This is a genomic window from Streptomyces sp. bgisy159, assembly GCF_965341775.1.
In the GTDB taxonomy this organism is placed as follows: Bacteria; Actinomycetota; Actinomycetes; order Streptomycetales; family Streptomycetaceae; genus Streptomyces.
Genome location: NZ_CBDQZH010000021.1, coordinates 1 through 110,985, shown reverse-complemented (window position 1 = coordinate 110,985; position 110,985 = coordinate 1). Strand labels below are relative to the sequence as shown.

Sequence of the window (110,985 nt, the reverse complement as noted above, 5' to 3'; positions counted from 1 at the left end):
TGTGCGCGAACATGCCGGGCCAGCACGGGGTGGTGGCCGCGCTCAGCGGACGGCAGACGATCAACGACCTGGTCCTGCCGGGCGGGCGACTCAAGGAGCAGATGGACACGGCGTACGAGCTGCTGACGCAGATCCCCGGCGTGAGCTGCGTCCGCCCGAAGGGCGCCCTGTACCTGTTCCCGCGTCTGGACCCCACCGTCTTCAAGGTCAAGGACGACCGGCGACTGGTGCTGGACCTGCTGCGACGCGAGAAGATCATGGTGGTGCAGGGCACCGGCTTCAACTGGCCGGAGCCCGACCACTTCCGAGTGGTCACGCTGCCGACGGTGACGGATCTGCGGGACGCGATGGGCCGTATCTCGCGCTTCCTGGACGGCTACGGCCAGCCCTGACCGCCTCTTTCTACGATCACCACAACTTTAGACGAGATCTAAGCTAGGATGGCTTCCTGTCAGAGCACAGGAGGCCATCCCATGTACGAGCCGATCCGCACCAAGTCGGTGCACAGCACGATGGCCGGCACCCCCTCGGACTTCCCCCACCGCTCCCGGGAGGAGGAGCTGGACATCCAGCTCGCGGGACACCTCTCGGCGCTGCTCACCGTCACCGACGAGCTGCGCGGTCACCGCCCCTCCGGCGAGCTGGACGCGGCGGCCGACCGGCTCGCCCAGCAGGTGGCCCGGCTGCGGGGAGGCCGGGCGCCGGTCCGCGCGGTGCCCTCCGGGAGCGCCGCCGATCCCGCGGCCCTGCACCGGCGCGCCCACGCCCTGGCCGGCCGCGCCCTCGTCGTCGCCGCGTCCCGCGCCGACACGGCCGCCGCCATCCTGGCCGCCGAGCGCATGGACGCCCACACCAGCGCCCTGGACCCCCGCGAACTCACCGCCCCCTGAGCCCCCCGGGCTCCCCTGATCGGCCCCGGTCCGCGCGCACCCGCAGCGACGCGCGGACCGGGTGCCACATCTTCAATACGCTGAGCCCATGGGCATGGACTACGCCAAGATGCGCGTGATCGCTGAGCAGCTCGGGGCCTACGCAGAGCAACTCGAAGGGTCCTGGAGCGTCGAGATCGGACCCTCCGGTCCGATACTGGCGATGATGTGCCCGTCCAAGCGTCACAAGGGCACCGTCCGCCGCATCCGCGACCAGCTGAACGCACAGCTGCCGGACACTCACCCTGGCTACATCTGCGAGAACGGCCCGGAGATCGAGCACCCCGTGCTCGCCCGGATGCGCCGCCCCGACGCCGTCGTCATCCCTGAGGACGTCCTCGACGAAGAGGGCCTCGCCGTCGACGCGACGCAGGTGCTCGCGGTGATCGAAATCGTCTCGCCGTCGAACCCGAGCAACGACTACATCGAGAAACTCATCGACTACCCCGCGATGGGCATCCCGCACTACCTGATCGTCGACCCCCGCGCCGGCACGATCGAGGTCCACTCCGAGCCCTGCCGGGCCGCCTACGGCCGCAAGGAGCCGTACATCTACGGGGACGTGGTGGGGTTCGGTGCCTGGCGGATCGAGACCGCCGCCTTCCGGCGCCACGGGAAGGCCGGGGACGCGGCTCCCTGAGAACGGGCGCGGCCTCCCGGGAACGGGCGAGGGCCCGCCGCCCGCGCCTCCGTCGGGGCGGACGGGGCGGGGCGACGGGCCCGGGGCCGCGCACGCCGTTGTGCGCGGCCTCGCCGGTCTGGTCCCGCGGCCGGCCCGTGACGATGTTGCTGGTCAGGGCACAACTCGGAAGGCCAGCCGCGGAGTCGGGGGGGAGGGCGTCAGCCCAGGCGGTTCACCAGCGCCCGGTACTGGTCCCACAGCTCCTTCGGGGTGTGGTCGCCGAAGGTCTCCAGGTGGCCGGGGACGAGTGCGGCCTCCTCGCGCCACACCTCCTTGTCCACCGTGAGCAGGAAGTCCAGGTCGGCTCCGGACAGGTCCAGCCCGTCGGTGTCCAGGGCCTCCTTCGTCGGCAGGACGCCGATCGGGGTCTCCACGCCCTCGGCCTTGCCGTCCAGGCGCTCCACGATCCACTTCAGGACGCGGGAGTTCTCGCCGAAGCCGGGCCAGACGAACTTGCCGTCGTCGTTCTTGCGGAACCAGTTGACGTAGTAGATCTTCGGCAGCTTGGCCTGGTCCTTGCCCTTGGCGACGTCGACCCAGTGGCCCATGTAGTCGCCCATGTTGTAGCCGCAGAACGGCAGCATGGCGAACGGGTCGCGGCGCAGCTCGCCGACCTTGCCCTCGGCGGCGGCGGTCTTCTCGGAGGCCACGTTGGCGCCGAGGAAGACGCCGTGGTTCCAGTCGAAGGACTCCGTCACCAGGGGTACGGCGGTGGCGCGGCGCCCGCCGAAGAGGATCGCGGAGATCGGCACGCCCTTGGGGTCCTCCCACTCGGGCGCGATGATCGGGCACTGGGCGGCGGGGGTGGTGAAGCGGGCGTTGGGGTGGGCGGCGGGCTCCGGGGAGTCCGGGGTCCAGTCGCGGCCCTTCCAGTCGGTGAGGTGGGCCGGGACCTCCTCGGTCATGCCCTCCCACCAGACGTCGCCGTCGTCGGTGAGCGCCACGTTGGTGAAGACCGAGTTGCCCCACAGCGTCTTCATCGCGTTGGCGTTGGTGTGCTCACCGGTGCCGGGCGCGACGCCGAAGAAGCCGGCCTCGGGGTTGATGGCGTACAGCCGGCCGTCCTCGCCGAACCGCATCCACGCGATGTCGTCGCCGATGGTCTCGACGGTCCAGCCGGGGATCGTCGGCTCCAGCATGGCGAGGTTGGTCTTGCCGCAGGCGCTCGGGAAGGCCGCGGCCACGTACTTGGCCTCTCCGCGCGGCGGGGTCAGTTTGAGGATCAGCATGTGCTCGGCCAGCCAGCCCTCGTCGCGCGCCATCACGGAGGCGATGCGCAGGGCGTAGCACTTCTTGCCGAGCAGGGCGTTGCCGCCGTAGCCGGAGCCGTAGGACCAGATCTCGCGGCTCTCGGGGAAGTGCGAGATGTACTTGGTGCCGTTGCAGGGCCAGGGGACGTCCGCCTGGCCGGGCTCCAGCGGGGCGCCGACGCTGTGCACGGCCTTCACGAAGAAGCCGTCCTCGCCGAGCTCGTCCAGCACGGCCTGTCCCATCCGGGTCATGGTGCGCATGGAGACGGCGACGTAGGCGGAGTCGGTGATCTCCACACCGATCGCGGACAGCCGGGAGCCGAGCGGGCCCATGCAGAAGGGCACGACGTACATGGTGCGGCCGCGCATGGAGCCGCGGAAGACGCCCCGCTCGCCGGTGAAGACCTCGCGCATCTCCGCGGGGTCCGTCCAGTGGTTGGTCGGCCCGGCGTCCTCCTCCTTCTCGGAGCAGATGAACGTCCGGTCCTCGACGCGGGCGACGTCCGACGGGTCGGAGGCCGCGTAGTAGGAGTTGGGGCGCTTGACCGGGTCCAGCTTTCTGAACGTGCCCTTCTCGACGAGCTCCCCGCACAGGCGCTCGTACTCGGCCTCGGATCCGTCGCACCAGACCACGCTGTCCGGTTGGGTCAGTTCGGCGATCTCGTTCACCCACGAGATCAGATCCTGATGCTTGGTGGGAACGGTGGTAGCCGAGTTGTCGCGCGCCACGGTTGCTCCTAGGTGAGGGTTATTTCCTTATTGCCCCGTGGGGGCTGCGACCCGGATGCCGCCACAGATGCTCATCCGGTGCCGACCGCACTCATTTGATCATCCGACGGGTCGGCCCATATGTCCAGAGGGCGTCACAGATGAGCAGGGTGAGACGCGCCACGCACGCAGCGGTCGGAAGATGAGATGATGGCCACTCTTCGCCGCGATCCCGTCCCCAACTGATCCGTAACTTACGGTTCCGTAGGTACGATGCGGCGCATGACAGCGCCCGCCCCCGATGCGCCCATGGACGCCCCGGCCGCCGGCCAGGGGTCCGACGCGCCCGCGCCTTCTCTGCCCCGCCAGCTCAAGCACCAGGTCGCCCAGCACCTGACCGACCCGATCAAGCCGAGACTGCGCGGCTGGCTGCACCTCGGCATGTTCCCGGCCGCCCTCGTCGCCGGCCTGGTCCTCACCGCGCTCGCGGACTCCACCCGCGGCCGGGTGGCCTGCGGCATCTACGTCCTGACGGCCTGCCTCCTGTTCGGCGTGAGCGCGCTGTACCACCGCGGGAACTGGAGCCCGCGCATGGACGGCATCCTGCGCCGGCTGGACCACGCCAACATCTTCCTGATCATCGCCGGCACCTACACCCCGCTGACCATGCTGCTCCTGCCCGGCGCCAAGGGGCAGTGGCTGCTGTGGGGCATCTGGGCCGCGGCCGCCGCCGGCATCGTGTTCCGGGTGTTCTGGGTCGGCGCCCCGCGCTGGCTCTACACCCCCTGCTACCTGGCCATGGGCTGGGCGGCGGTGTTCTTCCTTCCGGACTTCATGCGTGCCGGCGGCATCGCCGTGCTGGTCCTGGTGATCGTCGGCGGCGTGCTCTACAGCGTCGGCGGCGTCATCTACGGCATCAAGCGGCCGAACCCGTCACCGCGCTGGTTCGGCTTCCACGAGGTGTTCCACTCCTTCACCCTCGCGGCGTTCGTCGTGCACTACGTCGGCATCTCGCTGGTGGCGTACCAGCACGCCTAGCCGGCTACCGCCGCTCGACGCGGGGCCACGGTCTGCGGACCGTGGCCCCTTTTTTTGCGCGCCCGTTGACAGCGCCTGGCTTTTGACAGCTACTCTCATTTCATGGCAACTGTCACTACGCCGGTCGAGCCGCGCCTCGACCCACGCCGCTGGTGGGCCCTCGGGGCCCTGGTCGCGAGCATGCTGACGCTCGGCTTCGACACGACGATCCTCAACGTCACCCTCCCGACGATGGCCGCCGACCTCGGCGCCACCACGGGCGAACAGCAGTGGATGGCCGACGCGTACGTCGTCGTCTTCGCGTCGCTGATGCTCCCGGCGGGCCTGCTCGGCGACCGGTTCGGACGGCGCCGGATGCTGGTCGCGGGCCTCGCGCTGTTCCTCGTCGGCTCGCTGGCCGGCGCGCTCGCCGGGGATGTGACCGCCGTGGTCGCGGCCCGCGCCGCGATGGGCGTCGGAGCCGCGCTGATCACCCCGCTGGCGCTGTCCGTCGTACCGTCGCTGTTCCCGGCCGACGAACGGGGCAAGGCCGTCGGCGTCATCTCCGCCGCCTCGGCGCTCGGCCTGCCGCTCGGCCCGATCATCGGCGGCTGGCTGCTCAACCACTTCTGGTGGGGCTCGGTCTTCCTGGTCAACGTCCCCATGGCCGCCCTCGGCATCGCCGCCTGCGTGCTGCTGCTCCCCGAGACCCGCGACCCGTCCTCGCCCAGGGTGGACGCCCTGTCGGCGGCGCTCGGCGTGAGCGGGCTCGGCGCCCTCGTCTACGGGTTCATCGACGCCCCCGAGCGCGGCTGGGACGCCCCGCCGATCCTCGTCCTGTTCGCCGCGTCCGCCGTCCTGCTCACCGCGCTGGTGGTGCGCGAACGCCGGGTCGAGCGCCCCATGCTCGACATGACGCTGCTCGCCCACCGCGGCTTCCTGCTCAACACCGTCGCGGCCACGCTGGTGATGTTCGTCCTGTCCGGGCTGCTGTTCGTGCTGCCGCCCTATCTGCAGGCCGTTCTCGGCAACGACGCCCTGGGCACCGGGGTGCGGCTGCTGCCGATGATGGGCGGCCTGCTGGTGGCCTCCCGCACCGCCGCACCGCTCGCCGCCCGCTTCGGCGCCCGGCTCACCGTGAGCGCCGGACTGGCCGTACTGGCCTTCGCCGCGCTCCTCGGCAGCCGTACGAGCGCGGCCTCCGGCTACGGCTTCACCGCCCTGTGGCTCTCCGTCACCGGCCTCGGCTTCGGCCTCTCGCTCATCCCCGCGATGAACGGCGCCCTGGGCGCGCTGCCCCGCGACCGCGCTGGCAGCGGCTCCGGACTCCTGATGACCCTGCGCCAGGTCGGCGGCGCCCTCGGCATCGCCCTGCTCGGCAGCCTCCTGTCCGGCACCTTCCGGGACCGGCTCGACGTCACCGGACTGCCCGCGCGGGCCGCCGACACCGCCGGGGACTCCGTGGTCGCGGCGCACCTCGTCGCCGAGAAGGCCGGTCCCGTCAGGGGCACGGACCTGGTCGCCTCGGCGAACAGCGCCTACGTCCACGGGATGGGCGTCGTCCTGCTGGTGTGCGGGATCGCGGCGCTCGTCTCCGCCCTGCTGGCGGCGGCCTTCCTCACCGGGGCGCCCGACCCGGGGACCGCTGAGGCAGCCGAGCCCACCGAGACCGCCGAGCCCACCGGGCCCGGCACGGACCCGGCCATGGCGGCGCCGCCGGAGCGTGCCGGACAATGACCTGCATGACGGCCGCACGAAGCACCTCCCCCGCCGACCGCCCCCGCCTCGGACTGCGCGAGCGCAAGAAGATCAAGACACGGGAGGCGATCCGCACGGCGATGTACGCACTGGTCAAGGAGCAGGGCTACGAGGCCACGACCATCGACCAGATCGCCGAGCGCGCCGAGGTGTCCCCGTCGACCGTCTTCCGGTACTTCCCCACCAAGGAGGACATCGTCCTCACCGACGAGTACGACCCGGTCCTCATGGAGATGCTGCGGGACCGCCCGGCGGACGAGCCGTGGGCGGACTCCATCCGGCACGTCATGCTGGCGGCCGCCCGGGTGGGGGTCGAGGAGGACCGGGAGGTGGCGCGGCTGCGCACCCACCTGCTGGTCCACGTCCCGGCGGTGCGCTCGCGGATGATGGAGACCATGTCGGTCACCGGCCGCATGCTGTCCACCGCGATCAGCGAGCGCACCGGACTCGCCCCCGACAGCCTGGAGGTCCGCGTCCACGCGATGGCCCTCATGGGCGGCCTGATGGAGACGTCGATGTACTGGGCGGAACACGGCCACGAGGGCGACCTCGCCCCGCTCCTCGACCGCGCCCTCGACGTCCTGGAACACGGCCTGCCGGACCGGAAATCCTGAGGCCGGGCCGCCCGGCCCGTGCCATCCTTGACCGGGTGAACGCACCCGAGATCCACGTCGAAGTAGCTCCCGAACTGGCCGTCTTCGTCCCGCACCACCGCCGTGCCGGAGCCACCGCGCTCGCCGTCGACGGTGTGTCGACCCTCGGCCATGTCGTCGAGTCGCTCGGCGTGCCGCTCACGGAGGTCGGCACCCTGACCGTCGACGGCCGCGAGGTCCCGGTGTCCCACGTCCCGGCGCACGGCGAGTCGGTCCTGGTCGGGCCGGTCGCCCACCCGCAGCGGGTGCCCGGCGCCCCCCTGCGCTTCCTCCTCGACGTCCACCTCGGCACCCTGGCCCGCCGGCTGCGCCTGCTCGGCGTCGACACCGCGTACGAGTCCACCGACCTCGGTGACCCGGCGCTCGCCGCGCTCTCCGCCGCCGAGAAGCGCGTCATGCTCAGCCGCGACCGTGGCCTGCTGCGCCGCCGGGAACTCTGGGCCGGCGCCTACGTCTACAGCACCCGCCCCGAGGACCAGCTGCGCGACATCCTCGGCCGCTTCCGCCCCGAGCTACGACCCTGGACCCGCTGCACGGCCTGCAACGGCCTGCTGCGCGAGGCCACCAAGGAGGAGGTGGCCGACCAGCTGGAGCACGGCACCCGGCGGACGTACGACGTCTTCGCCCGGTGCGCGGACTGCGGCCGCGCGTACTGGAAGGGCGCCCACCACGACCAGCTGGTGGCGATCGTGGAGGACGCCCTGAGCCTGCGTCAGGAGCCGGTCAGCGACGCCTGACGTCCTGCGCGTCGCACGCGACCCCGTTGCGGTTGCGGTCCAGCTTCAGCGGGTCGTCCTTGCCGTTGACGGCCAGCCGCCCGTACTCGTTCTTGCGCAGCCACTCGCAGCGGGCCGCCGTCGTCCTCTTCACCTGGGCCGGGAACACCGTCGGCACGCACACGTTGGCGGAGCCGTAGTGCCGGTCGCACCCGGAGATCGCCGTGCTCAGCGGCTGCGACGTCCGCTTCTGCCCCGGCTTGGTCACCTTGCCCTGGAGGTCGTCCGCGAAGGAGTGGATGTGCGGCGACGGCGCGCCGCTCGACGAGGACACCGAGAACGTCGACAGCGAGTCGGTGCTCAGGGCGGCGGGACCCGTCAGGTGGACCCACTCGGCCACCGACGGCACCCCGTTCGCGTCGACCGCGAAGAGCATGTACCAGCCGGGCGGCGCCAGGTTGGGGTTGCTCGTCACGTTGAGGTCGACGTTGTTCCCGTCGACGGACAGGGGCAGGTCCACGAACCGCTGGTTGGGGTCGGAGGAGTGGGTGACCGCCGCCGGCCGGATCAGCTCCGCCTTGGCGATGGGCCGGTCGACCGTGATGCGCTGGGTGTCGCCGTAGTTCCACTCGGAGTCGATCACCGAGGTGATCGACGGCCGGGCGCCCTTGAACAGGTAGGGCGGGCTGTAGATCGACACGTCGTGGTTCCAGCTGCCGTTGCCCGGGTTGTCGCCGGTGGTCATCACACGGCCGTCGGGCAGCAGGAACGCCGACGAGTGGTAGCCGCGCTCCTCCGGGTCCGGCACCACCGGGTCGAAGGTGCCGGCGGCCGGGTCGTACAGCGACGACTCGTACACCGGGTCGGCCCGGTTGTGCAGCGCGCCGCCGGTCTCCAGCACCTTGCCGTCGGGCAGCAGGACCGCGGAGACGTACATCTTGCCCTGCGCGCCGGTCTCGGCGACCGGCCCGTTGCCGAGGTCGACGGTGCCCTGCGGCAGCGGCGGCCCGGCGACGTAGGCGGGGTTGGCGGCCTTGAGGTCGATGACGTCGGTGAGCCGGTTGCCGTCGGGGTTGCTGTCGATGTTGCCGCCGCCGAGGGTGAGGACCCGCTGGTCCTGCGCGGGCGGCAGCAGCACGCTCGCCGACTGGTCCCGCTGGTCCTTGTTCTGCAGACCCGGCACCTCGGTGATGGTGTTGGCGTCGTAGTCGTAGATCGCCGAGCCCGTGCCGGGGATGTTGTTGCCGAAGACGTGGCTGCCGGAGTAGAAGAGGCGGCCGTCCTGCATCAGGATCATCGACGGGTACAGGCCCCAGTACGACCAGGTCTGGTTGACCTGCCAGGTCGGCAGCCACTTCTGCTGCGCGTCCGACCAGCGCTCGGCGGTCACCGATCCGGTCGAGTCCTCCCGCAGCCCGCCGAACGACAACACGTCACCGTTGCCCATGATCGTCGCCGACGGGTACCAGTGGCCGTCGTTGAGGTCGTTGGTCTTGGTGTAGGTCTCGGTCGCCGGGTCGAAGATGTACGAGTCCTTGAGCCCCTCGTAGCCGTGCGTGCCCGCCGCGTCGGGGTAGGCGCGGTTGCCGCTCATCACCAGCACCCGGCCGTCCTGCAGTTGCACGTGCCCGGCGCAGAACATGTCCTTCGGGGTCGGGATGACCTTGTAGCTGCCGTCGGCGGGGTCGTACACGGCGCTGGTGAAGGTGCCCGCGGCGAACAGCTCCTCACTGTTGCCGGAACCGGCGATCAGCAGCACCTTGCCGTTGTTGAGGACGACGGAGTGCATGGAGCGCACCGGGTTCTGGGTGGGCAGCACGTCCCACTTCCCGTCCGCGCACTGCTCGGCGGTGCCCGTGCAGTCGGCGGGCGGCAGGGGCTGCGCCACCTGCTCCATGGTGTAGTCGTCGGTGGTCGCCGAGCCGGTGCCGTACACCGACACGCCCCAGGTGATGCGGTCGGTGCCGGCCGGCACCTCGGGGGTGCGCACCGACGCCTGGGTCCAGGCGGCGGCCATGTCCAGGGTCTTGAGGTCGGTCCAGTACTGCCAGCCGGCGGTGGTGTCGTGCCGGAACACGGTCACCGCGGTGTCCGGGGTCGTCGACTTGTACCAGAGGGACAGGTCGTACTGCCGCCCCGGCGACACCGTGGGCGCGCACTCGGCCGACTCGGTGATCAGGGCCTTGCGGTCGCCGTCGACGCGTCGGGTCAGCTCCACCCTCATGGCCTTGGAGCCGCTGTGGGCGTCGTTGACGGTGGTGAAGGTGAAGTCGTTGTCCCCCCAGCCGGACTTCTCCCAGCAGTACGGCATGTCGCCGGTACCGGCGGTCTCGAAGCCCGGGTTCTTGATCAGATTGGCGGCGGACGCGGACTGCGGCGAGCTGAGCATCAGCCCCCCGGTCAGCCCGGCCACCGCCAGGATGGCGGTCGTCCTTCGGCGTCTTGTCACACGGCTCACACGGCCCTCCTAGCGGCGGTACGGCGGCTGCCGCGCATCCCCCTGCGCGGCAGGTAGACCAGCGCTTCGGTGCCGACGAAGCGCAGGACGAACGTGGTGACCAGGGCCAGCGCGGTGGCCGGCAGGGCCGACATGCCGAAGCGGTGCACGAGCAGCGCGATCAGCGGGATGCGCAGCACCAGGTCGGCGTTGGCGAGGAGCGCGAACCGGCCGAGCCGGTCCCACCAGCGGCGGTGGTCGCGCCGGTCGCGGAAGAGCAGGTGCTCGATGAGGTAGAAGTTCCAGCCGACGCCGAGCTGGTTGGCGAGGATCTCGGCGGGCACGTAGTGCACCCCGGCGGCGGTCAGGGCGTACAGGCCGAGCAGGTTGGGCACGAAACCGCTGAGCCCGATCAGACCGAAGCCGACCATGCGGGCGACCGGGGAGGCGGTGCGCAGTCCGGCGAGGTGGCGCAGGAACCTCACGCCTTCCTGCGCGGTCGACTTGGACTCTCCGGCGTAGCGGTCCTGGAAGACGAACGGCACCTCGGTGACGGTGCGCGGGCGGCTGCGGACCGCGAGTTCGAGGAGGATCTTGTAGCCGAGCGGTTTGAGGACGTCGGCGGTGACGGCGCTGCGGCGGATCGCGAAGAAGCCGCTCATGGGGTCGCTGATGCCGTGCAGCCGGCGCGGGAAGAGCGCCTTGGTCAGCCAGGTCGCCGCGCGGGAGACGGCGACGCGGTAGCTGCCGGCGAGCCCGGCGCGGCTGCCGCCCTTGATGTAGCGGGAGGCGACGACGAGTCCGGCGCCCGTCCGTTCGCCCGTGGCGACGAGTTCCGGCACCAGCGAGGGCGGGTGCTGGCAGTCGCCGTCCATGACGACGATCCAGTCGGAGCCGGCCGCCTTCATGCCCTCGACGACCGCGCCGCCGAGCCCTCCTACGGGCTGCTCGCGGTGGAGCACGGTCACCGGGAACGGGCAGTCCTTCGCCGCGTCGCGGATCACGTCGGGGGTGTCGTCGGTGGAGTCGTCCACGAAGACGACCTCGCAGGGCAGCCGGGCGGGCACCGACGCGGTGATCTGGTGCAGCAACTGCCGTACGTTCTGCGACTCGTTGAAGGTCGGTACGACGATGGTGACGGCCCCGGGCTCCGGGATCTCGGTGGCCCCGGTCTCCGGGACGCGGGCGGTGTACTCGGTGTACTCGTGGGTCATCGGACGCCTCCCGCGGCCTGGCCGGTGGTCTGGATCTCCCGGATCTCGATGCGGTCCTCGCCGGTGCCGAAGGTGGCGACGGGCCGGGAGTGTTCGAGGGCGGCCCGGACGCCGGGCAGGTCGGGGGCGTCGCGGCGCACGGTGGGTGAGGCGACGACGTAGTCGATGTCGCGCCAGCCGTGGGGCAGGGTCTTCGTCACGGCGGGGTCGAGGTCGGCCTTGTAGAACCAGATCGCGCCGGTCCCGGGCTGGAAGCCCTGGTGGACGAGGTCCAGCCAGAGCGCGTCGTCGACCAGGACGCGGGTGTTCCCCGGGTCGTCGATCTCCCGGTCCAGCCAGCTCGCGGCCGCCCGGTAGGGGGCGTTGGCGTCGGCGGTCATCGCGGTGCGGTCACCGTCGTACCAGCGCGGCAGGACGTAGGCGCCGGCGGCGAGCGCGAGGAGCACGGCGACGCCGTACCGCCCGCCGGTCAGCCACCGCTTCTCGCCGTCGGCGCGCCGTCGGCGCAGGATGCCGTGGGCGACGCTGGCGGTGCCGCCCGCGAGGACCAGCGCGAGGAAGGGCAGCACCTGGATGACGTACATGGCGGGCAGGTAGCCGCTGGGCCGCATGGCGACGACGGCCAGGACCGCCACCGCGAGGGAGGGGCCGGCCAGGGCGCGGGCGGTGACCGACCAGCGCCAGGTGGCCAGGAGCAGCAGGGCGCCGGCCAGGCCGCCGAGGATCAGGACGTGGTCGTAGTACAGCCAGGACCGCAGCACGCCGTGGGAGCCGGAGCCCGCGTCGAGGATGAAGCCGGAGCCGGGGCGGGTCATCTGGTAGGTGATGCCGTCCCAGAGCGAGACGTGCCCGCTGCCCGGCAGCAGTTCGCCTTTGAGGAGGGCGAACAGCGGATAGGAGAAGCCGATCAGCGCGCAGGCGGTGACGGCGCCGGTCACGGCGAACTTCCGGGTGTCGCGGTGGCTGTGCCGCCACATGGTGAGCAGGACCGCCGGGAGGACGAAGAGCATCGTCTCCTTGGTGAGGACGGCGGTCGCGGCGGCGACGCCCGCGCCGAAGTGGTGCCAGAGGTGGCGGCTGGGCGAGGCGGCCAGGGCGAACGCGAGCAGCGTCCACATCACGGCGAGGTTGTCGAGGAAGATCTCCCGCTGCAGGACGACGGAGAGCGGGGACAGCCCGAAGAGCGCCATGCCGAGCCCGGCGGCCCAGCGGGGCAGGGACAGCCGTCGGCCGAGGACGTAGAGGAGGACGGCGCTGACCGCGCTGACGACGAGCATGGCCGCGCGCATCGCCGCGACCGTCATGGACGCGGGGGCGATCAGCTTGGGTATCCAGGTCAGCAGGGCGAGCTGGATCCAGCCGAGCGGCGGGTGGTCGTACCAGTAGGTGTAGTGGGCGAGGCCGCGGCCCTCCTGGACGGCCCAGGCCTGGGCGAGGTAGGTGCCCTCGTCGTCGCTGAGGGTGGGGTAGTCGGCGATGTTCCAGCCCTGCACGACGAGGATCGCCACCAGGAGCGCGCCGCACAGGAGGAGGTCGGGACGGGACGAGCGCAGCCGCTTCGGCGGGGCTGTCCGGCCGGTCGGAGGGGTCTCGGGCACAGCTCGGCGCTGCGCGGGGACCTTCGGTCGGGTCACCGCGGGAAGGGTGGAGGTCACGCAGGAACGTCCTCTCGGGTCACTGCGGAATCGGTGAGATGCGCTCCGACGTGGGTGGTGAGCTCCCAGTCGTTGCGGCCGCGCTGCTCACGCCAGACGGCGCGGACGGCCGCTCCGGCGAGCAGCACCTGGTAGAAGGGGCCGCCGACGACCAGCTTCACGTAGTGGGCGAAGCGCACGCGCAGTCCGTACTGCCGGCCGAAGTCGTGCAGGCCCACGACCTCGAAGACGAAGGTGACCAGCGCGGTCACGGCCGGCAGGAAGGTGATGAAGGCGATCCCGACGGGCACGTCGAGGAAGAGGGCGATCGCCACGTTGAGCGGGATGATGAGGCCGGAGAACGCCTGAAGGAACGGCGTCATGAGGGTGTAGCGGGCGAGCAGCCGCTGCCCGAAGGTGGGCAGTTGCTTCCAGTCCTTCTTCCGGTACACCTGGAGGAAGCCCTGGTTCCAGCGGGTGCGCTGCTTCAGCAGGGACATCAGGCTGCCGGGGGTCTCCTCCCGGGTGACCATGTCGGAGTCGTAGGCGACGACGACCTTCTTGCCGACGCTGGAGAGCCGTACGCCCAGGTCGCAGTCCTCGGCGAGGCAGTCGGGGTCCCAGCCGTCGGCTTCCCGGAGCACGTCCGTGCGGACGAAGACGGTGTTGCCGCCGAGCGGGATGAAGCCCTTCTGCGCGTGCAGGTGGAGCCGGGAGCGGAACCAGAAGAAGTACTCCAGGCAGTTGCGCAGGCTGTACCAGCTGGAGTGGAAGTTGATCAGCTGGACGCCGCCCTGGACGACGTCGGCGCCGGTGGTCCGGAAGGCGTGGTCGACGTGCGCCAGCAGCTCCGGGTGGACCTGGTCCTCGGCGTCGAAGACCCCGACGACGTCGCCGCGGCAGTGCGGCAGCGCCGTGTTCATGGCCTTCGGCTTGTTCTTCTTCTCGTGGGTGTCGACGACGACCCGGACGCGCGGGTCGCGCTCCTCGGCCGCGCGGGCGACGGCCGTGGTCTCCGGGTCGTCGTGGCCGACGATGACGATGATCTCGAAGTCGGTGTGGCTGGACTCCAGCAGCCGCTGGATGGTGTGGTCGAGCACGGCCTGTTCGTGCCGGGCCGGCAGCAGCAGTGAGAAGGACACGTGCTGGTCCCCCTCGGGGCTGCCGAAGCGGGTGGAGGCGAGCACCTCGGGCGTGCGCCACGCGTGCATCTGCCACCACAAGGTGAACGCCGCCATCCAGAACAAGGCCAGTGAGATGGCGGCGATGAAGACAGACGTCAGCAAACAGATCCCCCCAGATCTTGAAGCCCCCTGACGCGACGGCGCGTCACACCCGTCGCGTCACTGTGGAGAGATTAGGGGGGATTCGTGAAATGCGGGAGGTGTTGCGATAAACGGCTTGTTTCGGAGTTGACGCGACACTACTCGGACTTATCCGAACCAGAGATGATCCCCCGGGTGCGGAATTTGTCCTTCCCTATCCGTTTCCACCGCTCAGTGCCGCCCGCAAGTGCTCGCTGTCCGTCGTCGGGGCGTCACAGACGAAGTGACGGCAGACGTACGCGGCCGGTTCCCCGTCCACCAGCGGCCGGTCCGCCAGCAGCGGGAACTCCTCACTGCCCGCGGTCCCGTAGGCCACGACCGCCCCGGGAGAGGTCCCCAGCAGCGCCGTGCGGTGCAGCTCCCTCGCCGCCGGATCGTCCAGCGCGGGCCCCACCACGGCGACCTCCCGCGGCCCGGCCAGCGCCGCCTCGGCGACCGCCAGCCCCCACCCGATGAACCGCGGCACCCGCGGCCCGAGCGCCTTCACCACGCCGAGCGCCTTCTCGGCCGCCGCCCGGTACGCACCGCCCCCGGCCCCCTGCGCGGGCGACGCACCGGTGTGCGCGGCGTAGGCGAGCAGCGCGCCCGCGGCCGCCGTCCACCCCGAGGGCGTCGCGTTGTCGGTCGGGTCCTGCGGCCGCCTGATCAGCCGCTCCGCGTCCACCGCCGTGTCGTACAGCGTGCCGTCCTCACCGGTGAAACGGGCCAGCACATGGTCCAGCAGGAACCCGGCGAACTCCAGCCACACGCCCTCACCGGTGACCGAGGCCAGGGCCAGGAACCCCTCGGCGACATCCGCGTAGTCCTCCAGCACCCCGGAGTGCGCCCCGGCCCGCCCGTCCCTGCTGGTCCGGCTGAGCCGCGCCCGGTCGTCCAGATGCAGCCGTACGAGGAGGTCGGCGGCGGCCACCGCGGCCTCCACCAGATCGGGCCGGTCGAAGTAGGCGCCGGTCTCGGCGAGCGCGGCGACCGCGAGCCCGTTCCAGGCGGCGACCACCTTGTCGTCCCGGCCCGGCGCCGGCCGCTCGGCGCGGGCGGCGAGCATCCGGGCCCGCACCGAGTCGATCCGCGCCGCGTCGAACACCTCTTCCTGCTGCGGCAGCCGAAGCACCGAGGAGCCGTGCTCGAAGGTGCCCTCCTCGGTCACGCCGAAGTACCGGGCGGCGAGCCCGGCGTCCTCCCCGAGTACCTCGTCGAGCCGCCGCGGCGTCCAGACGTAGTACGCCCCCTCGACGTGCCGGCCGCTCCCGTCGTCGCTGTCCGCGTCCAGCGCGGAGGCGAAACCGCCCTCGGGCGTGCGCAGTTCACGGACCATGAAGTCGGCGGTCTCCAGCGCGACCCGCCGGGCGAGCTCCGAACCGGTGGCCCGCCACAGGTGCGCGTACACCCGGCACAGCAGGGCGTTGTCGTAGAGCATCTTCTCGAAGTGGGGTACCACCCAGTCCCGGTCCACCGAGTAGCGGGCGAAGCCGCCGCCGAGCTGGTCGTAGATGCCACCGCGCGCCATCCGCTCACACGTGTCCCGTGCCATCTGCAGCGCCCCCTCGGAGCCGGTGCGGGCGTGGTGCCGGAGCAGGAACTCGATCACCATGGCCGGGGGGAACTTCGGCGCGCCGCCGAAGCCGCCGCGCTGCGGGTCGTACTCCCGGGTGAGGCCGAGCAGCGCCTGCGCCAGCTCCTCCTCGCCCGGTGTCTCGGTGCCGCCGTAGGAGATCTCCCGACCGGCCAGGTCCCGCACGATCTTCCCGGCCACCTCGGCGACCTCCTCCCGCCGTTCGTCCCAGGCCAGGTGGACGCCCTCCAGCACCTGCCGGAAGGACGGCATGCCGTGGCGCGGCGCGGGCGGGAAGTAGGTGCCGAAGTAGAACGGCTCGGCGTCCGGGGTCAGGAACACGGTCATGGGCCAGCCGCCCTGACCCGTGGCCGCCTGCACCGCCTCCATGTACACGGCGTCGACGTCGGGGCGCTCCTCGCGGTCGACCTTCACACTCACGAAGTGCTCGTTCAGGTACGCAGCGGTGTCGTCGTCCTCGAAGGACTCGTGCGCCATGACGTGGCACCAATGACACGCGGAGTATCCGACCGACAACAAAACGGGTGCATCGCGCCGTTTCGCTTCCTCGAACGCCTCCGGTCCCCACGGCCACCAGTCGACCGGATTGTCAGCGTGCTGAAGCAGATAAGGCGAGGTCACACCAGCCAACCGGTTCATGCGCCCCAGCCTCTCACAGCGCCCGGCGCGACCGATGAAGCCTTCACGGGATCGCTGAGCTCGGCTGACTTGCACTCGTGCGCCATTACGCAGTGGGCGACTCCGTCCCCCTCCGAGACGGGCAGCCCGACACCTCGGAACAGTAGGCTGGGCGCAGCAGTGCCGGCCCTGCCGAGGCTCCTCCAAGGAGGTACACCATGACCGCCGAGATGGTGGCGCCCGCGTGGATGCATTCGCAGATCAGCGCGGAGCAGTACGACTCCTGGTCCGAGGAGCAGTGCGCCGGCATCGAGATCGTGGACGGGATGGTCGTCGTGAGCCCGAGCGCCTCCAAACGGCACAACCGGCTGGCTCGGATCCTGGCCAATGCCCTGGACGCCGCCGCGGGGCCCGACTGGAACGCGGACACGGACTTCGACGTCCGACTGCAGGACGTTCCCCTCACCAACCGCCGTCCGGACGTCACCGTCTACCGGGCGGAGACCATCGACGTCACGCCCACCCGCCCCGAGCATGTGCTCCTGGTCGTCGAGGTCGTGTCGCCCGGTTCGGAAACAACCGACCGCGTCGTGAAGGTGGACCAGTACGCCAAGTCCGGCATCCCCTTCTACTGGCGGGTCGAGCAGGCCGCCACCGGCGTCCCGATCGTCTACACCTACGTCCTCGACCCCGCCACCAAGGCTTACAGGGACGGCGAGATGTTCACCGGCACGGTGAAGGCCACCGCACCTTTCTCCCTCACGGTCGATCTCGGGGACATGTAGGGACGTTGCGGGCATCCGTGGCTTCGGGCGCGGAAGGTGGCCGGACACGTCGCCGTCCATCGAATCCGCACGGCAGGTCTTCACAACCCCGGCACGCACCGTGAAGACACACGCTTCGTCCCGCCGGTCATTTGCGGTCGGCGTCGCAACCCCCTGCCGCACCGGACAGGAAACGCCAAGGGGTGCCCGGCCCAGCCATACGCCATGGCTCAGGCGTGGGTCGTGGTGGGCGCCTGCTCGGCTGGGACGCTCCGCCGGGCCGCGCGCGTCCGCCCGGTGCCCGCTCTGGACGGGGCAAGGAAGCCGACGAGGAGCGCGGCGACGCCGAAGCCCACCGCGACGCACAGCGCGACGCCCGTGAACTGGCTGAAGAGCTGGGGCGCCTGGGCACCGCCGACCAACTGCTCGGGCCCGTACAACTGGACCACGGTGTACGCGGCAGTAATCCCCCCGAGCACCACCAGCGCGCTGAGGAAAAGCGGCAGCAGCCGACCCAGACGCGGGGCGGCGGCAGCCACGGGAGAGACGCTCGCGCCGGCTTCCGGCGGATCGGTGTCGCGCACGGCGAGGCGTGGACCTGCGGGGAGCCGGCCTTGGTGGGCGCGGGCAACGCGCGCACGGCGCGGGCGTGGGCCCTGTATGACGAGGCGGTCGGCGCGCCCGCTGTGTGACGCCGGGGTCGGCGGCTGCCGGCTGGGGCCGGAGCGCGAGGTGTCGCTGGAGGCGGGCGGCAGGCCTGGCGCGCCTCGGCATGGCGGCGGACCTCCACGCCCACCGGGTGACGGGCGTGGAGGTGCCGCCACCGAGCCGGTGAGCGCGCTCTGGGCCACCACTGGCCCGGGCGCTCCTAGGCCTTCTTCTGGGCCTTCTCGCCGGAGGCGGTCTTCTCCCCGGAGGTGACGTTCCCCACGGAGGCGGCCCGCTCCTGGGAGGGAATCGCCTCGCCGGACGGGGCCGCCTCGCCGGAGGAGGGGGCCTCCGGTTCCTTGAAGTCGACCCTGCCCATGTGCCGGTTCATCGACTTCATCAGGGCCCACACCGCCACCGCCATCGCCGCGAAGACGAGGAAGCCCAGGACACCGGGGGTGACCTTGTTCTCGTCGATCTCCTTGGCGAGGGGGAGGAGCTGGGCCGCTGCCACACTCACGCTTGCGCTCATGTCAGGCATTGTCCCGGATGCCCGCGAAGAGGTCGTCCTCGGGGAGGGAGGTGTCCACGAGCGACTTCGCCAGCTCGTACTCCTCCGTCGGCCAGACCTCCCGCTGGAGCTCCATCGGCACCCGGAACCAGCCGCCGTCGGGGTCGATCTGCGTGGCGTGGGCGATCAGCGCCTTGTCGCGGATCTCGAAGAAGTCCGCGCACGGGACGTGCGTGGTCAGCGTGCGCTCCACCCGCTCGAACTCCTTCCACCGCTTCAGCCACTCCCCGTACGGGGACTCCAGGCCCCGGTCGAGCATTGCCTGGTGCAGCGCCTCGGTGCGGGGCCGGTTGAAGCCCTGGTTGTAGTAGAGCTTGAGCGGCTGGTAGGCGGGCCCGAAGCGGTCCTCGGGGTACTTCTCGGTGTCCGCCGCGCCCTCGAACGCCACCATGGAGATCTTGTGGGTCATGATGTGGTCGGGGTGGGGATACCCGCCGTTCTCGTCGTAGGTGGTGATCACCTGGGGACGGAAGGCGCGGATCTGCTTCACCAGCTCGCCGGCGGCCTCGTCGACGTCCTCCAGGGCGAAGCAGCCCTCCGGCAGCGGCGGCAGCGGGTCGCCCTCGGGCAGGCCCGAGTCGACGAAGCCGAGCCACTCCTGCTTGACGCCGAGAATCTCCCGGGCCTCGTCCATCTCCTTCTTGCGTACCTCGTGGATGTGCTCCTCGATGTACGCGTCGCCCTGCAGCTTGGGGTTGAGGATGGAACCGCGCTCCCCGCCCGTGCAGGTCACCACCAGCACGTCCACCCCCTCGGAAACGTACTTCGCCATGGTGGCCGCGCCCTTGCTGGACTCGTCGTCGGGGTGGGCGTGCACGGCCATCAGTCGCAGTTGGTCAGTCAAGACTCAGATCCTCAAGTGTCGGCGCCCCACGTCGAAGGGGGCTAACGGCGGCTTCTATAGTGACGGAATCGGGGGTCGAATAATTCCGGGGCCGGACCGGGCGGGCGGCTTTCGGACGGTCACCGCCCCGCCGATGCCCTTGCCGAGAGGACGATCATGAGTACGACGGCGAGCCCCCGAGTACCCGAGGGGCGTTACGGCCGCTCCTCGGACGAGCGCGCCGACCGCAGACTCAAGATCGCCGCGGGGGCGTTCGGCGTGGTGCTGCTGGCGTTGATGGGGTACTTCGCCTACCACTACATCGCCAAGAACGAGATCAGCGGACAGGTGATCGCCTTCCAGGCGAGCGATGACGCCGTGCGGGTGCATCTGGAGGTCCACAAGGACGCCGGCGTCGACGGTTACTGCACGATCCGCTCGCAGGCCGCCGACGGGGCCGAGGTCGGCCGGGCCGACTTCCGCTTCTCCGGCCCGGACACCCGTATCGACCGGGTGGTCACCCTGCGTACCACGGAGAAGGGCACGACCGCCGAGCTGCTCGGCTGCCACGTCGGCTGAAGCCCGGCCGGCCCCCGGCCGGGGCTCGGCTTAGCCCTGGTCGACGCGGCGCCGTCGCCTGGAATGCGTGGGCGGTGACCTGCGCTGACGTAATTCTGGTGGCTTATGTCCTCCCCCTGTGGCCACTGAATTGTTAGGCTCGTGGTTTCGCCCTCCCATGGAGGAACATGCTTCTGGGTAGGGCGATGCTTTGTATTCCCAGTACCGACGAGGAGCACCCTGTGACCCAGACCAGCGAGAACGTCACCTGGCTGACCCAGGAGGCGTACAACAAGCTCAAGGATGAGCTTGAGTACCTTACTGGTCCTGCGCGCACGGAGATCGCCGCCAAGATCGCGGCCGCGCGCGAGGAGGGCGACCTGCGCGAGAACGGCGGGTACCACGCGGCGAAGGAGGAACAGGGCAAGCAGGAACTCCGTGTCCGCCAGCTGACCCAGCTTCTGGAGAACGCCCAGGTCGGCGAGGCCCCGGCGTCGACGGACGGTGCGGTGGCGCCCGGCATGGTCGTGACGATCGCCTTCGACGGCGACGAGGACGACACCCTGTCCTTCCTGCTCGCCTCGCGCGAATACGCGAGCGCCGACATCGAGACGTACTCGCCGCAGTCCCCGCTGGGCGCCGGCGTGATCGGCCACAAGGTCGGCGAGGACGCCGAGTACGAGCTGCCCAACGGCAAGAAGGCCTCCGTGCGCATCCTCAAGGCCGACCCCTACAACGGCTGACCCAGAGCCGCCCTGCGACCGACCGCCCCCGGCGTCCCTCGGGACACCGGGGGCGCGGCGTCGGGACCACCGCGCACCGGGGCGCAGCGGGGTGACCCGGCGGGCCGGCTGCGCCGTGCGAACCCTCTCAGCCGGCTGCCCGGCGGTACTTGCGGACGGCGAGGGTACGGAAGGCGAGGATGATCAGGACGGACCAGATCAGCGAGGCCCACACCGGGTGCTGCATGGGCCAGGCGTCGGGTACCGGGTAGCCCTCCGGGAAGTTGCCGAAGAGTTCCCGGCACGCCTGGACGGTGGCGCTGAAGGGGTTCCAGTAGGCGATGGTCTGCAGGAACGACGGCATGTTCTCGGCCGGCACGAAGGCGTTGGAGATGAACGTCAGCGGGAACAGCCAGATCAGGCCGCCGGAGGTGGCCGCCTCGGGGGTGCGCACGGACAGGCCGATCAGCGCGCCGATCCAGGAGAACGCGTAGCCGAGCAGGAGCAGGAGGGCGAAGCCCGCGAGCACCTCGGCGAAGTTCGCGTGGGTGCGCCAGCCGACCAGGACGGCGACGAGCGCGAGGACGACCAGGGTCAGGGTCGTCTGGACGAGGTCGGCGAGGGTGCGGCCGGTGAGGACCGCGCCGCGCGACATGGGCAGGGAGCGGAAGCGGTCGATGAGGCCCTTGTGCATGTCGTCGGCGATGCCCGCGCCCGCCCCGGCGGTGGCGAAGGTGACGGTCTGCGCGAAAATGCCCGCCATCAGGAACTCGCGGTATCCGGACGCGCTGAGACCGGCGCCCGGGACGCTGATCGAGCCGCCGAAGACATAGCTGAACAGCACGACGAACATGATGGGCTGGACCAGCCCGAAGATGATCACTTCGGGGATGCGGGTCATGCGGATCACGTTGCGCTTGGCGACGACGAGGGAGTCACGGGCGGACTGTCCGACGGCGGTGCCGCGCACGGTGTCGGTGAGGGTGCTCATCGGGCGGTCTCCTGCTCGGTGGTGGTGTCCTCGGACTCGGCAGCGTGTCCGGTCAGGGAGAGGAACACGTCGTCGAGGGTGGGGCGGCGCAGGCCGATGTCGTCGATCTCGATGCCCCGGCCGTCCAGCTCGCGGATGACCTCGGCGAGGAGCTTGGCACCGCCGGTGACCGGAACGGTGAGCTTGCGCATGTGCTCCTCGATCGCGGTGTCGCCCTTGCCGAAGCCGGTCAGCACCTCCGCCGCGGCCGGTATGTGTTCGCGCTCGTGCACCACGACCTCGACGCGCTCGCCCCCGGTGCGGGCCTTGAGCTGGTCGGAGGTGCCGCGGGCGATGACCCGGCCGTGGTCGACGACCGCGATCTCGTGGGCGAGGTGGTCGGCCTCCTCCAGGTACTGGGTGGTCAGCAGCAGGGTCGTACCGCCGGAGACGAGCTGTTTGATGACTTCCCACAGCAGTTGGCGGTTGCGCGGGTCGAGACCGGTGGTGGGCTCGTCCATGAACATGACCGGCGGGGAGACCACGAGGGCGGCGGCCAGGTCGAGGCGGCGGCGCATGCCGCCCGAGTAGGTCTTGGTGGGGCGGTCGGCGGCGTCGGTGAGGTCGAAGCGTTCCAGCAGTTCGTCGGCGCGGGCCTTCGCCGCCTTCGCCCGCATCTGGTAGAGCTGCCCGACCATCTGCAGGTTCTCGCGGCCGGTCAGGTACTCGTCGACCGCCGCGAACTGGCCGGACAGGCCGATGGAGCGGCGCACGCGGTCGGGGTGGGCGAGGACGTCGATGCCGGCCACCGATGCCTGGCCGCGGTCGGGGCGCAGCAGGGTCGTCAGGCAGCGGACGGTGGTGGTCTTTCCCGCTCCGTTGGGGCCGAGCAGGCCCAGGACCGTGCCCTCCGGGACGTCGAGGTCGACGCCGTCCAGAGCCTTGACGTCTCCGAAGGTCTTGACCAGCCCCTCGGCATGGATGGCGCCTGGCATAGAAGTTCTCCGCGTCGTCGGGGATACGTCTTCGAGTGGGAACAGTAACGCGATGTATCGCGTGTCTCAATGGATTTGTCGGCGGTGCATCCGAACGGGTGAGACGGGGTCAGGGGAAGAGCGGTGCCGGGGTGGGCGCGGTGTCGGAGTATGGGGTGGGCGCGGTGTCGGGGTATCGAGGTGGCCGCGGTGTCGGGGCGGTGGGCAGTGGGCGGTGGGCGGTGTCAGCCGAGCACGGTGTGGCCCGCCGCGCGCAAGGCCTGGCCGACCTCGGCGCAGTGGGCCGGGCCCTTGGTCTCCAGATGCAGCTCCACCTCCGCCTCCGTCAGCCCGAGGCGCGGGTCGGTGCGGACATGACTGACGTCGAGGACGTTGGCGTCCACCCCCGACAGCACCCCGAGCAGCGCCGCGAGCGCGCCCGGCCGGTCCGTCAGCCGGACCCGTACCGCCAGGTAGCGGCCCTGCGCGGCCATGCCGTGGCGCAGCACGCGCTGCAGCAGCAGGGGATCGACGTTGCCGCCGGACAGCACCGCCACGACCGGCCCCTCGAAGGCGCCCGGGTCGTGCAGCAGCGCGGCGACGGGGCTGGCGCCGGCCGGCTCCACCACCAGCTTGGCCCGCTCCAGGCAGAGCAGCAGCGCGGTGGACAGCTCGTCCTCGCTCACCGTGCGCACCTCGTCCACCAGGTCGCGCACGATCGCGAACGGCACGTCACCGGGCCGGCCCACCCTGATGCCGTCGGCCATCGTGACCGGGTTGCCGAGCGCCACCGGGTGCCCGGCGGCCAGCGACGGCGGGTACGCGGCCGCCCCGGCGGCCTGCACCCCGACGATCCGCACGTCGGGCCGCACCGACTTCACGGCCACCGCGACACCCGCCGCGAGACCGCCGCCGCCGATGCCGACCACGACCGTGCGCACCTCCGGGCACTGCTCCAGGATCTCCAGGCCCACCGTGCCCTGCCCGGCGATGATGTCCGGGTGGTCGAAGGGGTGGATGAACACCGCGCCGGTCTCGGCCGCGTACTCCTGGGCGGCGGCCAGCGTCTCGTCGACGACCTGGCCCTGCAGGCGCACCTCGGCGCCGTAGTCCCGGGTCGCGCTGATCTTCGGCAGGGGCGCGCCCCGCGGCATGAAGACCGTCGCCCGCACGCCCAGCAGCGACGACGCCAGTGCCACGCCCTGCGCGTGGTTGCCCGCGCTGGCGGCGACGACCCCGGCGGCCCGCTCCTCCGGGAGCAGCCCGGCGATCCGTACGTAGGCGCCGCGCAGCTTGAAGGAGCCGGTCCGCTGGAGGTTCTCGCACTTGAGGTGCACGGGCTCGCCGACGAGCTGGGACAGGTACCTGCTGCCTTCCATGGCGGTCGTCCGTGCCACGCCCGACAGCATCTTCTGGGCGCCGCGCACGTCGTCGAGGGTGACCGGCCGCAGGATGTCAGTCGTGCTGGAGCTCATGACTCCAGCATCGCAGTTCACAGGCGGGAGCGAGCGCTGTGACCAACCGGCGAGATCGGTTTGCGCGGGGCAGGTACGGCACGGCTTCGGGCCGCGTAACCTGTTTCCCCAACCCAGCACCCCTGATGAAGTGAGCCCCCGGCCATGCCCACAACGCCTGAGATGTCGATGGACATGACGACCGTCGGTGACACCGGTCTTCTCGACACGCTGCAGCACGAGGTAGCGCTTTTCGCCCGCCGTGCCGAACAGACCCGGCTCGGCGGGGTCGGGCAGCTGCGCAACTCCATGGACCGCGCCGCGTACCTGCTGCTCAACCGCCTGGACAAGGAGGGGCCGATGGGTGTGAAGGCACTGGCCGCGAGCATGGGCATCGACTCCTCGACGGTCACCCGGCAGGTCGCGCCGCTGGTCGAGACGGGGCTCGTCAAGCGCACCTCGCACCCCGAGGACGGGCGGGCGGTGGTGCTCCAGCTGTCCCCGCGCGGGCAGGCGCGTCTGGAGGAGGTGCGCTCCTCGCGGCGTCAGTTGATGGCCGAGTTGACCCACGACTGGGCGCCGGAGGAGCGCGAGGCGTTCTGCGCGCTCCTCACGCGCTTCAATGGCGCGCTGTCGTCCCGGATGGCGGCCCACGGCCTGCCGGGCTCGGAGGCGTCCCCCGCGCAGGCTTCCTGACCCGACGGGGCCGCCGCGCCGCACGCGTGCCCTGCCCTCGCCGTGCGGGCTTCCCGCCACCCCGGCGCGCTCCCCCTCGCCTCCGTCACCGCGCGCGTGCCGCGTCGTCGTCGGCGCGCGTGTCTCGTCGCCGCGCGCCTGCGCTCGTACCACCGGCCCGTGCGCACCCCTTGACCGGTGGGGCGCGGCTGGCCTCAGATGAGAGAGGGCCGGTCGGTGAGGTCGGTGTGCGAAAGCGGCGTCGGGGGGAGGCGCGCGTGGGAGACAGACACCTGGAGCAGGACGTCCGCCGGGCCCGCGAGTTCGAGGCGTTCGTCGCGGGAGCCGGGGGCCGGCTGCTGCACACGGCCACGCTGCTGACGGGCGAGTCCGCCGTCGCCAACCCGCGCGCGCGGCGGCTGCTGGCCCTGGCCCTGGCGCACACGTACGCGTCCTGGCACCGGCTGCGTGGCGAGGACCCGTACGACCGCACCCGGCGCCATCTGGCCGTCCGCTTCGCCGACGGGGCCTGGCACCAGTACGGCGGCCGTGGATGCGCGCGCCCGCACCCGGACAGTCCGCTGTTTCCGCTCACCCCCCGGGAGCGGCTGGTGCTGGTCCTGCGGTGGTACGAGGGGGTCGGCGAGGACCAGGTGGGCGCCCTGCTCGGCATGCCCGCCGAGCGGGTCCACGCGGTGTGCGAGCGGGCGACGACGACCTTGCTGCGCCCGCCGCCCGCTCCGGTGCGGCCGCCGGCCGGCGCGAAGGTGGCCCCGTCATGAGGGCGCCGGGGAGGTGGCGGTCGTGATCATGAACCGCCCGCAGCGCGAGGCCGCCGTGAGACACCTGCTGGAGGGCTCGGACCGGCCGGCCCCGGTCCCGCCGGAGCTGTACGAGGACGCCCTGCGCCTGGGCGCGCGCCGTCTGCGGCGGGAGAGGCTGGTCCGACGGCTGCTGTGGCTGGCACTGGTCGCGGCGGTGGTGGCGTTCACGGTGTGGTCCCTGACCGCCCGCCCGTGGGTCGAGCCCCCGTCGGACACCACCCCGCCCCTGACGGGCTGGTGAGCCGGCCGCGGCGTGGCCGATCATGAGGCGTCCCGTCGTGCGGCCGCCGGAGAGGCAGTGTGAGCTGTGGGTGAGTGGTATGCGATCTGCGCGATCCGGTATGTCCTGGTCCTCGGCGCGGGGTATGCCGTCGCCTGCGCCGTGGCACCGTTGGACCCGGAGCCCGATCGGGCCTTCTGGCCCATGTTCGTCGGGCAGTTGGTGGAGCTGGCCGACCTGCTGGCGGTCCTGGCGCCGCTCGCGCTGTTCCTTCTGCTGCTGCTGGGGCTGATCAAGCAGTACGGCAGTACGGCGGTGTTCCGCGCGTGGGCCGCGGCGCTGCTCCTCCTTCCGCTGGTGCCGCTGTGGCTGGGCGGCATCGGAGGCTTCACCGGGATCATGATGCTGACCAACATCGCGTTCGCCTGCCGGCTGATGCCCGCGCCACCGCTGCGGCCGCTGTACTGACGGCCTGACACGGCCCGGCCACCCGTCATGGCGGCCGGGCCGGTCGCGTCCCTAGCCGAGCGCCTGCTGCAGGTCCGCCAGCAGGTCGTCGGCGTTCTCGATGCCGACGGAGAGACGGACCAGGTCGCCGGGCACCTCCAGGGCCGAGCCGGCGGCGGAGGCGTGGGTCATGCGTCCGGGGTGCTCGATGAGGGACTCGACACCGCCGAGGGACTCGCCGAGCGTGAAGATCTTCGCCCGGTTGCAGACCTCGACGGCGGCCTCCTCGCCGCCCTCGACCCGGAAGGACACCATGCCGCCGAACGCCCGCATCTGCTTGGCGGCGACCTCGTGGCCGGGGTGGTCGGGCAGGCCCGGGTAGAGGACCCGGGTCACGCGCGCGTGCCGGGTGAGCATGTCGGCGATCTTGCCGGCGTTCTCGCTGTGCCGGTCCATGCGCACCGACAGCGTCTTGGTGCCGCGCAGCACCAGCCAGGAGTCGAACGGACCGGCGACGGCGCCCATCGCGTTCTGGTGGAAGGCCAGCTCCTCGCCCAGGGTCTCGTCGGCGGTGATCAGCGCGCCGCCGACGACGTCGGAGTGGCCGCCCATGTACTTGGTCAGCGAGTGCACGACGACGTCCGCGCCGAGCGACAGCGGCTGCTGCAGGTAAGGCGTGGCGAAGGTGTTGTCGACGACGAGCCGCGCGCCGGCGTCCCGGGCGACCTGGGCGACGGCGGCGACGTCGGTGATGCCGAGCAGCGGGTTGGAGGGTGTCTCGACCCACACGGCCTTGGTCTTCGGCGTGATCGCGGCCCGTACGGCGGCCGGGTCGCCGGTGTCGGCGACCGACCACTCCACGCCCCAGCGGGCCACGACCTTCGCGAACAGCCGGAAGGTGCCGCCGTAGGCGTCGTTGGGGATGACCACGTGGTCGCCGGGGCTGAGGAGCGTACGCAACAGGCAGTCCTCGGCCGCCAGTCCGGAAGCGAACGCGAGACCGCGGCGGCCGCCCTCCAGAGCCGCGAGGTTCTCCTCCAGGGCGGTCCTGGTCGGGTTGGCGCTACGGCTGTACTCGTAGCCGCCGCGCAGGCCGCCGACGCCGTCCTGCTTGTAGGTCGAGACCTGGTAGATCGGCGGGACCACGGCACCGGTGAGGGGATCGGCGGTGTTGCCCGCGTGGATCGCGAGGGTCTCGAAGTGCTGACTGATGTGCCTGTCGCTCATGGGCACCGAGCGTAGTCCGCCCGGCGCTCCCGTGCCGGACGGCTTCGCAGGGGCGTGGGGAGAGCGGGGTTTTCCACAGGCCGGGGGGCCGGGGTTGGCCAATTGTCGGTGCGGTCTGGTTCGCTGGTCACATGGAGATTCTCTGGGGCCTGATGGCGGTGCTCTTGATCGGCTTCGTGCTGGTGCCCTACCTGCTGCGCCGGGGCCGAGGGATCACCCGGGTCCTGCCGGGGCACCCGGACGCCGCCGACCCGGCGAACTACGGCTTCGTACGCGAGGAGGAGCTGGACGTCCGGATGCCGGGGCCCGACCAGGACCTGCTGGAGGTGCTGGACGTGGTGCAGCGCACCCAGGACTACCGGGCGGCCCAGCAGCTGCTGGCCGGCACCGAGACGGACGGTGAGATCCGCTGGCAGCGGGTGCAGGCCTTCGCGGGCGCGGCCTCGCTGGAGCTGGCGCAGCGGCCGGGCGGGGTGAGCGAGACGCCCGGTGGTCAGTGGCTGCGCGTGTGGCGGACCGAGGCGCCCAAGGACGCGGGCGGCGCGGCGGTGTACGCCGAGTTCCTGGTGCAGCAGGCGTGGCGGACCGCGACGCCGGGCACGGAGGATTTCCGGATCATCATGGAGGAGGCCAAGGACGCCTGCGGCCAGGCGGCGCTGCTCTCCCCCGGCGATCCGGTGCCGTACGTCATCGAGCTGTCCGTGGCGCGCGGGCTCGGCTACCCGCGCCCGGAGTTCGAGGAGTTGTGGCAGCGGATCCTGGACCGGGCGCCGTACCACATGGGCGCGCATCTGGCGGCGCTGCACTACTGGTGCGAGAAGTGGCACGGCTCGCGGGAGCTGGCGGCGCAGTTCGCGGAGACGGCGGCCGCCCGGGCGCCGGAGGGCTCGCTGCTGGCCGCGCTGCCGTTGTTCGCGGTGTTCGAGCACCTGCCCGAGGTGAACCTGGTCACGAGCTTCTACCGGAGCGAGACCGTCACCAAGGCGATGCACGGCGCCCTGTACGCGGTGCACTCCGCCGACCCCGAGGACCCGATGGCGGCGCACGTCCGCCACCTGCTGGTCTTCTTCCTGGTGCGTGCCGAGCGCTGGGCGGAGGCGATGGAGCAGCTGGTGCGCGTGGACGGACACGTCGGCGCGCTGCCGTGGACCCTGAGCGCCGAACCGGCCGCCCAGTTCGCCGTGCACCGCGCGCTGGCGGTGGCGGGGTACGAGGCGAACGGCGGCAGCCCGGCGATGCTGCTGGGCTGACGGCGCCCCTCGGACCGGCAGCCTCGGCACCCGGCCCCGGCGCCCGGATCGGAACGGGTGCGCCGCGCGAAGACACCTCGGGAAGTCGCCCGGCAGGCGCAAGCACAGACGCAGGCAAAGGCACAGGCGCAAGCGCAGGCACAGACGCAGGTACAGGCAAGGCCCGGCGGCGAAGCCTTCGCTTCCCGCCGGGCCGTGGTGCGGGTCAGTCCTGGGCGCGGGCGGGCAGCCGCCATCCCGGGCGCGGGAAGTGGCAGGTGTAGCCGTCCGGGTAACGCTGCAGGTAGTCCTGGTGCTCGGGCTCGGCCTCCCAGAAGGGGCCGACCGGCTCCACCTCGGTGACGACCTTGCCCGGCCACAGGCCGGAGGCGTCCACGTCGGCGATCGTGTCCTCGGCGATCCGCTTCTGCTCGTCGTCGACGTAGTAGATGGCCGAGCGGTAGCTGGCGCCGATGTCGTTGCCCTGGCGGTTCCTGGTGCTCGGGTCGTGGATCTGGAAGAAGAACTCCAGGATCGCGCGGAAGTCGGTCCTCTCGGGGTCGAAAAGGATCTCGATGGCCTCCGCGTGCGTGCCGTGGTGGCGATAGGTCGCGTTCGACACGTCACCCCCGGTGTATCCGACCCGGGTCGCCGTCACCCCCGGAAGCCGGCGGATCAGCTCCTGCATTCCCCAGAAACACCCGCCGGCCAGCACGGCCCTCTGCGTCTGCCCAGCCATTGCGGCCCTCCCATACGTGTCAGCTCGGTGACTCGGCGTGCTCGGCTCGAACGCCACCGCCATCCGATGCCCACCGTCTCCAACGCGCGAGGGCCGCGAACGATTCCGTGCTCCCCCGGTCGGCCCGGCGGTCGCCGGCCCCTCCCGAGGCCCGGCCCCGCCGTCCGGACGCCCGGCCCCGTCCGGCGGGGCCGGGCGTCCGGGGGGCCGGCTACTTCCCCGGCTGGGTGAAGCCGAGGACCGTCGGAGCCAGCAGTTCGGTGGACAGCGGGCCGCGTTCGGTTCCCGGCTTGATGTAGTCGCGCAGTCCGAGCACGAGCTGGCCGCGCAGGGCGGGGTCGCCCTCCGCCGTGGGGTCGTTGTGCGGCGGCAGCATCTGCGTGGTGATGTCGGTGCAGTTCTCCGGTCCCCCGGGGACGCCGCTGAGCACCGCGCAGTCCCGGGTGAAGTAGTGGACGAACATCTTGTCGGTGTTGCGGACCGTCTTGGCGTAGGCGTCGGCGGACCCCTTGAGGTCGCTGTCCAGCACGTTGGCCACGCCCGCCAGGATCGCGGCGTTGTTGACGGACAGGGCGCTGTAGGTGGCGTTGCCGGTCTCGGTGGCCAGGGTGTCGATCACCGCGTAGACCTGGCCGGAGTCGAGCGGCAGCGGTTGCTGGCTCAGGAAGTAGGCCGCGTCCTGCTGGTCGCCGAGGCAGTCCATGTTGATCTCGCGGCAGTACGGTCCGGTCCACCCGTACGTCTCCACCGGGTCGAGCATCCGGGCGGAGGCCGGCGGGGGCTGGGTGCAGTCCTGGGTCCGCAGGCGGGTCGTGCCGCGGACGCGCTCGCACACCGCGCTCACCAGGTTCCGCAGGTCGCCCGCCAGGGCTGCTTCGCTGTCGGCCGTGCGCGGGGCGAAGGTGAGCGGTCCGTAGCGCTGGACGGGACCGGTCGAGGCGGGGGCCCGCACTCGCATCACCGTCAGCGGGGGATCCTGCCGCCACCGGGCCGCGGCCTGTTCCTGGCCGGCGTCGGGGAGGGCGTAGCGGAACGCGGTCAGGAAGTCGATGGCGTCCTTGCCCATGCCCAGCGGTCCGATCGGGCCGTAGGTGTCCCGGTCGGGGATCTGCTCGGTGAAGATGTCGTCGGCGGGTACGCCCTGGGCCTGCAGGGTCCGGCGGACGGCACGGTCGGTGGCGGCGCTCGGGGTGACGATGAAGTACCGGTTCTTCTCGAAGGAGTAGCCGGACTGCCGCTCCATGACGACGTTGTTCACGATGTCCCCGAGGGCGGACACGCTCTGGGTCCGCTGCGAGCCCCGGTCGCCGGGCGGGATCGTGTCGAACAGGTAGTGCATGGGGACGTCGACGGTGCTCTGCCACTTGAGGTAGTCGCTGGTCTTCCAGTGCCCGTGCTGGCTGAACTCGAAGGTCTGCAGTCCCATGTAGCGGCCGGGGGGCGGCATCTTGCCGTACATCACGAGAGCGTCGCGCTCGCCGAGCCGGTAGGTGGCGGTGTGTCCAGGCCGCGTCTTGCCGAAGGCGTTCACCGCCGCGGGGTCGACGTACTCCCCGGGCCAGGTCTTGACGACGGGCAGCACGTACGGGGCGGCGGGGTTGTTCGCGTAGCAGTTCTTCAGCTTCGGGTAGGTGTAGTTCTCGCAGTCCTGCTCGGTGTACAGCTTCGGGTAGCCGGAGGCGACCTGGAAGCCGCTCGCGCGCAGGTCCGCGACCAGCCCCGAGGTGAAGGAGTCGCCGGGCCCGTCGGGACCGCCTCCCGCACTCTGCCGGCCGCACCCGGCCATGGCGACGAGCAAGACGCACGTCAGCGAACACCCGACTCTCGGCGCTGTACGGCCCACGGTTTTCCCTCCGGATCGGTTCCGTGCCCACGCCTGCGGGAGGATGGCACCGTGAGGCACAGTCCCGAGGTCTACACAGGGTTGCTTTCAGTGATTCGACTGTCACCAAAGGTGGTGGGCCGGGCAAACCCGGCGGGGCAGTCGGGCGACGCACCGGCGGCCGCGCCCGACGGGGTACCGCGGGCGGGCCGCCCGTTCCCGCCGGTCCCGGCGCCCCCCGGGGCCCTGCCGGCCCGGGTGCCCTCATGACGCGCGGCCGGCTGCTCCTCCCGTCGCTGCTGGTGCTCGGCGGAGCGGCCCTCGCGACCGGCATGGTCCTCGACGGGTCCCCCGGCCCGGCCGTGGTGGTGCTGCTGGTGTTCCTGGTGCTCGCGGGCATGCACTCGCCGCTGGTCTTCCCCAGGTCGGTCGGCGCGGCGGAGGCGCGGCGGCGCAGCGCGCTCGACGGCCGGCCGGTCGTCCTCTGGCGCCCGGGCTGCCCGTACTGCCTCCGGCTGCGCCTGCGCCTGGGGCGTGACGCCCGCCGGGCGCACTGGGTGGACATCTGGCGGGACCCGTCCGGCGCGGCCATGGTGAGGGAGGCCGCCGACGGCGACGAGACGGTGCCGACCGTGCTCGTGGACGGCCGGCCCCACGTCAATCCGGACCCCGCGTGGGTCCGCCGGCAGATCTCCCGTCCCTCGTGACCGCGTAGGCGCGCGCCCGCGGCCGGGTGTCTCATACCGGACCCGGATCGGAAGCGCATCGGAAGCGGGAAAGCGGTTCTCGGCCATCGCCCGTCGCGGCAGAGTGGCTCTCGCCACACCGGCTGGACGAGCGAGAACCCGGCGATCGCCGGGAGTTGCGAGGATTCATGAGACACACCCACGAGCCGCCGAGCCTGTTACCCGCCGCCGGCCAGGAACGGACACACACGCTCCTCATCGCCGGTGTTCCTCTGCTGCTGCTCGTGCTGATCGGCGTCGTTCCCCAACTGGGTTCGGACGACGGCGCATCGGGCGCGAGCGGCTCGGACCGGCCCGGCGGCTACTTCTACCGGCCACCGGACAGCTACTCGGCCCCACCGGACACCTCCCCGACGTACGAGACGGCGCCCTCCCTGCCCACTCCCGAGGCCACCAGCCTGTTCCCGGACCCGTTCGGCACGCTGGACGCGCAGGGCGGGGAGACCGCACCGAGCGCGGAGGGCACGGGGAGCGTCCTCGGTACGGTGGGCACGCCGGACCCGGGGAGCAGTGAGGACGCCGGCTCCCCCGCCGCCACCGTCAGCCGCTACTTCGAGGCCATCAACGCCCGCGACTACCGGACCGCCTGGGATCTCGGCGGCAAGAACCTCGACTCCTCCTACGCGTCGTTCGTGTCGGGCTTCAGCGACACCGCGCGCGACGAGGTCACCCTCGGACTGACGGTCGCCGGCAGGGTTCCGGTCGACCTGGTCGCCGTCCAGACGGACGGCACGCGGAAGTCGTACAGCGGCTACTACACCGTCGCGGACGGGGTCATCACCGAGGCCTCGATGTCCCCCACCGGCTGAGCAGAGCGGAGCGACGAAGACATGTCGAGCGAGACGATTTCCCTTCCCGCCCAGCCGCCGGAACGGCCCCGGCCGGCCGCCGGGCCCACCGTGCCGGACTCCACCAGCGACGCCACCCGCCTGCTGTGCGCGGGCACCTACCTCGACACGGCGTACCGGGCGACGGTGATCCGTGAGCTGCTGACCCACCGGTTCCGGGTGGTGGCACCGTCGTACGGGTACGACGCCGTTCCCGTGCTGGCCCACGCCCTCGCGGCGCGCCGGCTGCACAAGATGCAGCGGGCCGTCCTCGGCATCGGGTTCGGCGTCACGGTCGTCCTGATGGGGCTGGACGTCCTGAGCGGGTTCACCGGGACGCTGCTGGTGCTGTGGCTGGTGTGGGTGACGGCGTATCTGCGCCGGGTCGTCACCCTGCAGACCCTGATCAGCCGTCTGCGGCCCCGGACCGTCGGGGCGGGCGGGCCCGCCGGGTTCGACGGCTCCTGTCCGGAACACCCGGAGCTGACGCCCGAGCTGGCCGCCAAGATCGACCGGGAGCAGACGTCGGACGGCAGTGTGATCCACTACGGCGGCTACCGGCCGTTCGTCGGCGCGGGCGAGCAGGTGCGCCGCTGGTCCACCGCCGAGTTGCTGATCGGAGCCCCGCGCACCGTGTTCGACCGCCGTCGGCACGCCGCCGGCTCGTCCGGCGAGTCCGGCGAGTCCGGCGAGTCAGGGAAGTCCGGCGAGTCAGGGAAGTCCGGCCCGGCCGATCGGGAGCCGAAGCGCAAGGAGGTCATCCCCTTCACCGTCAGGGAGATCACGGCGTACGTCGGCGACCGGATGACCGCGGACCTGCGGGACCGTCAGCCCGAGGGGAAGCGGATCGACGGGCTGGCGGTCGAGCGGTCCACCTTCACCGCGTCCGTCTCCACGCACCCCGGCACGCTCCCGGAGGGCGCGGGCCGCTGGCAGGACACCTACGGCTCGGGACGCGTCTACCTGTGCGTCCGGGTGGGGTCGTGGAACCAGGAGCTGGTCACCACGGCGTTCGTGGGCTTCGACCTGAAGGGGAACAGCCTGCACACCGAGTTCTACTCGTACGTGCTGAGGCCGATCCGGGAGAACTTCCACCTGGTGGACCGGCTGCCCGCCGGTCTGGACGCCGGGCTGCTGCTCCGCGTCGGGTGGGACACGCTGCTGGGCGCGCCGCAGACCGCGGCGCGGGCCGTTCTGAGCCGGTTGCCGGGCCTGCGGGAGCGGCGCTGGGACGCACTGGTGATCGAGGCGGCCGCGCCCGACACCAGTGAGTTCCGCCTCGGCCGCTACGCGGCCCACGCGCCGAACCGCGGGGCGCTGCTCAGCATCAGGGAGATGGCGGTCAGCCCCCACTACCACGAGTTCTTCCAGGAGACGGACACCATCAAGTACACACAGATCGTGGAGCGCCAACTGCTGCAGATCGTGCGTGACTTCCTGCACGAGCACAACGTGGACCTGGCGGAGCACGAGGCCCGCCAGACGAACATCCTCAACGACTACGGACACCACAACAACTTCGTCAAGGGCGACAGGAACAACGTCAACTCGGGCACGCAGCACGCGGCCCCGAAGTCCGACGGCGGCAAGGGGGCCGCGTCCTCATGACGGATTTCATGGACGACTGGGACGACTTCATGGACGACACGCCGGGCAACCGCAGCGACTACGGCAAGGACAACGACTTCGGCCGCAACAACAACTTCGTCACCGGCAACGGCAACCGCACCAACTCGGGCACGCAGAACTACTACGCCGGCCCGCCTGGAGGTTCCCGGCCGGCCCGTGAGGACCGGGGAGACGACCGTGAGACGGGCCGGCGGCGCGAGGAGGAGGGCTCCGAGGCTCCCGCGGACCGCAGCCGCAACGTCTTCGTCGTCCACGGGCGGGACGAGGAGGCCCGGCTGAAGATGTTCGACCTGCTGCGGCTGCTCGATCTGCATCCGCTGGACTGGGAGGACCTGATCAAGGCCACGGGGCGGACGGCTCCGTACCTCGGCGAGGTGGTCACCAGGGCCCCTTCGCAGGCGCAGGCCGCCCTGGTGCTGCTCACACCGGACGACATCGTCCAGCTGCACCCGCAGCTGCGGGGGGCGAACGAGCCGTCGTCCGAGACCGAGCCGACCGGTCAGCCACGCCCGAACGTGCTGATCGAGCTGGGCATGGCGCTGATGGCCTACCCGGAGCGCACTCTGCTGGTGCAGATGGGCGAGATGCGTCCGATCTCCGACATCGGGGGCATGAACTTCATCCGCTTCGACGGTTCGGAAACCGCCCTCGGCAAGATCGTCGAGCGGCTGAAGCTGGCGGGGTGCAAAGTCAACGACACCGGCTCCGACTGGCGCCACACCTTCCCCTACCGCCATCTGTCGGCGTACGGCCGCACCGGGCGTGTGGAGTCGCCGGCCACCTGAAGCCGCGGCACGGGCCCGGTGGCCGCTCAGGCCCGGGGGACGGGCCCGTGCCGCTCGGCGCCGCGTGGCGCGTACCGGACGGCGTCCCCCGGGGGGTCGGACGCCGGGTACCGTCACGCGGCGCCGCACCTCCCGGCGTCAGACGTGGCGCCGGGCGCCCGCCGCCAGGCCGGACAGGAACGCGCCCGCCTCCGGGAGGTCGATCCGTCCCAGCTCGCCGGGCCGTACGACCACGCGCAGCTCGCGGCAGACCACCCGTTCCCAGGAGTGGACGACGAACGACAGCAGGATCAGCCGCAGCAGACTGTTCTCGTCGAGGTCGTGCAGGCGGGCGAGCCCGGCGCCGGTCAGCGGCATGGTGACCCGTTCCAGCTGGCCGTGCCGGCGCACGGCGTCCCACAGCCGCTCCAGGCCGATCCACAGGTCCTGCACCCCGGAGGAGGCGACGCAGTCGTTGCCCATCCGGCTGTAGGCGACGGCGAACACCAGCCGCGGCCGGGTCCCGAGGACGGCGACGGTGCCGAGCGGGTACCGTTCGCGCTTGCCGCGCGGCTTGTCCCGCGCGCTCTCCGACACCCGCGGAGCCACGCCGCGCAGGGCGGCGGTCAGTTCCGCGTCCAGCCGCCGGACGTCGCCGGCGTAGCGGCGGGCGAGCAACTGGCCCTGGACGCTGGCGTCGTTGATGACGGAGCCGTCGCCGACGACGGTGTCGAAGGTGTCGGTGAAACCCACCACGAGATGGCCGGGCTGGTCGAAGAGGTCGCCCTCCTCGACCACCACCGTCATACCGGGCCGTGCGAAGTCCTGCCGTACGGCGGCCTGCGGCCGGGTGCGGGCCAGCCCCCAGGCCAGGCAGAGGGCCAGGGAGCCGGCCAGCACCGGAGCGGGGCGTGAGACGGCCTCCGGGAACAACAGGCCGACGAACTGCAGGACGGCCGAGACACCGCCGAACGCGACCAGCGCCTGGGCCGCGAAGGCCCGCCGTCCGCGCCGCGATCCGGGCAGCCGCGGCCGTGGCCGCGCGAGACGGATCGCGGGAAGCGGTCCGGTCCATCGCATGATTGCCTCCAGGGCACCTTGGTACGCTGACGACACTGCTGAGGGTGTGTCACGCGGCAAAGGGGGCGGGGCGCGTGCAGACTCACGCACCAGGTGTACGCGTGAGCGTCCTGGGCCCGGTCCGGCTCGACGTGAACGGCGTGCCGGTACGGCTGACCCCGCTGACGGCGCGCCTGCTGGTCCGGCTGGTGGCCGCCGAGGGCGAGGCCGTGACGGCCCGCCGGCTGTACCGGGACGTCTGGGGGCACACCGTGGACGTGCCGCGTCAGGAGCTGCGCGGCCGCAACGAGGTGCAGAAACGCGTTCTGGAGCTGCGGCGCGCCTTCGACCTGGCCGGGCCGGGATGCGGGGCCCGGATCGTGCGCACGGGGCAGTTGCCGACCGCGCGCGGGGCCGAGAGCACCTACCGGCTCGACCTGGCCGTGGAGGAGCTGGACAGCGCCGAGTTCACCCGGCTGGTGAGCGACGCGCTGCACGCGGCCCCGGCCTCGGCCGTCCGGCTGCTCACCGGCGCGGAGCGGCTCTGGCGCGGCCGGCCGCTGGCCGAGGCGCAGGACGAGGACTTCGCGAGCGGTGCGGTACGGCGGCTGACCCGGCTGCGCGAGACGGCGCTGCGCGAGCTGATCGCCGCGCACACCGTGCTGGGCCGCTACGACCTCGCGCTCCCGGTGGCCGAGCAGGCGGTGCGGGAGCGGCCGGAGGACGCCGAGGCGGCCGCCACCCTGGCCCGGCTCGGCGCCCGGCTGCGCGAGCGGCACGGGGACGAGTTGCTCCGGCACACCCTGCGCGGTCTGCGGGTGGACGTGGTCGTGGTGCGCGGCGACCTGTTCGACCACGAGGACGCCAACCTGGTGGTGGGGTTCTCGGACACCTTCGACACGTTCGCCGACGACGTGGTGATCAGCCGGGAGAGCGTGCAGGGCCAGCTGGTCGACCGACTCTTCGAGGGGCGGCACCGGCTTCTCGACGAGCGGGTGCGCCGCGGGCTGAAGGGTGTCGCACCGCTGGCCACGGAGAGCCCCCGGGCGAAGCCGCGCGGCCGGCGCACCCGCTACCCGATCGGCACGTCGGTGGCGGTGCCGGTCGGCGGCCGCCGCGTCTTCGCCCTCGCCTACTCCCGGCTCGGCAACGACCTGCGGGCCCGTTCCGCGCCGGCGGACCTGCGGCTGAGCCTGGAGCGCCTGTGGCCGTCGGTCGCCCTGCACGGCATGTTCAAGCCGGTGGCGGTGCCGTTGATCGGCGCGGGCCTGGCCCGGATCGTCGAGCTCGACCACACGCAGTTGCTGCTGCTGGTCGTGGAGACCTTCGCCCGGAGTCTGCGCCAGGACCCCGCCGTCTCCCCCGAGCTGCGGATCGTGCTGCGCGACGACGAGCTCGCACGGACCGAACTCACGGTCGTCGAGGCGTTCCTGCGCGGCGTGGACGAGCAGGGGCTGACGCCCCCGCCGCTCGGCGCGAGCTGATCCGGTCACTCCCCCAGCAAAGATCCGGGGCCGCTTCCGCGGACAGCCACCGCGTGCTTCCGGAGCGCTTCCCGAGTGCTTCCGGGAACCGGCTGGGCGGGCGCCGCGGTGGCCGGACGGTCAGATCGTCGACGTGTCGATCACGAAGCGGTAGCGCACGTCGCTGTTCAGCACGCGCTCGTACGCCTCGTTGATCTGGTCGGCGCGGATCACCTCGATCTCGGCGCCGAAGCCGTGCGTGGCGCAGAAGTCGAGCATCTCCTGGGTCTCGGCGATGCTGCCGATCATGGAGCCGGCGAGGGTCTTGCGGCCGCCGATGAGGGAGAACAGGTTGAGGGAGACGGGCTCCTCGGGGGCGCCGACGTTCACCAGGGCGCCGTCCGTCTTCAGCAGCGAGAGGTAGGCGCCGAAGTCGAGCGGGGCGGAGACCGTGGAGAGGATGAGGTCGAAGGTGCCGGCCAGGTCCTGGAAGGTCGCGGGGGCGTTGGTGGCGTAGTAGTGGTCGGCGCCCAGCTTCAGGCCGTCGTCCTTCTTGCGCAGCGACTGGGACAGGACGGTGACCTCCGCGCCCAGTGCGTGCGCGATCTTGACGCCCATGTGGCCGAGGCCGCCCATGCCGACCACGGCGACCTTCTTGCCGGGGCCCGCGTTCCAGTGGCGCAGCGGGGAGTACGTGGTGATGCCGGCGCACAGCAGCGGCGCGGCCTCGTCCAGCGAGAGGCCGTCGGGGATGCGGACGGCGTAGTTCTCGTCGACGACGAGGTGCGTGGAGTAGCCGCCGTAGGTCGGCTCGCCGTTCTTGTCGAGGCCGTTGTAGGTGGCGGTGCCGCCCTTGAGGCAGTACTGCTCCAGGCCCTGCTCGCAGTACTCGCACGCGCGGCAGGAGTCGACGAAGCAGCCGACGCCGACCCGGTCGCCGACCGCGTACCGGGTGACGCCGGGGCCGGCCTCGGTCACGATGCCCGCGATCTCGTGACCGGGCACCATCGGGAAGATCGCCTGTCCCCAGCCCTCGCGGACCTGGTGGATGTCGGAGTGGCAGATTCCGGCGAACTTGATCTCGATGAGGACGTCGTGCTCGCCGACGGCACGGCGCTCGATGGTGGTGCGCTCCAGCGGGGCCTTGGCGGCGGGTGCGGCGTATGCGGGCACAGTGGTCATGCCGGGTGTCTCCTAGCACTTCGGGAGCCCCGGCCTGCCTTCCGGCCGGGCGCGGTGTCCAGACTGCCGGTCCGGCCGGCGCCCACCCAGGCCTCCGTCGTTCGTACGTCTGCGGTGCCTACCACCGGCGGGGACAGGATCGTGCGCGTACGACCAGGAATACTCGACGTATGGACGAACAGCCCGAGGACGTACAGGGGCCTGCCGCAGGGGCCGGACGGGCGCTGGACCGGCGCGCGGAGCTGAGCGAGTTCCTGCGCACCCGGCGGGCCCGGCTGAAGCCGGAGGACGTGGGGCTGCCGGTGTTCGGGCGGCACCGCCGGGTGCCGGGGCTGCGGCGCGAGGAGCTGGCGCAGCTGGCCGGGGTGTCGGTGGCGTACTACACGCGGCTGGAGCAGGGCAACGGGCGCAACGTGTCGGCGGAGGTGCTGGACGCCATCGCCCGGGCGCTGCGGCTGACCGACGCCGAGCACGCCCACCTCACGCATCTGGCGAAGCCGAAGCAGCACAAGAAGCGGGCGGCGGCGCGCGGCCCCCAGCTCCGGGTGTCGTTGCGGCACCTGCTGGACACGATGGACTCGGTGCCGGCGTACATCATCGGGCCGCGCGGGGACATCCTCGCGTGGAACCGGATGGCGGCGGCGCTCTTCGGTGACTGGGGCGAGCTGCCGGCCGCCGAGCGGAACTGGGCGCGGCTGGTGTTCCTGCGGCCCGAGTACCGCGAGCTGTTCGTCGAGTGGGAGCAGAAGGCGATCGACATCGTGTGCCTGCTGCGGATGAACGCCGGCTACTGCCCGGACGACCCGCGGCTGGCCGCGCTGATCGGCGAACTGTCCGTGAAGAGCGAGGAGTTCCGCCGGCTCTGGGCGACGCATGACGTCAAGGAGCAGACCCACGGGACGAAGCGGCTGCGCCATCCCCTGGTCGGCGAGCTGACCCTGCACTTCGAGGGTCTCCGGCTCGCCGACGACGGGGAGCGGTCGATGATCGTCTACCACGCGGAGCCGGGCACGCCCTCGGCGGAGGCGCTGCGGCTCCTGGCGAGCTGGGGCACCGACGCGACGCGGGCGGGCAGCCGGACACCGTCCGCCTGAGGCCCGGTCCGGCGGGGGCGGGGCTCGGCCCGACATGACGATGCCGCCCCGAGGGGCGGCATCGACCGGTGGGTGTGCGGTGGTGGCCGTCAGAGGGCCGAGCCCGCCTTCCAGGTGGCCCAGTCCATGTTCCAGCCGTTCAGGCCGTTGTCGGGGGCGACGGTCTTGTCGCCGGTGTTGGCCACGACCACCACGTCGCCGACCATGGAGTTGGTGAAGAACCAGTAGCCCGGGGTGCCCTTGTCGTTGGCGCCCTTGGTGTCGGACAGGCCCACACAGCCGTGGCTGGTGTTGACGTTGCCGAAGACGGACTTGGCGCCCCAGTAGTTGCCGTGGATGAAGGTGCCGGAGGTGGTGAGGCGGATGGCGTGCGGCACGTCCTTGATGTCGTACTCGCCCTTGCCGTCGTCGTCGGTGAAGCCCACGGTCGCGCCGTTCATGCGCGTCTCCTTGAACTTCTGCGACATCACCATGATGCCTTCGTAGGTCTTGTTGTCGGGCGAACCGGCCGAGATCGGGATGGTCTTGACGACCTTGCCGTCCTGCGTGACCTTCATCTGCTTGGTCTTCGCGTCGACGTAGCTGATCTGGTTGCGGCCGACGTTGAAGGTGACCGTCTTCTGCTGGACGCCGTAGACCCCGTCGGCGCCCTCGACGCCGTCGAGCGTCAGCTTCAGGGTGACGGTGGAGTTCTCCTGCCAGTACTTCTCCGGGCGGCAGTCCATGCGGGTGCTGTTGAACCAGTGGCAGGCGACCTCCTGGCCGCTGCTGCTGGTGACCGTGATGCCCTTCTGGACGGCGGCCTTGTTGGTGATCGACTTGTTGAAGCTGATCGACACCGGCATGCCGACGCCGACCGTGGAGCCGGCCTCGGGGGTGAAGTTGCCTATGAAGCTGTTGGCCGGGGACACCGTGGTGAAGGAGGCGTTCTCGTGGGCCTCGCGGCCGTCGGCGTCCTTCGCGGTGGCGGCCAGCTTGTAGGTGGTCGAGCGCTCCAGCTGGACACTGGGCTTCCAGCTGGTCTTGTCGGCGGACATCTCGCCGGCGACGGCGGTGCCGTCCGCGGTGGTCATGGTGACCTGGGTGAGCGTGCCCTTGGCCACCGTGACCGAGGCGGAGTTGTTGATGGAGGCGTTGTTGGAGCCGTCCGCGGGCGTGATCTTGATCTGCGCCTCGGAGGTCTTCTCGGCCGCCGCCTCGTCGACCTTGGCCTGCGAGGTGTCGTTGCCACCGCTGCCCGAGGCGTTGTCGTCGCCGCCGGAACAAGCGGAGAGCACCAGCACACCGCCGAGCAGTGCGGACGCGGCCATCAGACCCTTGCGCCGCTTACTGTTCGCAATCACACGCTTCTCCATCACTGCCGATTCCCGATACCCCGAGAGTCCCCGTCAAGGTCTTCAACGCTACGACCGGTTTCTCCCGTTCCACATAGCGCGCATGTGTGGGGCACACCACGTCCGTCACGGGGGCGGCGGGTGCGGTGGTCGGTGGTTGCGTCGTATGAGACGACGTGACCCCGGACGGCGGTTGCCGTCCGGGGTCACGAATTGACCACGACCGGTCAACCGGTGCCGCCCTCGGTGTCGTCTTCGTCGACATCATCCTCGTCGAGATCCCAGTCCGGCGAATCCGGGTCGTACTCGATCCGCTCGCTCGACCAGGACGCCTGCTGGAGTTCCACCCCCGGGACCTCGCTGACCAGGTCGAAGGGATCGACGAGATACGCCAGCGCCTCGGCGGTGTCCTCCGTCACAGTGCTCTCGGCCTGCCCGCGCTCGTCGTCCGCCGTCCCCGCGTTCCGGATGTCACCGGAGTCACCGGTCTCCTCGGCGTCCTCGGCGATGCGCCGCAGGGCGGCCTCGGTGAGGGCGTTCGCGTCCTCGACTTCGAGGACCAGTTCCACCCGAAGCCGCACAAAACGCGATGTCTCTTCAGTGCTCATGCCGGGAGCGTAAAGCTCTTCGCCCCCGTGACTTTCCCGTGACCCGCGACTTTCACTAACATCTGCGGACACGGCCAATTCGCCAGCGCCACAAGGGGATCGATCTTCCGTGTCATCCGCTCGCCGTCCACTGCTGACCGCCACCGCCGCGGGGACGCTGCTGTGCGCCCTGTGGTTCGTCCCCTCGGCCAACGCGACCCAGGACGCCACCACCCCCACCTCCGCCACGAACACGCAGGTCACGAGCCTGGTCACCACCCAGGCGCGCCCCACCTCCACCGGCGTCCGGGAGAGCGGCGGGGCCGGTGACGGCACCCTCCTCGCCGACACCGGAAGCTTCGACACCACCCCGTACGTGGTGGGCGGGACGACTCTGCTCGCCCTGGGGGCGGGATTCGTGGTGTATTCCGTTCGCCGGGAACGCCTGGGTTTTTGAACTGACTTGACGCCCCCTTGACGGAATCTTCATAGTCATCGCATGAACAGATCAACGGGGGCGCGGCTGTGCGCCACGGCCGCTGTGGGCGCGCTGTCGCTCGCGCTCATCACGGGATGCTCGGGCGGATCGTCCGACGACGCCGAGGACGGCGCCAAGGACACCGGGAGTTCCGCCTCCTCCTCGGCACCGGCGGCGAAGGCGCTGACGTCGGCGGAGCTGGAGAAGCTCCTGCTCGCGCAGGGCGCGGTCAGCGGGTACAAGGTCGACTCGGGTGACGACCTGCTGCCGAAGTCCAAGAAGGACGTGAAGACCGACAAGCCCGCCTGCGACCCGCTCGCCTGGGCCACCGGCGGCCTCGCGCCGGGCGACACCGGCGCGAACGCGAGCAACTCCCTGACGGAGGACAAGAAGCCCTCCGGCGCGCCGACGTCCCTGGAGGACGTCAGCGAAGCGGACATCGAGAACGCCTTCAAGATCAACATCACCTTCGTCGGCCTGTCGTCCTACGAGGGCGACGGCGCCGAGAAGGCCATGAAGGCGGTGTCGGACGGCGTCAAGGCCTGCTCCGGCGGGTACGGCGTCACCGCCGACGGGGAGAACTCGAAGGTCACCAAGGTCGCCGAGATCGAGGGCGCCGCCGGCGGCGACGAGTCGGTGGGGTTCGCCGAGGACGTCGACATGGACGGTGACGGCACCGCCACCTTCCACACCCAGGTGGTGCGCAAGGGCAACACCATCGCCACCTTCTACACGGCGGACTTCACCGCGCTGACCGGCGGCAAGGCCGCCGAGGTCCCGGCCGCGGTGGTGCAGGCGCAGCTCGCCAGGCTGAAGTGACCCGCTGACCCGAGGAGCCCCGCCGTGTGGACCACGGCGGGGCTCCTCGGCGTCGCGGCGCCGGTCAGCGCAGCGGGCCGGTGACCGTCTCGGCGGCGGCGACCAGCCGGCCGTCGCGCACGAAGGCGTCGGCCGCCGCCAGGTCGGGGGCGAGGAAGCGGTCCGGGCCGGGGCCCCCGACGCCGGCCTCGCGGGCCGCGTCGATGACCGCGCGGGTGGCCGGGGCCGGGGTCAGCCCCTCCCGCAGCTCGACGGCGCGGGTGGCGGCGTACAGCTCGACGGCGATCACCCGGGTGAGGTTGTCGACGGCGGTGCGCAGCTTGCGCGCGGCCGACCAGCCCATGGAGACGTGGTCCTCCTGCATGGCGGAGGACGGGATCGAGTCCGCGGAGGCGGGGACGGCGAGCCTCTTCAACTCGCTGACCAGCGCCGCCTGCGTGTACTGGGCGATCATCAGCCCCGAGTCCACGCCGGCGTCGTCCGCGAGGAACGGCGGGAGTCCGTGGCTGCGGTTCTTGTCGAGCAGCCGGTCGGTGCGGCGCTCGGCGATGGAGGCCAGGTCTGCGGCGGCGATGGCGAGGAAGTCGAGGACGTAGGCGACCGGGGCGCCGTGGAAGTTGCCGTTGGACTCCACGCGCCCTCCCCCGGCGAAGCCGTCGGAGCCGTCCCCGGGCAGCACGACGGGGTTGTCGACGGCCGCGGCCAGCTCGCGCTCGGCGACGAGCCTCGCGTGGGCCATGGTGTCCCGGCCCGCGCCGGCGACCTGCGGGGCACAGCGCACCGAGTAGGCGTCCTGGACGCGGGGGGCGTCGTCCTGGTGGTGCCCGGTGAGACCGGAGCCCTTCAGCACGGCGAGCATGTTGGCGGCGGCGTCGCCCTGCCCGGGGTGGGGGCGGATGGCGTGCAGCTCGGGCGCGAGGACCTTGTCCGTGCCGAGCAGCGCCTCCAGCGACAGGGCGGCGGTGATGTCGGCGGACTTGTAGAGGGTGTCCAGGTCGGCGAGGGCCATGACCAGCATGCCGAGCATGCCGTCGGTGCCGTTGAGGAGGGCGAGGCCCTCCTTCTCACGCAGTTCCACGGGGGCGATGCCGTGCTCGGCGAGCAGTTCGGCGGCGGGCCGTACGACGCCGTCGGGGCCCTCGGCCTCGCCCTCGCCCATCAGCGTCAGCGCGCAGTGGGACAGCGGCGCGAGGTCACCGGAGCAGCCGAGCGAGCCGTACTCGTGGACGACGGGGGTGATCCCGGCGTTGAGGATGTCGGCCATGGTCCGCGCCACCTCGGGACGGACACCGGTGTGCCCCGAGCAGACGGTCTTCAGGCGCAGGAACATCAGGGCCCGTACGACCTCGCGCTCGACGCGCGGGCCCATGCCGGCGGCGTGCGAGCGGACGATGTTGCGCTGCAGCTGGGTGCGGAGTTCCTGGCTGATGTGCCGGGTGGCGAGGGCGCCGAAACCGGTGGAGACGCCGTAGACGGGATCGGGCTTGGCCGCCAGGGCGTCGACGATCTCGCGGGCCGCGGCGAGGGCGGCCACGGCCTCGGCGGAGAGCTCGACCCGGGCGCCGCCGCGCGCCACGGCGAGGACGTCGGCGGCGGTGACCCCGTACGCCCGCCCGTCACCCAGCACCACCTTGTCAGGGCCGCGCTTCGCGCCGTCGCCGTCCACCACAGTGTGCATATCCATATTCAGGAGCGTACGCAGTGAATTCCAAGATGTCACTAGTGGGGTACTGGAGCGCCCCTTACCGCCGCCCCCGGAACCGCCGGCGCTCCACCGCGCCGTCCTCCTCGGAGGGCTCCGCGTCCGCCAGGCGTACGACCGGGTCCTCGGGGCCCTCACGCCCGGCCACCACCGGCCGGGCCGAACGCTCGGCCTTGGCGCGGTACTGCGCGGCGTCGGCGAGCCGGAACAGCCGGCGGGCCGAGCCCACGGGGCCGACGGGGTCGCCGGTCGACGCGACCCCGCAGGCCACCCCCTCGCCGAGGGCCAGTTCGGCGGCGCGGCGGCACAGCTCGTCGGCCACCTTCACGACGTCGTCGGCGGGCGGGCCGACGGCCAGCAGGCAGAACTCGTCGCCGCCGAGGCGGGCGGCCAGCGCGCCGGGCAGCATCGCGCCGCACAGCGACAGCACCGACCCGAAGCGCTCCAGCAGCCGGTCGCCGACGGCGTGCCCGAGGGTGTCGTTGACCCGCTTGAGCCCGTTCAGGTCGCAGACGACCAGGCTGACCACGGCGCCCTCCCGGCGGTGCCGGTCCACCGCCTCGTCCAGCCGGGAGTCGACCGCGCGGCGGTTGGCCAGGCCGGTGAGGGAGTCGGTGAAGGCCAGCCGGCGGGCCTCCTCCAGCCGCTCGGTCTGCGCGAGGCCGGCGGCGACGACCGAGGCGAGGACGGTGGCGAAGTCCGCGTCGGCGCGGTCGAAGACGGGAGCGCCGGTGGAGCGGGCGACATACAGCTCGCCCCAGGCCCGGCCGTGCAGCACGACCGGGGCGACCACGCACGACCCCCGGTTGCGGCGGCGCAGCGCCGCCACCCGCTGGTGGCAGAACCCGGGGTCCCCGGCGGCCGGATCCGGGCCGTCGGCGGTCTCCACCCAGGCGTTCGGCTCGCCGCCGGCCGCCCAGCGCTCGTGCAGGAACTCGGTGATCTCCGGGAAGCGGTGGACGGGGTAGGCCTCGTTCTCCGGGAACTCCGCCTCGTCGGGGGCACGGTCGCCCACGTTGACCAGAACACGCAGACAGCCCAGGTCGCGCTCCCACACGGACAGCGCCGCGAAGCTCCCGGCCAGCGCACGGCAGGCGCCGAGCGCCGCCGCGCGCCAGGACTCCCGGGGGGTGTGCGCCGCCGCCATCCCTTGCGCCAGCGCGACCACGGCCGCGAGGCGTCTGTCCTCACCCATTCATCCAGGCTAGGGATATTCAGGCCGAAAAGGGACGGTGGGTGTGGCGCACGGGGGAGAGTCCGGCCGTTCGCGCGCCCTCGGCGGCGGGGCGACACGGCCGGCCGGGCGGTGGATCACCCGCTCCCCCGGCCCACTCCCCCCGCCTCGCCCCGCCCCGCTCACCACCCGGCCCTGCCCCCCGACCCTGCCCCTCCGGCCCCGCCCCTCCGGCCCCGCACCTCCGGCCCCGCACCTCCGGCCCCGCACCTCCGGCCCCGCTCCCCGGACCTGCGCTCGCGGACCTACTCTCCCGGCCAGACAGGCTTCCGCTTCTCGTTGAAGGCGGCGACACCCTCCGCGCGGTCCCCGGAGAACGCGACGGAACGCCAGGCCGCGTCCTCGACCTCCAGGCCGGCCCGCAGGTCCAGCCCCTGGCCCAGGCGCAGGGCCCGCTTGGCGGCGCGCAGTCCGACCGGCGAGTTCCCGGCCATCCGTGCCGCCATCGCCAGCGCCTCCGCCCGGTCCTGCCCCGCACCGGTCAGAACGTCGACGAGCCCCAGCTCCCGGGCCTCCGCCGCCTCGACCCGCCGCGCCGAGAAGATCAGCTCGGCGGCGCGCGCGGCCCCGACCCGCCGGGGCAGCAGCTGCGTACCCCCGCCGCCCGGGATGACGCCCACCGAGACCTCCGGGAGCCCCACCACGGCCGTGGGGTCAGCGACGATCACGTCGCAGGACAGCGCCAGCTCGAAACCGCCGCCCAGCGCGTACCCGTGCACCGCCGCCACCGTCGGCACCGGCAGCTCCAGCACCCCGGTATACGCGGCACGGGCCACCGGCCGCTGCCGCACCAGCTCCGCGTCGCTGAAGGAGTTCCGCTCCTTGAGGTCGGCGCCCACGCAGAACGCCCGCTCGTGGGTGGAGGTCAGCACGACGACCCGGACGTCGCGGTCCGCGCCCAGCGCGGCACAGGCGGCCGCGATCGACCGGGCCATCTCGCTCGACACGGCGTTCATGGCCTTCGGCCGGTCGAGGGCCAGCTCCGCCACATGTCCGACGTCCCCGTCACCGTGCCGCCGCACCAGGACGAACTCCCCGAACCGCTCCTCGCTCAAGACACCCTCCGGTTAACGCGGGTTAACAACTTCGACGGGCCCGATCATCGCAGCCCGGCCCCGCCCGGGGGAAGGAGCCGGGCCCACCGGCCGCAGAGCAGACGATTGGTCCGGAAGTTCCCGGAACGCCGCCCGACTACCCGTTCGAGTGAACATTTCTGCGCACTCCGGGCTCCTCGCCCGGGGGAGCGCATAACGTGCGTCCGCCACGGCGTATCGGGGGCGCGAACGCATCGGGGAGGCAACACGATGACGAACACGCCGACCAGCACGGCGACGAGCACGGTGAGCGGCACCGACCGCCACCCGGACACTTCCGGCCGCACCGGAGGCCGGACCCCGGCGGAGCCGGCCCTCGCCGGCCCCGGTGCCGCACGGCTGTGGGGTCCGCGCGGCCGGCACCGCCGCCCCCGGCCCCGCAAGCTGCTTCTCGCGGCCGGCGGTCTCGTCGTGGCGGCCGGGGTGCTGAGCCTCGTACGGCTGACTCCGCACTCGGGGGTCGGCGGCCTCGGCACCGCCGAGGCCGGCCCGTCGTACCCGGACCAGGGCGCGGCCACCGGAACCGAACGCGCGACCCACACCGCCGCGACCGCCCCGGCCGTGCCGAAGCACGCGCCCCCCAGCCCCGCGGCCACGTCCCCGACGGGCGCTGCGGGCGCCGCCGCGACACCGTCGGCGCCGAGGACGCCGGGACGCGAATCGGTGCCGGTCGCGTCGGAGGCCCCGGGGGTGGCACCGGACGACGGCGCCCCGCGCGGCTCGGCGGACTCCGGCGCCACGAGTCCGCCCGACGCGTCCGGCGGGAGCGCGGACACCGCCGCTCCGGCCACCTCCACCTCCGCCCCCGGCTCGGGCACCGGCACCGGCACCGGCACCGGCACGACGTCGCCCGCCCCGGAGCCGAGCATGCCCGGCCTGTGCGTGCCGGCCATCGGGCTGTGCGTCGACCTGCCGTGACCCCGGCGCACGGCGCGGCCCGGCAACGGCCGGGCGGCGCACCCCGCGGAGCGCGGTGGAGTCAGCCGGCGTCGCCGTCGCGGCGGTTCAGCAGCCAGGGCTCGACCACACCCAGGCCACGCACCGGGCGCTGCCACATCGGCTGCAGCGCGAAGCGGTAGGCCGGCGGGTCCTCGCCCTCCTTCTCCGCGGCGGCCGCCGCCTCGGCCGCCTCCGCCTCGGAGGCGGGGGCCTCGCCGGTGCGGGTCAGCTCCTCGGCGAAGGCGCTGTCGACCAGCACGGCGTCGCGGGGGGCTATCGAGGTGAGGCGGGAGGCGAGGTTCACCGTGGTGCCGAAGACATCGCCCATCCGGGTGGTGACCGTGCCGAACGCCATGCCGACGCGCAGCTCCGGCATGGTCTCGTCGTTGGCCATCGTCTCGATGAGCCGCAGCCCGATCTCCGCGGCGATGCCCGCGTCGTCGGCCGCGTAGAGCACCTCGTCGCCCAGGGTCTTGATCAGCCGGCCGCCGTGTGCGGCCACCAGGTCGGCGGCGGTGGTCTCGAACGCCTCGACCAGCTCGCCGAGCTCCTCCTCCTCCATGCGCCGGGTCAGCCTGGTGAACCCGACGAGGTCGGCGAAGCCGACGGCCAGACGGCGGTCGACCATCTCCTCGTCGTCGCCGGTCTGCACGACCCGGCCGGCCGAGGCGGCGAGCTGGCGGCGCCAGACGTAGACCAGGAACTCCTCCAGCTCCGGCAGCAACAGCTCGACGATCGGATACGTCACCTCGGTGCGGGTCATGCCGGGCTCGGGCGGCTCGGTCAGCCCCTCCAGGAAAGAGTCGATCTGCCATTCGGCCAGACGGGCGGTGGTCTGGCCGGTGGACCGGGCCACCTGCACCGCCATCGCCTCGCTGAGCAGGCCCGCCTCGACCAGACCGGCCAGGCGGCGCAGCGCGAGCACGTCGGCCTCGGTCAGGGCCTTCGCCTGGCCGATGTCCGCGAAACCCATGGCCCGCCAGAAGCGGGAGGCCAGTTCCATGGAGACACCGGCGCTGCGGGCCGCCTGGAACGGGGTGTAGCGGCGCTCGGCGCCCAGGATGAGCTGTTCGAGGCGCAGGGCGAGCGGATCCTCGCCGGTGTCAGTGACGTGGGGGTCCACTCGGCCGCTTGCGTCCGCGCCGGAGCCCGTGTCGTCGACGGTCACGCCTGCTGCCCTTCCGATCTACCGCGGTCGGGTACCGACCGGCCTCAACTCTACGGCAGGTGTGCGCCAGCTCACTCCGTCGGGTGGGGCCGGGGAGTGAGCTGACCGGGGGTTACTCGGTGGTCGCGGGCGGTGTGCGGGGAGCGCGGGGAGTGCGGGGAGCACGGCCCGTTTCCGGGGGGGGCGGGCCGCCGGTGGCCGGTCGCGCGGGTCCCCGCACCCCCGGGCGCGACCCGTCACGCCGACCGCAGGTGCACGATGTCCCCGGCCCCGACGGCCTCCCGTACCCCCGCCTCGTTCACGATCACCAGGCGTCCGTCCCCGTCCACGGCCACCGCCTCGCCGACCACGGAGCGGTCCCCGGGCAGCTCGGCCCGCACCACGCGCCCCAGCGTGGCGCACCCGGCGACGTAGGTCTCCTGAAGGCCGCAGACGCCCGCGTCGCCCTCCGCCGAGCGCCAGCGCCCGTACCACTCCTCCAGCGACCGCAGCACCGCCCGCAGCAGCGGATCCCGGTCCGTGCTCACCGCGCCGGCCAGCGCCAGCGACCCGGCCTGCGGCACGGGCAGTTCCTCGGCGCGCAGGGAGACGTTGACGCCCACCCCGATGACCACACCGTCGTCGCCGGCCCGCTCCGCGAGGATGCCGCCGGCCTTGCGCTCCTCGCCGCCGACGGTGACCAGCAGGTCGTTCGGCCACTTCAGCGCGGTGTCCACGCCGGCCGCCCGGGACAGCCCCGTCGCCACCGCCACGCCGGTCAGCAGGGGCAGCCACCCCCACCGGTCGACGGGCACCTCCGCCGGACGCAGCAGTACCGAGAAGAACAGGCCCGAACGCGGCGGGGCCGTCCACCGGCGGTCCAGGCGCCCCCGGCCCGCCGTCTGCTCCTCGGCGACCAGGACCGTGCCCTCGGCGGCCTTCCCGGCGGCGGCGAGGCCGACCAGGTCGCTGTTGGTGGAGCCGGTGGCGCGGACCAGTTCCACGCCGGTCCACAGGCCGCCCTCCCGGACCAGTCCCCGGCGCAGCGCCGGGGCGTTGAGGGGCGGCCGGTCCAGGTCGGACCACGGGCCGTCGCTGTTCGTGTCTGCTGTATCTCGCGGCGTCATGCAAGCCAGATTAGGTGTGGGAAACGCCGCATCGCCGACTCATTGACCCGCCACTACTCTACGGATGAGTAACCGTCCCCCCTTTTGAGCAGGCAGGGAGCCGCATCCCGATGTCCGAGCCGGAAGAGATCGACATCCACACGACCGCGGGGAAGCTCGCGGATCTCCAGCGCCGCATCGAGGAGGCGACGCACGCCGGCTCCGCCCGCGCCGTGGAAAAGCAGCATGCCAAGGGCAAGTTGACGGCGCGTGAGCGGATCGACCTGCTGCTGGACGAAGGTTCCTTCGTCGAGCTGGACGAGTTCGCCCGCCACCGCTCCACCAACTTCGGCCTGGAGAAGAACCGTCCGTACGGCGACGGTGTCGTCACCGGATACGGCACGGTCGACGGCCGCCCCGTCGCGGTCTTCTCCCAGGACTTCACCGTCTTCGGCGGCGCCCTCGGCGAGACGTACGGGCAGAAGATCTGCAAGGTCATGGACTTCGCCCTGAAGACCGGCTGCCCGGTCATCGGCATCAACGACTCCGGCGGCGCCCGCATCCAGGAGGGCGTGGCCTCGCTCGGCGCGTACGGCGAGATCTTCCGCCGCAACACCCACGCGTCGGGCGTGATCCCGCAGATCAGCCTGGTCGTCGGCCCGTGCGCGGGCGGCGCGGTCTACTCGCCGGCCATCACCGACTTCACGGTCATGGTCGACCAGACCTCGCACATGTTCATCACCGGCCCGGACGTCATCAAGACCGTCACCGGCGAGGACGTCGGCTTCGAGGAGCTGGGCGGCGCCCGCACCCACAACACCAACTCCGGCGTCGCCCACCACATGGCCGGCGACGAGAAGGACGCCATCGAGTACGTCAAGCAGCTGCTGAGCTACCTGCCGTCGAACAACCTCTCGGAGCCGCCGGCCTTCCCCGAGGAGGCCGACCTCGCCGTCTCCGACGAGGACCGCGAGCTGGACACCCTGGTGCCGGACAGCGCGAACCAGCCGTACGACATGCACACGGTGATCGAACACGTCCTGGACGACGCCGAGTTCTTCGAGACGCAGCCGCTGTTCGCGCCGAACATCCTCACCGGCTTCGGCCGTGTCGAGGGCCACCCGGTCGGCATCGTCGCCAACCAGCCCCTGCAGTTCGCCGGCTGCCTGGACATCCACGCCAGCGAGAAGGCCGCGCGGTTCGTGCGGACCTGCGACGCCTTCAACGTCCCGGTGATCACCTTCGTCGACGTCCCCGGCTTCCTGCCCGGCGTCGGACAGGAACACGACGGCATCATCCGCCGCGGCGCCAAGCTGATCTACGCCTACGCCGAGGCCACGGTCCCACTGATCACGCTCATCACCCGCAAGGCCTTCGGCGGCGCCTACGACGTCATGGGCTCCAAGCACCTGGGCGCCGACCTCAACCTCGCCTGGCCCACCGCCCAGATCGCCGTGATGGGCGCGCAGGGCGCCGTCAACATCCTGCACCGCCGCACCATCGCCGAAGCGGAGGAATCCGGAGACGGCGAGGCCACCCGCGCCCGCCTGATCCGGGAGTACGAGGACGCCCTCCTCAACCCGTACACGGCGGCCGAGCGCGGTTACATCGACGCCGTGGTGATGCCGTCGGACACCCGCCGGCACATCGTGCGCGGCCTGCGTCAGCTGCGCACCAAGCGGGAATCCCTGCCTCCGAAGAAGCACGGCAACATCCCCCTCTAAGGAGCCGCTGTGACCATCAAGGTCGTACGGGGCAACCCGACCCCCGAGGAGCTGGCCGCCGCCCTGGCGGTGGTCAGGGCCCGCGCCGCGGCGGCCGCCTCCGTGCCGCCCGGCGCCCCCACGGAACGGGACTCCTGGTCCGACCCGGCCCGCATCGCGGCACACCGGCTGCCGCAGCCGGGGCCGAGGACGTGGGCCCGCACCTACTGGCCGGGCTGAGCCCGGCATACCGGGGCGCGGGGAACGGCGCGACCGGCCGGCGGGCACCGGCACTTTGAGTACACGTACTCAGGCGCCGGCCGCCCGGTCCCCGCACCCTGGACCCATGCTGTGGTCCGACCCCGAGAACGAACCGCCCGAAGAGCTCCGCGACATGCAGAACATGCTGCGCAGGCTGGGCACGTTCCTCGCGTTGGCCATGGTCGTGGCCATGCTCGTCGCCGGCCTGAGGTGAGCCCGGCACCGTCGGGTGACTAACCTGATCGCATGACCGCTCAGCGCCGCAGGCACCTCGTCCTCGCCTCCGCCTCCCCCGCCCGGCTCGGTCTGCTCCGGCAGGCGGGGCTCGATCCGGAGGTCATCGTCAGCGGAGTCGACGAGGACGCGGTGCACGCCCCGTCCCCGGCCGAGCTGGCGCTCGCGCTCGCCGAGGCGAAGGCCTCCGTGGTGGCCGCCAAGCCGGAGATCAAGGGCGCGCTGGTGATCGGCTGCGACTCGGTCCTCGACCTGGACGGCCAGGCCCTCGGCAAGCCCGCCGACGCCGAGGAGGCGACCGCCCGCTGGAAGGCGATGCGCGGCCGCGCCGGCACCCTGCAGACCGGCCACTGCGTGTACGACACCGTGAGCGGGCGCTACGCCTCGGCCACGGCGTCCACGGTGGTCCACTTCGGGGAGCCCACCGACGACGAGATCGCCGCGTACGTGGCCTCGGGCGAGCCTCTCCACGTCGCCGGCGCGTTCACCCTGGACGGCCGCTCGGCGCCGTTCATCGACGGCATCGACGGCGACCACGGCAACGTCATCGGCATCAGTCTTCCGCTCGTGCGCCGGCTGCTCGGGCAGCTGGGCGTGGGCATCACGGAGTTGTGGGCGCGGCCGGAGGCGTGACCGGGGCGCCGCCGTCCCCTGCCGAGGGCACGGTGTCCGAGGACGCCGTGCCGGCCGGGTCCCCGCCGTCGGCGTCGTAGGTCATCAGCAGCAGCACGATCAGCCCGAGCACGGCCACCAGGCACAGGAAGGCCGGCCAGCCGACCAGGCCCCAGGCGAAGGCGGCCAGCAGGCCGTGGGTGACCGCCGCGCTGATGAGCACGACACGCCCGAAGCCGGCCGGCGCGCGATCCCGTGCGCCGACCACCGCGGCCACCACCGCGCACACCACGAAGTACAGGCCGAAGACGATCCCGCCGGCCTTCGAGGAGGTGGCCATCACATCGGGGTCCAGGCCGGCCAGCGACATGTGCTGGCGGTCCACCAGGACCCCCAGGATCCAGTTGACCGCCGCGATGCCGAACGCCTCCGCGAGGAGGACGACCGCCAGGATCCAAGCCACCGGCCTGCGCAGCATCCGGTCCCCACCCACTTTCGATCGCTCTTCGAGCGGTAGTCCGAGCACCCCCGGTACGTTCGGGACATCGCGAACGCTACTAACGGGTAAACCCAGGGACAAGAGTCCTGCGGCGGGCAAAGAATCATTGGGCCGTTCGTAGGGACTCCACAAAGAAACAGAGTGGGCCGCAGCACGCCCTCACAGAGACCTTGACCACATCGGGGGGCTAGGGTTTCCCCGAGGAGTCCCGCGCACCGCCGTGCTACAAGGGATTTCACGGGTCGAGCGGGCCTCGCATCACGCTCCGTGTGGGCAAGCTCACCTTTGGGGACGCCTCGTGGTGCCGTGTCGGCAGTCCCTAAACTCGGCTTGTTTCAAGGAGGGAGCCTCAATCGTGCGCAAGGTGCTCATCGCCAACCGTGGCGAAATCGCTGTCCGCGTGGCCCGGGCCTGCCGGGATGCCGGTATCGCGAGCGTTGCCGTCTACGCCGACCCGGACCGGGACGCTCTGCATGTCCGCGCCGCGGATGAGGCGTTCGCCCTGGGCGGTGACACCCCGGCGACCAGCTATCTCGACATCGGGAAGGTGCTCAACGCCGCCCGTGAGTCCGGTGCGGACGCCGTCCATCCGGGATACGGCTTCCTCTCGGAGAACGCCGAGTTCGCGCAGGCGGTCCTGGACGCGGGTCTGATCTGGATCGGCCCGCCGCCGCAGGCCATCCGGGACCTCGGCGACAAGGTCGCCGCCCGGCACATCGCCCAGCGGGCCGGTGCCCCGCTGGTGGCCGGCACGCCCGACCCGGTCTCCGGCGCCGACGAGGTCGTCGCCTTCGCCGAGGAGCACGGCCTGCCGATCGCGATCAAGGCCGCCTTCGGTGGCGGCGGTCGCGGCCTGAAGGTCGCCCGCACCCTCGACGAGGTGCCGGAGCTGTACGACTCGGCCGTCCGCGAGGCGGTCGCCGCCTTCGGCCGCGGCGAGTGCTTCGTCGAGCGCTACCTCGACAAGCCGCGCCACGTCGAGACCCAGTGCCTCGCCGACCAGCACGGCAACGTGGTCGTCGTCTCGACGCGCGACTGCTCGCTGCAGCGCCGCCACCAGAAGCTGGTCGAGGAGGCCCCGGCGCCGTTCCTGTCCGACGAGCAGATGGCCGAGCTGTACCGCGCCTCCAAGGCCATCCTCAAGGAGGCCGGCTACGTCGGTGCGGGCACCGTCGAGTTCCTCGTCGGCAACGACGGCACGATCTCCTTCCTGGAGGTCAACACCCGTCTCCAGGTGGAGCACCCGGTCACCGAGGAGGTCACCGGCATCGACCTGGTCCGCGAGATGTTCCGCATCGCCGACGGCGAGGAGCTGGGCTACGGCGACCCCGCCATCCGGGGTCACTCGTTCGAGTTCCGCATCAACGGCGAGGACCCGGGCCGGGGCTTCCTGCCCGCCCCCGGCACCGTGACCCTCTTCAGCCCGCCGTCGGGTCCGGGCGTCCGCCTGGACGCGGGCGTGGAGTCCGGCAGCGTGATCGGCCCGGCCTGGGACTCCCTGCTGGCCAAGCTGATCGTCACCGGCGCCACCCGGCAGCAGGCGCTGCAGCGCGCCGCCCGCGCCCTGGCGGAGTTCCAGGTCGAGGGCATGGCCACCGCGCTCCCGTTCCACCGCGCGGTCGTGACGGACCCGGCGTTCGCCCCCGAGGTGCACGGCAAGGAGGGCCCGTTCACGATCTTCACCCGCTGGATCGAGACCGAGTTCGTCAACGAGATCAAGCCCTTCGCCGCCCCCGCCGACGCCGAGGCGGACGAGGACGCGGGCCGTGAGACGGTCGTCGTCGAGGTCGGCGGCAAGCGCCTGGAGGTCTCCCTCCCGGCCTCGCTGGGCATGACCCTGGCCCGTACCGGCCTCGCCGCGGGCGCCAAGCCGAAGCGTCGCGCGGCGAAGAAGTCCGGGCCGGTGGCGTCCGGTGACACCCTCACGTCCCCCATGCAGGGCACCATCGTCAAGGTGGCCGTGGAGGAGGGCCAGGAGGTCAAGGAGGGCGACCTGGTCGTCGTCCTGGAGGCCATGAAGATGGAGCAGCCCCTGAACGCCCACAAGGCCGGCACCGTGAAGGGCCTGTCGGCCGAGGTCGGCGCCTCCCTCACGTCGGGCGCGGCGATCTGCGAGATCAAGGACTGACCTGCGCGCCCGAGGTTCCCCGTGCCCACGTCCCAAGGGGCGCGGGGAACCGCGCATAGGGGCGCGGGGAACCGCGCATCAGGGGCGCGGGGAACTGCGCACCAGGGGCGCGGGGAACTGCGCGACCAGCCACCCACGCACCCGCACCCGCACCCGCACCCGCACCCGCACCCGCAGACCGAACCCCACGCATCCGCGGCGTCCCCGCACCGCCGGAGGCAACCGGCGGCTACCGCCGCCGCAGGTCGGCGACGCGCGCCCGCTCGGCGCCCGCCCCCGGGTCCCCCATCACCGGCGCCGACCGCAGCCCCGAGGGCACCCGGCGCGGCGCGGGCAGGGCCACGTCCCTGCGCTGCTGCCGCCCGGCGGGCTCACCGTTTCCCGAGGCTCCCGCCACGGCGATCTGCACGCCCTGGTCCGCGAGCGCCTGGAGTTCCGTCTGGGCCCGGTCGTCATGGGCCGGCGGCTCGTCCGTGACCAGCCGGGTGATCAGGTCCGTCGGCACCGTCTGGAACATCGTGTCGGTGCCGAGCTTGGTGTGGTCGGCCAGGACCACGACCTCGGCGGCGGCCTGCACCAGCGCCCGGTCGACGGACGCGGAGAGCATGTTCGACGTGGACAGCCCGCGCTCGGCGGTCAGCCCACTGCCGGAGATGAAGGCCCGGGACACCCGCAGCCCCTGGAGGGACTGTTCGGCGCCGCTGCCGACGAGGGCGTAGTTGGACCCGCGCAGCGTGCCGCCGGTCATCACGACCTCGACCCGGTTCGCGTGGGCCAGCGCCTGGGCGACGAGCAGGGAGTTGGTGACGACGGTGAGTCCGGGCACCCGGGCGAGCCGGCGGGCCAGCTCCTGGGTGGTGGTCCCCGCCCCGACGACGATGGCCTCCCCCTCCTCCACGAAGTTCGCGGCGAGGTCGGCGATGGCCGTCTTCTCGGCGGTCGCGAGATGCGATTTCTGCGGAAAGCCGGACTCCCGCGTGAACCCGCCCGGCAGTACCGCACCGCCGTGCCGGCGGTCGAGGAGTCCTTCTGCCTCCAGTGCGCGCACGTCCCGCCGTACGGTCACTTCGGAGGTCTGGACGACGCGGGCGAGCTCACGGAGCGACACGGCCCCGTTCGCCCGCACCATTTCGAGGATCAATTGGCGACGTTCTGCAGCGAACACGAAACTGACAGTAACCCCAACGACCGACTGCGTTCAGCTGTTTGCACTGAATAACAGAAATTGTTCGCACAGCGGGGCGGGAAGTGGTATAGGGGGTCAGATCTCCCCAGCGGTCTTCCTGGTGTGCAGTTGACGTGCCACTTCGGCGATCGAGCCCGACAGGGACGGGTACACGGTGAACGCGTTCGCGATCTGTTCGACCGTCAGATTGTTGTCGACGGCGATCGAGATGGGGTGGATCAGTTCCGAGGCGCGCGGCGCCACGACCACACCGCCGACCACGATCCCGGTGCCCGGACGGCAGAAGATCTTGACGAAGCCGTCCCGGATGCCCTGCATCTTGGCGCGCGGGTTGCGCAGCAGCGGCAGCTTCACCACCCGGGCGTCGATCTTGCCGGCCTCGACGTCGGCCTGGGTGTAGCCGACGGTGGCGATCTCCGGGTCGGTGAAAACGTTCGACGAGACCGTCTTCAGGTTCAGCGGGGCCACCGCGTCACCCAGGAAGTGGTACATGGCGATGCGTCCCTGCATCGCGGCGACCGAGGCGAGGGCGAAGACGCCGGTGACGTCACCTGCCGCGTACACGTTCGGGGCCGTGGTGCGCGAGACGCGGTCGGTCCAGATGTGGCCGGAGTCGCGGAGCCTGACGCCGGCCTCCTCCAGGCCGAGGCCCTCGCTGTTGGGGATGGCGCCGACGGCCATGAGGCAGTGGCTGCCGGTGATGACCCGGCCGTCGGCCAGGGTGACCTCGACCCGGTCGCCGACCCGCTTGGCGGACTGGGCGCGGGAGCGGGCCATGACGTTCATGCCGCGGCGGCGGAAGACGTCCTCCAGGACGGCGGCGGCGTCCGGGTCCTCGCCGGGCAGCACGCGGTCCCGGGAGGAGACGAGGGTGACCCGCGACCCGAGGGCCTGGTAGGCGCCGGCGAACTCGGCGCCGGTGACACCGGAGCCGACCACGATGAGTTCCTCGGGCAACTCGGTCAGGTCGTACACCTGGGTCCAGTTCAGGATGCGCTCGCCGTCCGGCTGGGCGTCGGGCAGCTCGCGCGGGTGGCCGCCGGTGGCGATGAGCACGGCGTCGGCGGTGAGGGTCTCCTCGGTGCCGTCGGCGACGGACACGACGACCTTGCGGGAGCCGTCGAGCGACTGCCCGCCGTCCAGCCGGCCCCGGCCGCGCATGACCCGGGCGCCGGCCCGGGTGACGGAGGCGGTGATGTCGTGCGACTGGGCGAGCGCGAGGCGCTTCACACGCCGGTTCACCTTGCCCAGGTCGACGCCGACCACCCGGGCGGACTGCTCCAGGGGCGGGGTGTCGTCGGCGACGATGATGCCGAGCTCCTCGTACGAGGAGTCGAAGGTGGTCATCACCTCGGCCGTGGCGATCAGGGTCTTCGACGGCACGCAGTCGGTCAGCACCGACGCTCCGCCCAGACCGTCGCAGTCGACGACGGTCACCTCCGCGCCGAGCTGCGCGGCGACCAGCGCCGCTTCATATCCGCCGGGTCCGCCACCGATGATCACGATCCGAGTCACGTACTCCATTGTCCCGCACGCGTCGCGGTGCCACCGCCCGGGGGCTCGCGGAGCGGCGGGGCCGTTACCGGAGTGACGCCTGTGCCGCCTGCCGTACCCTCTCCCCATGTCGCTCTACGCCGCGTACGCCGGCAATCTCGACGCGCGGCTGATGACCCGCCGCGCCCCCCACTCGCCGCTGCGCGCCACCGGCTGGCTGAACGGGTGGCGGCTGACCTTCGGCGGCGAGCACTGGGGGCTTCCCCCGGCCGGCCCGGAGGGCGCCGCCGACGCGGGCCTCGCCGAGGGCTGGAGCGGTGCGCTGGCGACCATCGTCGAGGACCCGCTGTCCCAGGTCTTCGTCGCGCTGTACGACATCGCCGCGATGGACGAGGAGACGCTGGACCGCTGGGAGGGCGTCGGCCTGGACGTCTACCGCCGGGTCCGGGTCCGCGTCCACACCCTGGACGGTGAGGAGCCCGCCTGGGCGTACGTCCTCAACGGCTACGAGGGCGGCCTGCCCTCGGCCCGCTACCTCGGCGAGATCGCCGACGCGGCGGAGTCGGCCGGCGCCCCCCACGACTACGTGATGGAGCTGCGCAAGCGGCCCTGCTGACGGAGTCCGGCCGCCCCGACCGGACCCCGTCCACCCCGGCCGACCGGGCCTTCGTCGGAAACGACAAGACAACGATCGCCGTCCCGTGCGCCCCGTCATCTACGCGCGTAGGCGGAAAAGGGCTACCCTCAACCCGTGAACGCTTCTCTTCTTCCGGACGACATCCAGGGCGACCCCCGTGCCGCCGCCGACGCCGCCGCCGTGCGCCTGCGGGAGCTGACGGGCGCCGAGACCCACGACGTCGCCCTCGTGATGGGCTCCGGCTGGGCTCCGGCCGTGGACGCCCTCGGCGCCCCCGACGCCGAGTTCCAGGTCACCGAGCTGCCCGGCTTCCCGCCGCCGGCGGTCGCGGGCCACGGCGGCAAGATCCGCTCGTACCGGATCGGTGACAAGCGCGCCCTGGTCTTCCTCGGCCGCACGCACTACTACGAGGGCCGCGGTGTCGCCGCCGTCGCGCACGGCGTACGCACCGCCGCCGCCGCCGGCTGCAAGACGGTGGTCCTCACCAACGGCTGCGGCGGTCTGCGCGAGGGCATGCGCCCCGGCCAGCCCGTGCTGATCAGCGACCACATCAACCTCACGGCGACGTCGCCGATCGTGGGCGCGAACTTCGTGGACCTCACGGACCTCTACTCCCCGCGCCTGCGCGCGCTGTGCAAGGAGGTCGACCCGACGCTGGAGGAGGGCGTCTACGCCCAGTTCCCCGGCCCGCACTACGAGACGCCGGCCGAGATCCGGATGGCCCGGGTCATCGGCGCCGACCTCGTCGGCATGTCGACCGTGCTGGAGGCCATCGCGGCCCGCGAGGCGGGCGCCGAGGTGCTCGGCATCTCCCTGGTCACCAACCTCGCCGCCGGTATGACCGGCGAGCCCCTGAACCACGAGGAGGTGCTCCAGGCCGGTCGTGACTCCGCCGCCCGCATGGGCACCCTCCTGGCCCAGGTCCTGAACCGCCTGTAGCGCCGGGCACCCGCCGGGGGCCGGGCCCCCGGCGGGGTCGCAGGGGGCGGGAGCCCCAGGGGACGGACACCGCACAACCGAACACCAGAGAGGTTGATCCGACGTGCAAGACGACCTGATGGCACGGGCCGACGCGTGGCTCACCGAGGACCCGGACCCCGAGACCCGCGCCGAGCTCGCCGCGCTGATCGAGGCGGGCGACGTCACGGAACTCGCCGCCCGCTTCGCCGGCACCCTCCAGTTCGGCACCGCCGGCCTGCGGGGCGAACTGGGCGCCGGCCCGATGCGCATGAACCGCTCGGTCGTCATTCGCGCGGCCGCCGGACTGGCCGCCTATCTGAAGAAGCGGGGCGGGGACGGTGGCCTGGTCGTCATCGGCTACGACGCCCGCCACAAGTCGGCCGACTTCGCCCGCGACACCGCCGCCGTGATGACCGGCGCCGGCCTGCGCGCGGCCGTTCTGCCCCGCCCCCTGCCCACCCCCGTGCTCGCCTTCGCCATAAGGCACCTCGGCGCGGTCGCGGGCGTGGAGGTCACCGCGAGCCACAACCCGCCCCGCGACAACGGCTACAAGGTCTACCTCGGCGACGGCTCCCAGATCGTGCCGCCCGCCGACGCCGAGATCGCCGCCGAGATCGCCGCGATCCCGAGCCTGACCACGGTCGACCGCCCCACCGAGGGCTGGCAGACCCTGGACGACTCGGTCCTGGACGCCTACCTCGCCCGCACGGACGCGGTCCTGTCCCCCGCCTCCCCGCGCACGGCCCGCACGGTCTACACGGCCATGCACGGCGTCGGCAAGGACGTCGTCCTGGCCGCCTTCGCCCGGGCCGGCTTCCCGGCTCCTGTCCTCGTCGCCGAGCAGGCCGAACCGGACCCCGAATTCCCCACGGTCGCCTTCCCCAACCCGGAAGAGCCCGGTGCGATGGACCTGGCCTTCGCCAAGGCCCGCGAGACCGGCCCTGACCTGGTCATCGCCAACGACCCCGACGCCGACCGGTGCGCCGTGGCCGTCCGGGACGGCGCCGACTGGCGCATGCTGCGCGGTGACGAGGTCGGCGCCCTGCTCGCCGCCCACCTCGTCGCACGCGGTGTGACGGGCACCTTCGCGGAGTCGATCGTCTCCTCCTCCCTCCTCGGCCGCATCGCCGAGAAGGCGGGCCTCGGCTACGAGGAGACCCTGACCGGCTTCAAGTGGATCGCCCGCGTGGACGACCTGCGCTACGGCTACGAGGAGGCCCTCGGCTACTGCGTGGACCCCGAGGGCGTGCGCGACAAGGACGGCATCACCGCCGCCCTGCTGATCACCGAGCTCGCCTCCGAGCTGAAGGAGCAGAACCGCACGCTCCTCGACCTGCTCGACGACATCGCCGTCGAACACGGCCTGCACGCCACCGACCAGCTCTCGGTCCGCGTCCAGGACCTCTCGGTGATCGCCGACGCCATGCGCCGCCTGCGCGAGCAGCCGCCGACGTCCCTCGCCGGCCTGACGATCACCGAGGCGGAGGACCTCACCCGGGGTACGAAGACCCTGCCGCCCACCGACGGCCTGCGCTACACCCTCACCGGGGCCCGCGTCATCGTCCGCCCCAGCGGCACCGAGCCCAAGCTCAAGTGCTACCTGGAGGTCGTCGTGCCGGTCGGGACGCACGCCGACCTGGCGGCGGCCCGGGCGAAGGCGACGGACCTGCTGACGGCGATCAAGGGGGACCTCTCCGCCGCCGCGGGTATCTGACGGCCCGGACGTCACCCGGCGGGCCGCCCCCTCACCCGGAGGGAGGCGGCTCATCGGGTGATGCCGCAGCGCGGCCGCACTGTGGGACACGGACAGAAGCCACCCCCGGGGACGCCGGACTGCCCACCCGGCGCCGGGGGCGCCTGCGAAGCCGCCGCCGGGTCCCGCGCCGCCCCCGCCACCTCGCCGAGCGACCGCCTGCCGGGCTCCCGACGACACCCCGACGCCCTCGCGGCCGCCCCTGCCCCACCGCTGCCGCGCCCAGGCGGCCACCGGCGAGCGGAGCACGGCCAGGGCCGGGCCGACATCGGCCGCACCCGCCGGACGGACGGGCGCGAGCACGCGGACGAGGGGCACGGGCGCGGGGGTGCGGCGTGCGGGAGGCGCCACGGGCACGGGGATGCAGCGCGGGGGATGATCCACGGGCGCAGAGGCACAGCGTGCGGGAGGCGCCACGGGCGCGGGGGTGCGGCGTGCGGGAGGAGCCACAGGCGCGGGGATGCAGCGCGGGGGATGATCCACGGGCGCAGAGGCACAGCGTGCGGGAGGCGCCACGGGCGCGGGGGTGCGGCGTGCAGGAGGCGCCACAGGCGCGGGGATGCAGCGCGGGGGATGATCCACGGGCGCAGAGGCACAGCGTGCGGGAGGCGCCACGGGCGCGGGGGTGCGGCGTGCAGGAGGCGCCACAGGCGCGGGAGTGCACCGTGCGGCGGGCTACAGCGGGGGCGGCAGGTGCGGCGGGAAGAACGCGTGGCGCTCACCGCGTGACCGAACCGCGGTGGCCGACTGGTCCCGGCCCGGCCCGGCGTGTCCTTACCGGCCTCGGCAACGCGAAAGGACCGGGCGGCGAAGCCGTCCGGCCAGGAGCGCCCAGGTCACCCCATGGCGGCGACGATCACGAGGACCACCGCGCCCGCCAGCGCCGGTCCGAGGATCTCCCATGCCCAGCGGACGCTCACCTCGCCCTGGGCACTCGGCGCGCCGGCGCGGCTCTCCTGCAGCTCACGCAGTTCGTCCATGACCTTGTCGGTGGCCGCGCGCACGGGCCCTTCCTGCGGGGCGCCGCGCCGCGGGACGGGCCCGTGGCCGGCGGGGTCCCGGGCGTCCCGCCCCTCGGTCCGCTGCTGCGTGGCGCGCGCCTCCTGCCGGGCCGCCCGCTTGCGCGCCCGCAGGGAGACCGGGACGGACCAGAGCTGGAACTTGCGCCCGTCCTCGGTGAAGAGCTCGTTGGAGTACCCGGAGCGCAGTCCGGCCACCTGCCCCCACGGCACCACGATCACGCGGAACGGGTTGCGCACCCGCAGCCGGTCCTGGCCCGCGTAGACGGCGGGCCGCAGCGTGAAGGCCACCACCAGCGGCACCGCGAGGATCATCCCGGCCAGCGCCAGCCACGGCGTACGCCCGTCGCCGTTGACGATCGCGTCGATGCCGAGCCATGCCATGACGGCGAGCAGGGCAACGCCGCCGGCGACCGCCATCGACGACCGGTACACCCGGTCCGGGAACTCGGGCTCCGGGGGCTGCGGCGCGGGTGACTGGTGATCGGGGCTCGTCATGGCCCCGATTCTGCCTCACGCCACGAGGTCGGCGTAAAGGATGATGTTGTCGGGCCGGTGGCCGTCCACGAGGTCTCCCCCGCAGGTGATCAGGCGCAGCTCGGGGCGCGTGGTGTTCCCGTAGACCTTGTCGGTGGGGAACGTCTTCTTGTCCACCTGCTCGATCTCGCGGACGCGGAAGTCCGCTGTCGTTCCGTCGGCGCGGGAGACGCTGATCGTGTCGCCGGCCTCGATCCGCGCGACGTTCCTCAGCACGGCCGGGCCCTTCGCGGTGTCGAAGTGGCCGATGAGGACGGCGGGTCCGGTCTCACCGGGTGTCACGCCCTTGTCGTACCAGCCGATGCGGTCGGCCTGCTCCGCCGGGGGCACCTCGACGGTGCCGTCGGCGGCCAGACCGAGCTCCAGGACGGGCCCGGTGTCGACTCCGGCGGCGGGGATGCGCACCCGGACGGGCTTCGCCGCGGCCATCGGCCGGACGGTCTCCGCAGGGGAGGCAGGTGCGGCGGTGGTGGGCCGGACGTGGGCGGGCGGGGTGGCCGGCGGTTCCTCGTGATCGCTGCCGCATCCGAGCAGCGTGGCGGCGGCGAGGAGGGTGAACAGCGCCGCGGCGGTTCGTCGGGGGGACATGTGCCTTCCTGGGGGGGGGACGGAACGGACGGGCCACCGTGTCGTGTCCGCCGCGTCCGGAGTGGCTGACGGGTCGGACGTGGCTGACGCGTCGGGCAGGGCGCCCCGCGGCCCGGCTCCGGCGCACCGGAGCCGGGCCGTGGGCGCACACCGTCCTCAGTCGGTGCGGCGGCGGACGAAGAACACGAAGCCGAGGCCCGCGGCGGCGAGCGCGGCGGCCCCCGCGCCGGAGGCGACGAGCACGGTGTCGCCGTCACCCGTGGAGCCGTCCGTGGACAGCTCCGCGCCGGCGGCGACGGCACCCCGCGGCACGACGGTGGTCTGGGCGGTCGTGGTCCGGACGTCGCCGGCCGGCGTGGTGCCCTGTCCGGTGCCGGAGCCGGACTTGCCGGCGTCCTGGCCGCCGTCCTCCTTCTCGTCGCCGATGAACACCGCCGGGCCCTGCTGCTTCCGGCCGATGATGTAGTTGCTGAAGGAGCCGTCGGGGTTCAGCACGACGACGGTGACGTCGTCCTGGCCGATCACCGACTCGTCGCCGTCGGCCCACAGGATGCCGAGCGAGTGGCCGTCCCGGAAGGCGTCCAGGCCGTAGACGCCGTTCTTGTGCAGCAGCTCGACGATCTTGCCGTTGGGCAGCTTGTACCTGCCCAGCTTGCCGCCCGTGACGGTGTTCCCGGTCCAGTGGTAGGTGGTGCCGTCCGGGGTGAGCACCATGTAGAGGCCGTTGTGCTGTCCGGCGACGGCGCGGCCGTCGGCGTCGAGGGTGCCGATGACGCTGCCGTCGACGATGTTCTCGGCCCGGTAGTGGTTCATCGAGAGCTGGTAGATCTTGAGGAGCGACCCGTCGGACAGCGTCTCGGTCCGTACGAGGGTGCCCTTGGCGTCGCCGCCCGCGTCAGCGGGCTCGCTGGTGACCTTGCCGTCGGAGTGCAGAGTGACCCGCACTCCGTGGAAGACCTTGGTGTCCGTCGGGTGGGCGCCGGAGCCGGTGCCGGCGTGCAGCTTGCCGAGCAGGGTGCCGTTCTGGGCGTGGACCGTGGCGTCGAACAGGGTCCCGTTCATCTCGAAGACCCGGGCGGTCAGGCCACCTTCGAGCCGGTACGTGCCCGCCGGCTCACCGGCCGGGTCACCGGCCTGCGCGCGCTGGGAGGTCAGGGTGCCGTCGGAGGACAGGATGACGCGGACCGTCCCGTAGACGCGGTAGTCCTTGACGATCGCGCCGGAGTCGCTGGTCACCCGGAGCGCGCCCAGCAGGGTGTCGCCGCGGTAGACGGCGGCGTGATAGGTGTGCTCGCCCTGCTTGTAGATCTTGCCGGTCAGCCCGTCCAGCAGCGTCGCGGTGCCGGCCTCCTCGCCTGCCGCGGAGGCGGCGGCCGGGGCGGGACCGTCGGCCGCGAAAGCGGTGGCGACGGGCGCGAGGACCGCGGCACCGAGAGCGGCGGCCGTGACGGCGGTACGGAGGATCTGGCGGCGCATGACGACTCCAAGTCGATGTCGAGCACGGTTGGATGAGAGAGTCGCATGCCGGTTTCACTGGCTCCCTGTGGCGACCGGGGCGGCGTGGTTTCGGCTGCAGGAACAAAACTAGTGATCTTGTAAGACGGACCTGTCCGTTCCATGTCACAGAGGCGTGACAGGGGTCACTTCCGCTCCGCCGGGCAAGCCGTTCACGTCGCCGGGGTATACAGCCGCTACGCGCGTAGATATGCTCGTCTGGTGACCATGCCCAGTACTGCACCTGTCGCGCACGCTCTCCGGGACGCCACCGCGTCCGACAGCACGCTGCGCCGCTTCCTCCACGGGCTGCCCGGCGTCGACGCGGTCGGCCTGGAGGCGCGCGCCGCCTCGCTCGGCACCCGTTCCATCAAGACCACCGCGAAGGCGTACGCCATCGACCTCGCCATCTCGATGGTCGACCTGACGACGCTGGAAGGCGCGGACACCCCGGGCAAGGTCCGGGCGCTCGGCGCCAAGGCGGTCCACCCCGACCCGACCGACCGCTCCACGCCCACCACGGCCGCGGTCTGCGTCTATCCCGACATGGTGGCCGTCGCCAAGCAGGCCGTCGCCGGCTCCGGTGTGAAGGTCGCCTCGGTCGCCACCGCCTTCCCCGCGGGCCGCGCCGCGCTCGACGTGAAACTGGCCGACGTGCGGGACGCCGTCGCCGCGGGCGCCGACGAGATCGACATGGTCATCGACCGCGGGGCGTTCCTCGCGGGCCGGTACCTGAAGGTGTACGACGAGATCGTCGCGGTGAAGGAGGCCTGCGGGACGTCGGCCCGCCTGAAGGTCATCTTCGAGACCGGCGAGCTCTCGACGTACGACAACATCCGCCGCGCCAGCTGGCTCGGCATGCTCGCCGGCGCCGACTTCATCAAGACCTCGACGGGCAAGGTCGCGGTGAACGCAACCCCCGCCAACACCCTGCTGATGCTGGAGGCCGTCCGCGACTTCCGCGCCCAGACCGGGGTACAGGTCGGGGTGAAGCCCGCGGGCGGCATCCGCACCACCAAGGACGCGATCAAGTTCCTGGTCCTGGTCAACGAGACCGCCGGCGCGGACTGGCTGGACAACCACTGGTTCCGCTTCGGCGCCTCCTCGCTGCTGAACGACCTGCTCATGCAGCGCCAGAAGCTGGCCACCGGCCGCTACTCCGGCCCCGACTACGTGACGGTGGACTGACCGACATGACCTCCCCCTTCGAATACGCACCCGCGCCCGAGTCCCGCTCGGTCGTCGACATCGCCCCGTCCTACGGCCTGTTCATCGACGGCGAGTTCACCGAGGCCGCCGACGGCAAGGTCTTCAAGACCGTCAGCCCGTCGACCGAGGAAGTCCTCTCCGAGGTCGCCCAGGCCGGCGAGGCCGACGTGGACCGTGCCGTGCAGGCCGCCCGCAGGGCCTTCGCGAAGTGGTCGGCACTGCCGGGCGCGGAGCGCGCGAAGTACCTCTTCCGCATCGCCCGGATCATCCAGGAGCGCAGCCGTGAACTGGCCGTCCTGGAGACGCTGGACAACGGCAAGCCGATCAAGGAGACCCGCGACGCCGACCTCCCCCTGGTCGCCGCGCACTTCTTCTACTACGCGGGCTGGGCCGACAAGCTCGACCACGCGGGCCTCGGCGCCGATCCGCGGCCGCTGGGCGTGGCCGGCCAGGTCATCCCCTGGAACTTCCCGCTGCTGATGCTGGCGTGGAAGATCGCCCCGGCCCTCGCGACCGGCAACACGGTCGTGCTGAAGCCGGCCGAGACCACCCCGCTGTCCGCCCTGTTCTTCGCGGACATCTGCCGTCAGGCGGGCCTGCCCAAGGGCGTCGTGAACATCCTCCCGGGCTACGGCGACACGGGCGCCGCGCTGGTGGCGCACCCGGACGTGGACAAGGTCGCCTTCACCGGTTCCACGGCCGTCGGCAAGCAGATCGCGCGCTCGGTCGCGGGCACGCACAAGAAGGTCACGCTGGAACTGGGCGGCAAGGGCGCCAACATCGTCTTCGACGACGCCCCGATCGACCAGGCCGTCGAGGGCATCGTCAACGGCATCTTCTTCAACCAGGGCCAGGTCTGCTGCGCGGGCTCGCGGCTGCTGGTCCAGGAGTCGGTCCAGGACGAGCTGCTGGAGTCCCTGAAGCGGCGGCTGTCGACCCTGCGCCTGGGCGATCCGCTCGACAAGAACACCGACATCGGCGCGATCAACTCCGAGGAGCAGCTCGCCCGGATCACCACCCTCGTGGAGCGGGGCGAGGCGGAGGGCGCCGAGCGCTGGTCCCCGTCCTGCGAGATCCCCGAGGCCGGCTACTGGTTCGCCCCGACCCTGTTCACCAACGTCACCCAGGCCCACACCGTCGCCCGCGACGAGATCTTCGGCCCGGTCCTGTCGGTGCTGACCTTCCGTACGCCCGACGAGGCCGTCGCCAAGGCCAACAACACGCCGTACGGCCTGTCGGCGGGCATCTGGACCGAGAAGGGCTCGCGCATCCTGGCCGTCGCCGGCAAGCTGCGGGCGGGCGTGATCTGGTCCAACACGTTCAACAAGTTCGACCCGACCTCGCCGTTCGGCGGCTACAAGGAGTCGGGCTTCGGCCGCGAGGGCGGCCGCCACGGCCTGGAGGCGTACCTCGCCCCGTCGAGCCCGGAGGGCGAGCGATGAAAAACACTGCTGACGCGACCCGTCTCGCTGTCTTCAAGACCTACAAGCTGTACGTCGGGGGCAAGTTCCCCCGCTCCGAAAGCGGCCGGGTGTACGAAGTGACCGACTCCAAGGGCAACTGGCTGGCCAACGCGCCGCAGTCGAGCCGCAAGGACGCCCGTGACGCGGTCGTCGCCGCCCGCAAGGCGTTCGGTGCCTGGTCGGGCGCCACGGCCTACAACCGGGGGCAGATCCTCTACCGCGTCGCGGAGATGCTGGAGGGCCGCCGGGACCAGTTCGTGCGCGAGGTCGCCGACGCGGAGGGCCTGTCGAAGTCGAAGGCGGCCGCCGTCGTGGACGCGGCGATCGACCGCTGGGTCTGGTACGCGGGCTGGACCGACAAGATCGCCCAGGTGGTCGGCGGCGCCAACCCGGTCGCGGGCCCGTACTTCAACCTCTCCTCCCCCGAGCCGACGGGCGTGGTGGCGGTACTCGCCCCGCAGGAGTCGTCCTTCCTGGGCCTGGTCTCGGTGATCGCCCCGGTGATCGCGACCGGCAACACGGCGGTGGTGATCGCGAGCGAGAAGTCCCCGCTGCCCGCGCTGTCCCTGGGCGAGGTCCTGGCGACGTCCGACCTGCCCGGCGGCGTCGTCAACGTCCTGTCCGGCCGCACGGCGGAGATCGCGGCGCCGCTCGCCGCCCACCAGGACGTCAACGCGATCGACCTGGCCGGTGCCGACGAGACGCTGGCGACGGAGCTGGAGATCGCGGCGGCCGACAACCTCAAGCGCGTCCTGCGTCCACAGCCTGTGGACTACGCGCGCACGCCGGGCACCGACCGGATGACGGCGTTCCTGGAGACCAAGACGGTGTGGCACCCGACGGGGTCGCTGGGCGCGTCGGGGTCGGCGTACTAGCACTGACCGATCAGGGGACGGGGACTGCGCGGCGTTGACGGCGGAGCATCACACCGTGACCGCCTCGCGCGGTTCCCCACCCCCCTGCCCGGTGCCGTCAGTTGGGGCCCAGCAGCCCCGCCACCTCCCCCACCACCGGCATGCTGCCGATCGACCGGGCCTGCGCGATCGGGCCGGTGAACGCCTGGGAGGTCAGCGGCTGGAAGTCGGCGAGCTGGGTGCCGACGCCGTTGTCCAACGGGTCCACGCCCGTACCGGCCAGCGGGTTGGGCTTGAGGCCGGTGAGGGTGCCGACGGCGTAGGGGAGGCCGGTCGTCAGGCCTTTCAGGCCGCCCTGCGGGTCGATGCGGCCGAGCGAGGTGGGGCTGGTGTGCAGCACCTCGCCGGCGTTCACCGCGTCCAGGGCCGGAACCTCCGCCGCGGCCGCGGCGCCGGTGCCCGCGCCGAGGGCCGCCCCGGCGGTGGCGAGGGCTGCCAGTACGCGTCGGGCGGTGGGGGTGTGGGGGGAGTCGTGACGGGCCATCGCTGCTGCCACCTCTTGTATCACTGCGGAAAGTAGCCAGGTCGACGCAGAGGGTAGTTGAGGTGTGACGCGTGCTTCAAAGCCGACCCGCGGGGTCGTTGACGGGCCGGTCGATGCCTCACACTGGTGTCCCGTGAGCTCCCAACCGCCCATACCCACGCGAGTCGTGCTGCTCTGCGGCCCTTCCGGCTCCGGCAAGTCCCTCCTCGCAGCCCGCTCCGGCCTGCCGGTCCTGCGGCTCGACGACTTCTACAAGGAGGGCGACGACCCCACGCTGCCGCAGGTGGCGGGGAGCTCCGACATCGACTGGGACCACCCCGGCTCCTGGGACGCGGACGCGGCGATCAGCGCGATCACCGACCTGTGCCGCACGGGCCGCACGAACGTGCCCGTCTACGACATCGCGATGAGCGCGCGCACCGGCGCGGACACGGTCGACATCGGGCCGACCCCGCTGTTCATCGCGGAGGGCATCTTCGCGGCGGAGATCGTGGAGCGCTGCCGGGACCTGGGGGTGCTGGCCGACGCGCTGTGCCTGAGCCGGGGCCCGGTGACCACGTTCCGCCGCCGCTTCGTGCGCGATCTGCGCGAGGGCCGCAAGTCGGTGCCGTTCCTGCTGCGCCGCGGCTGGCGCCTGATGAGGCTGGAACGTTCGATCATCTCCCGGCAGACCGCGTTGGGCGCGTACGCCTGCGACCGGGACGAGGCTCTGGGCCGGCTGGCGGCAGCCGCGGCGGGCGGGCGGACCCCGCAGGCCAGGACACCGGCGTAACCGTACGAGAACGGGGCCGGACGGACCCCCCGGCCCTCCAGCCCCGCTCTCGTCGTGCTCCCCCGTGGATCCCCCCCCCGGATCCCCCGTCGCGGCTCCCCCGTCGCCGCGTCACCGCGTCCCCCGTCGCGGTCCCCCCCCCGTTGCCCTCAGGCGACAAGCTCCCCGAAGGCGCTCTGCTCGTCACGGCCGAAGCTGAGGACCTCGTCCTCGCGCAGCCGGCGGAGCGACCGCCAGATGCTCGACTTCACCGTGCCGACACTGATGCCGAGGATGTCCGCGATCTCCGGGTCGGTGCGGCCCTCGTAGTAACGCAGGACCAGCATCGTCCGCTGGAGCTCGGGCAGCCGGGCCAGCGCCTGCCACAGGACCGCGCGCAGCTCGGTGCCGCGCATCGCGTCCGTGTCGCCGGGCGTCTCCGGCAGTTCCTCGGTCGGGTACTCGTTCAGCTTGCGGCGGCGCCACGCGCTGATGTGCAGGTTGGTCATGGTGCGGCGGAGGTAGCCCCCGACCGCGGCCTTGTCACTGATCCGGTCCCACGCCTTGTACGTCGAGAACAGCGCGCTCTGCAGCAGGTCCTCGGCCTCGAAGCGGTCACCGGTGAGGTGGTAGGCGGTGGCGTACAGGGAGGCGCGGCGCTCCTGGACGTAGGCGGTGAACGCCGCTTCGGCGTCCGCCGACTCCGCCGGAGAGCGTCGCCGCTCCCCCGAGTCCTCCCTGTACGCGGCTCCCCCGTGGGCCCCCGTCGCGGCTTCCCCCGTGTGCGCGTCAACCACCGTCATGTGACCGGTGTGCTGACGCCCGGTGCCGCGAGCGCACCCCCGCCCTCCCCCACGCTCGAACGCACTCGCGCGGGAGGTACCCCCTTCAGCACCGGACTTCTCGGAACCCCGGTGCACATCGTGCAGACGCGTGACCACTGCGCTGGTGCTCATGCTGTGCAGCGTGTTCATCTCGCGCCCCCCGTCGTGGACTTCCGGTGTTCGTCGGCCGGTGAGGCGATGCCTCGTCGGCCGGTGTCGAAAAGACTGCCGGGGGCACTTCATGGCCGTGTCCGCCGACTGTCACAGACCTGTCACAGGGGTACGGCACAGGACGGACACGCTGTGCGCACAGGCCGTGGCGGTACGAGCCGTATCCGCCCCACGGGTCGAACGCAGCCGACTCCATGGGCCAGAATGAGCCCGTGCCTTCCCTGTTGCTGATCGAGGACGACGACGCCATCCGGACGGCCCTGGAGCTCTCACTGACGCGCCAGGGACACCGCGTGGCGACCGCTGCGAGCGGTGAGGACGGTCTGAAGCTCCTGCGCGAGCAGCGACCGGATCTGATCGTGCTGGATGTGATGCTGCCCGGAATCGACGGCTTCGAGGTGTGCCGGCGGATCCGGCGGACCGACCAGCTGCCGATCATCCTGCTGACCGCGCGCAGCGACGACATCGACGTGGTCGTCGGGCTGGAGTCCGGTGCCGACGACTACGTCGTGAAACCGGTGCAGGGTCGGGTGCTGGACGCGCGGATCCGGGCCGTGCTGCGGCGCGGGGAGCGCGAGTCGAACGACGCGGCGACCTTCGGCAACGTGGTGATCGACCGGGCCGCGATGACCGTGACGAAGAACGGCGAGGACCTGCAGCTGACGCCGACCGAGCTGCGGCTGCTCCTGGAGCTGAGCCGGCGGCCGGGTCAGGCACTGTCGCGCCAGCAGCTGCTGCGGCTGGTGTGGGAGCACGACTACCTCGGCGACTCCCGGCTGGTGGACGCGTGCGTCCAGCGGCTGCGCGCCAAGGTCGAGGACGTGCCGTCGTCCCCGACGCTGATCCGTACGGTCCGTGGTGTCGGCTACCGCCTGGACGCGCCCGCGTGAGCGACGCGCGCCCGGCCACCCGGCCGCGGACGACCTCGAAGCCCGCACCTCCGCGCCGCGCGGGCGGGGAAGCGAACGATTGGACACGGTGACGGACGTGCAAGGGGGGTCCCGCGGCGAGGCCGCGGCCCGTAAGGGAGTTCTGTCACGGCTGCCGCTTCCGTCCTGGCTGCGCTTCACCAGCCTGCGGCTGCGGCTGGTCGTGGTGTTCGGGCTGGTTGCGCTGACCGCCGCGGTTTCCGCGTCCGGCATCGCGTACTGGCTCAACCGCGAGGCCGTGCTCACCCGCACCCAGGGGGCTGTGCTGCGGGACTTCCAGCAGGAGATGCAGAACCGCGCCGGCTCGCTGCCCGAGTACCCCGGCCAGGACGAACTGCAGCACACCGCCGGGCAGATGGCCAACAGCAGCCAGCGCTTCAGCGTGCTGCTGGTGGCCACCGACGGCGGCGGCAGGACCGTGTACGGCGGCTCGGGCGGGCTGAGCGGGTTCTCGCTGGACGACGTGCCCGAGTCGCTGCGCACGGCGGTGAACGAGCGGCAGCCGCTGACCGTCGGCAACAAGTCGCCGTACCACCTGTACTGGCAGCGGGTCGTCGAACACGGCACGCCGTACCTGGTGGCCGGGACGAAGGTGATCGGGGGCGGGCCGACCGGCTACATGCGCAAGTCGCTGGAGCCGGAGGCCAAGGACCTCAACTCGCTGGCCTGGTCGCTGGGGATCGCCACGGGGCTGGCGCTGATCGGTGCCGCGCTGCTCGCGCAGGCCGCCGCCACGACCGTGCTGAAGCCGGTGCACCGCCTCGGCATCGCGGCACGGCGGCTCGGCGAGGGCAAGCTGGACACCCGGCTGCGGGTGTCGGGCACCGACGAACTGGCCGACCTGTCACGGACGTTCAACCTGGCGGCGGAGGCGCTGGAGAAGCGCGTCGCGGACATGGCCGCGCGGGACGACGCCTCCCGGCGGTTCGTCGCGGACATGAGCCATGAACTGCGCACTCCGCTCACCGCCATCACGGCGGTCACCGAGGTGCTGGAGGAGGAGCTGGAGGCCGAGACCGGCAGCGTGGACCCGATGATCGAGCCGGCCGTGCGACTGGTCGTCAGCGAGACGCGCCGGCTGGGCGACCTGGTCGAGAACCTGATGGAGGTCACCCGCTTCGACGCGGGCACGGCCAGGCTGGTGCTGGACGACGTGGACGTCGCCGACCAGATCACCGCCTGCATCGACGCCCGTGCCTGGCTGGACGCGGTGGACCTGGACGCCGAACGGGGCATCCACGCGCGGATCGACCCGCGCCGGCTGGACGTCGTCCTCGCCAACCTGATCGGCAACGCGCTCAAGCACGGTGGCTCCCCGGTGCGGGTGTCGGTGCGTGAGGAGACGAGCGAGGAGCGGGGCGCGGAGGTCGTCATCGCGGTGCGCGACCACGGCCCCGGCATCCCCGAGGACGTGCTGCCGCACGTCTTCGACCGGTTCTACAAGGCGAGCGCCTCCCGGCCGCGTTCCGAGGGAAGCGGTCTGGGGCTGTCCATCGCCCTGGAGAACGCCCACATCCACGGCGGTGAGATCACCGCCGCGAACTCCCCCGAGGGCGGCGCGGTGTTCACGCTGCGCTTGCCCAAGGACGCCTCGCCGCCGGCCGAGGAGCGGGACGAGCGGCACGCCGAGCAGCCCGAGAAGGAGAAGGGGAACGCCTCGTGACCGTAGGGCGACACCTCATGACCGCACGGCGGCTGCTCGCCGCGGTGGCCCTGCCGGCCCTGCTCGCCGGGTGCGGGATCCGCGCCACCGAGGTGCCGACGGACTTCGGGCCCGCCCCGTCGCGGGTGCGGTGCACGCTGTCGGACGCGGACACGGCGACGCAGCCCGCCCGGGGGGTTCCGGTGCAGGTGTTCCTGCTGTGCGGCTCGTCGCTGGTGGCCGTGGACCGGTGGGCGCCGGTGCCGGCCGGGGCGTCGGACGGCGCGCGGCGCGGCCTGGTGGCACAGGGGCTGCTGGACCAGTTGGCGCGCCGGCCCTCCACGGCCGAGAAGCAGGCCGGGTACACCACGAGTGTGCGGGGCGGGATGACCGTGGACGGTCCGCGCCCCGACGACCCGGACGAGACGCTGCGGCTGAGCGTGGCGCCCGGCGACCTGACCTCGTACGCCCTCGCGCAGATCGTGTGCACCTTCTCCGACTCGGCGGCGGCCGAGGGGGACGGCTCGGTGGTGCTGGGCGGCCCGGACTCCGGCCCGCCGCGCCGCTACGAGTGCACGGACGAGGTGCGGTCCCGCCCCGGCACCAGCAGGCCGCCGTCCTCGCAGGTCGCCGGGGCGTGACGGAGACCTCACGGGGGTCTCGGGCCGCCCCGCGGAACCGATCGTCGCGAAGAGCACGTCTAGGGGGGCGTGCAGCGTCATAGCGGGACCGTTGATGTCCGGGGCGGTACGGCGTCCCCCGAGGGGCGCGGGGAGCCACGCGACCAGTCACCGACGATCCGCGCTCCGCGAGCGGCCGGTGTCCTCCTCCTGCTGGGCCACCTCCTCTTCCTCGCCTGGTACTCGCTGCGGCCCCTCGACGTGCCCTGGGTGATGCCCGCCAACTGGCATCCCTTCGCCGCCATCCGCGCCGACCTGGACCTGGGCTGGCGGGTGGCGGCGCTGCGCATCTGCCGGGAGCTCGCACTGCCGGCCCCGCTGGGCGTGCTGCTGCCGCTGGTGCACGGCAGGCTCCGGGTGTCCCCGCTGGCCTCGCTGCTGCGGACGACGGCCGCGGGCGCGTTGCTGGCGCTGACCGTGGAGCTGCTGCAGACCGATGTGCCGGGTCAGGTCGTGGACGTCGACTCGCTGCTGCTGGCCACGGCCGGGGTGGCCCTCGCGCACCTGGCGGTCGTACCGGCGTCGCGGTCCTGGCTGCGCCGCAGGGCCGAGCGCGGGGCGGGGGCCGTCCGGCCGCAGGAGGAGCCGTCTCAGGGTCTCACCCCGACGATTCCCAGGGTGGGGATCGCCCCGTAGAGCGACGCTTCGTCCGGTTCGTCTCCGTAGCGTGGAGGGAGGACGAGGGGCCACCAGGGCGCCTCCGACGCTCACGAAGGAGCCGCAGATGTCCAGCCTCGCTCGACCCACCCATGGCCGCATGATCGGCGGAGTGTGCGCCGCGCTGGCCCGGCGCTTCGGCACCTCCGCGACCACGATGCGGGTGATCTTCCTGGTGTCGTGCCTGCTGCCGGGGCCGCAGTTCCTGCTCTACCTGGCGCTGTGGATCCTGCTGCCGTCGGAGGACAAGGCCCGCACGGCGTGGTGACCCCGGTACGCGTACGCCGCCGGGGCGCACCCTGACGGAAGGGGTGCGCCCCGGCGGCGTCGTACGGGAGCGGGTCAGCCCAGCGGGATCCCGTTCACCGGCAGGCCGTGCGTGGGCAGGCCCTGGAGCGGCAGGCCGCCGAGCAGGCCGGCGACCGGCGCGGTGGGACCCTCGGCGAGGACCTTCTGGGCGGCGGGCTGGGCGGCCGCCACGCCCGCCTGCTGCGCCGGCTTGGACTGTTCGAGCACCTGCCCGGCACCCGGTACCGCCTGGTCGACCTTCTCGGCCGGCAGGGCCTGGGTGACGGTGTCCAGCACCTGCCCGGTGGCCTCCGGCACGGCGGGGGCGGCGTTGGCGGCACCGGCACCCGCGGCGGCGAAGGCGGCACCGAGGGCGGCGACACCGAGGGTCTTGGCAGCAGACTGCTTCATGATGAATGCGTCCTCGAATGGGATACGGGGAACTGAGCGGTTCTCGACCGTAAACACGTCCCCGCACCCGCCGCAAACATCGAAATGCGGACGGATTGTGAACGCTGCCCTGTGCGACGGTTCCGGGAAATCCCGCGACTACCCTTCCCCGGCCGGAGAACCGCTGGTGGAGGCGGTCTGCTGGAACAGCCATTCGGATTTCAGCTCGGCATATCCGGGCTTGATGACGTCATTGATCATCGCCAGCCGTTCATCGAAAGGAATGAACGCTGATTTCATCGCATTGACGGAGAACCACTGCAGATCGTCGAGCGTGTAGCCGAACGCGTCGACAAGGTGCTCGAATTCCCGGCTCATGCTGGTCCCGGACATCAGCCGGTTGTCGGTGTTGACGGTGGCCCGGAAGTGCAGGCGGCGCAGCAGGCCGATGGGGTGCTCGGCGTAGGAGGCCGCCGCCCCGGTCTGCAGGTTGGAGCTGGGGCACAGCTCCAGCGGGATGCGCTTGTCGCGGACGTAGGAGGCGAGCCGGCCCAGGGTGACACCGCCGTCGGCGGCGACCTCGATGTCGTCGATGATGCGCACCCCGTGTCCCAGCCGGTCGGCGCCGCACCACTGCAGGGCCTGCCAGATGGAGGGCAGCCCGAACGCCTCGCCGGCGTGGATGGTGAAGTGGTTGTTCTCGCGCTTGAGGTACTCGAAGGCGTCCAGGTGGCGGGTGGGCGGGTGACCGGCCTCGGCGCCCGCGATGTCGAAGCCGACGACACCCGAGTCGCGGTAGGCGTTGGCGAGTTCGGCGATCTCCAGGGAGCGGGCCGCGTGCCGCATGGCGGTGAGGAGGGCGCCGACGCGGATGCGGTGGCCGTTCTCCCGGGCCAGCCGCTCGCCTTCGCGGAACCCCTCGTTGACGGCCTCGACGACCTCTTCGAGGGTCAGCCCGCCGTCGAGGTGCTGCTCGGGGGCGTAGCGCACCTCGGCGTAGACGACGCCGTCCTCGGCCAGGTCCTCGGCGCACTCACGGGCGACCCGGACCAGCGCGTCCCGGGTCTGCATCACGCCGACGGTGTGCGAGAAGGTCTCCAGATAGCGTTCCAGGGAACCGGAGTCGGCGGCCTCGCGGAACCAGATGCCGAGCTTGTCCGGGTCGGTCTCGGGGAGATGGGAGTACCCGGTGTCCCGGGCGAGGTCGACGACGGTACCGGGGCGCAGCCCGCCGTCGAGGTGGTCGTGCAGCAGAACCTTCGGCGCCCGGCGGATCTGGTCCGAGCTGGGAGTGGCGCCTTTCGCGATGCTCTGGCTCGTCATTTCGGCACTCTACTTCCTACGCGCGTAGACGGCGCGGTGCCGCGCGACGCCGATACGCAAAGGTGACCGCAGGACTGGTGGAGTCCCCGCTCGGTTCTGACACTGTTCTGTCATGGCACACGATGCGACGGCGGTTCGAACGGCCCGCCTGGGGAGGGCGATCGGCCCGGAACCGACGGCGGTCAGCGGAGCGGTGCTGCTCCTTCCCGGCGGGGAGGAGGTCTCCGTGCGCAGACCCTCCCCCCTGTGGGACACCTCCCGGGTGCGTGCGCTCGGCCGCCGGCTGGCGGGCGACGGCCGGGTGGACGGGCTCGCCGTCCATGTGGTGCGGTACCGCGCGCGCGGCTGGAACGGCAGCGAGGCGCAGCTCGCGGCGGACGCCGAGTGGGCCGCGGACGAGATCGTGCGGCGCTACGGCGATGTGCCGGTGTGCCTGGTCGGCGTCGACATGGGCGGACGCGCCGCGCTCCGGGCGGGCGGTCACGAGGCCGTCAACGCGGTACTGGCCCTCGCCCCCTGGCTGCCGGAGGACGACGTGGCGGCGCCACCCGAACCGGTGAAGCAGTTGGTGGGGCGCAAGGTGATGATCGTGCACGGCACGAACGACCGGCGCACCGATCCGGAGCTGTCGTTCCGGCTGGCGGCCCGGGCGAAGAAGGCCAACCGGGACGTGTGCCGGTTCGAGGTGCACTCCGACGGGCACGGGCTGCGCCAGCACCGCCGCGAAGTGCTGGCCCTGTCCAGTGACTTCGTGATGGGCGTGCTGTTCGGCCGGGCGCTGTCCCGGCCGGTGGTGGACGCGCTGGCGGCCCCGCCGCCGATCGGGCTGCGGATGCCGCTGGCGGCGGGGTTCGGGGCCGGGCTGGGCGGGGGGCGGGGGGCTGGCCGCGGAGCTCGGGCGTAGGGGCGGGCGGTCGTGGGGCGCGGGATGTCCGGCGCGGGCGTAGACGTACGCGTGCGGGGCGGACGCGGGCGTCTGGCGCGGGCACAGGCACAGGCACAGGCACAGGCACAGGCGAGCCTGACTGCGGGCGCCGGGCGCCGGGCGCAGGGCCAGTCGCGCGGCCCGGGTGTGAGCGCCGGACGCAGGCGTCGGGCGTGAGCGCGGGCGCTGCGGTCACGCCGTTCGGGGACGTCGGCGGAGAGGTCCGGCCGGGGGCGCCAGGCACTGCGCGGTCAGGGGAGCAGGCTGCCCCTCCGGGAGAGGAGGAACTTCTTGAAGGCGGCCACCGGGGGTGTGTCCGGGTGGTCGGCGAGCCAGGCCACGCCGATCTCACGGACCGCGCGCGGGGCGGTGACCGTCAGCTCCACCACTCCGGGGCGGGGGACGGTCGGCGGCGGCAGCAGGGCCACCCCGAGGCCCGCCGCGACCAGGCCGCGCAGGGTCTCCGCCTCCTCGCCCTCGAAGGCGATGCGCGGCTTGAAGCCGGCCTCCTTGCAGAGGTCGTCCGTGATGCGCCGCAGGCCGTAGCCGGGCTCCAGAGTCACGAACGTCTCGTCGGCCGCCTCCGCGAGGCGGATGCGGCGGCGGCCGGCCAGGCGGTGGTCGGCGGGGACGACGAGGCGGAGCTTCTGCTCGTCGAGGCGGCGGGCGACCAGGTCGGGGGCGTCGGGGACCGGTGAGGTGAGGCAGAGGTCCAGCTCGCCCGCGCGCAGTCCCTCGATCATCGCCTCGCCGTAGTTCTGGACGAGGCTGAAGCGGACGCGCGGGTGGTCGGCACGGAAGGCGTGCAGCAGGCCGGGCACGGTCTCGGCGCCCATGGTGTGCAGAAAGCCGAAGGCGACCTTGCCGGTGGCCGGGTCGGCGTCGGCGCGCACCTCCTCGGCGGCCCGCTCGACCTCGGCGAGGGCCCGTTCGACCGAGCCCAGGAAGGTGCGGCCGGCCGGGGTCAGGGAGAGCGTACGGCCGTGCCGGGCGAACAGGTCGACGCCGAGATCCTGCTCCAGCCGCACCATGGCCCGCGAGAGGGTGGACTGCGGGACGTTCATCTCCAGAGCGGCCCGGGTGACGTGCTCGTGGCGGGCGACGCCGGCGAAGAAGGCGAGGCGCGGCGCGAGCAGCATCGACATCTCCGCCCTGTCTTCTGTGTCACTGTCCGGTGACAGCCGCTTCTGTGACCTCCGCTGATGCACCATGGGAACGATTATGAGGGTTTCATGCATTGGACGGATGAGCGGCCGCCTCCGTAGCGTCGAGGACATGAATCCCGCCAGTACCGGGGCGTCCACCGCCGTGGGCGCCGCTGCCCCCGTCCCCGCTCCCTCCCCGTCCGCCGACTCCCGTATGACGCCCGGCGGCCCCGGCTACCGCCGGATGAGTCTCGCCCTGTTCCTCGCGGGGGTCGCCACCTTCGCGCTGCTGTACTCCACGCAGGCGCTGCTGCCGCTGATCTCCGACGACCTCGGGGTGACGGCCGGCGCGGCGAGCTGGACGGTGGCCGCGGCGACCGGCGGACTGGCCCTGTTCGTGCTGCCGATGAGCGCCCTGTCGGAGCGGTACGGCCGCCGTACGGTGATGACGGCCTCGCTGGCGGTCGCGGTGGGCGTGGGACTGCTGGTGCCCCTCGCACCGTCGCTCGGCGCGCTGGTGGTGCTGCGGGCGGTGCAGGGCGCGGCGCTGGCGGGCCTGCCGGCGTCGGCGACGGCGTACCTGGCGGAGGAGGTCCGGCCCAGGGCGCTGGTCACGGCGATCGGACTGTTCGTCGCGGGCAACAGCGTCGGCGGGATGAGTGGCCGGGTCATCACCGGCTGGGCCGCGCAGGCATTCGGCTGGCGGGTCGCCGTCGGGGTGGTCGGGGTGCTCGCGGTGGTCTGCGCGGTGGCCTTCCGGGCGCTGCTGCCGACGCCCCGGCACTTCACGCCGGGCTCGCTGCGGCCGCGCGTGCTGGCCGGCACGGTCCGCGCCCACCTCGCGAACCCGCTGCTGCGCCGCCTGTACGCGATCGGCGCGCTGTTCATGACGGTCTTCGGCGGCGTCTACACGGTCATCGGCTACCGCCTGACACAGGAGCCGTTCGGGCTGCCGCAGGGCATCGTCGGCTCGATCTTCCTGGTCTACCTGGTCGGTACGGTGTCGGCGTCGACGTCGGGCCGCCTGGTGGGCCGGCTCGGCCGGCGGGGCGCGCTGTACCTGGCCGGCGGCACCACGGCGGCGGGGCTGCTGTTGTCGCTCGCGGGCTCGCTGGTCCTGGTCCTGGCGGGGCTGGTGCTGATCACGGCGGGCTTCTTCGCGGGGCACGCGGTGGCGTCCTCCGCGGTCAGCAGGACCGCCACGACCGGCCGCGCCCAGGCGGCGGCGCTCTACCAGTCGGCGTACTACGTCGGCTCCAGCGCGGGCAGCACCCTCGGCGCACTGGCCTTCCACTCGACCGGATGGGCCGGAACCGTGGGCGTCGGACTGCTGGCGGTGCTCGGCGTCGTGACGATCACGGTGCTCGGCACCCGGGCGGCCCGGACGGCGGCCCGGCGGGAGCCGGTTCCGGCACACTGAGCGGACCCGCGAGCGCCCTGCGGTCGGACAGGCCTTCCGACCTGGGGGTTCGTGCGCTCAGGGGGCCGTTGTCAGTGGCCTGCGGTAGCTTCCGAAGTATCCGAAGGCACCGGGCGCACGGGGCGCCGGGTGGAACGGCCGCAGGGGCGGGTGGGCGACGATGAGTGACGGTACGGCGACGGTCGAGGACCTCGACGCGAGGCTGGAGCGGCACCGGGTCGAGCTGACGGGGTACTGCTACCGGATGCTCGGTTCCTCCTTCGAGGCGGAGGACGCGGTGCAGGACACCCTGGTGCGGGCCTGGCGCAGCTACGACAGGTTCGAGGGGCGCAGCAGCCTGCGCTCGTGGTTGTACCGGATCGCCACGAACGTGTGCCTGGACATGCTGTCGGCCGGCAACAAGCGGGCGCGGCCGGTGGACCTGTCCGAGTCGACGCCGCTGGCGCAGGCGGCCCTGTCCCCCCGGCCCGACCACACCTGGCTGGAGCCGATGCCCGACGCGCGAGTGCTGCCGACCGTGGAGGACCCGGCGGAGGCGGCGGTGGCGAAGGAGTCGGTGCGGCTGGCGTTCATGGCGGCGCTGCAGCAGCTGCCGGCCAAGCAGCGGGCGGTGCTGATCCTGCGTGAGGTGCTGGCCTGGAAGGCCGCCGAGGTCGCGGAGCTGCTGGACACGTCGGTGGCGTCGGTGAACAGCGCGCTCCAGCGGGCCCGGGCGACCCTGGCCGAGCGGTCGGACCGGGCGGCGCAGGCGGCCGTCTCCGACCCGCTGGACGCGGAGCAGCAGAAGCTCCTCGAACGCTATGTCGCGGCCTTCGAGGGCTATGACATGGCGGCGCTCACCAAGCTGCTGCACGAGGACGCGGTCATGACGATGCCGCCGTTCGACCTGTGGCTGACCGGCCAGGACGACATCACCGGCTTCATGACCACCCTCGGCTCCGCCTGCGCGGATTCGCGGCTGCTGCCGGTGCGGGTCAACGGGCTGCCCGGCTTCGCCCAGTACAAGCCGGACCCGGAGAAGGGCGGCTACACCCCCTGGTCGATCCAGGTTCTGGAGATCTCAGACGGGCGCCTCACCGGTTTCCACTTCTTCCTCGACACCCAGCGGTGGTTCCCGCTGTTCGGCGTCCCCCTCCACCTCGACGGGGACGGCGACGAGGTCGAGCAGGGCGCGTAGGGCGGGGTCGGGGCCGCGCAGCCTGATCCGGCCGCCGGCCCGCCGGGCCGCCAGCTGCAGCCGGGCCACCAGCTCGACGGCCATGAGGCCCGGCGGCCCCAGCCCGCTCACCTCCACCACGACGACGCCGGCGCCACCCCCTTCCAGCAGCGCCCGCACGGTATCGCCGAGTCCCGCCACCCGCTCTCGGGTGAGGGGACCGGTCAGGGTCAGGACGGGCTTCGTTTCGGGGTCCACGTGCGGTAGACCCACGAGGCGGCCGGAACTCATCGCGGACCCGCCTCGCACGGCCCGGCGTAGATCACATTGACCGGGTCGCCGGTGTCCCCCGAGGGTTGGCCCTGTGCAGGGGGTGCTGAGCGGGTTCGTGGTGATCGCGGTCGTCATCGGGGTGGGCTATGTACTGGGGCGGCGGGGGTCGCTCGGCCCTCAGGGCGGGGCGGTGCTGACGCGGCTGGCCTTCACGCTGGCGGGTCCCGCGCTGCTCTTCACGACCTTGGCGGACGCCGACCTCGCCGTCCTGTTCTCCAGCCGGCTGCTGGTGACGGCGCTGAGCACGGCAGCGGTCTGCGGGGTGTTCGTGGCGGTCGGGGCGGCGCGGCGCTGGGAGGTGGGCCGCACCACGATCGGCGCTCTGTGCTGCGGTTACGTCAACTCGGGCAACCTCGGCATTCCCATCGCCGCGTACGTCCTCGGTGACGCCTCGCTGGTGGCACCGGTCCTGCTGTTCCAGGTGGTGCTGGTGACGCCGGTGGCGCTGACCGTGCTGGATCTGTCGGGCGCGGGCGAGAAGGGCTCGGTGGGCCGGCGGTTGCTGACGCCGCTGCGCAATCCCATCGCGGTGGGCTCGCTGTCGGGCGTGGTCGTGTCGGCCGCGGGCTGGCACCTGCCCGGCCCGGTCATGGACCCGCTGACCCTGATCGGCAACATGTCCGTACCGGCGGCGCTGCTCGTCTTCGGCATGTCCCTGCACGGCAACGCGCCGTTGGCGGGGGGCCGGGACCGGCTGCCGGTGCTGCTGTCGGTGGCGCTGAAGTCGGTGGGCCAGCCGCTCGTCGCCTGGGTCCTGGCCAGCACCGTCTTCGGGCTGCGCGGCGCGCCCCTCCTGGACGTGGTGGTGACCTCGGCCCTGCCTGCCGCCCAGAACCTCTACACCTACGCGAGCCGGTACCGTGTCGCCGAGTCCCTGGCCCGGCAGTCGGTCCTGCTGTCGACGGTGGTGTCGGTGCCGGTTCTGGCGGGGGTGGCCACGGTGCTCGGCTAGCGGCCGGGCTCAGCTCAGGGGGAAGACGCTCGTGTCGATGTCCAGGCCGAAGGGCGCGGGCAGGCTCAGCTTCTCCCCGTACTCGACGGAGGTCAGGACGCGGTACGTGCCGTCCTCGGGGGCGCCGTAGAGGGTCGCTGTGGGACGGCCGCTGTGACAGGGGTCGAGGAGGAGGTAGAGCGGGACGCCGGCCCGGGCATAGCCGTAGGCCTTCTTGATGCGATCGTGGTTGGCGTTGCTCGGAGAGGTGATCTCCACGACCAGTTCCGCCTCGCACGCCTGCACGCGCGTCTTGCGGCGCAAGGCGGCCCGGGGCACGACACATAGATCCGGAACGAAGAGTCCCCCGGATTCCGACGCGCTCAGTCCGAGTGTCTGGTAGATGCCACAGCCCTCCGGGACCACGGAGTACAGGCGCTCCTGCAACAGTTCGGCGGTGTAGTTGTGCTCTTCGGACGGGGGCGGTGGCACGGTGACGATCCCTTCGATGATCTCCACCTTGCTGCCCTCGGGAACGTCCGTCTCCTCCCAGACACGGACGATCTCGTCCCAGTCCTTGTCGCTCAGGGACTCGGACTCGACACTGAGTGCGCTCATGGCGGTTCTCCCTATTCGGTGCGTCACCGATCCCAGCATGCCGAACGGGACCGGCACAGGTCCACCGATCCCGTTCACCCGAAAGGGGAAAGCGCAGGTCAGGCGATACGTTCCAGCACGACGGGGGTCGGTGTGAAGTCCGTGCCCGGGGCCGCGATGTCGTACGAGCCCTCCACAGCCTGGAGCGCGTAGTCGAAGCGCTCCGGGGTGTCCGTGTGGAGGGTCAGCAGGGGCTGGCCCTCGGTGACCGTGTCGCCGGGCTTGGCGTGCATCTCGACGCCCGCGCCGGCCTGCACCGGGTCCTCCTTGCGCGCGCGGCCCGCGCCCAGGCGCCAGGCGGCGATGCCGACGTCGTAGGCGTCGAGGCGGGTCAGGACGCCGGAGGCGGGGGCCTTGACGACGTGCTGCTCCTTCGAGGTGGGCAGGGGCGCGTCCGGGTCGCCGCCCTGGGCCGCGATCATGCGGCGCCAGACGTCCATCGCCGAGCCGTCGGCCAGCGCCTTCGCCGGGTCGGCGTCCGTCACTCCGGCGGCGTCCAGCATCTCCCGCGCCAGGGCGATCGTCAGCTCGACCACGTCCGCCGGGCCGCCGCCCGCCAGGACCTCCACCGACTCGCGGACCTCCAGCGCGTTGCCCGCGGTCAGGCCCAGCGGGGTGGACATGTCGGTCAGCAGGGCGACCGTCTTCACGCCGTGGTCGGTGCCCAGGCCGACCATGGTCGTGGCCAGTTCCCGGGCGTCCTCGATCGTCTTCATGAAGGCGCCGGTGCCCACCTTGACGTCGAGGACCAGGCTGCCGGTGCCCTCGGCGATCTTCTTCGACATGATCGAGGAGGCGATGAGCGGGATCGCCTCCACCGTGCCGGTGACATCGCGCAGGGCGTAGAGCTTCTTGTCGGCGGGGGCGAGGCCGTCGCCCGCCGCGCAGATCACCGCGCCGGTGGTGTCGAGGACGTGCAGCATCTCGTCGTTGGAGAGCAGCGCGCGCCAGCCCGGGATGGACTCCAGCTTGTCCAGGGTGCCGCCGGTGTGGCCGAGGCCCCGGCCGGACAGCTGCGGGACGGCCGCACCGCACGCCGCCACCAGGGGGGCCAGCGGCAGCGTGATCTTGTCGCCCACGCCGCCCGTGGAGTGCTTGTCGGCGGTCGGGCGGGACAGGGAGGAGAAGTCCATCCGCTCGCCGCTCGCGATCATCGCGGCGGTCCAGCGGGCGATCTCGCGGCGGTTCATGCCGTTGAGCAGGATCGCCATCGCGAGCGAGGACATCTGCTCGTCGGCGACCTCGCCGCGCGTGTAGGCGTCGATGACCCAGTCGATCTGCTCGTCGCTGAGTTCCCCGCGGTCCCGCTTGGTGCGGATGACGGAGATGGCATCCGACTGCATGACAGCCATGGCGTTCCTTCTTCCAAGACGTTCGGAAAAGTGTGCGGCCCCTCTGCGTTCGTCGCTCGTCAGAGGGGCCGCACGGGAGTCACTGGGTGAGATGGTCCGGGCCGAAGGCCTGGGGCAGCATCTCGGACAGCGGCAGGATCCCGGCCGGGGTGTCCATCTGGAGGTCCGGTCCGCCGAACTCGAACAGCAGCTGGCGGCACCGTCCGCACGGCACGAGGAGCCGGCCCTGGCCGTCGACGCAGGTGAAGTGCGTCAGCCGGCCGCCGCCGGTGCGCTGCAACTGGGAGACGAGCCCGCACTCGGCGCACAGGCCGAGCCCGTAGGAGGCGTTCTCGACGTTGCAGCCCGAGACCGTACGGCCGTCGTCGACCAGGGCGGCGACGCCTACCGGGTAGCCGCTGTAGGGGGCGTACGCGTGGGTCATGGCCTCGCGGGCCACCGACCGCAGCCGCTCCCAGTCGCAGCCGCCGGCCCCGGCCGGGACGGGGCTCACTTGCCCTGTCCCTTCCGGTACGGCAGACCGTCCGCCTTCGGCATCCGCAGGCGCTGCGCGGACAGCGAGAGCACCAGCAGGGTGACGATGTAGGGGGTGGCGGACACCAGCTGGCTCGGGACCTCGTCGGTGCTGGTGTACCAGAGGAACATCAGCGCGGAGATCGCGGCCGTGACGCCGGCGGCGACGTACTTCTTCTTCCACACCAGGTAGACCGCCCCGGCCACCAGCAGCATGGCCAGCAGCAGGATCAGCGCGTGGACGTTCACGGTGCCGCCGCGCAGGTTGAGGCTGGTGGTGTAGCCGAAGAGGCCGGCGCCGAGGGCGAGGCCGCCCGGCATCCAGTTGCCGAAGATCATCGCGGCGAGGCCGATGAAGCCGCGGCCGGCGGTCTGGCCGTCGAGGTAGACGTTGGACGCCACGATCGACAGGAAGGCGCCGCCGAGGCCGGCGAGACCGCCGGAGATGATCACGGCGATGTACTTGTACTTGTAGACGTTGACGCCGAGGGACTCGGCCGCGACCGGGTTCTCGCCGCAGGAGCGCAGGCGCAGGCCGAAGGCGGTGCGCCACAGCACCCACCAGGTGGCCGGGACCAGGGCGACGGCGACGACGGTCAGCGGCGACAGGTTGGTGACCAGGCCGCCGAGCAGGCCGGCGATGTCCGAGATCAGGAACCAGTGCTTCCCGTTGAGGGTCTGCAGCCAGTCGGACAGGCCCGGGACGTCGAAGGTGCCCAGCGACTCGATCGGCGGGGACTGCTTGGAGGAGCCCTGCGGGGCGTCCTCGAAGGTGAACTTCGACAGGTAGCGGGTGGTGCCGAGGGCGAGGATGTTCAGCGCCACACCGGAGACGATGTGGTTGACGTTGAAGGTGACGGTGGCGACGGCGTGCAGCAGCGCGCCGAGGGCGCCGCCGAGGATGCCGAAGACGACGCCGGTCCACGGGCCCCACTGGTAGCCGGCCCAGGCGCCGAACCAGGTGCCCAGGATCATCATGCCTTCGAGGCCGATGTTGACGACACCCGCGCGCTCGGCCCACAGACCGCCGAGACCGGCGAGGCCGATGGGGACGGCCAGGCGCAGGGCGGTGGACATCTGGCCGGTGGAGGTGATGCCGTCGGCACCGGAGATCATGCGGACGATCGAGGTGAGGACCAGCACGCCGGCGATGATCAGCAGGAGTACCGGCAGGGACATACGGCGGCTGGCCTTGCCCGGCTGCTTCGCCGGGCTCTTGGCGACGGTCGCGGTGCTCATCAGGCAGCCGCCTCCTTGTGGACGTTGCTGTTGGCGGCCTCGGCGGCGAGCTGGGCGCCGACGCGCTGCTGCTGGCGGCGCAGGCCCCACTGCCGTACGAACTCGTAGGAGATGACGACCGTGAAGACGATGACGCCCTGCATGATCGTGGCGATCTCCTTCTCGTACGCCGTCGGGGTGGCGTAGTCGAGGGCCGGGGACGCCTTGTCGAGGAAGGCCCACAGCAGGGCCGCGAGCGCGATGCCGCCGGGGTTGTTACGGCCGAGCAGGGCGATGCCGATGGCGGTGAAGCCGAGGCCGGCCGGGAAGCTCTGGCTGTAGGTGTGGGAGCTGCCCATCAGCAGCGGCAGGCCGGACAGGCCCGCCACGGCGCCGGAGATGAGCATGGCGGTGAGCACCATCCGCTTGGCGTTGACGCCGGAGGCCGCGGCGGCGGTCTCGGAGGCGCCGGTGGCGCGCAGGTCGAAGCCGAAGCGGGTGCGGTTGAGGACCACCCAGTAGGCGATGCCGACGAGGACGGCGAGGAAGACCAGGCCGTAGATCTCACCGACGTCGGGGCCGAGGTCGAAGCCGGGGATCCAGCCGGACTCCTTCATGACGCCGGTGGTGCGGTTGTCGCCGACCCGGACGCCGAAGTGGTTGTCGAGCGTGAGGTAGACGATGAGGGCGCTGGCGATCGCGTTCAGCATGATCGTCGAGACGACCTCGCTGACGCCGCGGGTGACCTTCAGGACGCCCGCCACGCCGGCCCACATCGCGCCGGTGAGGGCGCCGACCAGCAGCAGCAGCGGGACCTGGAGGACGGACGGCAGCGCCACGTGCGCGCCGACCACCGCGGTCATCAGGGCGCCGAGGCGGTACTGGCCGTCGACACCGATGTTGAACAGGTTCATCCGGAAGCCGAGGGCGACGCCGATGGCGGCGATGTAGTACATCGACGCCTGGTTGACGATCAGCACCTGGATGTCGGAGTAGCCGATCTGCTCCAGCATCAGCTGGTACGGCTCGATCGGGTTGCGGCCCGAGGCGAGCAGTACGACCGAGGTCAGCAGGATCGCCGCGACGAGCGCGATGACCGGGCCGGCCAGCGCGAGGAGCACGCGCTCCCTGTCGAACTTCTTCATCGGGCCTCGTCCTCCGGGGCGGCGCCGTCGCCGCTCGTCTCGTGGTGCTCCAGGTGACCCGACACGGCACCCGTCATGGCGGAGCCGAGCTCCTCCGGGGTGACGGTGGCGGGGTCGGCGTCGGCGACCAGCCTGCCGTCGTAGATGACGCGCAGCGTGTCCGACAGGCCGATCAGCTCGTCCAGGTCGGCGGAGATCAGCAGCACGGCAAGGCCCTCTCGGCGGGCCTCGCGGATCCGGTCCCAGATCTGGGCCTGCGCGCCGACGTCCACACCGCGGGTGGGGTGGGCGGCGATCAGGAACTTCGGGTCGTGGCTCATCTCGCGGCCGACGATCAGCTTCTGCTGGTTGCCGCCGGACAGCGAGGCGGCGGTGACGTCGATGCCGGGGGTGCGGACGTCGAACTCCTCGACGATGCGCCGGGTGTCGTCCTGGGCGCCCTTGGGGTTCAGCCAGAAGCCCTTGGCGTTGGGCGTCTCGGTGACATGGCCGAGGATGCGGTTCTCCCAGAGCGGGGACTCCAGGAGCAGGCCCTGGCGGTGGCGGTCCTCGGGGATGTAGCCCATGCCGGCCTCGCGGCGGCGGCGGGTGGCCCAGCCGGTGATGTTCTCGCCGAGGAACTCGATGGTGCCGGAGTCGGCGTTCTTGGTGCCGACCAGCGCGTCGATCAGCTCGGTCTGGCCGTTGCCCTCGACGCCCGCGATGCCCATGACCTCGCCGGCGTGGATGGTGAAGGTGACGTCGTCGAGGGCCTTCTTCGCCTCGCCGCTCTCGACCGCCTCCATGCCGCCGGTGACGCCTTCGACCGAGGGTTCGGCCTCGACGCCGAGGGAGGCGCCGCCGCTTGCGTAGACGGTCAGGCCGCGGACGGTGACGACGGCCCGGTCGGTGACGGTGGACTCGGCGGTCTCCGGGGTGGGCAGCTCGCTGCCGACCATCATCTCGGCGAGCTGGCGGGCGGTGGTCTGCGACGGGATCGCGGTGCCCACGGTGGTGCCGCGCCGGATGACGGTGATGTCGTCGGCGACGGAGAGCACCTCGCCCAGCTTGTGGGAGATGAAGATGACGGCCAGGCCCTCCGCCTTCAGTTCGCGCAGGTTGGCGAAGAGGGCGTCGACCTCCTGCGGCACGAGCACGGCGGTCGGCTCGTCGAGGATGAGGGTGCGGGCGCCGCGGTAGAGGACCTTGAGGATCTCCACGCGCTGGCGGTCGGCGACGCCGAGGTCCTCGACGAGGACGTCGGGGCGTACGCCGAGGCCGTACCGGTCGGAGATCTCCTTGATCTTCTTGCGGGCGCCGGCGCCGATGCCGTGCATCTTCTCGCTGCCGAGGACCACGTTCTCCAGCACGGTGAGGTTGTCGGCCAGCATGAAGTGCTGGTGGACCATGCCGATGCCGCGGGCGATGGCGTCGGCCGGGCTGCCGAAGCCGACCTGCTCGCCGTCGACGGCGATGGTGCCCTCGTCCGGCTTCTGCATGCCGTAGAGGATCTTCATCAGGGTCGACTTGCCGGCGCCGTTCTCACCGACCAGGGCGTGGACGGTGCCCTTGCGGACCGTCAGGTGGATGTCGTGGTTGGCGACGACACCGGGGAAGCGTTTGGTGATGCCCGTGAGCTCAACCGCGACGGCCGAGGTCGAGGTCTTGCTGAGCGGAGGGCTGCTGGACGCGTCGATGGCGCACTCTCCTCGGGAAAGGGGGCCGCTCTACGCGCGTAGCGCCCCTGCTTTAAATAGTGCCCGGATCGATCGGTCCCGAGTCGCGGTCCGACCCGTCCCCGATCCGTTCCGAGCATTCTGCCGCGCGAGGGGGGTGCGTCCCCCGCGACGGCCGGGGCACGGGGAGAGCAATTCTCCCCGCACCCCGTTGCGTGGTCGTCACGCTGTCATGACAGCGTGCCCGCGACCATGGTCCGAGTGGACCAGGCCCTGGGGGTCAGGAGGTCTGAACCTGGATGGTGCCGTTCTTGATGGCCTCCTCGGCCTTCTTCACGGCGTCCTGGATCTCCTGGTTGTTCGCGAACTTCGGGTTGGAGTCCGACAGGCTCACACCGCCGTTGGACAGGTCGCCGCGGATGACACCGGTCTCCGGCTTGCCCTCCTCGACGGACTTGGCCAGGTCGTACACCGCGCCCTCGACGTTCTTCATGGCCGAGGTGAGGATGTAGTCCTTGTACGCGGCCAGCGCGTCCTGCTTGTACTGGTCGGAGTCGACGCCGATCGCCCAGACCTTGTTGGCGGCGGCGGCCTTGATCACGCCCTGGCCGGACAGGCCGGCGGCGGCGTAGACGACGTCCGCACCGGCGTCGATCTGGCCCTCGGCCGCGCTCTGCCCCTTGTCGGGGCTGGAGAAGCCGCCCTCGGCAGCGGTCTGCGTGAGGAACTGCGACTTGACGGTGACACCCTTCTTGGTGTCCGCGACGCCCTGCTTGTAGCCCGCCTCGAACTTGCGGATCAGCGGGACGTCCACACCGCCGATGAAGCCGACGACGTTGCTCTTGGTGGCCTTGGCGGCGGTGACGCCGGCCAGGTAGGAGGCCTGCTCCTCGGAGAACACGAGGTCCGCGACGTTCGGCGCCTTGGTCTGCTCGTCGTCGACGATGCCGAAGGTGGTCTTCGGGAACTTGGCCGCGACCTCCTTGACGGCCGGCGCGTACGCGAAGCCGACGCCGATGACCGGGTTGTAGCCCTTCTTGGCCAGCTGCTCCAGACGCTGCACCTTGTCGGCGTCCGACTCGCCGTCCTGCGGCTCCACGGCCGTGGACTTGTAGCCGAACTCCTTGTCGGCCTTCTCCATGCCCGCCGTCGCGGCATCATTGAAGGACTGGTCGCCCTTGCCGCCGATGTCGTACGCGAGCGCGAGGCCCAGATTCTTGTCGCCGTCCCCGGAGGACGACGAGGAGGACGAGCTTCCGCAGGCGGAAGCGGTGAGAGCGAGGGCTGCGGTAGCAACACCCGCGATCGTGATACGGGACACCCGGCGCATGGAACGTGACTCCTTTGTGCAAGCGCCCGGACCAGGCGCTGGTTCCGCCGCAGCGTAACGCGCGTAGACCAGACGGAAAAACCCTTCTGTCCGCTCCGTTACCGAGCTGTGGCCACAGTCACTGTCCAGACTACGGACAGCCGTGTGCCCCTCACCGGAGGCAAGGGGCGCACGGCCTGTACGACGCCCGGAGGGCCTAGAGACCGGGCGGAAAAAGTCGTACTTATTGGGGTGTCCTGTGGACGGCCGGGAGGGGCTCCGCCAGGGCGGCGCCCGGCCCCCGGGGGGATCACTTCGTGTTGACGGTGACCTTGCCGTCGATGATGTCCTTCTTGGCCTTGTTCACGGCCTCGACGACCTCGGGCATGGCCTGGTACTTCGGGTTGGAGTCGGCGAACCCGACACCGTCGTTGGAGAGGCTGCCGCGCACCACACCGGTCAGCGGCTTGCCCTCGTGGACCGACTTCGCCAGGTCGTACACCGCGCCGCCGACGTTCTTCAGGGCGGAGCCGAGGATGTAGTCCTTGTACGCGGCCAGCGACGACTGGGAGTACTGGTCGGAGTCGACCCCGATCGCCCACACCTTGCGGGCGGCGGCCTCGCTGATCACGCCCTGGCCGGACAGGCCGGCCGCGTGGTAGATCACGTCGGCGCCGGCGTCGATCTGGCCGGAGGCGCCCGCCTTGCCCTTGTCGGGGCTGGCGAAGCCGCCCTCCTGGGGTGTCTGGGTGAGGTACTGCGACTCGATCTTGATGTTCGGGTCGACCGACTTGGCGCCCTGGACGTAGCCGGCCTCGAACTTGTGGATCAGCGGAATGTCCACGCCGCCGATGAAGCCGATGTGGCCCTTCTTGGACGCCTTGGCCGCGGCCACGCCGGCCAGGTACGAGGCCTGCTCCTCGTGGAAGACCATGTCGGCCACGTTCGCGGCCTCCACGGTCTCGTCGTCGATGATCCCGAAGGTGGTCTTCGGGAACTTGGCGGCGACCTCCTTGACGGCCGGCGCGTAGATGTAGCCGACGCCGATCACCGGGTTGTAGCCCGCCTGGGCCAACTGGGTCAGCCGCTGCACCTTGTCCGCGTCGGACTCGCCGTCCTGCGGCTCGACGTCCCGGCCGCCGATGTGGAACTCCTTGTCGGCCTTCTGGAAGCCGGCGTACGCGGCGTCGTTGAAGGACTGGTCGCCCTTGCCGCCGATGTCGTACGCCAGCCCGATGCCCTTGCCCGAGTACGTGCCGGACCCGTCACTGTCACCGCTCTTCTTCGAGCTGGAGCTGGAGCTGGAGCTGGACTCACCGCAGCCGGCGGCAGCCAGGGCGACGACCGCGACGGCCACCGCCGCCCGGGCGAATCCGGTCCTCCGCGAAATCAGACGCATGGCAAGCACCCCTTCATCCCCACGGCACCGTCGTCCGTCGCCGGCCCGCATCCCCAACCGCCCGCCTCTGGCGGCGATTTCGGCGCACAGTAACGCGCGTAGAAGGGCAGGGGAACGGGGTTCTCCCCGGCCGTTATCGATTCGTGCCGCCCGCGGGTTACAGCCGCCGCACGGCGGTTACGCCGAGGTAACCCAACCCGGCGAAGCCACCCGCACCGGGCCGGCGATGCCACCAGCACCGGGCCGGGCGGGGCCGGGCACATCAAGCCGGGCGGGCGGGGCCGGGCGGGCCGGGCGTGGGTCACCCGCGCCGGGTCTGGCCAAGCCACCTGCACCCGGCCCGGCGGGGCCGGGTGCTGCCCTCCGGGGTCGCCTCGGAAACCCCAGCCGCGTCGGGCCGGGGCAGGCCGGGGCGGGCCGGGGCGGGCCGAGGTCAGGCCGGGCGGGTCGCCGCGTCGACCAGGGCCGCGGCCGTGAACAGCTCCACGCCGACCGTGATCGCCGACTCGTCCGCGTCGAAGTCGCCCTGGTGGAGGTCGCGGACCGTGCGCTCGCCGGGGGTGCGGACGCCGAGGCGGGCCATGGCTCCGGGGACGTGCTGCAGGTACCAGGAGAAGTCCTCGCCGCCCAGGCTCTGCTCGGTGTCCTCGATGGACTCCGGGCCGCGACGGGCGGACATCGCCTCGCGGAGCAGGTCCGTGACCTCGGCGTCGTTGACGACGGGCGGGACCCCTCGGACGTAGTTGATCTCGGACTTGGCGCGGTGCAGGTTGGCGACCTCGTCGATCGCGGCGACCACCATGTCCGGCGCCTGCCGCCAGGCGTCGATGTCCAGGCAGCGGACGGTGCCGGAGAGTTCGGCGTGCTGCGGGATGACGTTGGGCGCGTGGCCGCACTCGACACGGCCCCAGGTGACCGCGAGCCCGCTGCGGGTGTCGACGCGCCGGGAGACCAGCGCGGGCACGTCGGTGACCACCCGGGCCGCCGCCGTGACCAGGTCGGTGGTCAGGTGCGGGCGGGCGGTGTGGCCGCCGGGGCCGTCGAGGGAGATCTCCAGCCGGTCACAGGCGGAGGTGATGGCGCCGACCCGCAGGCCGACCTTCCCCGCGTCGACCCGGGGATCGCAGTGCACGGCCAGGATCCGCCCCACACCGGTCATCGCGCCGGACGCGATCACGTCGGCGGCGCCGCCGGGCAGGACCTCTTCGGCCGGTTGGAAGATCAGCCGGACCGGACGCGGCAGCAGACCCTCGCGGTGCAGCTCGGCGAGGACCAGACCGGCGCCGAGCACGACGGTGGTGTGCACGTCGTGGCCACAGGCGTGCGCGCGGTCCGGCACGGTCGAACGGTACGGACACTCACTCTTCGTGTCCGGGATGGGCAGCGCGTCGATGTCCGCGCGCAACGCGAGGACCGGCACGCCGTCGCCCGCCGCCCCGTCGTCGGCACCGTCGGTACCGATGTCGCAGATGAGTCCGGTGCCCACCGGGAGCACACGCGGCGTGAGCCCCGCCTTCTCCAACCGCTCCTTGATCGCGGCGGTGGTGCGGAACTCCTGGTTGCCGAGCTCGGGATGCATGTGCAGGTCGCGTCGGAACGCGATGAGTTCGGCGCGCAGGGCTTCCGGAAGGGTGCCGGGAAGCAGTGCTTTCGCAGCGGGGTCGGCCTCGGACTCTCGGGACATCAGTTGCTTCACCCTCTGAAGGGTAGGACGCCGAGGCGGTCAACTGACCCACGATCAACAAAACTCCGCCCGATAGGGGAAGAAAAGTTGGCCGCACGGCGCATGGCTACCGTCTGGGGTGGGTAAAATCGCCCGCTCATCGAGCGGGTCGATCATGAATCCACCCGTTTCTCTCTTCCTCACGGATACCACGCCTCGTCCAGGACACGCCGGGGCTGTCCGGTCAACGGGACCGAACCGGGGCCGCGCGGGCCTGCGTGCGGGACCCCGACCCGTACCGACGTACCGCACGCCACCGGCTCTCCGTCGGTGTCCGGACCGTGGCCAGGTCCCGGAAGGGTCACTGCCGGGCGGCGGATCGGACACGGGGAGTGCCCGGCGTCGGGGCGGCGGGCACGGTGGCAGCCATGACGAGTGGTACGGGGGTGGCGGGGGCTCGGGCGGGGGACGTCCTGTGGGCCTGCGGCTGCGGCGAGGAGAACATCCCGGGGTTCCTCGCCCGGGCGGGTCTGTTCGGGACGGCGTTCCTGGTGATCGGGCTGCTGTCCGTCATGGCGCTGGTGGCGGCGGCGCTGGGCGGCGTCCTCTGGCTGGCGGGCCTGCGCCGCCGCCGCGAGGAGGCCCGCCGGGCCCGCCCGGTGCCGCCGGACGAGGTCGCGGAGACGGAGGCGGGGCGGCTGCTGGACGGCTTCGGTTGGTGGGAGGGGGAGCCTCCGTGAGGCCGTGGCGGGGTGCGCACCGGGGGCGAGCCGGGGCGGCCGGGCGCCCCGGACCGGCCGGTTGGCCCAGGGCGGCCAAGTGCTCCGGGCCGGCCCTCGCCCTGGCCCTGTCCCCGACCCCGGCGGTCCCTGGGCGGTCGCTCCCTCCGCTTGGGGCGTTCTGTCCCGCCTCGCGGACCGTCCCTCCTGCCGGAGGCGGCTCGCGTCGGCAGGAGGGGACGGGGCAGCGGCTCGCCGAGGGCCCGCGGCGGCGGCCGGTCAGGCGGTCGTGCAGGTGCTGCCGTTCAGGGTGAAGGCGGCCGGGGCGGTGTTGGTGGCGCCCTTGGTGGCGGTGAAGCCCAGGGTGACCGAGCCGCCGGCGGCGATGGTGCGGGTGTAGGAAGCGGGGGTGACGCTCACGGCGCCGCCGGACTGGGTGGCCGTACCGCCCCACATGTTGGTGACGGTCTGCCCGTCGGTGTAGGCGAAGGCCAGCGTCCAGCCGTCCACGGCGGTCGTGCCGGTGTTGCGGACGACGATCTCGCCCTGGAAGCCGCCGGGCCACTCGCCGACCGCCCGGTAGCCGACCGCACAGGACCCGCCGGGGGCGCCGGCACCGGTGGTGACGGTCACCGCGGCCGAGCGAGCGGAGCGGTTGCCGGCCGCGTCACGGGCGTAGACGGCGAAGCGGTAGGAGGTGGCGGCGGTGAGCCCGGAGACGGTGGCCGTGGTGGCGGTGGTGGTGGCGACGCGGGTCTCCGAGGTGCCGTCGAGGCGGACCACGTCGTAGCCGGTCACGCCAACGTTGTCAGCGGCCGCGGCCCAGGTCAGCGTGGTGGAGGTGGCGGTGACGGCGGACGCGGACGGGGTGCCGGGGGCGGTCGGCGGCTCGGTGTCGTCAGGCGTGCCGCCACCGAAGACGGTGGCCTCGCGGGCGGTCTGCGCGATGCCGTCGGCGCCGTTGAAGATGCGCTGCCCCCAGGAGCTGAGGTCGGTCGGGTCGAAGTCGATCGCGAGGTCGAGGACGGGGTCCGTGTTGCCGCTCCAGGACCAGGCCAGGTAGCCGAGGCCCAGCTGCTCGGCGGTGGCCATCATGGTGTCCTCGTCGGGGTCGCCCCACTGGTCGGCGGGACCGCCGAACTCGCCGATGACGATGGGCAGTCGGGCGGCGACGAAGGCGTTGAGGTAGTCGGTGATCTCCTGGGCGGTGTCGAAGACGCTGTACATGTGGATCGAGAAGAGCAGGTTGCCGGTGGGGTCTGCGGCGTAGACGGATGCGGCGTTGTCCCGCATGACGCCCTGCCAGTCCTGTCCCCAGTTGGGCGCGTCGACCATGATCGTGTGCTGGAAGCCGGCGGCACGCAGCTTCTTGACGGCGGCGGTGGTGGGTGCGGTCCAGCCCGCGGGGTCGGTGTTGCCCCAGGGCTCGTTGCCGATGTTGATGACGATGTAGTCCTCTTCGCCGGCGAGGACGTCCTTCAGGCCGATCCAGTAGTCGGCGGCCTGGTCCAGGGTGCCGGCCGCGGCCTCCTCGCCGTATCCCGTGGTGTCGTGCACCTCCAGGACACAGATCAGCCGGTTGGCCTTGCACTGGCTGACGATGTTCGCGACGTCGGACGGGCTGTCGGCGGCCCAGCGATGGCCGTCGGCGAGGACGACGCGGACGGTGTTGGCGCCGAACGTCTTGATGTCGGCGAGGGACTGCTGGGTGCGGCCCGGGTACCAGGTGTGGGCGTGGTTGACGCCCCGCATGACGAAGTCGTTGCCGTTGCCTTCGACCAGCCGGCCGTCGCTGATGTGCAGGCCGGCGGCGAGGGCGGCGGGCGACTCGGTGGCGTGTGACTCGGTGGCGTGCGACTCGGCGGCGTGTGCGGTGGTCGCGTGCGCGGCGGTCGGACCGGCGGCGAACAGTCCGGCCAGCGCGAGCAGGCCGGTAAGACGGCTCAGCAGGTGTCGGGGTGTTCTCACTGCGGCTCCAGAAGTGAGGTGGGTGTGGGTGTGGGCGGGGTGGGGACGTCCGAGCGATGGGAGCGCTCCCATGGACTCATCTCATCCAGTACACGTCAAGACTGCGTGCGTCCCGGCACCAGGGCGGCGGCCGGCGGAGCGGGCGGCCCGCATCGGCGCTTGCCCTCAACCGGACTTGAGCTTCTAGGTTTCCTTGCACAGCCGCAGGAACCGACCCGCGGCGTCCTTGCAGGGAGATCCGCCGTGACCGAGCACACAGCCCACACCGAGGTCCCCGACCGGTACCGCTATGCCGTGATCCCGCACATCATGCTCGACGACGCCGCCGCGGCGATCGACTTCTACCAGCGGGCGTTCGGCGCTCGTGAGGACTTCCGGATCGACGCTCCGGGCGGCGGGATCCTGCACGCCGAGATCACCGTCGGACGGTCGGTCCTGATGCTGGGCGACGCGAGCGTGGACGAGGCGGAGGCCGCCTCCTTCGCCGCGCCCGCCGCACTGGGCGGCGCCACCTCCGTCACGCTGCATGTCTTCGTGCCGGACGTCGACAGCCTGGCCGCGCGGGCGGAAGCCGCCGGCGCCGAGATCCTCCAGCCGCCGAAGGACATGTTCCACGGTGATCGCACCGTCATTCTCAAGGACCCCTCGGGCCACATGTGGGTGTTCCTGACCCACGTGGAAGACGTCTCGCAGGAGGAGCTTCGGCGCCGCCTCGGTGCTGTGACCGCGTAGGTCCACCGAGTCGGGTCGGCCGGGCCGCCCTACGCCGGCTGCACCCCCACCGACGCCAGCCGGTGGGCATCGCGGGCCGTGTCCGTCACGCCCGACAGGAAGCTTCCGGCGCGCGGCGAGGCGTGGCGGGTGAGCCAGGTGGGGTCGATGTCGCAGACGGCGATGCGGACCTCGGTGCCGGACAGGGCCAGCGGGAGGGTGTGGACGACGGTGGAGGGGAAGCTGAGGACGGTCGAGCCGATGGGGCCGCGGCGGGCGACGAGTTCCAGGGGCAGTTCGGGGCGGACCACCTCCAGGCCGGTCTCCACGGCCAGCCGGTGGAGTTTGTCGGCGCTTTCGCGGCGGTGGGCGAAGTAGCGGGTGGCGCCGTGTGTCCGGGCCAGGGCCCGGACCGCCGCGAGGTAGTGGTCGGCGTCGACGACGCCGGTCTCCACCAGCGAGGTGCCCACCAGGTCGGCGCCCTTGGTGACGCTGGGCGGGCCGAAGCGGGCCCGGGTCCAGGCGAAGGTGTTGCGGGTGACCCGCACCCCCGGCGGGGCCTGGTCGATCGGCATCGAGGAGAAGACCTCCACCTGCCGTTCGCCGCGCGGTGTCAGCCGGCGGCGCGCCGACGCCGACACCGGGGCGAACAGCAGGTCGCGGGGGCCGGGGCGGCCGCCCTTGCGGTGCCAGCGCACCAGGCGTTCGCCGCGGGCGAGCTGGCCGACGAACTCCATGGTCGCCGTGCCGTCGTCCACCACCACCAGCTGCGGGGCGCGGGCGATGGTCAGCAGGAGCTGGACGTAGCGGGAGAACGGGTCGCCCATGACGATCCGCTCCGCCCGGCGCAGTTCGCCCGCCAGCCCGCCTATCGTGCGGAAGGGGGCCGTCGCCCCGCCCCGCGCGTCCTCCCAGCGGACCTTGTGGCCCTGCTCGCGGGCCAGTTCGGCCATCCGGCGCAGCTGGCCGCGGGTCATCGGGTCGACGGGTGCGAGGACCACGAGGGTGAGCCCCGCGCCGGGCAGGTGCGCGTGCGCCCACTCCAGTACGTTCAGCAGCTGTACCGGGCTCTCCACGAAGGCGAGGGTATGGGTGCCGGCGGTCCCGGCGCGGGGGCTCATGGGAGTGCGACCGTCCCGTCGTATGGGGTGAGGGGGGTGGGTGCGGTGGTCAGACGGTGACCGGTTCGCCCGCCGCGGCGGCGATCTCGGCCTCGGCGACGACGCCGGTGACGCGGCGCAGCTTCTTCATCGGGCCGAGCTCGGAGTCGTAGACCTTCTTGACGCCGTCGCCGAGGGACGCCTCGATGGTGCGGATGTCGCGCACCAGGCGGGTCAGGCCCTGCGGTTCGACGGAGGCGGCCTGGTCGGAGCCCCACATCGCGCGGTCGAGGGTGATGTGACGCTCGACGAAGGCGGCGCCCAGGGCCACGGCCGCCAGGGTGGTCTGCAGGCCGGTCTCGTGTCCGGAGTAGCCGATCGGGACGTTCGGGTACTCCTTCTCCAGCGTGTTGATCACGCGGAGGTTCAGCTCCTCGGCCTTCGCCGGGTAGGTGGAGGTGGCGTGGCACATCAGGATGTTGTCGCTGCCGAGGACCTCGACCGCGTGCCGGATCTGCTTCGGGGTGGACATGCCCGTGGAGAGGATGACCGTGCGGCCCGTCGCGCGCAGGGCACGCAGCAGTTCGTCGTCGGTGAGGGAGGCGCTGGCGACCTTGTGGGCGGGCAGGTCGAACTTCTCCAGGAAGGCGACCGCCTCGGTGTCCCACGGGGAGGCGAACCAGTGCAGGCCCTTCTCCTTGCAGTACGCGTCGATCTGCCGGTACTCGTCCTCGCCGAACTCCACGCGGTGGCGGTAGTCGATGTAGGTCATCCGGCCCCAGGGGGTGTCGCGCTCGATGTCCCACTGGTCGCGCGGGGTGCAGATCTCGGGCGTGCGCTTCTGGAACTTGACGGCGTCGCAGCCGGCCTCGGCGGCCGCGTCGATGAGCTTGAACGCGTTCTCCAGCTCACCGTTGTGGTTGATGCCGATCTCGCCGCAGATGTAGACGGGGCGGCCGGGGCCGACCTCGCGCGAACCGAAGTGACGCAGGCGGGAGTTGGTGCTCATGGTGAGGGATGTCCTTACTTGGGGAGGGGGTCGAGAGAGGGTCCGAGGATCCAGCCGGCGATCTCCCGGATCGCGCCGTCGCCGCCGGGGAGGGTGGTGACCGCGCGGGCGGCGCCACGTACGGCGTCGTGGGCGCTCGCGACCGCCACGGGCCAGCCGACGAGGGCGAAGCACGGGAGGTCGTTGACGTCGTTGCCGACGTAGAGCACGCGCTCCGGCGCGATGCCCTGCTCCTCGCACCACTGCTTGAGCGCGAGGTCCTTGCGGTCGACGCCGTGCAGGACCGGGAGCTTCAGCTTCCGGGCGCGGGCGGCGACCACCGGGTTCTGTTCGGTGGACAGGATCAGCAGCTTCAGGCCGCTTCGGCGCAGGGCGGCGATGCCGAGGCCGTCGCCGCGGTGCACGGCGACGAACTCCCGTCCGTCGGAGTCGATCAGCACCCGGTCGTCGGTCTGGGTGCCGTCGAAGTCGAGGACGACCGCGTCGATGTCGTCGGCGGCCGGCAGGGCGCCGGGCCGGCCGGCGTCGAACAGCGGCGCCAGGGCCCGGGCCCGGGCCAGGTCGTGCGGGTCGTCGATCTCCAGGACGCGCGCGGGGTCGGTGCGCACGAGGTCGGTGCGGCCGAAGAAGCGGTGGCCGTGCTTGCGGAAGCCGGCCGCGTCCATGGCGTAGGCGGCGCCGGTCTCCAGGTAGTCCTGGGGGCGGTCCTGGCGCCGGGGGCGGTGCGCCTTGTCGTGGTTGACGCCCGTGCCGCCCTCCGCGTGGGTGTCGGCGTCGGCGTCCCGCCAGACGAAGCCGTGGAAGGGGGCGACGGTGACGGCGCTGTCGGCGTCGCCGCCGGCGACCGCCGCGGCGACGCCGTCGATGTCCTCGCGGACCACGAACGGGCTGGTGCACTGCACCAGCAGCACGACGTCGACCACCTCGCCGTGCAGCGCCTCGTGGGCGTCCAGGGCGTGCAGGACGGCGGCCTCTGAGGTCGCGGTGTCGCCGGCGATGGCGGCGGGCCGCAGCACGACCTCGGCGCCGGCCCGGCGGGCGGCGGCCGCGATGGCCTGGTCGTCGGTGGAGACGACCACGTCGGTGACCAGCCGGGCCGCACGGCACTCCCGGACGGCGCGGGTGACCAGCGGGACGCCGCCGACCGGGGCGAGGTTCTTGGCGGGTACGCCCTTGGAGCCGCCTCGGGCGGGGATCACGGCGAGGATGCGGGGCATCGGGGCCGGGGGGTCGCTCTTCATGGGGGCTCCGTAAGTCGTCGGGCGGCCCGGGAGGGCGGTGTCGTCGTGCGCGTGCGGGTCGTGGCCGGCTGGTCGCGCCCCCGCGGCGGAGCCGCGTGGGGGAACACAGCCCCGGGCCCCTTCTGCCGCCGGTCCGCGGATCACAGCTCGCCCATCCGTCGGATCACCGGCGCCACCCGCTGGACGCCGTGCCGGTAGGCGCCTCGCGCGGCCCGGCGCACGATCTGGCGGACGGGGCCGGGGGCCTTGTCGGCAGCGGGTGCGCCGGGCAGGGGGACGCCGTCCGGGCCCAGGTGGTGGCGTGCGAGGACGCCGGGGAGATAGCCGGGGGCGGTCTCGGCCGTGTAGTACGGGGCGAGCGGGGGCGGGCCCTCGGGGCGGCCGAGCAGTCCGGCGATGCGTTCCCGGGCCGCGTCGAAGGCCGTGGCGTACGTGCCGTCGGCGGCGACCCCCTGCCGGGCCACCCACGCGGTGTCCGCCACCGGCAGGTGCCCGGCGTCGAGCTGGTCCCAGGAGGCGAGGCACCCGGAGCCGACGAAGTGGTGGTTGCCGAGCGCCTCGCGCACCCCGAGGTCGGTGAGGACGACGGTCGGGATACGGCGGTGCAGGGACTCCAGGGCCGCGGTGGAGCTGACCGTGACCATCAGGTCGGTGCGGTCGAGGACGTCGCCCATGTTGCCGTAGACCAGGCGGAAGTTGGGCGGCGGGTCGAGCCGCTGCGCCAGCTTCTGGTACGGCAGCTCCTCGATGTGGGTGGTGTGTTCGCCGGGCCGGGAGCGCAGCTTGAGCAGCACCTCCCGGCCGGGGTGCAGCCGGGCGTGCCGGACCAGCCGCTCCAGCAGGTAGGTACGGTCGCGGCGGGTGTCGGGGACGGAGGGCTGGGCGGCGAACACCACGGTGTAGGGCCGCTGCCCCCGCGGCGCGGACGGGTCGGGCGCGCCGGGGTAGGGCTCGCCGCCGAGGAAGGGCAGGGCCACCTCGGTCACCGCGGACGCGTCGGCGCCCACTCCCTCGTAGACCGCGCGGAACCGTTCGGCGTCCTGGCGGGAGTTGGCGAGGACGAGGTCGGCGCCGTGCCGCAGCAGGAGGCCGTCGGTGAGCTTCTCGTAGACGACGCCGACGTAGCCGGTGACGACCACCGGGCGCCGGTCGCGGCCCCGCCAGGCGTGGGCCAGGCCGTGCAGCATGGCCTGTACCCCGCCGCCGACCAGCGCGAGGACGACGACGTCGTACTCCTGCCGTTCCATCACCCGCAGGAACTCCACGGCCGTGACCTCGCGCAGGGAGTCGGCGCGCACGCCGACCTCGGCCAGCTGGCGCGGGGTGGGGGTGGCCCGGCCTCGCAGCAGGAACCCGTCCGGGGCGGGGGCGGTCGGCGCGTCGCCGGGGGCGATGCGGGCGGCGGTGAGGGCACCCCACTTCCAGCGGGTGTCGGAGTCCGCGAGGACCGCGATCCGCGGGGGCGTCGTATTGCTCGGCGGCTTACTCGGTGGCACGGCGAAGACGCTAGAAAGGGAAATCCAGTCGCGCGCCAACCTGAAGTCAACAGTGAGTTAACAACACATCTCCTGTTGCCGAATCGGCCGGAGTACGGCCGGAAAGTAGGTGTGATGCACTGTTCCGACACGTCGAGTTCACTCCGCGGTCCCCTTCGGGATACATGCGGCGTCATGACACGTCCTAGTGTTTCCGCGTGCCAAAGCTCTCCGTCATCGTGCCGTTCTACAACGTGCAGCAATACGCGCCCGACACCCTCGTGAGCCTGCGTGCGAACGCGCGTGAGGACTTCGAGTTCATCCTGGTCGACGACTGCTCGACCGACGCGACCCCGGACATCCTGGCGCGCGCGGAGCGCGAGCTGCCGGGCGCGGTGGTGGTCAGACACGACAGGAACGGGGGGCTGGCGACCGCCCGCAACACCGGCATCGACAGGGCGAGCGGCGAGTACCTGACGTTCCTGGACGGCGACGACTGGCTGAGCGCGGGCTACTACGAGCGACTCCTGGCCGCCATCGAGGAGTTGGGCTGCGACTTCGTGCGCACCGACCATGTGCAGTGCACCGGCCGGGCGCGCAGCGTGCGGCGGGTTCCGCACGGCCGGCGCGGGACGGTGCTGAACCCCAGGGAGGCGATCCTGCCCGCCGACCGGTCCACCTCGGTGGACTACCCCTACGCCTGGGCGGGCGTCTACCACCGGCGGCTGGTCGACCGCGGGCTGCTGCACTTCACCGACGGGCTGCGCACGGCCGAGGACCGGCCCTGGATCTGGAAACTCCACCGGGAGGCGGAATCCTTCGGCGTGGTCGGCCTGCTCGGTGTGCATTACCGGCGGGGGGTCGCCTCGTCCCTGACCCAGATCGGTGATGTCCGCCAACTGGATTTCATTCGCGCTTTCGACCAGGTGGTCGAGGAAACGGCCCGCGACCGCGAGGCCGACGTACTGCTGCCCAAAGCGGTGCGCACCTACTGCGCCATCATCACGCATCACCTCGATTCGATCGAGAGGTTCGAACCAGCCGTGGCCCGGAAACTGCGGACGCTGTCCGCCGCCGCCCTGAAGAGAATGCCGCAGGACGTGCTCGCGGACGTCATGGAGTCGATGGACCTGGAGCGGGCGAGCCTGCTGCGCCGGGTGCGCCGTCGGCCGGTCGCGTCGCGGACGGTGGCCGCCTGATGGCCCGTACGACCCGGATCTTCTGCGTCTCGACCCTGTACGGCGCCGCCACCCTGGCAGCCGCCCTCGACGCCGGGCTTTTCGAGCCGACGGACCGCCGGCTGCTGGTGGTCCTCAACACGGCGGCCACCCCGGAGATCACGCCGTCCGTCGACACCATGCCCGGTTTCGACCGCATTCGGGAGCGCTTCGACGAGGTGGTGTCCTGGAACGAGGCCATCGCCCCGTTCCACCCGAGCGGCTGGAGCCCCCGCGGCGACGACATCCCGCTGTGGGAGCGGTACGTGCGCCTGCTGTGGAACCTCGGCGACGACGAGGTCCGGCTGGTGGTGGAGTCCATCCAGGTCAACCCGTCGCTGGCGGTGTGCCAGATCTTCACCGGCGCTCCGGTCGACGTCTACGCCGACGGACTGATGAGCTACGGCCCCACCCGCAACAAGATCGATCCGCTGGTCGGCACCCGGATCGACCGGCTGCTCCACCTCGACCTGGTGCCGGGCCTGACCCCGCTGCTGCTCACCGAGTTCGGGGTGCCGCCGGTCCTGGTGCCGACCGAGGCCTTCCTGAAGGTGCTGGGCGAACTGGCCGAGGAGGAGCGGGAGCTGACGGCGCCCGAGCGGCGTCCCGCGCTGCTGCTCGGGCAGTACCTGTCGGCGCTCGACATCATCGGCGACGCCGAGGAGGAGCGGCTGCACCTGGACATGGTGCGCGGCGCGGTGGCGCTCGGGCACACCTCGATCGTCTTCAAGCCGCACCCGCTGGCCCCGGCCCGCTGGTCGCGGCTGCTGGAGGAGGAGGCGCGGAAGCTGGGCGCCGACCTCACCCTGCTGGAGCGGCCGGTGCTCGCCGAGGTCGCCTGTCTGCGGCTGCGGCCCGCGCTGGTGGCCGGCTGCTTCTCCACCGCGCTGTTCACCGCCGCCGGGTTCCACGGGCTGCCCGTGGCGCGGACGGGCACCGAGTCCGTGCTGGCCGCGCTCACGCCGTACCAGAACAGCAACCGGGTGCCGCTGACCATCGTGGACGCGCTGCTGCCCGACCTGGCGGACCGGGCGGCGGTGGAGGGCTGGGCCATGCCGTCGCGGGAGCGGGTGGCGGAGCTGTCCGCTCTGCTGAGGGCGGTCGGGTTCGCGATGCAGCCGCAGATCCACCCCGGGCTGCGGGGCGAGGCGGAGCGTTTCCTCTCCGCCCACCTCGACCAGCGCACCTGGCGCTACTTCAAGCGCCGCCGCCTGGCGTCCCTGGCCCTCCCCGGCGCCGTACCGGCCCAGCTCGCCTTCATCCCCCGCAACGCGGCGGTACGGCGGCTGGCGCGCCGGGCGCGGGCGATGAAGCGGGCGGCGACCAAGCGGGCGGCCGCGAAGCGGTAGTCCGCGAGGAAGCCCCCTCCCTCAGCAGGTACCCACCTCTCTCGACGTCCCACGGGAAGGCCCCCAGGATGAGCGCGGCTGAGCAGGCCACGGCACCGATACCCGAACCGGCGCCCCGGCCGGACCTCCCGCCGCCCGGCCCACCCGCCGTGCGGCCCCGGCGGGAGAGCAGGCTGCGCGCCCTGGACGGGCTGCGGCTGGTCGCGGCCCTGATGGTCTGCCTCTACCACTACACCGGCCGGGGCGGCGAGATCTCCGACTCCTGGCACCAGTCCCCCGCCGTGAAGTTCCCGACGCTGTCGCAGTTCACCACGTACGGGCCGCTCGGCGTGCAGTTCTTCTTCGTGATCAGCGGGTTCGTGATCTGCATGAGCAGCTGGGGCCGGAGCATGGGCGACTTCTTCCGCTCCCGGGTCTCCCGGCTGTACCCGGCGTACTGGGCGGCACTGGTGCTGGTCACGGTGGCCTGTGTCGTCCTGCCGGTGGTCCAGAAGCCGCTGCGCTCGGACGAGCTGCTGGTCAACCTCACCATGCTGCAGCAGCCGATGGGCGTGCCCCGGGTGCTGGGGGTGGACTGGACGCTGTGGGTGGAGGCCCGCTTCTACGTGCTGTTCGCGCTGTTCGTGGTGTGGCGGGGCGTCACCTACCGGCGCGTGGTGCTGTTCTGCTGCCTGTGGACGGTGGCGGGGCTGTTCGCCTCGGTCGCCGACCATCCGCTGGCCGAGGAGCTGGCGATGCCCGCGTACGCGCCGTACTTCGTCGGCGGCCTCGCCCTGTACCTGATCCACCGCTGCGGCAGCGACCCGCTGCTGTGGGGCATCGTGGCGGTCAGCTATCTGCTGGGCCAGCGGTACGCCGTCAGGGGCCTGTGGCATCCCGGCGCGCACGGCGACTTCCACCGCAGTCCGTACGTCGTCCAGCTGATCGTCCTCGCCGCCTTCGCGGCCGTCGCCGCGGTCGCGCTGGGCTGGACGGGCCGGGCCAACTGGCGCTGGCTGACGGTGGCCGGGGCGCTGACCTACCCCTTCTATCTGATCCACGAGCACCTGGGCTGGTTCTTCGTGCGGGTCCTGCACCGCCGACTCGGACTCGACGCCTACCCGACGCTCGCCGTCACGGTGCTGTCCATGCTGGCGATCGCCTGGCTGCTGTACCGCTTCGTGGAGAAGCCCTTCGGCCCCCGGCTCCGGCGCGCGCTGGCCGTTCGCCGGGACACGGAACTCCAGGTGACCACATGACGACCCCGACGACGCGGCAATCCTCCGCGACCGACTCCCGCGACCTGTTGCCGCATTCGCCACGAGGGGCGGATTTCCGCCGTTCGCGCCTCACCTCCCCCGCCGGGTGGACGACGGCCCTCGTCACCGCGGGGCTGCTGCTCCACATCACTCTGACGGCGGGTGTCTTTCTCGACATCCGCTATGTGCTCGCCGCGTTGCGCACCACGGGGGAGAGCGGCTTCTCCCCGTCCGAGGTGTTCGCCCACCGGCCTTTCTTCTACCGGTGGCTGATCGCCGGGCTGGACGCCGTCACCTTCGGCTCGTTCGCGGTGAGCGAAGCCCTGATGCGGCTGGTCGGCCTGGTGCTGTGCGCGGCGGCCGGCCTGCTGCTGTGGCGGGCCCTGCGCCGGCGCCTGCCCGAGCGCGACGCGCTGCTCGTCGCGGCTCCGGTCGCCCTCACTCTCGCCTTCGCGCCCGTCATCGACTACCTGCAGCCGGAGTGGTTCGCGATCGTCTTCGCGGTGGTGGCCGTCGCCGCCGCGCTGGGCGTCCGCGACCGGTGGCGGGCGGTCGCCCTGGCCGCGCTGCCCCTCGGTCTGGCCGTCCTGCTGAAGTACTCCACGGCGGGCACGGCCGCGATGGCGCTGCTCGTGGTCTTCGCCGTGGACCGGGTCCGGGCGCTGCTGCTGGCCGCCGCCACCGCCGTCGCCACCGGTCTGCTGTTCGGGATCAGCGTCTGGTCGGGTTCGCGCGAGCTGCAGTGGGTGCGCGACATGCCGCACATCAACGTCCACCAGCTGGGCGGCGCCGAGCCGGTCGTCGTTTCCGACCTCCTTCAGCGGACCGCCCAGTACGTGGGCGACCGGATCGTCCTGACGCCCGTGCTCGGGCTGCTGCCGGGAGCGCTGCTGCTGTTCGCGGTCACCCTCGGCTCCCGCCGGCAGCGCGTCGAGGCGGTCGTCGTCACCGCGCTGCTGGTCGTCGTCGGCCTGGGCGTCGTGATGTACCAGGGGAACTTCTTCGCGTACCACGGGGAGTCCCTGCCGGTGGTGGCCGCCGCGCTCACCGGTCTCGCGGTCGGCCGCTGGTACGGCGCGTACCGCCGCCCGCCGCTGTGCCTGACCGCGCTCGCCCTGGTGCTCGGGGCGCTCACCCCGCTGATCTTCCTGGTCCGCGAGGACGTGTACACGGTCGACCTGGCCTGGTACGCGTGCGCCGCGTCCCTCGCCGCCGCGCTGGTCGACATGCGGCTCGCGCGGGCCCCCCGCCGGCCGCGCACCCCGCGCGTCCCGGTCGCCCTGACGGGGCTCGCGCTCGTCGTGTGCCTGGCGGCGACCGTGTGGCCGTCGTCCGGGGTACGGGTGGTGCAGGGCCACCTCGTCACCACCAACGCCGAGCTGAAGGAGCAGGCCGAGGCCGCGCGGGCCGCCGGCGAGCAGGTGGCGGCCGAGCTGCCGGAGGACGCCGAGGTGCTGTATCTGGCGTTCGGGCTGCAGGCGTACTACGTCGGTCATCCGACCGGCTGCCGTTACCCCTTCCCCACCTTCCTGAGCGTCACCAAGCGGCTCCCCGAGGTCGCCGGCCTCACCTCGACCCGGGAGAACGTGCGCTGCGTCACCCAGGAGCACCCGGCCGAGTACATGGTCTACCAGCCGGGCTGGATGTCCCTCGCGGTGGTCGACCCGGAGATCGCCGACGACATCCGGCGCACCTACGCGTGCCCCAGGCCGGAGGGCCGGCAGCTGGTGGTGTGCACCCTGCGCCACCGCGGCTGACCGCCGCGCGCGGAAGGGGCCCCGGGAATTCGCCGTTCCGGGGCCCCTTCCGCGCGTGAGCCGGACGGGTCAGGCCGCGCCCGCGATCCGTGCCGCCTTGTGGCCGAGCTCCACCGAGTAGCTCTGACCGCGGTCCTGCGGGTAGATCTGGGCCATCGTCGCCAGCGTCACCCGGCTCAGGTGGGTGTGGTGGCCCGGGATCAGCGCCTTGTACCCGGGGGTGACCACCGGCTGGGCGAACGGGGCCCGGGAGAAGTGCCAGTCCTGGATCCAGGTGCGCTCGAAGGCCGGGTTCAGCCGCTTCAGGTACGGCAGGTAGCGGTCGAGCAGCTCGGCCGGGGCGGTGGTGAAGCGCCAGTCGTCGCGCTCCACGTAGTTGCCGACGTAGAGGATGTGCCGGCCGCCGTACTGCGCCGGGTCGATCATCTTCGTGTGCTCGACGACCGCCAGGAACGGGAAGTCCGGCTCGTTGATGTTGAGCCAGTAGTACGGGATCGCGCTGCGGTCCAGTTCGAGGACGAAGCAGGTCGCGCCCAGGTACTGGTTGCGCCGGACCGTGTCGTCGGCGGGCGCGTCGGCGGCCTGGGCGAAGGCCGGCTGCGGCGTCGTCACGATCAGGTGGTCGAAGGTGTACGCGGCCCCGTCGGCGGTGCGCACGGTGACCGGACCGTGGGCGCCCTCCTGCCGGATGGTCTCCATCCGCTTGCCGAACTCGACCTTGCCGCCGCGCTCGGCGATCCGGTCCCGCAGGGCGGCGTACACCCGCTCGAACCCGCCGTCCAGATAGCCGAGTTCGAAGGTGCGGCAGTGCACGCGCGCCCACAGCCAGGCCATCGACACCTGGTCGGCGCGGTCGCCGAACTTGCCGCGCAGCAGCGGCTCCCACACGGCTTCGGTGGCCCGCCGCCCGGCCCACTTGTTCAGCCAGCTCAGCGCGGTGCGGTCGTTGAACCGCTCCCCGTCGCGCACGAGTTTCAGCACCGCCGACGACAGACCGAAGCGGACGCCGGCGGGCAGGCCGTACAGCGGGGAGGTCAGCATCTGGAGGGGGGTGCTGAAGGGGTGCATGCGGCCGTCGCGGTAGACGCCGGTGGTGGTCTTGTGGAAACGCAGGTCGCCGCCGAGGCCCAGTTCCTCGATCAGCTCGATCATCTGCCGGTCGCTGCGGAAGATGTGGTGGTAGTAGCGCTCCAGCGGCACCCCGCCGACGGTGATCGACGCGGCGAGTCCGCCCAGTTCGTCGGCGGCCTCCAGGACGGTCACCGAATGACCGCGCTTGACCGCGTCGTAGGCGGCGGTCAGGCCGGTCGCTCCCGCGCCGATGACGCCGAGATTCATGCGAAGCTCCACTTTCTGTTGAGCGCGAACTGGAAGAGCAGCACCAGCGGCAGCGAGCCGGCCTTCACCAGGTTCGGATCGATGCCGAGGCCCCGGGAGAACACCGCGAGCAGGACGAAGGTCAGGGCGATGCCGGTCAGCCCGACGGCGTAGAAGCGCAGGTAGCGGATCAGCAGGCGGTCGCGCTTGCTGAAGGTGAACAGGGCGTTCAGGACGAAGTTGTTGGTGATGCCGAGGCTGGTGGACAGCACGTTGGCCACCTGTTCGTGCATCCCGGCCACGTTGTAGAGCAGCAGGAACGCGCCCAGGTCGAGCAGGACTCCGCTGCCGCCGACCAGGGCGTACGTGACCAGCTGACGGAGGTCCCGGCCGCGGCTGCCGGTGCTCTCGACGGTGTCAGTCGCCATGGCCGCCGGCGCCGCCCGGGCCGCTGCCGGCCGGTGCGGCGTGCGAGATGACCTGCCGGACCGTGTACAGCGGGCGGCCCTGCACCTCCGCGTAGGTGCGGCCGATGTAGCTGCCGAGCACGCCCAGCGACAGCATCTGCACGCCGCCGAGGAAGAGCACGACGACCATCAGCATCGTCCATCCGGAGACCGTGATGTCGGGCCGCAGGACCTTCATGGCGAGCGCGTAGACGATGCCGGCCAGGGACAGCGCGAGCACCGCGAAGCCCAGCTTGGTGATCATCCGCAGGGGTGCGGTGGAGAAGCCGGTCAGGCCGTCGATGGCGAGGCGGGCCATCTTCTTCAGGGGGTACTTGGTCTCCCCCGCGAACCGCTCGTCACGGTCGAAGTGCACCTCGCTCTGGCGGAAGCCCATCGAGGCGACCATGCCGCGCACGAACCGGCTGCGCTCGCGGAAGCGCCGCAGCTCGTCGGCGGCGCGGCGGTCCATGAGCCGGAAGTCGCCGGTGTCCACCGGGATGTCGACGTCGGTGGAGGAGCGCAGCAGGCGGTAGAAGGCGTGCGCGGTGGTCTTCTTGAAGAAGGTGTCCTGCCGGCTGCGCCGGCGGGCATGCACGATCTCCGCGCCGTCCCGCCAGGCGTCGATCAGTTCCAGGCTGACCCTGGGCGGGTCCTGCAGGTCGGTGTCCATGACGATCACGGCGTCGCCGTGTGCCTCGTCGATCCCGGCGGTGATGGCCATCTGGTGACCGAAGTTGCGGGCGAAGTCGATGACCCGGACGCGCCGGTCGTTCTTCGCGATGTCTTCCAGAATGGCCAGCGTGCCGTCGGCGGATCCGTCGTTGACGTACACCAACTCATAGGCGAACTCGGGGCGCTCGCTCAGGGCGGTGACGAGTTCCTCGTGGAAATGGCGGATCCCGTCCTGTTCGTTGAAGACGGGCAATACATATGAGACGAGCGCGGCGCCACCACGCTGGCGGGGCAGAACAGACCCTCGCGCCCGGCTGGATATGTCTGGCATTGGTTGAAGGTATGGGCGCGACGTGAACCGGCTGTAAACGCCCGGAGTCATATGTCCGACGGCAGGAGAAGCACCCGCGTGAACAACCGCATTACCTTCCTCGCCGCCGCCTTCACCGATCGGCCAGAATTTCCCCGCTGTTCACCTGATCGCCGATTCGGACGGTGCGCCGCGGGAAGAGACTGAGGATTTCCCTGAATGTCCATCACACGAGGAAGTGCTCACTTCTCATGAGCGATCCGCACGACGCGATGCGACCACCCCTCCGGCTCGATGACGTCCCGGGCTGGTTCCCCGTGCTCGACCAGGTGCTCTTCGACTGGGTCCTGGACCGTCAGGAAGCCGCCGGGGTGCGGGGCGACCTGCTGGAGGTCGGCGTCTACGTGACTCCTCCAC

Annotated in this window: 104 protein-coding genes (1 of these 104 only partly in view); 51 read left to right on the top strand and 53 right to left on the bottom strand. The window is 72.0% G+C overall.

Going from position 1 to position 110,985, the window contains the following annotated elements:
- The 3 genes from ACSLTV_RS21190 to ACSLTV_RS21180 all read left to right on the top strand — a co-directional run.
- Positions 1-392: the end of a pyridoxal phosphate-dependent aminotransferase gene (locus tag ACSLTV_RS21190; protein WP_432134728.1), read on the top strand. 820 nt of this gene lie to the left of the window's left edge; 392 of the gene's 1,212 nt are visible here — the last part of the coding sequence; its start codon lies off the left edge, out of view; its stop codon occupies positions 390-392.
- 81 nt (positions 393-473) lie between these two features.
- Positions 474-890 carry a hypothetical protein gene (locus tag ACSLTV_RS21185; RefSeq protein WP_432134727.1) on the top strand — a complete coding sequence of 139 codons (417 nt, stop codon included), beginning with the start codon at positions 474-476 and terminating at the stop codon, positions 888-890.
- Positions 891-984: 94 nt separating this feature from the next.
- Positions 985-1,569 carry a Uma2 family endonuclease gene (locus ACSLTV_RS21180; RefSeq protein ID WP_432157077.1) on the top strand — a complete coding sequence of 195 codons (585 nt, stop codon included), beginning with the start codon at positions 985-987 and terminating at the stop codon, positions 1,567-1,569.
- A 200-nt stretch (positions 1,570-1,769) separates the two neighbouring features.
- Here the strand turns inward: ACSLTV_RS21180 and ACSLTV_RS21175 are convergent, their stop codons facing one another.
- The gene (locus ACSLTV_RS21175) at positions 1,770-3,590 is read right to left on the bottom strand and encodes a phosphoenolpyruvate carboxykinase (GTP) (protein ID WP_432134726.1); all 1,821 of its coding nucleotides are present in this window, start codon (positions 3,588-3,590) and stop codon (positions 1,770-1,772) included.
- A 261-nt stretch (positions 3,591-3,851) separates the two neighbouring features.
- On the opposite strand from ACSLTV_RS21175, the gene trhA reads away from it, so the two are divergent.
- The 4 genes from trhA (at position 3,852) to ACSLTV_RS21155 (ending at position 7,734) form a co-directional block, all read left to right on the top strand.
- Entirely contained in the window at positions 3,852-4,607 is a 756-nt protein-coding gene (trhA, locus tag ACSLTV_RS21170) for a PAQR family membrane homeostasis protein TrhA (protein WP_432134725.1), read from the top strand.
- 102 nt (positions 4,608-4,709) lie between these two features.
- A complete protein-coding gene (locus tag ACSLTV_RS21165) occupies positions 4,710-6,323 on the top strand; it encodes an MFS transporter (protein ID WP_432134724.1) in 1,614 nt (537 codons plus the stop codon).
- A complete protein-coding gene (locus tag ACSLTV_RS21160; RefSeq protein ID WP_432134723.1) occupies positions 6,320-6,958 on the top strand; it encodes a TetR/AcrR family transcriptional regulator in 639 nt (212 codons plus the stop codon). The genes ACSLTV_RS21165 and ACSLTV_RS21160 overlap by 4 nt, the downstream gene beginning before the upstream one ends.
- Positions 6,959-6,993: 35 nt before the next feature.
- Entirely contained in the window at positions 6,994-7,734 is a 741-nt protein-coding gene (locus tag ACSLTV_RS21155) for a Mut7-C RNAse domain-containing protein (RefSeq protein WP_432134722.1), read from the top strand.
- Here ACSLTV_RS21155 and ACSLTV_RS21150 read toward each other — a convergent pair.
- The 5 genes from ACSLTV_RS21150 to ACSLTV_RS21130 all read right to left on the bottom strand — a co-directional run bounded on the left by ACSLTV_RS21150 (position 7,721) and on the right by ACSLTV_RS21130 (position 16,535).
- Positions 7,721-10,102: a galactose oxidase-like domain-containing protein gene (locus ACSLTV_RS21150; protein ID WP_432134847.1), complete on the bottom strand. Its 2,382-nt coding sequence runs from the start codon at positions 10,100-10,102 to the stop codon at positions 7,721-7,723. The two genes, ACSLTV_RS21155 and ACSLTV_RS21150, sit on opposite strands and share 14 nt — an antisense overlap.
- Before the next feature lie 65 nt (positions 10,103-10,167).
- On the bottom strand, positions 10,168-11,364 hold the full coding sequence (locus ACSLTV_RS21145; RefSeq protein WP_435612647.1) for a glycosyltransferase: 1,197 nt from the start codon (positions 11,362-11,364) through the stop codon (positions 10,168-10,170).
- Complete coding sequence (locus tag ACSLTV_RS21140; RefSeq protein ID WP_432134720.1) at positions 11,361-13,019, bottom strand: ArnT family glycosyltransferase; 1,659 nt, start codon at positions 13,017-13,019, stop codon at positions 11,361-11,363. Before ACSLTV_RS21140 ends, ACSLTV_RS21145 begins: the two co-directional genes overlap by 4 nt.
- Positions 13,016-14,284 (bottom strand): glycosyltransferase, encoded by a 1,269-nt coding sequence (locus ACSLTV_RS21135; RefSeq protein WP_432134719.1) that lies wholly within the window; start codon positions 14,282-14,284, stop codon positions 13,016-13,018. Before ACSLTV_RS21135 ends, ACSLTV_RS21140 begins: the two co-directional genes overlap by 4 nt.
- Positions 14,285-14,477: 193 nt before the next feature.
- Positions 14,478-16,535 carry a thioredoxin domain-containing protein gene (locus tag ACSLTV_RS21130; protein WP_435612646.1) on the bottom strand — a complete coding sequence of 686 codons (2,058 nt, stop codon included), beginning with the start codon at positions 16,533-16,535 and terminating at the stop codon, positions 14,478-14,480.
- A gap of 197 nt (positions 16,536-16,732) precedes the next feature.
- Here ACSLTV_RS21130 and ACSLTV_RS21125 point away from each other — a divergent pair, with 197 nt between their 5' ends.
- Positions 16,733-17,299: a Uma2 family endonuclease gene (locus ACSLTV_RS21125; RefSeq protein ID WP_435612645.1), complete on the top strand. Its 567-nt coding sequence runs from the start codon at positions 16,733-16,735 to the stop codon at positions 17,297-17,299.
- A 209-nt stretch (positions 17,300-17,508) separates the two neighbouring features.
- On the opposite strand, the gene ACSLTV_RS21120 is transcribed toward ACSLTV_RS21125, so the two are convergent.
- The 3 genes from ACSLTV_RS21120 to mca all read right to left on the bottom strand — a co-directional run bounded on the left by ACSLTV_RS21120 (position 17,509) and on the right by mca (position 19,341).
- Positions 17,509-17,817: a hypothetical protein gene (locus ACSLTV_RS21120; protein WP_435612644.1), complete on the bottom strand. Its 309-nt coding sequence runs from the start codon at positions 17,815-17,817 to the stop codon at positions 17,509-17,511.
- Between the two features lie 329 nt (positions 17,818-18,146).
- Entirely contained in the window at positions 18,147-18,467 is a 321-nt protein-coding gene (locus ACSLTV_RS21115; protein WP_432134715.1) for a hypothetical protein, read from the bottom strand.
- Positions 18,460-19,341 (bottom strand): mycothiol conjugate amidase Mca, encoded by an 882-nt coding sequence (gene mca, locus ACSLTV_RS21110; protein WP_432134714.1) that lies wholly within the window; start codon positions 19,339-19,341, stop codon positions 18,460-18,462. The genes ACSLTV_RS21115 and mca overlap by 8 nt, the downstream gene beginning before the upstream one ends.
- Positions 19,342-19,497: 156 nt before the next feature.
- Here mca and ACSLTV_RS21105 point away from each other — a divergent pair, with 156 nt between their 5' ends.
- Positions 19,498-19,899 carry a DUF4307 domain-containing protein gene (locus ACSLTV_RS21105; RefSeq protein WP_432134713.1) on the top strand — a complete coding sequence of 134 codons (402 nt, stop codon included), beginning with the start codon at positions 19,498-19,500 and terminating at the stop codon, positions 19,897-19,899.
- A gap of 221 nt (positions 19,900-20,120) precedes the next feature.
- Complete coding sequence (gene greA / locus ACSLTV_RS21100) at positions 20,121-20,621, top strand: transcription elongation factor GreA (RefSeq protein ID WP_432134712.1); 501 nt, start codon at positions 20,121-20,123, stop codon at positions 20,619-20,621.
- Positions 20,622-20,748: 127 nt separating this feature from the next.
- On the opposite strand, the gene ACSLTV_RS21095 is transcribed toward greA, so the two are convergent.
- The 3 genes from ACSLTV_RS21095 to ilvA form a co-directional block, all read right to left on the bottom strand.
- Positions 20,749-21,591: an ABC transporter permease gene (locus ACSLTV_RS21095; RefSeq protein ID WP_432134711.1), complete on the bottom strand. Its 843-nt coding sequence runs from the start codon at positions 21,589-21,591 to the stop codon at positions 20,749-20,751.
- Positions 21,588-22,565: an ATP-binding cassette domain-containing protein gene (locus ACSLTV_RS21090; RefSeq protein ID WP_432134710.1), complete on the bottom strand. Its 978-nt coding sequence runs from the start codon at positions 22,563-22,565 to the stop codon at positions 21,588-21,590. Before ACSLTV_RS21090 ends, ACSLTV_RS21095 begins: the two co-directional genes overlap by 4 nt.
- Before the next feature lie 224 nt (positions 22,566-22,789).
- Positions 22,790-24,019 (bottom strand): threonine ammonia-lyase, encoded by a 1,230-nt coding sequence (gene ilvA, locus ACSLTV_RS21085; RefSeq protein WP_435612643.1) that lies wholly within the window; start codon positions 24,017-24,019, stop codon positions 22,790-22,792.
- Between the two features lie 162 nt (positions 24,020-24,181).
- Between ilvA and ACSLTV_RS21080 the strand changes: the two genes are divergently transcribed.
- The 4 genes from ACSLTV_RS21080 (at position 24,182) to ACSLTV_RS21065 (ending at position 26,185) form a co-directional block, all read left to right on the top strand.
- Positions 24,182-24,694 carry a MarR family winged helix-turn-helix transcriptional regulator gene (locus ACSLTV_RS21080; RefSeq protein WP_432134846.1) on the top strand — a complete coding sequence of 171 codons (513 nt, stop codon included), beginning with the start codon at positions 24,182-24,184 and terminating at the stop codon, positions 24,692-24,694.
- Positions 24,695-24,951: 257 nt separating this feature from the next.
- Entirely contained in the window at positions 24,952-25,455 is a 504-nt protein-coding gene (locus tag ACSLTV_RS21075) for a sigma factor-like helix-turn-helix DNA-binding protein (RefSeq protein ID WP_435612642.1), read from the top strand.
- Between the two features lie 28 nt (positions 25,456-25,483).
- Positions 25,484-25,738: a hypothetical protein gene (locus ACSLTV_RS21070; protein WP_432134845.1), complete on the top strand. Its 255-nt coding sequence runs from the start codon at positions 25,484-25,486 to the stop codon at positions 25,736-25,738.
- A 66-nt stretch (positions 25,739-25,804) separates the two neighbouring features.
- Complete coding sequence (locus ACSLTV_RS21065; protein WP_432134707.1) at positions 25,805-26,185, top strand: hypothetical protein; 381 nt, start codon at positions 25,805-25,807, stop codon at positions 26,183-26,185.
- A gap of 51 nt (positions 26,186-26,236) precedes the next feature.
- Here the strand turns inward: ACSLTV_RS21065 and ACSLTV_RS21060 are convergent, their stop codons facing one another.
- Positions 26,237-27,391 carry a cystathionine gamma-synthase gene (locus tag ACSLTV_RS21060; RefSeq protein ID WP_432134706.1) on the bottom strand — a complete coding sequence of 385 codons (1,155 nt, stop codon included), beginning with the start codon at positions 27,389-27,391 and terminating at the stop codon, positions 26,237-26,239.
- A 131-nt stretch (positions 27,392-27,522) separates the two neighbouring features.
- On the opposite strand from ACSLTV_RS21060, the gene ACSLTV_RS21055 reads away from it, so the two are divergent.
- Positions 27,523-28,641 (top strand): hypothetical protein, encoded by a 1,119-nt coding sequence (locus tag ACSLTV_RS21055; protein ID WP_435612641.1) that lies wholly within the window; start codon positions 27,523-27,525, stop codon positions 28,639-28,641.
- Between the two features lie 205 nt (positions 28,642-28,846).
- On the opposite strand, the gene msrA is transcribed toward ACSLTV_RS21055, so the two are convergent.
- The gene (gene msrA / locus ACSLTV_RS21050) at positions 28,847-29,359 is read right to left on the bottom strand and encodes a peptide-methionine (S)-S-oxide reductase MsrA (protein ID WP_435612640.1); all 513 of its coding nucleotides are present in this window, start codon (positions 29,357-29,359) and stop codon (positions 28,847-28,849) included.
- Between the two features lie 211 nt (positions 29,360-29,570).
- The gene (locus ACSLTV_RS21045; protein WP_432134703.1) at positions 29,571-31,157 is read right to left on the bottom strand and encodes a hypothetical protein; all 1,587 of its coding nucleotides are present in this window, start codon (positions 31,155-31,157) and stop codon (positions 29,571-29,573) included.
- Positions 31,158-31,447: 290 nt separating this feature from the next.
- Between ACSLTV_RS21045 and ACSLTV_RS21040 the strand changes: the two genes are divergently transcribed.
- The 4 genes from ACSLTV_RS21040 to ACSLTV_RS21025 all read left to right on the top strand — a co-directional run bounded on the left by ACSLTV_RS21040 (position 31,448) and on the right by ACSLTV_RS21025 (position 35,168).
- A complete protein-coding gene (locus ACSLTV_RS21040; RefSeq protein WP_432134702.1) occupies positions 31,448-31,888 on the top strand; it encodes a glutaredoxin domain-containing protein in 441 nt (146 codons plus the stop codon).
- 167 nt (positions 31,889-32,055) lie between these two features.
- Positions 32,056-32,736: a hypothetical protein gene (locus tag ACSLTV_RS21035; protein ID WP_432134701.1), complete on the top strand. Its 681-nt coding sequence runs from the start codon at positions 32,056-32,058 to the stop codon at positions 32,734-32,736.
- A gap of 21 nt (positions 32,737-32,757) precedes the next feature.
- Entirely contained in the window at positions 32,758-34,362 is a 1,605-nt protein-coding gene (locus ACSLTV_RS21030; protein WP_435612639.1) for a hypothetical protein, read from the top strand.
- Complete coding sequence (locus ACSLTV_RS21025; protein WP_435612638.1) at positions 34,359-35,168, top strand: TIR domain-containing protein; 810 nt, start codon at positions 34,359-34,361, stop codon at positions 35,166-35,168. The genes ACSLTV_RS21030 and ACSLTV_RS21025 overlap by 4 nt, the downstream gene beginning before the upstream one ends.
- 138 nt (positions 35,169-35,306) lie before the next feature.
- Here ACSLTV_RS21025 and ACSLTV_RS21020 read toward each other — a convergent pair whose 3' ends face one another.
- Positions 35,307-36,227, bottom strand: coding sequence for a macro domain-containing protein (locus ACSLTV_RS21020; protein WP_435612637.1), 921 nt, complete (start codon positions 36,225-36,227; stop codon positions 35,307-35,309).
- 101 nt (positions 36,228-36,328) lie between these two features.
- Between ACSLTV_RS21020 and ACSLTV_RS21015 the strand changes: the two genes are divergently transcribed.
- Complete coding sequence (locus ACSLTV_RS21015; protein WP_432134697.1) at positions 36,329-37,690, top strand: macro domain-containing protein; 1,362 nt, start codon at positions 36,329-36,331, stop codon at positions 37,688-37,690.
- 120 nt (positions 37,691-37,810) lie between these two features.
- Here ACSLTV_RS21015 and ACSLTV_RS21010 read toward each other — a convergent pair whose 3' ends face one another.
- A complete protein-coding gene (locus tag ACSLTV_RS21010; RefSeq protein WP_435612636.1) occupies positions 37,811-38,851 on the bottom strand; it encodes an NAD(P)-dependent alcohol dehydrogenase in 1,041 nt (346 codons plus the stop codon).
- Positions 38,852-39,021: 170 nt separating this feature from the next.
- Between ACSLTV_RS21010 and ACSLTV_RS21005 the strand changes: the two genes are divergently transcribed.
- Positions 39,022-39,945: a helix-turn-helix domain-containing protein gene (locus tag ACSLTV_RS21005; RefSeq protein ID WP_432134695.1), complete on the top strand. Its 924-nt coding sequence runs from the start codon at positions 39,022-39,024 to the stop codon at positions 39,943-39,945.
- 89 nt (positions 39,946-40,034) lie between these two features.
- Here ACSLTV_RS21005 and ACSLTV_RS21000 read toward each other — a convergent pair whose 3' ends face one another.
- Positions 40,035-41,300, bottom strand: a complete 1,266-nt coding sequence (locus ACSLTV_RS21000) for a L,D-transpeptidase (protein WP_435612635.1) — start codon at positions 41,298-41,300, stop codon at positions 40,035-40,037.
- 206 nt (positions 41,301-41,506) lie between these two features.
- Positions 41,507-41,887 (bottom strand): hypothetical protein, encoded by a 381-nt coding sequence (locus ACSLTV_RS20995; RefSeq protein WP_435612634.1) that lies wholly within the window; start codon positions 41,885-41,887, stop codon positions 41,507-41,509.
- A 109-nt stretch (positions 41,888-41,996) separates the two neighbouring features.
- On the opposite strand from ACSLTV_RS20995, the gene ACSLTV_RS20990 reads away from it, so the two are divergent.
- Together ACSLTV_RS20990 and ACSLTV_RS20985 are read left to right on the top strand one after the other, a co-directional pair.
- Positions 41,997-42,323, top strand: a complete 327-nt coding sequence (locus ACSLTV_RS20990) for an LPXTG cell wall anchor domain-containing protein (protein ID WP_432157053.1) — start codon at positions 41,997-41,999, stop codon at positions 42,321-42,323.
- 42 nt (positions 42,324-42,365) lie between these two features.
- Positions 42,366-43,163: a hypothetical protein gene (locus ACSLTV_RS20985; protein WP_432157052.1), complete on the top strand. Its 798-nt coding sequence runs from the start codon at positions 42,366-42,368 to the stop codon at positions 43,161-43,163.
- A gap of 64 nt (positions 43,164-43,227) precedes the next feature.
- On the opposite strand, the gene hutH is transcribed toward ACSLTV_RS20985, so the two are convergent.
- The 3 genes from hutH to ACSLTV_RS20970 form a co-directional block, all read right to left on the bottom strand.
- A complete protein-coding gene (gene hutH, locus ACSLTV_RS20980; protein ID WP_432134844.1) occupies positions 43,228-44,841 on the bottom strand; it encodes a histidine ammonia-lyase in 1,614 nt (537 codons plus the stop codon).
- A 64-nt stretch (positions 44,842-44,905) separates the two neighbouring features.
- Entirely contained in the window at positions 44,906-46,060 is a 1,155-nt protein-coding gene (locus ACSLTV_RS20975; protein ID WP_432134690.1) for a diguanylate cyclase domain-containing protein, read from the bottom strand.
- A 284-nt stretch (positions 46,061-46,344) separates the two neighbouring features.
- The gene (locus tag ACSLTV_RS20970; protein ID WP_432134689.1) at positions 46,345-47,154 is read right to left on the bottom strand and encodes an enoyl-CoA hydratase/isomerase family protein; all 810 of its coding nucleotides are present in this window, start codon (positions 47,152-47,154) and stop codon (positions 46,345-46,347) included.
- A 249-nt stretch (positions 47,155-47,403) separates the two neighbouring features.
- Here ACSLTV_RS20970 and ACSLTV_RS20965 point away from each other — a divergent pair, with 249 nt between their 5' ends.
- Positions 47,404-48,111 (top strand): hypothetical protein, encoded by a 708-nt coding sequence (locus ACSLTV_RS20965; protein WP_435612633.1) that lies wholly within the window; start codon positions 47,404-47,406, stop codon positions 48,109-48,111.
- A 61-nt stretch (positions 48,112-48,172) separates the two neighbouring features.
- Here ACSLTV_RS20965 and ACSLTV_RS20960 read toward each other — a convergent pair whose 3' ends face one another.
- Positions 48,173-49,300 carry an adenylate/guanylate cyclase domain-containing protein gene (locus ACSLTV_RS20960; protein ID WP_432134687.1) on the bottom strand — a complete coding sequence of 376 codons (1,128 nt, stop codon included), beginning with the start codon at positions 49,298-49,300 and terminating at the stop codon, positions 48,173-48,175.
- Positions 49,301-49,536: 236 nt separating this feature from the next.
- Positions 49,537-50,406 carry a biotin--[acetyl-CoA-carboxylase] ligase gene (locus ACSLTV_RS20955; protein ID WP_432157050.1) on the bottom strand — a complete coding sequence of 290 codons (870 nt, stop codon included), beginning with the start codon at positions 50,404-50,406 and terminating at the stop codon, positions 49,537-49,539.
- A gap of 110 nt (positions 50,407-50,516) precedes the next feature.
- Here ACSLTV_RS20955 and ACSLTV_RS20950 point away from each other — a divergent pair, with 110 nt between their 5' ends.
- From ACSLTV_RS20950 to ACSLTV_RS20935, 4 genes are all read left to right on the top strand, one after another.
- Complete coding sequence (locus ACSLTV_RS20950; protein WP_432134685.1) at positions 50,517-52,109, top strand: acyl-CoA carboxylase subunit beta; 1,593 nt, start codon at positions 50,517-50,519, stop codon at positions 52,107-52,109.
- A gap of 9 nt (positions 52,110-52,118) precedes the next feature.
- On the top strand, positions 52,119-52,328 hold the full coding sequence (locus ACSLTV_RS20945; RefSeq protein ID WP_432134684.1) for an acyl-CoA carboxylase epsilon subunit: 210 nt from the start codon (positions 52,119-52,121) through the stop codon (positions 52,326-52,328).
- Between the two features lie 106 nt (positions 52,329-52,434).
- The gene (gene mmpB / locus ACSLTV_RS20940) at positions 52,435-52,563 is read left to right on the top strand and encodes a morphogenic membrane protein MmpB (protein WP_432134683.1); all 129 of its coding nucleotides are present in this window, start codon (positions 52,435-52,437) and stop codon (positions 52,561-52,563) included.
- A 32-nt stretch (positions 52,564-52,595) separates the two neighbouring features.
- Positions 52,596-53,216, top strand: a complete 621-nt coding sequence (locus tag ACSLTV_RS20935; protein ID WP_432157049.1) for a Maf family protein — start codon at positions 52,596-52,598, stop codon at positions 53,214-53,216.
- Here the strand turns inward: ACSLTV_RS20935 and ACSLTV_RS20930 are convergent.
- On the bottom strand, positions 53,185-53,673 hold the full coding sequence (locus tag ACSLTV_RS20930; RefSeq protein ID WP_432134681.1) for a hypothetical protein: 489 nt from the start codon (positions 53,671-53,673) through the stop codon (positions 53,185-53,187). The two genes, ACSLTV_RS20935 and ACSLTV_RS20930, sit on opposite strands and share 32 nt — an antisense overlap.
- Positions 53,674-54,049: 376 nt before the next feature.
- Between ACSLTV_RS20930 and ACSLTV_RS20925 the strand changes: the two genes are divergently transcribed.
- Positions 54,050-55,822: an acetyl/propionyl/methylcrotonyl-CoA carboxylase subunit alpha gene (locus tag ACSLTV_RS20925; protein WP_432134680.1), complete on the top strand. Its 1,773-nt coding sequence runs from the start codon at positions 54,050-54,052 to the stop codon at positions 55,820-55,822.
- 229 nt (positions 55,823-56,051) lie between these two features.
- On the opposite strand, the gene ACSLTV_RS20920 is transcribed toward ACSLTV_RS20925, so the two are convergent.
- Both ACSLTV_RS20920 and ACSLTV_RS20915 read right to left on the bottom strand, forming a co-directional pair.
- Positions 56,052-56,987 (bottom strand): DeoR/GlpR family DNA-binding transcription regulator, encoded by a 936-nt coding sequence (locus ACSLTV_RS20920; RefSeq protein ID WP_432134679.1) that lies wholly within the window; start codon positions 56,985-56,987, stop codon positions 56,052-56,054.
- 96 nt (positions 56,988-57,083) lie between these two features.
- Entirely contained in the window at positions 57,084-58,532 is a 1,449-nt protein-coding gene (locus ACSLTV_RS20915; protein ID WP_432134678.1) for an NAD(P)H-quinone dehydrogenase, read from the bottom strand.
- 97 nt (positions 58,533-58,629) lie between these two features.
- Here ACSLTV_RS20915 and ACSLTV_RS20910 point away from each other — a divergent pair, with 97 nt between their 5' ends.
- The 3 genes from ACSLTV_RS20910 to ACSLTV_RS20900 all read left to right on the top strand — a co-directional run bounded on the left by ACSLTV_RS20910 (position 58,630) and on the right by ACSLTV_RS20900 (position 61,813).
- Positions 58,630-59,118 carry a gamma-glutamylcyclotransferase gene (locus tag ACSLTV_RS20910; RefSeq protein ID WP_432134677.1) on the top strand — a complete coding sequence of 163 codons (489 nt, stop codon included), beginning with the start codon at positions 58,630-58,632 and terminating at the stop codon, positions 59,116-59,118.
- Positions 59,119-59,253: 135 nt separating this feature from the next.
- Positions 59,254-60,078 carry a purine-nucleoside phosphorylase gene (locus ACSLTV_RS20905; RefSeq protein ID WP_432134676.1) on the top strand — a complete coding sequence of 275 codons (825 nt, stop codon included), beginning with the start codon at positions 59,254-59,256 and terminating at the stop codon, positions 60,076-60,078.
- 103 nt (positions 60,079-60,181) lie between these two features.
- Positions 60,182-61,813: a phospho-sugar mutase gene (locus tag ACSLTV_RS20900; RefSeq protein ID WP_432134675.1), complete on the top strand. Its 1,632-nt coding sequence runs from the start codon at positions 60,182-60,184 to the stop codon at positions 61,811-61,813.
- Between the two features lie 875 nt (positions 61,814-62,688).
- Here ACSLTV_RS20900 and ACSLTV_RS20895 read toward each other — a convergent pair.
- The 3 genes from ACSLTV_RS20895 to ACSLTV_RS20885 all read right to left on the bottom strand — a co-directional run bounded on the left by ACSLTV_RS20895 (position 62,689) and on the right by ACSLTV_RS20885 (position 65,472).
- Positions 62,689-63,369, bottom strand: coding sequence for a PH domain-containing protein (locus ACSLTV_RS20895; protein WP_432157048.1), 681 nt, complete (start codon positions 63,367-63,369; stop codon positions 62,689-62,691).
- 15 nt (positions 63,370-63,384) lie between these two features.
- On the bottom strand, positions 63,385-63,996 hold the full coding sequence (locus ACSLTV_RS20890) for a class F sortase (RefSeq protein WP_432134673.1): 612 nt from the start codon (positions 63,994-63,996) through the stop codon (positions 63,385-63,387).
- Positions 63,997-64,152: 156 nt separating this feature from the next.
- Positions 64,153-65,472: a hypothetical protein gene (locus ACSLTV_RS20885; protein ID WP_432157047.1), complete on the bottom strand. Its 1,320-nt coding sequence runs from the start codon at positions 65,470-65,472 to the stop codon at positions 64,153-64,155.
- Positions 65,473-65,718: 246 nt separating this feature from the next.
- Here ACSLTV_RS20885 and deoC point away from each other — a divergent pair, with 246 nt between their 5' ends.
- The 3 genes from deoC to ACSLTV_RS20870 are packed head-to-tail and all read left to right on the top strand — an operon-like array spanning position 65,719 to position 69,037.
- Positions 65,719-66,678: a deoxyribose-phosphate aldolase gene (deoC, locus tag ACSLTV_RS20880; RefSeq protein ID WP_432134843.1), complete on the top strand. Its 960-nt coding sequence runs from the start codon at positions 65,719-65,721 to the stop codon at positions 66,676-66,678.
- A 5-nt stretch (positions 66,679-66,683) separates the two neighbouring features.
- Positions 66,684-68,141 (top strand): aldehyde dehydrogenase family protein, encoded by a 1,458-nt coding sequence (locus tag ACSLTV_RS20875; RefSeq protein ID WP_432157046.1) that lies wholly within the window; start codon positions 66,684-66,686, stop codon positions 68,139-68,141.
- On the top strand, positions 68,138-69,037 hold the full coding sequence (locus ACSLTV_RS20870) for an aldehyde dehydrogenase family protein (RefSeq protein ID WP_435612632.1): 900 nt from the start codon (positions 68,138-68,140) through the stop codon (positions 69,035-69,037). Before ACSLTV_RS20875 ends, ACSLTV_RS20870 begins: the two co-directional genes overlap by 4 nt.
- 97 nt (positions 69,038-69,134) lie before the next feature.
- Here ACSLTV_RS20870 and ACSLTV_RS20865 read toward each other — a convergent pair whose 3' ends face one another.
- Positions 69,135-69,560, bottom strand: a complete 426-nt coding sequence (locus tag ACSLTV_RS20865) for a hypothetical protein (protein WP_435612631.1) — start codon at positions 69,558-69,560, stop codon at positions 69,135-69,137.
- A gap of 64 nt (positions 69,561-69,624) precedes the next feature.
- On the opposite strand from ACSLTV_RS20865, the gene ACSLTV_RS20860 reads away from it, so the two are divergent.
- Positions 69,625-70,332 carry a uridine kinase family protein gene (locus tag ACSLTV_RS20860; protein WP_432134668.1) on the top strand — a complete coding sequence of 236 codons (708 nt, stop codon included), beginning with the start codon at positions 69,625-69,627 and terminating at the stop codon, positions 70,330-70,332.
- Between the two features lie 149 nt (positions 70,333-70,481).
- Here ACSLTV_RS20860 and ACSLTV_RS20855 read toward each other — a convergent pair whose 3' ends face one another.
- Entirely contained in the window at positions 70,482-71,285 is an 804-nt protein-coding gene (locus ACSLTV_RS20855; protein WP_432134667.1) for a SigE family RNA polymerase sigma factor, read from the bottom strand.
- A 233-nt stretch (positions 71,286-71,518) separates the two neighbouring features.
- Here ACSLTV_RS20855 and afsQ1 point away from each other — a divergent pair, with 233 nt between their 5' ends.
- From afsQ1 to ACSLTV_RS20830, 5 genes are all read left to right on the top strand, one after another.
- Positions 71,519-72,196 carry a two-component system response regulator AfsQ1 gene (afsQ1, locus tag ACSLTV_RS20850; protein ID WP_432134666.1) on the top strand — a complete coding sequence of 226 codons (678 nt, stop codon included), beginning with the start codon at positions 71,519-71,521 and terminating at the stop codon, positions 72,194-72,196.
- Positions 72,197-72,284: 88 nt separating this feature from the next.
- A complete protein-coding gene (locus ACSLTV_RS20845; RefSeq protein WP_432157043.1) occupies positions 72,285-73,898 on the top strand; it encodes an ATP-binding protein in 1,614 nt (537 codons plus the stop codon).
- Between the two features lie 17 nt (positions 73,899-73,915).
- Entirely contained in the window at positions 73,916-74,518 is a 603-nt protein-coding gene (locus ACSLTV_RS20840) for a hypothetical protein (protein ID WP_435612656.1), read from the top strand.
- Between the two features lie 156 nt (positions 74,519-74,674).
- A complete protein-coding gene (locus ACSLTV_RS20835; RefSeq protein ID WP_432134841.1) occupies positions 74,675-75,193 on the top strand; it encodes a VanZ family protein in 519 nt (172 codons plus the stop codon).
- Between the two features lie 88 nt (positions 75,194-75,281).
- Positions 75,282-75,482, top strand: a complete 201-nt coding sequence (locus ACSLTV_RS20830; RefSeq protein WP_432134664.1) for a PspC domain-containing protein — start codon at positions 75,282-75,284, stop codon at positions 75,480-75,482.
- 74 nt (positions 75,483-75,556) lie between these two features.
- Here ACSLTV_RS20830 and ACSLTV_RS20825 read toward each other — a convergent pair whose 3' ends face one another.
- Positions 75,557-75,913: an ATP-binding protein gene (locus ACSLTV_RS20825; protein ID WP_432157042.1), complete on the bottom strand. Its 357-nt coding sequence runs from the start codon at positions 75,911-75,913 to the stop codon at positions 75,557-75,559.
- A gap of 138 nt (positions 75,914-76,051) precedes the next feature.
- Positions 76,052-77,215, bottom strand: a complete 1,164-nt coding sequence (locus ACSLTV_RS20820) for an adenosine deaminase (RefSeq protein ID WP_432157041.1) — start codon at positions 77,213-77,215, stop codon at positions 76,052-76,054.
- 112 nt (positions 77,216-77,327) lie between these two features.
- On the opposite strand from ACSLTV_RS20820, the gene ACSLTV_RS20815 reads away from it, so the two are divergent.
- Positions 77,328-78,119 (top strand): prolyl oligopeptidase family serine peptidase, encoded by a 792-nt coding sequence (locus tag ACSLTV_RS20815; protein WP_432134661.1) that lies wholly within the window; start codon positions 77,328-77,330, stop codon positions 78,117-78,119.
- Between the two features lie 272 nt (positions 78,120-78,391).
- On the opposite strand, the gene ACSLTV_RS20810 is transcribed toward ACSLTV_RS20815, so the two are convergent.
- Positions 78,392-79,351: a LysR family transcriptional regulator gene (locus ACSLTV_RS20810; RefSeq protein WP_432134660.1), complete on the bottom strand. Its 960-nt coding sequence runs from the start codon at positions 79,349-79,351 to the stop codon at positions 78,392-78,394.
- A 64-nt stretch (positions 79,352-79,415) separates the two neighbouring features.
- Between ACSLTV_RS20810 and ACSLTV_RS20805 the strand changes: the two genes are divergently transcribed.
- Together ACSLTV_RS20805 and ACSLTV_RS20800 are read left to right on the top strand one after the other, a co-directional pair.
- A complete protein-coding gene (locus tag ACSLTV_RS20805) occupies positions 79,416-80,705 on the top strand; it encodes an MFS transporter (RefSeq protein ID WP_435612630.1) in 1,290 nt (429 codons plus the stop codon).
- A 160-nt stretch (positions 80,706-80,865) separates the two neighbouring features.
- Positions 80,866-81,882, top strand: a complete 1,017-nt coding sequence (locus ACSLTV_RS20800) for a sigma-70 family RNA polymerase sigma factor (protein ID WP_435612629.1) — start codon at positions 80,866-80,868, stop codon at positions 81,880-81,882.
- On the opposite strand, the gene ACSLTV_RS20795 is transcribed toward ACSLTV_RS20800, so the two are convergent.
- The gene (locus ACSLTV_RS20795) at positions 81,766-82,152 is read right to left on the bottom strand and encodes an STAS domain-containing protein (RefSeq protein ID WP_432157039.1); all 387 of its coding nucleotides are present in this window, start codon (positions 82,150-82,152) and stop codon (positions 81,766-81,768) included. The two genes, ACSLTV_RS20800 and ACSLTV_RS20795, sit on opposite strands and share 117 nt — an antisense overlap.
- Before the next feature lie 73 nt (positions 82,153-82,225).
- Here ACSLTV_RS20795 and ACSLTV_RS20790 point away from each other — a divergent pair, with 73 nt between their 5' ends.
- On the top strand, positions 82,226-83,146 hold the full coding sequence (locus ACSLTV_RS20790) for an AEC family transporter (RefSeq protein ID WP_432134656.1): 921 nt from the start codon (positions 82,226-82,228) through the stop codon (positions 83,144-83,146).
- A gap of 9 nt (positions 83,147-83,155) precedes the next feature.
- Here ACSLTV_RS20790 and ACSLTV_RS20785 read toward each other — a convergent pair whose 3' ends face one another.
- The 9 genes from ACSLTV_RS20785 to ACSLTV_RS20745 form a co-directional block, all read right to left on the bottom strand.
- Positions 83,156-83,743, bottom strand: a complete 588-nt coding sequence (locus ACSLTV_RS20785) for a Uma2 family endonuclease (RefSeq protein ID WP_432134655.1) — start codon at positions 83,741-83,743, stop codon at positions 83,156-83,158.
- A gap of 98 nt (positions 83,744-83,841) precedes the next feature.
- Complete coding sequence (locus ACSLTV_RS20780; RefSeq protein ID WP_435612655.1) at positions 83,842-85,125, bottom strand: thymidine phosphorylase; 1,284 nt, start codon at positions 85,123-85,125, stop codon at positions 83,842-83,844.
- Between the two features lie 88 nt (positions 85,126-85,213).
- Positions 85,214-85,627 (bottom strand): cytidine deaminase, encoded by a 414-nt coding sequence (locus tag ACSLTV_RS20775; RefSeq protein WP_432134654.1) that lies wholly within the window; start codon positions 85,625-85,627, stop codon positions 85,214-85,216.
- Positions 85,624-86,886 carry an ABC transporter permease gene (locus tag ACSLTV_RS20770; protein ID WP_432134653.1) on the bottom strand — a complete coding sequence of 421 codons (1,263 nt, stop codon included), beginning with the start codon at positions 86,884-86,886 and terminating at the stop codon, positions 85,624-85,626. Before ACSLTV_RS20770 ends, ACSLTV_RS20775 begins: the two co-directional genes overlap by 4 nt.
- Positions 86,886-88,010, bottom strand: coding sequence for an ABC transporter permease (locus tag ACSLTV_RS20765; protein WP_432134652.1), 1,125 nt, complete (start codon positions 88,008-88,010; stop codon positions 86,886-86,888). The genes ACSLTV_RS20770 and ACSLTV_RS20765 overlap by 1 nt, the downstream gene beginning before the upstream one ends.
- The gene (locus ACSLTV_RS20760) at positions 88,007-89,686 is read right to left on the bottom strand and encodes an ABC transporter ATP-binding protein (RefSeq protein ID WP_432134839.1); all 1,680 of its coding nucleotides are present in this window, start codon (positions 89,684-89,686) and stop codon (positions 88,007-88,009) included. The genes ACSLTV_RS20765 and ACSLTV_RS20760 overlap by 4 nt, the downstream gene beginning before the upstream one ends.
- Before the next feature lie 259 nt (positions 89,687-89,945).
- The gene (locus ACSLTV_RS20755; protein WP_432134651.1) at positions 89,946-90,995 is read right to left on the bottom strand and encodes a BMP family lipoprotein; all 1,050 of its coding nucleotides are present in this window, start codon (positions 90,993-90,995) and stop codon (positions 89,946-89,948) included.
- A 289-nt stretch (positions 90,996-91,284) separates the two neighbouring features.
- Complete coding sequence (locus ACSLTV_RS20750; RefSeq protein WP_432157037.1) at positions 91,285-92,373, bottom strand: BMP family lipoprotein; 1,089 nt, start codon at positions 92,371-92,373, stop codon at positions 91,285-91,287.
- Positions 92,374-92,806: 433 nt separating this feature from the next.
- Positions 92,807-94,057, bottom strand: coding sequence for a M20 family metallopeptidase (locus ACSLTV_RS20745; protein WP_432134838.1), 1,251 nt, complete (start codon positions 94,055-94,057; stop codon positions 92,807-92,809).
- A 407-nt stretch (positions 94,058-94,464) separates the two neighbouring features.
- Between ACSLTV_RS20745 and ACSLTV_RS20740 the strand changes: the two genes are divergently transcribed.
- Positions 94,465-94,776, top strand: coding sequence for a hypothetical protein (locus ACSLTV_RS20740; protein WP_432134649.1), 312 nt, complete (start codon positions 94,465-94,467; stop codon positions 94,774-94,776).
- 258 nt (positions 94,777-95,034) lie between these two features.
- On the opposite strand, the gene ACSLTV_RS20735 is transcribed toward ACSLTV_RS20740, so the two are convergent.
- Entirely contained in the window at positions 95,035-96,795 is a 1,761-nt protein-coding gene (locus tag ACSLTV_RS20735; RefSeq protein ID WP_435612628.1) for a cellulase family glycosylhydrolase, read from the bottom strand.
- A 171-nt stretch (positions 96,796-96,966) separates the two neighbouring features.
- Between ACSLTV_RS20735 and ACSLTV_RS20730 the strand changes: the two genes are divergently transcribed.
- Positions 96,967-97,455, top strand: a complete 489-nt coding sequence (locus ACSLTV_RS20730) for a VOC family protein (protein WP_432157035.1) — start codon at positions 96,967-96,969, stop codon at positions 97,453-97,455.
- Positions 97,456-97,484: 29 nt separating this feature from the next.
- On the opposite strand, the gene ACSLTV_RS20725 is transcribed toward ACSLTV_RS20730, so the two are convergent.
- The 4 genes from ACSLTV_RS20725 to ACSLTV_RS20710 form a co-directional block, all read right to left on the bottom strand.
- Positions 97,485-98,555: a hypothetical protein gene (locus ACSLTV_RS20725; RefSeq protein WP_432134646.1), complete on the bottom strand. Its 1,071-nt coding sequence runs from the start codon at positions 98,553-98,555 to the stop codon at positions 97,485-97,487.
- A gap of 49 nt (positions 98,556-98,604) precedes the next feature.
- Positions 98,605-99,543 carry an N-acetylneuraminate synthase family protein gene (locus ACSLTV_RS20720; RefSeq protein WP_432134645.1) on the bottom strand — a complete coding sequence of 313 codons (939 nt, stop codon included), beginning with the start codon at positions 99,541-99,543 and terminating at the stop codon, positions 98,605-98,607.
- A 14-nt stretch (positions 99,544-99,557) separates the two neighbouring features.
- Entirely contained in the window at positions 99,558-100,784 is a 1,227-nt protein-coding gene (locus ACSLTV_RS20715) for a cytidylyltransferase domain-containing protein (RefSeq protein WP_432134644.1), read from the bottom strand.
- Between the two features lie 140 nt (positions 100,785-100,924).
- Entirely contained in the window at positions 100,925-102,280 is a 1,356-nt protein-coding gene (locus ACSLTV_RS20710) for a DUF6716 putative glycosyltransferase (protein ID WP_435612627.1), read from the bottom strand.
- Positions 102,281-102,477: 197 nt separating this feature from the next.
- On the opposite strand from ACSLTV_RS20710, the gene ACSLTV_RS20705 reads away from it, so the two are divergent.
- The 4 genes from ACSLTV_RS20705 to ACSLTV_RS20690 all read left to right on the top strand — a co-directional run bounded on the left by ACSLTV_RS20705 (position 102,478) and on the right by ACSLTV_RS20690 (position 107,820).
- Positions 102,478-103,458, top strand: a complete 981-nt coding sequence (locus ACSLTV_RS20705) for a glycosyltransferase family 2 protein (RefSeq protein WP_432134642.1) — start codon at positions 102,478-102,480, stop codon at positions 103,456-103,458.
- Positions 103,458-104,825 carry a polysialyltransferase family glycosyltransferase gene (locus ACSLTV_RS20700; RefSeq protein WP_432134641.1) on the top strand — a complete coding sequence of 456 codons (1,368 nt, stop codon included), beginning with the start codon at positions 103,458-103,460 and terminating at the stop codon, positions 104,823-104,825. The genes ACSLTV_RS20705 and ACSLTV_RS20700 overlap by 1 nt, the downstream gene beginning before the upstream one ends.
- 68 nt (positions 104,826-104,893) lie before the next feature.
- On the top strand, positions 104,894-106,063 hold the full coding sequence (locus ACSLTV_RS20695) for an acyltransferase family protein (protein ID WP_432134640.1): 1,170 nt from the start codon (positions 104,894-104,896) through the stop codon (positions 106,061-106,063).
- Positions 106,060-107,820, top strand: a complete 1,761-nt coding sequence (locus ACSLTV_RS20690) for a hypothetical protein (RefSeq protein WP_432134639.1) — start codon at positions 106,060-106,062, stop codon at positions 107,818-107,820. The genes ACSLTV_RS20695 and ACSLTV_RS20690 overlap by 4 nt, the downstream gene beginning before the upstream one ends.
- A gap of 69 nt (positions 107,821-107,889) precedes the next feature.
- Here ACSLTV_RS20690 and ACSLTV_RS20685 read toward each other — a convergent pair whose 3' ends face one another.
- From ACSLTV_RS20685 to ACSLTV_RS20675, 3 genes are read right to left on the bottom strand one after another with little or no spacing between them, the layout of a single operon-like run.
- On the bottom strand, positions 107,890-109,158 hold the full coding sequence (locus ACSLTV_RS20685; RefSeq protein WP_432134638.1) for an NAD(P)/FAD-dependent oxidoreductase: 1,269 nt from the start codon (positions 109,156-109,158) through the stop codon (positions 107,890-107,892).
- Complete coding sequence (locus tag ACSLTV_RS20680; protein WP_432134637.1) at positions 109,155-109,565, bottom strand: GtrA family protein; 411 nt, start codon at positions 109,563-109,565, stop codon at positions 109,155-109,157. The genes ACSLTV_RS20685 and ACSLTV_RS20680 overlap by 4 nt, the downstream gene beginning before the upstream one ends.
- A complete protein-coding gene (locus tag ACSLTV_RS20675; RefSeq protein WP_432134636.1) occupies positions 109,555-110,589 on the bottom strand; it encodes a glycosyltransferase family 2 protein in 1,035 nt (344 codons plus the stop codon). Before ACSLTV_RS20675 ends, ACSLTV_RS20680 begins: the two co-directional genes overlap by 11 nt.
- Between the last annotated feature and the right edge of the window lie 396 nt (positions 110,590-110,985).

What these genes read in the sequence shown, in the direction of transcription:
- ACSLTV_RS21185 (WP_432134727.1), top strand. Translation starts at nt 474, where the DNA reads ATGTACGAGCCGATCCGCACCAAGTCGGTGCACAGCACGATGGCCGGC.
- ACSLTV_RS21180 (WP_432157077.1), top strand. Translation starts at nt 985, where the DNA reads ATGGACTACGCCAAGATGCGCGTGATCGCTGAGCAGCTCGGGGCCTAC.
- trhA (WP_432134725.1), top strand. Translation starts at nt 3,852, where the DNA reads ATGACAGCGCCCGCCCCCGATGCGCCCATGGACGCCCCGGCCGCCGGC.
- ACSLTV_RS21165 (WP_432134724.1), top strand. Translation starts at nt 4,710, where the DNA reads ATGGCAACTGTCACTACGCCGGTCGAGCCGCGCCTCGACCCACGCCGC.
- ACSLTV_RS21160 (WP_432134723.1), top strand. Translation starts at nt 6,320, where the DNA reads ATGACCTGCATGACGGCCGCACGAAGCACCTCCCCCGCCGACCGCCCC.
- ACSLTV_RS21150 (WP_432134847.1), bottom strand. Translation starts at nt 10,102, where the DNA reads ATGCTCAGCTCGCCGCAGTCCGCGTCCGCCGCCAATCTGATCAAGAAC.
- ACSLTV_RS21145 (WP_435612647.1), bottom strand. Translation starts at nt 11,364, where the DNA reads ATGACCCACGAGTACACCGAGTACACCGCCCGCGTCCCGGAGACCGGG.
- ACSLTV_RS21130 (WP_435612646.1), bottom strand. Translation starts at nt 16,535, where the DNA reads ATGAACCGGTTGGCTGGTGTGACCTCGCCTTATCTGCTTCAGCACGCT.
- ACSLTV_RS21125 (WP_435612645.1), top strand. Translation starts at nt 16,733, where the DNA reads ATGACCGCCGAGATGGTGGCGCCCGCGTGGATGCATTCGCAGATCAGC.
- ACSLTV_RS21115 (WP_432134715.1), bottom strand. Translation starts at nt 18,467, where the DNA reads ATGCCTGACATGAGCGCAAGCGTGAGTGTGGCAGCGGCCCAGCTCCTC.
- ACSLTV_RS21105 (WP_432134713.1), top strand. Translation starts at nt 19,498, where the DNA reads ATGAGTACGACGGCGAGCCCCCGAGTACCCGAGGGGCGTTACGGCCGC.
- ACSLTV_RS21095 (WP_432134711.1), bottom strand. Translation starts at nt 21,591, where the DNA reads ATGAGCACCCTCACCGACACCGTGCGCGGCACCGCCGTCGGACAGTCC.
- ACSLTV_RS21090 (WP_432134710.1), bottom strand. Translation starts at nt 22,565, where the DNA reads ATGCCAGGCGCCATCCATGCCGAGGGGCTGGTCAAGACCTTCGGAGAC.
- ilvA (WP_435612643.1), bottom strand. Translation starts at nt 24,019, where the DNA reads ATGAGCTCCAGCACGACTGACATCCTGCGGCCGGTCACCCTCGACGAC.
- ACSLTV_RS21080 (WP_432134846.1), top strand. Translation starts at nt 24,182, where the DNA reads ATGTCGATGGACATGACGACCGTCGGTGACACCGGTCTTCTCGACACG.
- ACSLTV_RS21070 (WP_432134845.1), top strand. Translation starts at nt 25,484, where the DNA reads ATGAACCGCCCGCAGCGCGAGGCCGCCGTGAGACACCTGCTGGAGGGC.
- ACSLTV_RS21060 (WP_432134706.1), bottom strand. Translation starts at nt 27,391, where the DNA reads ATGAGCGACAGGCACATCAGTCAGCACTTCGAGACCCTCGCGATCCAC.
- ACSLTV_RS21055 (WP_435612641.1), top strand. Translation starts at nt 27,523, where the DNA reads ATGGAGATTCTCTGGGGCCTGATGGCGGTGCTCTTGATCGGCTTCGTG.
- msrA (WP_435612640.1), bottom strand. Translation starts at nt 29,359, where the DNA reads ATGGCTGGGCAGACGCAGAGGGCCGTGCTGGCCGGCGGGTGTTTCTGG.
- ACSLTV_RS21040 (WP_432134702.1), top strand. Translation starts at nt 31,448, where the DNA reads ATGACGCGCGGCCGGCTGCTCCTCCCGTCGCTGCTGGTGCTCGGCGGA.
- ACSLTV_RS21035 (WP_432134701.1), top strand. Translation starts at nt 32,056, where the DNA reads ATGAGACACACCCACGAGCCGCCGAGCCTGTTACCCGCCGCCGGCCAG.
- ACSLTV_RS21030 (WP_435612639.1), top strand. Translation starts at nt 32,758, where the DNA reads ATGTCGAGCGAGACGATTTCCCTTCCCGCCCAGCCGCCGGAACGGCCC.
- ACSLTV_RS21025 (WP_435612638.1), top strand. Translation starts at nt 34,359, where the DNA reads ATGACGGATTTCATGGACGACTGGGACGACTTCATGGACGACACGCCG.
- ACSLTV_RS21020 (WP_435612637.1), bottom strand. Translation starts at nt 36,227, where the DNA reads ATGCGATGGACCGGACCGCTTCCCGCGATCCGTCTCGCGCGGCCACGG.
- ACSLTV_RS21010 (WP_435612636.1), bottom strand. Translation starts at nt 38,851, where the DNA reads ATGACCACTGTGCCCGCATACGCCGCACCCGCCGCCAAGGCCCCGCTG.
- ACSLTV_RS21005 (WP_432134695.1), top strand. Translation starts at nt 39,022, where the DNA reads ATGGACGAACAGCCCGAGGACGTACAGGGGCCTGCCGCAGGGGCCGGA.
- ACSLTV_RS21000 (WP_435612635.1), bottom strand. Translation starts at nt 41,300, where the DNA reads ATGGAGAAGCGTGTGATTGCGAACAGTAAGCGGCGCAAGGGTCTGATG.
- ACSLTV_RS20995 (WP_435612634.1), bottom strand. Translation starts at nt 41,887, where the DNA reads ATGAGCACTGAAGAGACATCGCGTTTTGTGCGGCTTCGGGTGGAACTG.
- ACSLTV_RS20985 (WP_432157052.1), top strand. Translation starts at nt 42,366, where the DNA reads ATGAACAGATCAACGGGGGCGCGGCTGTGCGCCACGGCCGCTGTGGGC.
- hutH (WP_432134844.1), bottom strand. Translation starts at nt 44,841, where the DNA reads ATGCACACTGTGGTGGACGGCGACGGCGCGAAGCGCGGCCCTGACAAG.
- ACSLTV_RS20975 (WP_432134690.1), bottom strand. Translation starts at nt 46,060, where the DNA reads ATGGGTGAGGACAGACGCCTCGCGGCCGTGGTCGCGCTGGCGCAAGGG.
- ACSLTV_RS20965 (WP_435612633.1), top strand. Translation starts at nt 47,404, where the DNA reads ATGACGAACACGCCGACCAGCACGGCGACGAGCACGGTGAGCGGCACC.
- ACSLTV_RS20955 (WP_432157050.1), bottom strand. Translation starts at nt 50,406, where the DNA reads ATGACGCCGCGAGATACAGCAGACACGAACAGCGACGGCCCGTGGTCC.
- ACSLTV_RS20950 (WP_432134685.1), top strand. Translation starts at nt 50,517, where the DNA reads ATGTCCGAGCCGGAAGAGATCGACATCCACACGACCGCGGGGAAGCTC.
- mmpB (WP_432134683.1), top strand. Translation starts at nt 52,435, where the DNA reads ATGCTGTGGTCCGACCCCGAGAACGAACCGCCCGAAGAGCTCCGCGAC.
- ACSLTV_RS20935 (WP_432157049.1), top strand. Translation starts at nt 52,596, where the DNA reads ATGACCGCTCAGCGCCGCAGGCACCTCGTCCTCGCCTCCGCCTCCCCC.
- ACSLTV_RS20930 (WP_432134681.1), bottom strand. Translation starts at nt 53,673, where the DNA reads ATGCTGCGCAGGCCGGTGGCTTGGATCCTGGCGGTCGTCCTCCTCGCG.
- ACSLTV_RS20915 (WP_432134678.1), bottom strand. Translation starts at nt 58,532, where the DNA reads ATGGAGTACGTGACTCGGATCGTGATCATCGGTGGCGGACCCGGCGGA.
- ACSLTV_RS20910 (WP_432134677.1), top strand. Translation starts at nt 58,630, where the DNA reads ATGTCGCTCTACGCCGCGTACGCCGGCAATCTCGACGCGCGGCTGATG.
- ACSLTV_RS20895 (WP_432157048.1), bottom strand. Translation starts at nt 63,369, where the DNA reads ATGACGAGCCCCGATCACCAGTCACCCGCGCCGCAGCCCCCGGAGCCC.
- ACSLTV_RS20890 (WP_432134673.1), bottom strand. Translation starts at nt 63,996, where the DNA reads ATGTCCCCCCGACGAACCGCCGCGGCGCTGTTCACCCTCCTCGCCGCC.
- ACSLTV_RS20885 (WP_432157047.1), bottom strand. Translation starts at nt 65,472, where the DNA reads ATGCGCCGCCAGATCCTCCGTACCGCCGTCACGGCCGCCGCTCTCGGT.
- deoC (WP_432134843.1), top strand. Translation starts at nt 65,719, where the DNA reads ATGCCCAGTACTGCACCTGTCGCGCACGCTCTCCGGGACGCCACCGCG.
- ACSLTV_RS20875 (WP_432157046.1), top strand. Translation starts at nt 66,684, where the DNA reads ATGACCTCCCCCTTCGAATACGCACCCGCGCCCGAGTCCCGCTCGGTC.
- ACSLTV_RS20870 (WP_435612632.1), top strand. Translation starts at nt 68,138, where the DNA reads ATGAAAAACACTGCTGACGCGACCCGTCTCGCTGTCTTCAAGACCTAC.
- ACSLTV_RS20865 (WP_435612631.1), bottom strand. Translation starts at nt 69,560, where the DNA reads ATGGCCCGTCACGACTCCCCCCACACCCCCACCGCCCGACGCGTACTG.
- ACSLTV_RS20855 (WP_432134667.1), bottom strand. Translation starts at nt 71,285, where the DNA reads ATGAACACGCTGCACAGCATGAGCACCAGCGCAGTGGTCACGCGTCTG.
- ACSLTV_RS20840 (WP_435612656.1), top strand. Translation starts at nt 73,916, where the DNA reads ATGACCGCACGGCGGCTGCTCGCCGCGGTGGCCCTGCCGGCCCTGCTC.
- ACSLTV_RS20830 (WP_432134664.1), top strand. Translation starts at nt 75,282, where the DNA reads ATGTCCAGCCTCGCTCGACCCACCCATGGCCGCATGATCGGCGGAGTG.
- ACSLTV_RS20825 (WP_432157042.1), bottom strand. Translation starts at nt 75,913, where the DNA reads ATGAAGCAGTCTGCTGCCAAGACCCTCGGTGTCGCCGCCCTCGGTGCC.
- ACSLTV_RS20820 (WP_432157041.1), bottom strand. Translation starts at nt 77,215, where the DNA reads ATGACGAGCCAGAGCATCGCGAAAGGCGCCACTCCCAGCTCGGACCAG.
- ACSLTV_RS20815 (WP_432134661.1), top strand. Translation starts at nt 77,328, where the DNA reads ATGGCACACGATGCGACGGCGGTTCGAACGGCCCGCCTGGGGAGGGCG.
- ACSLTV_RS20810 (WP_432134660.1), bottom strand. Translation starts at nt 79,351, where the DNA reads ATGGTGCATCAGCGGAGGTCACAGAAGCGGCTGTCACCGGACAGTGAC.
- ACSLTV_RS20805 (WP_435612630.1), top strand. Translation starts at nt 79,416, where the DNA reads ATGAATCCCGCCAGTACCGGGGCGTCCACCGCCGTGGGCGCCGCTGCC.
- ACSLTV_RS20800 (WP_435612629.1), top strand. Translation starts at nt 80,866, where the DNA reads ATGAGTGACGGTACGGCGACGGTCGAGGACCTCGACGCGAGGCTGGAG.
- ACSLTV_RS20795 (WP_432157039.1), bottom strand. Translation starts at nt 82,152, where the DNA reads ATGAGTTCCGGCCGCCTCGTGGGTCTACCGCACGTGGACCCCGAAACG.
- ACSLTV_RS20785 (WP_432134655.1), bottom strand. Translation starts at nt 83,743, where the DNA reads ATGAGCGCACTCAGTGTCGAGTCCGAGTCCCTGAGCGACAAGGACTGG.
- ACSLTV_RS20780 (WP_435612655.1), bottom strand. Translation starts at nt 85,125, where the DNA reads ATGCAGTCGGATGCCATCTCCGTCATCCGCACCAAGCGGGACCGCGGG.
- ACSLTV_RS20770 (WP_432134653.1), bottom strand. Translation starts at nt 86,886, where the DNA reads ATGAGCACCGCGACCGTCGCCAAGAGCCCGGCGAAGCAGCCGGGCAAG.
- ACSLTV_RS20765 (WP_432134652.1), bottom strand. Translation starts at nt 88,010, where the DNA reads ATGAAGAAGTTCGACAGGGAGCGCGTGCTCCTCGCGCTGGCCGGCCCG.
- ACSLTV_RS20755 (WP_432134651.1), bottom strand. Translation starts at nt 90,995, where the DNA reads ATGCGCCGGGTGTCCCGTATCACGATCGCGGGTGTTGCTACCGCAGCC.
- ACSLTV_RS20750 (WP_432157037.1), bottom strand. Translation starts at nt 92,373, where the DNA reads ATGCGTCTGATTTCGCGGAGGACCGGATTCGCCCGGGCGGCGGTGGCC.
- ACSLTV_RS20745 (WP_432134838.1), bottom strand. Translation starts at nt 94,057, where the DNA reads ATGTCCCGAGAGTCCGAGGCCGACCCCGCTGCGAAAGCACTGCTTCCC.
- ACSLTV_RS20740 (WP_432134649.1), top strand. Translation starts at nt 94,465, where the DNA reads ATGACGAGTGGTACGGGGGTGGCGGGGGCTCGGGCGGGGGACGTCCTG.
- ACSLTV_RS20735 (WP_435612628.1), bottom strand. Translation starts at nt 96,795, where the DNA reads ATGGGAGCGCTCCCATCGCTCGGACGTCCCCACCCCGCCCACACCCAC.
- ACSLTV_RS20725 (WP_432134646.1), bottom strand. Translation starts at nt 98,555, where the DNA reads ATGAGCCCCCGCGCCGGGACCGCCGGCACCCATACCCTCGCCTTCGTG.
- ACSLTV_RS20720 (WP_432134645.1), bottom strand. Translation starts at nt 99,543, where the DNA reads ATGAGCACCAACTCCCGCCTGCGTCACTTCGGTTCGCGCGAGGTCGGC.
- ACSLTV_RS20715 (WP_432134644.1), bottom strand. Translation starts at nt 100,784, where the DNA reads ATGAAGAGCGACCCCCCGGCCCCGATGCCCCGCATCCTCGCCGTGATC.
- ACSLTV_RS20700 (WP_432134641.1), top strand. Translation starts at nt 103,458, where the DNA reads ATGGCCCGTACGACCCGGATCTTCTGCGTCTCGACCCTGTACGGCGCC.
- ACSLTV_RS20695 (WP_432134640.1), top strand. Translation starts at nt 104,894, where the DNA reads ATGAGCGCGGCTGAGCAGGCCACGGCACCGATACCCGAACCGGCGCCC.
- ACSLTV_RS20690 (WP_432134639.1), top strand. Translation starts at nt 106,060, where the DNA reads ATGACGACCCCGACGACGCGGCAATCCTCCGCGACCGACTCCCGCGAC.
- ACSLTV_RS20685 (WP_432134638.1), bottom strand. Translation starts at nt 109,158, where the DNA reads ATGAATCTCGGCGTCATCGGCGCGGGAGCGACCGGCCTGACCGCCGCC.
- ACSLTV_RS20680 (WP_432134637.1), bottom strand. Translation starts at nt 109,565, where the DNA reads ATGGCGACTGACACCGTCGAGAGCACCGGCAGCCGCGGCCGGGACCTC.
- ACSLTV_RS20675 (WP_432134636.1), bottom strand. Translation starts at nt 110,589, where the DNA reads ATGCCAGACATATCCAGCCGGGCGCGAGGGTCTGTTCTGCCCCGCCAG.